Origin of the sequence: Niabella pedocola (assembly GCF_021044425.1) — a bacterium.
GTDB lineage: Bacteria > Bacteroidota > Bacteroidia > Chitinophagales > Chitinophagaceae > Niabella > Niabella pedocola.
In genome coordinates, this window is the sequence record NZ_JAJNEC010000003.1 from 519,044 (window position 1) to 634,386 (window position 115,343).

Consider the following 115,343-nt stretch of genomic DNA (forward strand, 5'->3'; position numbering starts at 1 on the left):
TAGCGCGTTTATTAATCAGCATCTTAATACACATTATCGTGTACAGCATTTACGGTTTCAGCCGTCTGGCACACATTTATCATTCTTAGAAAAAATAAGAGTTTTAGCGCCTGAGTTTGAGTCATTGTTGCGGCAATATGAAGCATATGTAAATGATGGCGTCATAGACTTTGATCTTTTAGGATTAAGTTCTGCTCCCATTCGCTTGAATGAAATACGCAGTTTGGTGAGCAAGAAATATATCTATACAAATAGTGAAACGATTGGCCGACTCCTGTATCTATTTTTCTCAGATCAGAGCTCATTGTATTATACAGATAAGTATAAAGATAAATATCATAACCTTTATGATCTTTTAAAAAATGAACAGGTTAGCTTTGATGATTTTGAAAGTTATCAGCAGCCTGAGATCAAAAAATTGATTGAAGAAGATTACATATTAATAAATGATAATAACACTATTGGCATAAAAAACGAAACATTATTATATATCGTAAGCAAACTTTATAAAGATGAAGTATTAAATTATTGGCACCATAAAAAGCCGGTTCGCGATATGATCGACGAACTTATAAATGAAAAGCAATTAGCCGCAGGCAGTTCACTTTTTACCAGACAGGAAATAAGTTTTTACAACTATTATCTAAATAAAAAAGAGTTTACAAATGGTATTGATCTTAGGAACAAATATCTTCATGGATCAAACTCTTCTTCTGAAAAAGAGCATCAGTCCGATTATTATATTTTGCTTAAACTCATTATTCTAACTGCACTTAAAATCGAAAATGACTTACTCATAAATGATTTTGCGGCTAAGGCCCAGGTATAATAATTTTATTTAGAATAAAAGCTTAATATCACTGGAAAGAATCCTTTACAGTAAATATAGGCTCAATGTCAGGACAGATTTTTTGAAACTCTTCTTTATATATGTTTTTTATTGATAAAGCTACAGTTCCATTGTCCTTTATGGGGATTTGGTAAACTGTCCCATCATGCATTGGAATTAAAAATTCTGCAGATTTTACTTCATCTGCTACTCTAATTAAAGCAGACTTGTAAATGTAAGATGCGGTTGCCTGCACTTTGTGACTTAATGCCCATCCGGTTTCATCTTCATATAACTTTCTAAAGTTTCCATTTTCTGTACCAATGATTTTCTCCTTCAAAAGCTCATTTTTAACCTCTGCTTCATATGCTTGTAGCTTATCAAATTGCTGAAAGTATAAGATAGCTTCTTTGGGTAGAGATCTATCACCATACATATAACGGTAAAATATTATTTTAGCATCACTTCTCTCGTTTTTATCTCCTAATACTTTAGTAGCGATATCAATGTAAATATCAGATTTATACAAATTAATAAGAGCAGCATCTTTACTCAAAGATGCCAAAATTCCTGCTTCGAATTGAGCATAATCTATGTACAATAGTTTCATTCCCTTATCAGGTACAATGATATCTCGATTTGACTTTCTTAAATTCTGCAAAGAAGGTTCTCGTAGTATAATCCGTGAGGTAATAGTGCCAAAACCTAAATACGTAGGATGAGTGTGCTTTTTTCCACCCCATTGCGATAACATGAAAAGCAAACTATCTAAATCTCTTTGATTCCTTATTAGTTCATAAAATAGTCTACATACTTCGTCTCCCCTCTTCCTTATTCGAAAAGTGTAAAATGGAGATTTTATAATAGGGTAATTTCTTTCTTTTATGTACTTAATTTGTGCTTTTATATTATCCGGAGCAAAAATCAAATGCTTTAATTGTAATTCATTTTTTATGACGTAAATAATCTTTTCCAATTCCTTACATCGTTTTTCTGCTATTTCTAAATTTACACTTATTCCCGCTTTCTGTACTTTGTGAATAATTGCATTTATTTTTCTTTCTATATTTTCAAATCTTGCGGTTTCCGTACTATCCTTTTCAATAAGAAATTTATAGAAATTGAAGATATTTTGCAAAAAATCCTTAATATTTTCTCTAGTGATTTTAAAGCTGGGATCAATAATTTTGTGATATTTTAGCCGTTTTAATACTTTCCACTCACTATAATTGCGTAGATCTTTTCCCTCCTGAGCAACCTGTTTTTCTAAGGATTCTAAGTCTATTATAATTGGAAGCACTGCTTCTCTTGAAGAGATTTCTCTAATCAAGTCTGTCGTCTGAAAACTTACAAGAATGTCCTCTTTATCGAATACAAATGAAGAAGAGAAATCACCTAAATTATTAACGTCAATAAAATACCATTCCAGATCTACAAGGGCTACTATAAAAGTACTCATACCTATAAAGAATATAATTGTTCGAAATTTTCTTCTTGATCATCATTTGTTTCATCTAACCCATATACATATACTAAATCCCTATGTCCAAACTTATTAGTAAATTCAGGTGCATCCTTCAAAGATGCTGATATTTGTTTTGAGGGAATCAATTCTGGCTCAAACGACCTAAGGGCAATTAAGGCTATTCGGTTTTGAAAATACCTGCGCGTAAATCCCTGGCCAAATTTTCTTAATATGACTCTTTTGTAGTCATCTTCGACAGAACATAAGTAAATAATCATGGCGGCTATTACAGGTCTGTTTGTTTCATCATTCTTTTCCACTTGGCCTGTCGCATATCGAATCAATTCTTTTGATTTATATTTCAATTTGGCTAACAGCAACCAAATTTGGTATGTTTGGAAAGAATAGGTGTTGTAGTTTTCTTCAGTAATAATCTGTTTTAAGACAATCAATAACTCTTCGGTTATCTTGTCCCTATTAATTAAATTTAAGACCTTGCAAACTTGAGTCGTAAGCCAAGGCTTATCATATAAGCTTTTAGTCGCTGCCAATATATTTTCAAAAAAATTATTGCTATTTAATTGTATGCTTCGTTGCCCTAGAAATTCAATAGTGTTTAATGCATAATTCAATCTTTTAGCAGCATCATCGGCATCAATCAAATCTTCTTGAATATTCTCACCCAATAATGCTACACTTTCGTGAAATGCTTGATTTAGATATGCATAATTATTTGCATTTCTCAACCTGGCTATTTTATTTAATCTTAAATCAAAAACTAAATCGAAATCTTCTCTATGTATTTCTCCTGGCTTATCTGTAGTCTTAGCAATGATTGTCTTAATTTCAGTTTTTTGAGAATTTACCGACAAATCACAACGTCTTAATTCTGCTTCAAAATCCTGAAGTATTCGCCTAGCTTCATATTTGTCTTTACAAAATATTCGAATATCATCCATAAATCTGAAATAACAGCATGTGTTATTCTGCATAAAAATATCTACCTGGTTAAGATAAAAAGATGCGAGGAGTGAAGACGCGTCACTATTTTGAGGCAGCCCTAATGGTCTTTCAGAAAAATTTTGTAGCATCTCGCTTAACAGCACAGATGCTAGCTTCTCATTTTCTGTATCACAAACTCTCTTAATTTTTTCTATTAAAAGATTCTTATTTATATTATCATAAAAGTTCAATAAATCAATTTCAATGACAGCCCCATACATATAATTGCCATGAGTATCTTTAGCATTAGCATGTTCCAACAGCGCATATTTCATTTTCTTCCATTGTTCTACTCCATTTAGTATAAGCTGACTGTCTGAATATTTATTATATCTGGCCGAATAAACCGTCGGAATCATAGATTTTTCCATTTTTTCGGCTAACACACCGACAACGGCCATATACATTATTCGATCTATAAATGGCAATATCAATGCTTGGCGTAGAGTTAGCTTCTTTTTAGGCACATAGAATTGCTCTGCTCTTGTAGCTACATATTTTTTGCCATTAAAATATTTAGCAAACTGCTTAAATAAATAACCTTGATCTAATAAATCAATATACTTAAGTGGATCATGAAACCAGTCATCTGCAATATCTGTTTGTAATCTTTTTCTGGCTAGTTCCAAGTCTAAACATACTCCATTTATAATAGCCTGATGAATATCAACGACAACATTCTGTATTTCTTTCTTATACTTGGATGACTGAGTATCTAATGGTAATAATTTTAAAGATATCAAACGAATATTTATCTCTTCAAAACTGATACGAGTACAATCGATAGTATCATTCTCTAAATTATCATTAGGATAGCGACAAATTATCCCATATAGAACATGCTTATTTTTGATAAAAATTCCAGAACCCGAAATGCCAGGTAAAGCTTCACATGATGGAGGTGCGCTAAGCTTTAATCTTTTAACCTCGTTATCATTTCTTTTAAACTTGAATAAATGTATCTCGTTTTCATTTGCTGCAAAAGTCCCCCATGAAAAAAAATTCCTGTCATTATCATCAATTATATCTGTGACAAAGATTTGATGAAAGTTGACTGTGTCCTTTTTATTAATAATTAAAATGGCAAAATCACTATCAAACGTTATTAAACGTTTTTTTAATTCAGCTTTTTTTACATAGTACAGCCTTTTGAGTTTTCCAGTATCTGAATAAAAAACCTCAACATATGATAAGCTATTCAGGTCAAAAGGTGTTAATGAATCTTCCTGGAAAATATGTTTAGCTGTTAATACATAGTTATAGTCACAATAATTTGGTGTTTCATAAACTACGCCAGACCCTACACTAGGCACACCTCCTACATGAGTCATGATTTTAACGCCATTTTTCTTTAAGTTATCAGATACTAACGCCATATTTTTCGTTATTCAATATTGTATCAAAGTTGTAGTCCTTTTTTTCCTGCTTTGTTATACCAAGATTTATAATAGCATCTTCATAGTTAAAAATAAACTTTATAGGCTCTTTATTTGGTCTATTGATATATTTAATCACTTTTAGTAGCGCTCTTTTATTGGGAAGGAAGTGCTTTTTGCTGTTGGTACTAATAATGAAATCGCTACATTCCAATTTTTCTAAAATGCTTTTTGACAAGCTACGATAGCTACCATGATGAGGTAATTTTATCACATCAAATGGCACAGGTTTATTACCATTTTCACTAAATAATTTGGAAGCAATAACATCAAATCTATCCGGCGTTACATCACCAGTTAGAAGTACTTTTTTATTTTCACAGGATATTTTTAGAACTATGCTACTTCTATTTGGAATCGAATTGTCTTGACTTTTATCTTGTATAAATGGCTCTAACTTAGACATTGGAGAATCCCAGTCACGCTTCCAGTCACCTGTTAAATATGCTCCTTTTTGAGTGCTATATTTATTTAGATCCCCTTTAGTAGGAGAAAGAAACTCAATAGTCAAATCTTCAAAAGAAATATCATCACTTTCATCAATATACATCTCCCATTTAGGATTTAGTTTGATCAGTAATTCCTCAACTTCATAAGCCTGTTGGTAGGATAGCTCTTTCGAATCGTTAAGTGTTATTTTACCTAATACTAATCTTGGCGAATTAAAAATAACACGTTTGATAAAAGGCTTATTTTCAATGTGATATCTATTCTTTTCAACATGTTTTAATAAATCTATTATCCCTTTTATATGATCATCATCATGATGAGTAATAACTAATAAATCTATTATTTCTTCATTTTCAAATATTGTATCAACTTCTGAGAGCAAATATTTACTATCATTGCCACCATCAATAATTATATTATGCTTTAGGTGTTGTATCAAAATGGCATCACCTGTCCCAGCTCTTAAAAATTTCGTTACCATAATAATTAAGGATTTTTAGTGTAATCAAAGGATTTGGTGCTATGTTACCCACCACAATATGAAAAATCATTTTATACATTATTATCACAAGTGAATATATTTTCCTATATCTATCAATTTAGGAGAATTATTGAATGGATGGTTTTTATCCCAAAATTTTTGCTTATCTTCTGTTTTTACTTCTATCATAATGTAGTACGATTTTACTGCAGACAAAATAAATCTAAGTTAATTCTGATTTATCCAAATGAACTAAGTGCAGGATGCGGGTTATTTCATCAATCGTCAATTTTTCGCTTGGTCCTTTAAATATAGGAAAAAATCTAAATTTTCCGTTAGTTAAATTATTTTATGCGGCCAGCCTTTCGGCTTCCAGGGCCAACGGCAAGGGTCTATTTTTCCGTATCTTTAAGGCGCTACAGCAATACATTATGGCGGATAATACCATACAGGGGCAGGCCCCTCCACCTCATTTTAAACTCAACGAAACCCTGCAACGGGCTATAATACATGATAGGTATGGTGGCAATCGGCAGGCGGGTATATCCACCCCGGCCGGCTATCCGTTTATCTTGATTTTTTCAGGGGCTACCGGCCAGCAACACGGCTATAAAGACCAATGGGAAAACGACGATGTGTTTTCCTACACCGGAGAGGGCCAAACGGGCGATATGCAACTGGCAAAGGGCAATTTGGCATTAGCCGAACACCTAAATACAGGCAAAAGGGTATTTCTGTTTGAGTATGTGCAACGAGGCTATGTACAATACAAAGGCGAGCTGGAATTGATAGAGTATGATTATTTTACCGCTCCGGACCGAGACGGCCAACAGCGGATGGCCATAAAATTCTTTTTTAAAAGAAAAGGCATTGCCCTGCCCTATGAACCGGAACTGGAGGGGATCATGGTAAAGGAGCCATCCCCAAAACAACAAACCATTCCACCCAACGAAACGGAGCGCAAGGGTTTGGTAACCTCCCGTATTGGTCAGGGTGCTTATCGCAAAAGCGTATTGCATCGCTGGCGGTTTGCCTGTGCCGTTACCGGCTATACAAAACACGAGATATTAATTGCCTCCCATATTGTGCCCTGGCGGGACGCCAACAACCTGGAGCGGTTGGATGTGCACAACGGCATTTTGTTATCCCCGGTGTATGATGCCTTATTTGACCAACACCTGATTAGTTTTGAAAACAATGGAAAAATCATCCTTTCCCCCGCGCTGCGCGCCAGCGCCTATGATAAAATAGGTGTTACCGGCCGGGAAACCATTAAAAACCTGTCGGTAGAAAATCATAGTTATTTGGAGCGGCATAGAAATGAAATACGGTAAACGATATTTTAACCACTAATGATTATCCGGCGCCATTTTTACTCAAAATAAATATACACATATTTCCTACGTAGTGTTTTATCCTTACCCCCGCCCAGGTATTCTTTACTGATCAATCCACCTGGCGTTAAGACTTTCTCGATTGTTGGGTGATATTGCCCGGCTTCATCTTTTTTTACTTTATCACCAGAGAAAACAAATTCATATTTTGTCCAGCTACTATCCGTATAAACATATTTCGTTCTTTGGTGAATATTCATTAGCCTTAATTCACCCATAGCTCCATACTTTTGAAACCGGGCTATTGTTTTTACTCTTCCACGCTCATCATATTGTAAACTTTCGGTAAAGCGCTCATCTTTTGGCCCGGTCATTTGTTTAACGGATACCATCCTCCCCTTATTATCATAAAAATAATTTTCGGCACTATTCAATTCATAGTCAGATGCATTGGTTGAATAGTGTTCATCCAGCGTTTTTGAAAAATTATGCGCATAATAAAAGTGCTTGGCGGTCATTTTATTTAATGAATCATAATAAAACCTTGTTAACTGTGCCGAAATGTGGTTAGAGTTTTGATAACAATTGGTACGAAGGAGAATTTTTCCCTGCTGGTTGTATACATATTTCTGTATTTCTATAAGCCGGCCATCCGGGTTTTTACCTGAAATAATACTAAGAAAACACAAAACGGTATCTGCCGAGTTTTTATACTCGTATTTGTATTTGATTTCGCTATTTGTGCGGTAAGAGTAAATCCTTCTGCCCAATGTATCAAATTCGGTAACCTCGTTTTGTTTGGGAGGATCCTTCAGTGTATCCATTTGCAGTTTAACCCTGTTTTTAAGGATACTGCTATCAACAATATAATATTCTTTTAGTGAATTTTCCTGAGAAAAGGTTTTGACATATAACAAAATGAGGATAAGCAATAGTTTATAATTTTTCATATGCTGCGCGAATTTCAAAGGGGATATCAGGCCGCCCTTTTTTATTAAAGATACTTCCAATTTGGATTACAGAAAAATACAACAGCAAGAAAGGTTGAAGCTTTAAATCATTCTTCAGCATCCTATTGAGTGGAGCGAACAGTCCGACAATGGGGAGATCCTTCGGCTCCACTTCGTTGCGCTGGATGACGTACGACAATCCTACTTTCGTCGGGGTGCGCTCAGGATGATGTGGACGGAATTGGTCATTCTTCTTTAAACGCAAACCGGGTTTATAGCACGGATGCCCGCGTGAGGGATAGAAAGGGCGGCCGCCAACAGCGGCCGGTGCGCAGCACGGAACCCCTGCATAGCCCGACCCCGGCCGTGTGCAGGTCCCGATAGCCATCGGGATGCGTGGGCGGGCCGGGGGCACGCCCAAAAAAAGAGCCCGCTACTGTGATGCCGATAGCGCTACTCCCGGGCCTGTACCACCTTCATCAACTGCGCCAGGGTGGCGGTAAAGGGAACCGCGGAGGCCCTGCCGGATGTATAGTTGGGCAGGTTTTTAAAATTCCATTGCAGGTGGTGCAACTCCGGCTCCAGCACAGGCGCCAGGCGAATGACCAGGTAATGATCTTGCGTGGGGGAAGGATAGTTTTTGTCCACCAGCTCCTGCCAGGAAAAGACCTGCGGACCCTTGCTGATGATTTTCCACAGCTCGCCGGACTGCTGCTGCCCGGCGGTATGCAACAGCAGATACCGGGCGCTTACGGTGGGCGCATCCAGCACCAGGCCCCCTGCCCCGCTGCCGGTCCTGAAATTGTACAGGTGGTGCTGCCGGATCCAGGCCAGCTGTTCGGCGGATTTATAATAGCCGATGAGCACAAAACTATCATCCGGCAACAGATCCCGGTTGGCACCGTAGGGCTCTGGCAAGGGCTCGTTGAGTATGTTGTCTTCCCCCGGCTTTTGCCTGAATACGTCAAAGGTATGGTAGGCCCATTTTTCCCGCTGGGAACTGCGGTTGATAAAATGATCGATAATGGCCGTGATAAAGGCTTTTAAGGCGCCGGTGCCATCCTCTATTTTGGAAGGCCGCACGGGGAAAGCGCCCAGTCCGGGCAGTATTTCATGAAAACCCTTGCGGGTAAGGTCCTTATGCCCCGGGTACAGCACATAGGCCCCGCCCGTGCGCCGGATGGCATCCTTATAGGCATGCATTTTAAGCAGGTCCGCATTTTTATAAATACCCTTGCTGTTGTCCTTTTTTTCCTGCGCCAGCGCGGCGTTGGAGGAAGGCTCTAAAAATTTATTGAGGTGATCAATTTTATACTTGGCATCAAAATGTATGTGCACGATGAGCTCCTGCAGCTCGGCCTCCGCCTCGGTAATGCCCGCGGGCCAGAAGGAAAGCGTATAGTCCGGCCGCATGTGCATGGTCCAGCTGCCGGCATCCGGGTAGGGTTTGCTGCCGCTGAAGGAGCGGTTGTAGCTAAAGCGGATGGACAGCTTGCGGCTGCCCGCATCGTACACGCCCTTTACGGGATAATGCCGGCCCTGTTTGAGTCGCAGGTTGAGCCCGTCTTCCGTTTTTTCGATAAGCTGACTGATATCCTCCGCGTTTAACTGGAACAGGGATTGAAAGAGCGACAGCAGCTTAAAGAACAGCCAGTACTCATACAGCGTGGCCACATCTTTTTTACCGCCCTGGTACACATCATCGCCACCCGTCCACACCAGTCGCGCCGCTGCATCAAACAACAGCCAGGTGCGCAGCACCTCCCGGTAGCCCTCCTTGCGCTGTAATACCGGACTGTTGAGCCGGAGCGTGGTGGGTGCCGAAATTTTTGCAAAGAGGCCGTGGTGCAAAAAGCCTTCCAGCGTGCGGATGAGCAAGAGTGATTCCTTATACAGCTTGCTTTGCGGCGCGGCGGCATTGTGCACCTCCGTACAAAATTGTAAGAACACTTCCAGCGCATGTTTTACAAAACGGTTCTCCGGTGTATCCACCGCGTCTGTTTTGCGCGTGGCCGCAATACGCCGGGGCAGGCTGTGGAACCCGGCTTTTTTTAAGGACTCCGGGAGGAGGGCCGGACTACCGCCTTTTAATAATTCCTTTACATGCGCATTGGAAAGACGGCGCAGCTGGCGCACATCCCGCGGTTCCGGCGCGTCTGCCCATTGGGTAACGGGTGCCGTAACAATGCGGTGAATGGCCTCGGCAAACTCATCTGTACCGATCACCGATTTGATGAAGGCGAATTTTTGATAAAGGGTCTGGCTGCTTTTGGTATAATCAATATCGAAATAATGCGCGGCCGGCGCGTTGGACTGCAACAGCAGGTCGGTACATTTTTCGGTGATGAGCTCCAGCATATCCCGGTAATCGTTACGGTAGCTGGTTTTGGTGGATTGTACTTCCAGCTCAATGCTTGTAACCGGCTCCGGCTGGTGATTGAATAATATAGGAATGGTGAGCGTGCCGGTAAAAATATTGGGCGCCAGCGTACCCGTGTGCGTATTTCTTTTATGCGGGATGATGATGTTTTCCCCCACATCGCCCAACTGGTAACCGGGATGATTAAATGCATAATCATAAAAAAAACCTTCCATCAATTGATACCGCGCTTCGTTATGTTCGGCCGCGTCCTCCTCCCCGTCAAACAGGGTATCCGGTTTGCGGGCATCGATGTACAGGCGCAGACCGGGAGCTATCTGATCCAAATGGAGTTCTATGGAAGACAGGGTTTTCATATCAGGCTTCGGCAAAGCTTGCAAAACCGTTATCAATAGCCCCCTTGTACATCCGGGTTATTTTTTCCAGCGACAGGGGAAAGAGCACCTGGTCGGTTTCATAATCAAAATCATCGGTTTCAAACACCTCCTTTTCCAGATTGCTGCCCTTAAAACAAAGCGCCCCTAAGGTACTCAGCACGGGTATTAGCTTGCGGCGCGATCCGTGTAGCTTGGGCAGGAGCTTTTGCATAATGGCCATATCCAGCTTTTGATTTAAGGAAAGGTTTTGATCGATCACCTCCAACTGGTGGAGCAGCTGCAATATTTCCGTGGCCGTACGGTAGCCAAACTCCGCACCCGTTTTTTTAAGCTCTTTAAAAAAGCTGATCAAGGTTTGATTGATATACGCGCGGTCTGCCCCCTGTGCCTGCACTTCCTTTGCCCCGGCCAATGCCAGGAAGCTTCCCGCCCCGGAAGCCCCGGTGGTATGGAGCGCCTGTTTATCTGTCGTGCGGGTATTATTTAAGAAAGCCGCCATCTCCGGCGCCGTTACCCGGAACTCGATGGTATTGGCACGGTCCAGCACTTTGGGGCTGAACATATTGGTGGTTTCATCAATATTCACGGTGCCAATAATAAATAAATTCGCCGGCCACTTGATGGCAGCCGGAACGCCCGATTTCTTTTGTGCACCGCCCGCATGTAAGGATATAGCCTCCTGCGATTCCATAATGCTGAGGAAATCCGCAAAGTAGCGCTCCACATGGCTCAGGTTCATTTCATCCAGGATGAGGAAACAGGGTTTGTTGGCATGCGCGCTCGCATACAGGAGCAGCTCCAGCGCACCATTGTCCGGCTTTATATATTCCTGCGGATCCAACGCATTGGGATAGCCCAGCAGCGGTTCCCGGTTCGTCCAGTCGGCCCCCACCGGCACGATGCAATACTGTTTTGCATCCTCACAGATCCATTGCACAAAAGCCTGCGCCAGCCGGGTTTTACCCGAACCCGAAAGCCCGGTAAGGATGACAAAAGGCTTCGCCAGCAGCGCACCCACAAACCGGGTGACCAGCGCCGGGTTAAAGCTGAGACCGGTTGTATGCAATGCTTCTAAAAAAGCGGAGAGCTGAAACTCCTGCTGCCCGGTGGTGGTGTGGGTGGTTGGCATATCGGTATCCTCCTGCATTTCGTTGTACAGATCAATAATATCCAGCAAGTCCTCCTCTATTTCATCCCGGTTTAAGGGGTTGTTGGTGTTGTAGACCTTATACACATAAGAGCTGCCATAATTGGTCGGCTTGCCCAAATGGTGTTCGGCAAAATATTTTGTGATGGTGGTGGGGTTCCGGAGCTTCCAGTTGTTTGGGGGTTTGTGGGTTTGACTTACCCCATAAGCCAACACCAATAGATTTAGATTTTTATAGAACAAATAAACCGGATATATACCTTTTTGAACGGTATTGGGTTCTTTTAGAAAAGCAATCCAAGGCACATCTGCCTTCACCCCCTGTCCAAAGCTTACTTTTACTTTGAGATTGTTAAAGCTTTTCTGATAGCTACGGGACTTTAAATCATCTGTCTGGGTCTGCTCCAGGAAGCGGCTGAGCTCGTCAAAGTAGCTGGGCACTTCTTCCCTTTTCTCCACCTGGAAACCCATTTTGCTGAAGTAGGCTACGGCCTGCTGCGTGGTGAACGCATCCAGGCCCAGTTGCTGTCCGTTGGCGTATTGATTGGCCCGGGAGAGGATGTATTTGGGCGGGTATTTTTTGCCCTCCACCACCAGGTAGTACTTGGTGTAGAATCTTCTTGGCGGTATGGCGGAAAGCTCCGTTTCCTGAACGGCTTTGAGGATGTCGGCGTTGGTGATATTTAAGGGGATAGGGGTTGTCACTGTGCTGTTTTAAAAGGCTAAATTTATGGGTTTCCGGCGATTGGTAAAAAGGCTGCGGGTGCAATGGGTGCTATTTTTCATTTTTGAGGTGTTGGGGCGTTATTGTGATTGCTGTAAATATACTAAATGTTTTTAATTTGAATGGCAGCTTTCAGGAGACTGGGTCACTGGGAGACATTGGCGTTTACCGCGGCGTCCCAGTCCTCCAAAAGGAGGCATACTCCCCAAAAAACGGTTGCTTCCAAAAACTTTGTAACTTTAAACGAAACAACACCTATGACCACAGAAAAACATCCTCAGGGATTTATTCCTATGCATGGAGGCTACCGAAAACTGATCACTTTCCAAAAAGCAGAGATCATCTATGACGGTACCGTATTTTTTACCGGTCGCTATTTTAATAAATATGACCGCACTATTGACCAGATGGTGCAGGCGGCCCGTTCCGGAAAGCAGAATATTGCAGAGGCCAGCATGGCTTCGGCCACCTCAAAAGAAATGGAAATTAGGCTTACCAACGTGGCCCGGGCCAGTTTGGAAGAGCTGTTACTGGATTATGAAGATTTTCTGCGCACGCATAAGTTGCCTCAATGGGAACGCAGTCATCCCCTTTCCCGGCGTTTTGATCAGCTCAATCAAACGCCAGGCTCCAATTATGATACCTTTAAAAAGGCCATCGAACATGAAGAACCGGAAATAAGTGCCAATGTATTAAGGTGTCTGGTAAAAATAACCGTCTACCTGCAGGGGAAACAGGTAACTGCTTTGGAACATGCATTTATTAATGAAGGTGGCCTGCGCGAGCGGATGACCCAGGCCCGGTTGCAAAAGAGAAATAGGGAATAGTGCCCCTATACTATATTAGGAGACAGGGAGACTTAACAGAAAAGAGCGTTGGTCGCTGATGCGCAGATTTTTATGCCGGAGGTACCTGATTCATTATACAGGAAAGTATAAAAAAGGATCTGCGCATCTGTGGCTAAAATTTTTATAACATCTGCAGGTGCAATTGGAAATGTTTTTCATTTTGGGAGTCTTGGTTGCCATTAGTTTAAAAACAATATCCTAACTGTTTTTTAATTTGAATGGCCGCTGATGCGCAGATTTTTGTGCCGGAGATACCTGATTCATTTACAGGAAGCACAAAAAATCATCTGCGCATCTGTGGCTAAAATTTTTACAACATCTGCAGGTGCAATTGGAAATGTTTTTCATTTTGGGAGTCTTGGGTGCCATTAGTTTAAAAACAATATCCTAACTGTTTTTTAATTTGAATGGCCGCTGATGCGTAGATTTTATGCCGGAAGTACCTGATTTATTATACAGGAAAGTATAAAAAAGGATCTGCGCATCTGTGGCTAAAATTTTATACGGCTGCCTGTTTCCGGAAAGCCAGTAAAAAAGCGATCACCTATATGTATTGCAGGTGACCGCTTATATTGAAAGCTTTCCTTTATGTCTACTAAAACCGGATGATTTCGCTGCCGGTATGAATTTCGAGCGACTGCTTTTCGCTGGCTGCTACCCTGCCGATTACCTGCGCATCCACACCCAGCGCCGTTGCTACCTTAATAATAGTATCGGCATCTTTTTCGTTGGTGTAGATCTCCAGCCGCGTACCCATATTAAATACCTGGTACATTTCCCGGGCATCGGCACCGCTGGCTTTTTGAATGATATCAAAAATAACCGGTGGTGTAAACAGGTTGTCCTTTATAATGGTTACCCCGTCCGGTACATATTTCATACACTTGGTTTGCCCGCCGCCGCTGCAATGGATAAGACCATTGATGGCATCAAAATGTTCCTCCAGCAATACCTTCATTACCGGGGCAAAAGTGCGGGTGGGACTCAGCAATAATTTCCCGATGGTGGTTTGAGCACCGTCCACATCGATGGTGTCCGTCATGCCATGAGGCCCGATGTATACGACCTCATCCGGCAGACCGGGCTCAAAGGTTTCGGGATATTTTTGTCCGTATTCCTTTTTCAGCACATCATGCCGGGCACTGGTGAGCCCGTTGCTGGCAAGGCCACTGTTGTAGGATGCTTCGTAGTTCGTTTTTCCAAAAGATGCCAGTCCAACGATCACATTTCCGGCGGCGATCTTTTCATTGGTGATGAGTTTTTTGCGGGGCCAGCGCGCCGTCATGGTACCATTTACCGCAATGGTGCGCACCACATCCCCCACATCCGCTGTTTCGCCGCCCATATAAGTGATGTCGATACCAAATTGGCGCATGGTGTCAAAAAACTCCTGGCTGCCATTGATCACTTCCGACAGTACTTCCGCCGGGATCACCGTTTTATTACGGTCGATGGTGGATGAAAATGCCAGCTGATCATAGATGCCCACGCATAAGAGATCGTCCAGGTTCATAACGATGGCGTCCTGTGCAATGCCCCGCCAAACGCTGGCATCACCCGTTTCCTTCCAGTACAGGTAGGCCAGGATGCTCTTGGTGCCGGCGCCGTCGGCATGCATTACATTGGCCCAATCGGCATCGCCTACCAGCACATCGGGGTAAATTTTGCAAAAAGCCTTTTCATAAAGCCCTTTGTCCAGCTTTTGTGTAGCAGCATGTACTTCTTCCTTTTGTGCAGAAACCCCTCTTTTGGAATACAACGACATCGATTGATCTTATTTTTGTTAAGGCCGCTAAGATAAGACAGGTTTTGCTATTTGAGGTTTGAAGTTTGAAGTTTCGCCGCTAATTTTGCGCCTGATGCAAATTCACAGGAATATTGAGGCGCTGCCTGCATTTAAAAATGCCGTTATTACCATTGGTACTTTTGATGGGGTGCATGAGGGCCACCGTAAAGTGATCCGCCAGCTCACCGCCCAGGCCCGGGCCGTAAACGGCGAATCGGTAATTATAACCTTTCATCCGCACCCCCGTAAGGTGGTGAATTCTTCCATCCTGGGGCTTCGCCTGATCAATACCCTGGCGGAACGGATCGAGCTGCTGGAGTTGCTGGAAATCGACCACCTGGTGATCATTCCCTTTACCGAGGTGTTTGCCAACCAACTGCCGGAGGATTATCTCTGCGATTTCCTGATCGAAAAGTTCCGGCCGCATACCATTATTATCGGGTACGACCACCGGTTTGGCCGCGACCGCATGGGCGACTATAAATTGCTGGAACAGCTGCAGGAAAAATATCATTATGAACTGCAGGAGATCCCCAAACATATCCTGGATAATATTTCTATCAGCTCTACCAAGATCCGCGAGGCCATCCTGAAGGGCGATACTCCTACCACCAACCATTTACTGGGCTATGATTTCTTTTTTGAAGGCGAAGTGGTTCATGGCGATAAACTGGGCCGGGAACTGGGCTACCCTACCGCCAACCTGAAGATCACCGATGACGAAAAGATCATCCCCGGCAATGGTATTTATGCTGTATATGTAAGCCTGGCCGGTGATCCCCATCGCTATAAGGGCATGATGAGCATCGGCCTGCGCCCCACCGTAAACGGAACCAAACGCACCGTGGAGGTGAATATTTTTGACTTTGATGCTTCTATTTACGGACAAACCCTGCGGGTGTATGTAAAGCAGTTCCTGCGGGAGGAAGTGCGTTTCGATTCGCTGGAAGCGCTGGTAAAGCAGATCGACCAGGATAAGGTGGATAGCCTGGCGGTGTTGTAGCCGGCAACAGGGCCTTTTTCACCCCTGTGAGATATTATGTGCAAAAAAGTATCGCCGTCGTCATTTCAAGCGTAGTCGAGAAATCTTTCCGTCATCACTTTCCTGAACAAATAAATTTTCAAAGCGCTGTTACCGGAATACTTCCGCGGAGACCTCTCCCCTGCGGTCGAGGTGACGGATACCCCTTCCTGCCTGAGGAATTGAATGTTGCCAATGACAGAATCCTTATAAAATAGAAAACAATCACACAATCGCCATGCTGAGCCTGGCCGAAGCATCCCTGTGATACCCGAATTTGCCCGATGATAGGGAGACCTTTCGACTTCGCTATGCTCCGCTCAAGGTAACGAAAGTAGGATCATCTCGCACTGATCCCGAAACAAGTTGCCTATGACAGATTTCTTAATGTATTGCCAATGAATCATACTTTAGTCATGCCGTCCCGATCAATCGGGATTGTTTCGGCATCTATGCATGGTTTAGGCAGATCCTGAAACAAGTTCAGGATGACCATAAGCATTTGATGTCATGGCTACATTGATTTTGCAAGGCAAATAAAAATCAGGATGATTCCCGGAGTCCGGGACAAGCCAGAGCTAATATCTCCAGGACGATACCGATAGAATCAAAACTTTACTTAAAATATCAAATAAATGTATGCAAATACATATTAATCAAAATAATAAACAACAATACATTTTATTTATTAAAAGATCAATTTCCTTAAAGACTGCTCATCCCGGCCGGCTATTGCTGCTCCTCCAGCTCCATCAGTTTGGTAAAAATGGTTTCATAATCCTTTTCCAGCCGTTGGTTTTCCTTGGTAGCGGCCGCATAATCCTGCTCGGCTTTTACAAACCGGTTGCGGTCGGAATAGATCTGCGGATCTCCCAGGTCTTTTTCCAGCTGTGCCATCAGCGCTTTATTTTTACTCAGCGCCTCTTCGGTTTGCTGAAATAATTTCTGCTGACGCTGCAGCTCCTTTTTCAGTTCCTTATTAATGGGAGCATTGCTAACCGGAGCCGGAGTGGGCACCGGTGCCGCTACTGCAGCAGGTTTCGATTTCTGCGCATTGGCCTCCCGTTTTTCGGCGTCGGCCTGCTTGCGCATCCGCTCATTCCAGGCCACCCATTCATCATAAGGGCCTTTAAATTCCTTTATCTTCCCGTCTACGATCTCCCATATCTTGTTGGCCGCTTTTGAAATAAAGTGCCGGTCGTGACTTACCAGGATCATGGTACCCTCGTAACGGTTGAGGGCATTGATCAGCAGGTCCACACTGTGCATATCCAGGTGGTTGGTAGGCTCATCCAGCATCAGGAAATTGGCCTTGCTTACAATGGTCTTTGCCAGGGCCACGCGGGCCTTCTCGCCCCCGCTCAGGATCCGGATCTTTTTATCCGAATCATCACCGCTAAACAAAAAGCAACCCAGCAACGCCCGTAACTCCAGGTCCGTCATCTGACTGCCGCAACCCCGCATTTCATCCAGGATGGTATTATCCAGGCTCAATGCCTCCAGCTGGTGCTGGGCATAAAAGCTTTCTTCCACATTATGGCCCCATTTACGGTTGCCGTTGTACGACTCTGCATCTGCGATAATACGCAGCAAAGTAGATTTTCCCTTTCCATTAGCTCCGATCAGCGCGATCTTATCGCCCCGGTCGATCTCCGCCTTGGCATCCTTCAGGATCACATTATCGCCAAATGCTTTCGACAAATGATCCAGTTCTACCAGTACCCGCCCGGGCACTTTATCCACCCTGAAGTTGATCCGCAGGTCGGGCCGCTCAATCGCCACATCTTCAATGCGTTCCAGCTTATCCAGTTTCTTCATAATGCTTTGCGCCATGGCTGCCTTGCTGGCCTTGGCCCTAAAGCGCTCTACCAGTCGCTCGTTCTGGCGGATATAGTCCTGCTGGTTCTCGTAGGCCTTTTGCTGCATTTCAATACGCACGGCTTTTTCCTTTTCATAAAACTCGTAATTGCCATTATAAAAATGCAGTTCCCGCTGGTACAGTTCCACGATCTTGGTCACCATCCGGTTGAGGAAAAATTTATCGTGACTCACGATCACCACCGCACCCTGGTAATGCTGCAGGTATTTTTCCAGCCATTCAATAGAAGGTAAATCCAGGTGGTTGGTAGGCTCATCCAGCAACAGCAGGTCTGGCTTGGCCAGGATCATCTTGGCCAGCAATACCCGCATCCGCCATCCCCCGCTGAACTCTTTGTACGGACGGTTCAGGTCGGCATTCGAAAATCCCAGTCCCTGCAACACTTCTTCGGTTTTGTGCTGGATGTTATACCCACCCAGCAGCTCCATTTCATGCAGCTTATCCGTATATTCAAGCAGGGTCTTTTCATCGCCGGTCTTTTCCAGCTCGGCGCCCAGCACTTCAATTTCTTTCTCCAGCTTGAGCACTTTTTCAAAAGCGCTCATGGCCACCTGTAATATAGAATCATTGGTATCAAAGCTCAGCAGGTCCTGGTGCAGGTAACCGATCGTGGTTTCCTTGCTGCGCTCCACCGTTCCTGCGGAAGGCGCGTATTGGTTTACAAACAATTTCAGCAGGGTCGATTTACCCGTACCATTATAACCAATAAGCCCGATGCGCTCATTGGGCTGTATATGCCAGGTGGCATCTTCCACGATGATGCGTGCACCAAATTCAAACGTAACATTCTGTAAGCCGATTAACATATCTTTCCCCTGATTTTTACCCCTCTGTTAAAATAATTGATTGTTTATCAGTATTTTTGTTTTTCTGGAATCTGCAAATTTAGTCAATACAGACGAGTAAATGATACTATACGTGATATGAAAAAGCTTTTGATCGTTATTGCAGTGCTGGCAGCTGCTTTTCTTGTTTACAAATTATTAAAAAAAGACAAACCTCCGAGGCCGGAGCCCGTTCCCATTGCCGTAAGCAAACACAGCGACCTGTTTAACCGCTCCATGGAAGCCGTGCTGACCGCTTATTATGGAATGACGGAAGGATTTGTAAACTGGGACAGCGCCGCTGTTGGAAAAGGTGTACAATCGCTCCAGACCGCCCTGGCAGATTTTAAGGTGGATGAATTGAAGAAAGACAGCGCTATTTATCAAACCGCCCAGTACCCGCTGGAAACGGCAAAAACAAATGCCGGTATCATTGCGGGTTCGCAGGACTGGACGGAAAGGAGGCATGCCCTGAATGATTTGTCCGATGCGCTGCGGATGCTGCTGCTGACCGTTAAGTACGACCAGGCCGCTGCCTACTGGCAGGAATGTCCGATGGCCTTTGGAGAGGGCCAGCCCGGTAACTGGCTGAGCGGTAAGAACGAGGTGGTGAATCCCTACCTGGGCAACAAGGATCCCAAGTACGGAAACACGATGCTGAATTGCGGCGAAAATAAAATGGTCATCGATTTTACGAAGCCAGATTCTACACAAACAAAATAAATCGCTTATATTTGCACCCCCGAATCATAAAACGGGATCCGACTCCTTAGCTCAGTTGGTAGAGCTACTGACTCTTAATCAGTAGGCCCAGGGTTCGAGTCCCTGAGGGGTCACATCCGGGACAAGTTAAAAAAGACTTGTCCCCTTTTTTTGTCCTTACTTTGCCGGTGGCTGATAGATCCCCGGCAACACAGGGAAGAGTTTGCAAAAATGCCTGGTGAAGAATGGCTGTTTTTTCATCAAAACGTTGAACAGACAAATGCAGGATAGCAACGAAAAATTTGAGCACACACAAAACGACCGGTTGAGCATAAAGGTTGTGTCAAACAATAATCCGTATCCGTCTGCCGATAAGCAGCAAAAGCTTTTACAACCCCGCAGACTGACTTCCTATTTTATAGTGTTGATCGACAGCGGCTCTATTACATACAACCTGGATCTGCAAGACATAACGCTGAGTGACGGACATTTGCTTTTTGCGATGCCGAACCAGGTATTTGTACCGCCACCCAAAACGGCTGATCTCAAATATTTTAAAGTACTATTTGATGAAAACACATTGGCCTTGCTGCCACAACAATTTCCTTTTCTGGTGAACCCATTAAACACACAGACTATAATTTTTGACGCAGCTACAAGGGCGCGGGTAAGAAATGTTTTTGAGATTTTAAATCAGATACTTTACCTGGACGAACATCAAACCGATACAGAAATCACCTTATCATACCTGAATTCATTATTAACCGAATTAAACAGCGCTTATTTCAAAAACACAGCACCGGCTAATATTTTAAACACCAATCTGTCGAAGTTTATTGAGTTCAAATTAATGGTAGAAACCCATCTTACAGAGCAGCCTTCTGTAAATGCAATAGCCGAAAAACTGGCATTAACCACTAACAGCTTGTACCGGATTGTAAAAGAATACTCGGGCGTTTCGCCTAAAGATTTTTTCACCAACCGGTTAATGATTGAAGCCCGGCGAAAATTACAGTACGCACCCCTTTCTGTAAAAGAATTAGCTTACGAATTGGGGTTTAACGATCCGGATTACTTTTCGAGATTTTTCAAAAAGTGTACGGGCAAAAGTGTCAGTGAATTTTTAGAAGCCCGGCAAGATTTGTCGGGATCATAAATGGATTTGTCCATCTCCCCTGTTTTTTAGCACGCTACTTTTACTTCATTAATTAAAACAACTAAAAATGAAGTCAGCATTAGTAACAGGCGCTAACAAAAGTATTGGTTTTGAAGTTGCACGGCAACTTGTTCAAAAAGGAATTTATGTTTACCTCGGCAGTCGCAGCCTGGAAAACGGCCTTACGGCCGTAAACAAGTTAAAAGCCGCAGGATTTAATAATGCGGAAGCGATCCAGCTTGACATTACAGATGACGCATCGGTAAAAAATGCCCGTATAGCAATAGGTGAGAAAACAAAAGCCCTGGATATACTGATCAATAATGCGGGCATTTATGGAGGCTACCCGCAGGCGGCGCTTGATGCAACCATAAACCAGTTCAAAGCCGCATACGATGTAAATGTTTACGGCGTGGTAAGGGTAACACAGGCATTTATTGATTTATTAAAAAAATCTCCTGAACCGCGCATTGTAAATGTAAGCTCCAGCCAGGGTTCGCTTACATTGCACAGCGATCCCTCCTACCGGTATTACGATTACAAAGGAGCGGTTTATCTTTCTTCCAAATCCGCCATGAATATGTATACGGTTGTACTGGCCTATGAGCTAAAGGATAGCCGCTTTAAAATAAACGCTGTTTGCCCGGGATTTACAAAAACGGATTTCAACGGTCATCGCGGACCCGGAAGTGTTGAAGATGCAGGAAAGCGGGTTATAACGTATGCGTTGATCGGCGAAGACGGACCAACGGGAAAATTCTTTAGTGAAGAAAACAACCCCGAAACGGGAGAAATACCCTGGTAATAAAGCGGATGTGCGGCGGCGAACCAGTATCGGGCCGAATCATATTAATGAGGCGGCGACGGCGTTTTTGAGAAGTCATCCTGAAAATGTCACCCCGGCCTTGTCCGGATTCTGGAGTCATCCCGGGCTAGTCCCGATATATATTTCTGTTCCTGAATCTGCCCGCATATCATGTTAATAGAAGCTGATCCGCCACGGCGGACAGCCTGACAAAGCATACCTAACACCTGTTCCCTGCCCCCCTCTTTCTACTGAAAAAATGTTACATTTGGTTCAATGATCTGTTTTGCTAAAATACCATTTGTATCCCCCGGCTCCATCGCAACAGAGTTAGCCTCCTATCCATCCGGCTGGCAGGCACATTTCAATACGTTGCATTACCAGGGAGAATGGACCGTATTGCCGCTGCGCACACCAGGCGGGAAGGATCATATTGTGCCGGATCTGATGGGTGAGCAAGGCTATGCAGATACCGTACATATGCAATATTTTCCGTCCGTTGGTTCGTTGCTCCGCTCTTTAGATTGCCCGGTACGGTCTGTACGTTTTTTGAATTTAAAAGCGGGTGCCTATATCAAGCCGCATCGTGATCATGAACTGGCATTTGAAATGGGAGAAGCACGGCTCCACTTTCCAATCCTCACCAACCCGGATGTTGCATTTTTCGTGGAAGATACGCGCCTGAATATGCAGCCGGGAGAATGTTGGTATATCAACGCCAATCTCACACACCAGGTAAGTAATAAGGGTACCACAGACCGGGTGCATTTAGTGGTCGATTGCCTGGTAAACGATTGGCTGCGCGAACTGTTCAGTCATGCGCATACACATACAAAAACCGAAGCGGTGGATGTTGAGCAACAAAAACAGGTCATTGCTGCGTTGCGGTTGCAAAACACGCCCGCTGCCACACAACTCGCAGACCAATTGGAACAGAAGCTCCGGATGCACTAGCTGTCACTTTCTAAAAACGGCCACCTTAACCACAAGCTCATACCAACCGGGGCAACCGCTTCAAATCTTACGGGTTGAACATGTATTTGAACGCGATGTCGGCTGTTTTACAAACCAGGCATATGGAGTGCGGGCGATACCACCAGATCAGGCGGCCCTCCTTTTGCATAAAATGAGACTATTTGTGTGTTTTTTGATACAATTTGATCTGCCTGGGACTCATCACTTACTTATTTTTACAAATCCATTAAACAGCATTTTTATAACGATAATTGAATGTATGAAGATTGACGCCCTGAAGGTTTGTCCGGTTTACGCCGGCCCGGTCATTGCGTGCGGTAAGAAAAACGCCGGTCATGCCCATCCGCGTAGAAACGGAGCTACAGTGTGGGCGCCGCATAATTTTTTATCCCTGTTATCACGCTAAGCCGCTTGTTTAAAGCCCCATGAATAATAATCGTATTCCCACAAAACCGCATTATCCAATATTGGATGGATTGCGTGGTGTTGCTGCCATCATCGTAGTAACCTTTCACCTCACCGAGCCACTGGGAACCGGGCACCTGGACATCCTGGTTAACCATGGTTACCTGGCCGTTGACTTTTTCTTCCTGTTGTCCGGCTTTGTGATCGGCTATGCATACGATGATCGCTGGCATCAGATGTCCATCGGAACGTTCTTTAAGCGACGGATCGAACGGCTGCAACCGATGGTGCTGTTGGGGATGACCCTTGGCGCAATCGGTTTCTATTTCACCGATTCACCGATCTGGCCCCTCATTCATACCATACCTCTTTGGAAAATGCTGCTGGTGCTGTTCATCGGTTATACGATACTGCCCGTTCCCTTATCGCTGGATATCCGGGGCTGGCAGGAAATGCATCCGCTCAACAGTGTAGGCTGGTCCTTGTTCTTTGAATACATCGCCAATATCCTCTACGCCACCGGCATCCGGAAGTTTTCGAATAAGACACTGGGCATTTTTGTATTTATTGCAGCGGTGGCACTCGCACATCTGGCCATCACCAGCCCCAACGGAGATGTTAGCGGTGGTTGGACGCTAAACGCCGAACAACTACGCATCGGTATCACCCGGACGATGTATCCCTTCTTTGCCGGCCTGCTGCTTTCCCGGGTTGCCAAACCCACCCGCATTAAACATGCTTTTTTATGGTGCAGCCTGTTGATTGCGCTGGTCCTGTACATGCCACGCATCGGCGGAGCCACCCATCTTTGGATGAACGGACTCTATGAGTCCGTATGTATCATTGTTGTTTTCCCGCTTATCGTTTACCTGGGTGCCAGTGGCATGATACATACCCGGGGGGAACACAGGATCTGCAAATTCTTAGGCGATATCTCTTATCCCCTTTACCTGGTGCATTATCCGCTGGTATATTTTTATGTGGCCTGGATCAGTAAACATAAAGGCGTCACCATTGCGCAGGCCTGGCCTTATGCAACGCTGATCTTGCTGGGTAGTATTCTTTTGGCATATGCCAGCCTGAAATGGTACGACGAGCCGGTGCGCAAATGGCTGCGAAAAAAAATGGGGTGATTAACCGCGTAATGACCGAAGGATGCCTGTTCTATAAAACAAACATCAACCAGTACGGCTACTGCAGACGTTGAGCAGGATACGCATTTTTTAACACGGGTTTAGTATGAAGCGGGCAGATATCCCGAATTTTGCGATCACAAATGAATAGCTATGATTCGAAACATTGAGGTAGCGGATTACCCGGATCTGATAACAATATGGGAAAGTGCGGTACGGAATACACACGATTTTTTGAAAGAAGAAGATCTTAATTATTATAAGGAGCACCTGCCCCTGTATTTTGAACAGGTGCTCCTGTTGGGATACGAAGAAGCCGGCCGTTTGGTTGGGTTTATAGGCGTTTCCGGAGAACACCTTGAAATGCTCTTCATCCATAACGATTACCGTGGCAAGGGAATCGGTAAAAAACTGGCTTTATACGGGATCGATCAGTTGAAGATCACCCGGGTGGATGTAAATGAACAAAACACCCGGGCTGTTGATTTTTATAAACACATGGGGTTTCATCTGCTCAACCGATCGCTGTTAGACGGGCAGGGAAAAGCATATCCTGTTTTGCACATGGGCTTATAGTGTGCTGTTTTATTTCTGCCGATGTTTACTTTCCCGGCCGGGATGGGTTACTCCCAAAACAGGTTTCTGCTGTACCCTAAGCCGCCGGAGGATTTGCGCGAAGTCTTTGCGCGCCTATTGCGCAGCGGCTTCCGCATGCGTGAGCACTGCTTTTGCAGCATGTTGCTTCCGGAACCGGGTTAATGCCACACCCCTTTGCTTTTTAAAATACTTGTTTAAATGGCTTTCATCCGTAAAGCCGAATTCGGTTGCAATTTCATTCACCCGCATATCACTGAATTTCAGCCGGTGCTCAATCAGGCGCAGTTTATATTGGGTGATGAAATGCTGCAGGGTTTCCCCTGAGCGCCGCTGGAAGTATTGCCCGATATAGCCGGCCGAAACGCCAAAGGCCTTCCCGATGCATGCCGCCTTCAATTGCACCGGGTCGAAGATATGCTCCTCTATATAATGAATGATATCCAGCAGCTTTTTGTCGGTATTTTCCGATGCGGCCGGCGGCCCCGCTTTTTCAATATTGCGCGCAGCAATCACGATAAGCGCATTAACAAAATGCTTTACCACATCTTCCTGGTAAAGATCCGGGTGCTCCAGCGTATGCAGCAACGATGTGGCAATGGAGGTAACCAGCACATTGTCGGACGGCGTTCGCATAATGCACCCCGTAAGATGACGGGCATAATAGAGCAAACATTCCATCTGGTTCATCTTTTTCCACTCAAAAGACCGGATATAACTGCTGCTGAAGCGCACCATAAGGAACTCCGTGGGCTGCTCCAGTTCAAAATGATGTACATCATCCGGCGTTAGCAGGATCACGCTTCCCGGTCTGAATACCGTGCGGTGGGCACCAACACCCAGGCAACCCAGCCCGCTCACCACCATGCAGATCTGGAAAAAATGATTCTGAAAATCTACCGTAGAGCCGGCTTCCATATGCTGGCGGATCACCTCAAGCGGCGTATGCATCATGAATCTTACCATCTGCTAAAAGTACTTCTTTTTATAAAAAGTATACTGATTTTTTGACAAACACCGGTATACTTTAGCAGCCTTATCAAAAAACCATTCATGCATCAACAAAAAGAAAAAGGAACAGACCGCCGGGCGCTGATAGCCATCTGCCTGGCCGCGCTGATGTTTGGGTTGGAGATTACCAGCGTACCGGTGATCCTTCCCACAATTGAAAAAGCACTGGGCAGTCATTTCAGCCAGTTGCAGTGGATTATGAACGCCTATACCATCGCCTGTACCATGGTGCTGATGGCCACCGGTACGTTAGCCGACCGTTTCGGGCGTAAAAAAGTATTCATGATCAACGTGGCCGGGTTTGGCATCACCTCCCTGGTTTGTGGCGCCGCTACCACCACCGGGCTGCTGATCGCCGCCCGTTTTTTTCAGGGTATGACCGGCGGTGCGATGTTCATTTGTACCATCGCCCTGCTTTCGCACCGGTTTCCGGAGGGCCCGCAACGCAGCAAAGCATTTGCAGCCTGGGGCATTATTGCCGGTGTTGGCCTGGGCTTTGGGCCGGTCATTGGCAGCATTATCAGCGCTGCCATCAACTGGCGATGGGTATTCCTGATCCATGGAGCATTGGCACTGGGTACGCTGCTGCTGGTGAAGCCATCCATCGCCGAATCAAAAGACCCCAATGCCGGCCGGCTCGACCTGGCAGGGATACTAACACTGTCTGCCGCTGTATTTGGGCTCACGTATTACATTACACAGGCGCCGGAAGCGGGGTTTACCAGCGCCACATCCCTGCTGGTGCTGCTGGCGGCCGTGATGCTGATCATTGTATTTATAATCGTGGAACGGCGCCGGTCTTATCCCATGATCGACTTCCATGTATTCCGGGCGCCCCGGTTTACAGGGGCCATCATGGGATGCATCGGGATGAATTTTTCCTTCTGGCCCTTAATGGTTTTCCTTCCCTTATACTTCCAGGCAGTACTGCATTATGATCCGCTGAGCACGGGCATGTACCTGCTGGCCTATACATTGCCCACCCTTGTATTTCCACCCCTGGGTGAGCGCCTGTCATTGCGGTATGGCGCGGGCCGTGTCATTCCCTTCGGACTGTTGCTGATTGGTGCCGGGTTTTTACTCCTCTATGCAAGTGGCGGTACTGCCAGCTCCGGATGGCCCTCGTTTTTGCCCGGCTGTATACTGGCCGGCAGTGGTTTGGGTATGGTTAATACACCGGTTACCAATACCGCCACGGCCGCAGTGCCGGGCAACCGCGCCGGCATGGCCTCCGGGATCGATGTAAGCAGTCGGTTAATTACGCTTGCGATCAATATTGCCCTGATGGGTTTCCTGCTGTTGCAGGGTACGTTCTCCTACCTGGAACAGGCATTTCCTGCCGCAGATGCTACCGGTCTGTTTGAATTATCCAAACAGCTGGTGGCTGCAAGCCTTACGGCAGAGCAGATCGCAACCCGGGAAACCGCAATGGGCGCATTGCAACCCGGTGTATTGGGCAACGCGCTGGAACAGGGTTTTTCCCGGATCTTTTTATATGGAGGAGCCGGTGTTTCGGCACTGGCGCTGATCAGTTTGCTGATCTTTAAAGAAGCACCCGGCAGGTTCCAACGCCGCTATCAGCAGGATCCCGTTCCAGAAAAATAGCCTGCAGAAGGTATTGAACCGGCAGCGATACCCGCAACTGAAGCCCGCAGCCCGCGTTTCTATACCCCTTAAAATTTAAGAAATAAAAAATCTGTCCTGAATTTTTTTGTATCGGAATTAACTTATATTCGTTTGTAATTAAATTTCTTCACTAAAACCCGAATCAAATGAAAAAAGTTCTGGCTATGATTGCCATTGCTGCATTTGCTTTTGCGCTACCATCCTGTAAAGGAAAAAGCGATGCAGACATCAAAACCGAAGTGGATGCAAAGTTAGCGACCAACCCCGATTTTGCGCAGCTCAGTTCCGACGTTAAAGATGGAGCAGTTACCATTTCCGGTACCGTAAAAGATGATGCCACCAAAACCGCCGTAGATCCGGCTGTTAAGGAAGTAAAAGGTGTAAAATCCGTTGTAAACAACGCCAGCATTCCGCCGCCTCCGCCACCGCCTACCATCAATCCGGATGACCTGCTGAACACGGCTGTTGCAGATGCCATCAAAGATCACCCGGGTGTTAAAGCCGAAGTAAAAGACGGCGTGGTTACATTGACCGGTGAAATCAAAAAAGCGGATCTCGCTACTTTGATGCAAAAAGTAAATTCCATTCACCCTAGAAAAGTGGAGCAAAAATTAACCGTAAAATAAAAGGAGGACCCAACTATGGCACTGGAAGAAAAATACAAAGCATTGATTGATGCCGCCAATACTGCGGGTGTTGCAAACCTTGCGGTAAGAGAACAGGACGGTGTTTTATATATTGACGGGGATGCACCCAGCGGAGCGGTTAAAGACCAGCTCTGGAGCATCTACGACCAGATCGACCCTAACTATACCAGTGGTGATCTGATCCTGAATGTGAACGCCAAAGCGGAAGCCGGCTCCAAAGTACGGGTAGCTACCCAGGAAACCGCGCTCAATATCCGTAAAGGACCGGGCACGGATCAGCCGATCGTGGGCAAGGCCCAGAAAGATGAGATCATTACCTTGATCAGCCAGGCAAATGACCAGTGGTCATCTGTACGTACAGATGATGGCACCGAGGGCTATGCCTATTCGCAATACCTGGAACCCGTAGCATAACTGGTTTCCCGTATCTTTTTTTAAACCGTTCCCTTACCGGAACGGTTTTTTATTTGGGGTCGTCGCTGCTGATTTTACTGAAAATGCACAGAAGAAAGAGCGAACGTATCGCACACGTACTTAAAAGCACGCTATGTCCATCTGTGTTTTCTGCGAAAAATAAAAGCCAAAAATCAGTGAGAAAAATGTTCCTTCACCTCTCCTATCAAAAAGATACTCCCGCATACCAGGACCAGGTCGTCTGTATGCGCCTGTGCTTTGGCGGCATCGAGCGCGGCATTCACATCCGGCCAAACAGTACCCTTTAGCTGGAAGCCCCCTGCTTTTTCCGCCAGCTCCACCGCCGGCAGGGCCCGCGGCAGGTTAGCCTGGGTAAAATAATACACTGCAGAAGCCGGTAACAACGACAGTACTTTATCGATGTCTTTATCTTTCACCATACCCAGCACCAGGTGCAGTTTCCGGTATGATGTCAGTTCCAGCTGGTTCAGCACCTGGCGTATGCCGTCTTCATTGTGCGCCACATCCAGGATGATCTTCGGGTTCTTATGAATGGTTTCCCAGCGGCCGTGCAATCCGCTTAATTTTTTGGTATGTGCGATCCCCTTTGCAACCGCATCTTCATCCAGCACGATATGCAGTTGCCGCAGCTGCCGGCAGGTTTCCAAAACGGTCAGCAGGTTCTTTACCTGGTAGGCACCTGAAAGCTCCATGGCATACCGGAGGTGATCCACCGCATCCTGCTTCGAAACCTCGGCGATCAGCGTCTCTTCCTGGTAGTACCAGTTTTCTGCATGATACACCTGGTCTGCAAAATGAATAGGCGCATCCAGTTCCCGTGCTTTTTCAATAAATACCGGTGCCGTTTCCGGATGGGTTTCCCCGATCACCACGGGGATTCCTTCTTTAATGATGCCCGCTTTTTCACCCGCGATCTTCGGCAATGTATCCCCCAGCAACTGTACATGATCCAGGCCGATATTGGTAATCACCGAAACCACGGGGCGGATGATATTGGTACTGTCCAGCCGCCCACCCAGCCCGGTTTCGATCACGGCAACATCCACGGCCTCTTTTGCAAAATGATCAAAGGCCATCGCTACGGTGATCTCAAAAAAACTGGGAGCCAGCCGCCCGATCTCCGGTTGTATTTTTTCAATAAAGGCTACCACTTCCGCTTCGCTGATCATTTTTCCGTTGATCCTGATCCGCTCGCGGAAATCGGTGAGATGGGGTGACGTGTACAACCCCGTTTTATAGCCCTGGCTTTGCAATATGGAAGCCAGCATATGGCTTACCGAGCCCTTACCATTGGTGCCGGCAATATGAATGCACTTTATTTTTGTTTGCGGTGCGCCCAAAAACGCACAAAGCGCATTTATATTTTCAAATCCGGGTTTAATAGCGGCAGCGCCCACGCGGCTAAACATGGGAAGTTGGGCATAAATATAGTCCAGCGTTTGCTGATAAGTCATAATTAAAAACACAAAGATACGCAGCCCGGATACTTCAACCCTGCGGTTCGTATTTTTAGCTGCCTAAAAAATACCCGCGGATATTTATCCAATAAGTGAAGTCTTTTACCTATTTTCGCAATCCTTAAACGGCAAATGCCGGTCATTAGGAACGTTCTTTACTATAACCCAAGGATACATTTTATATGTGGCTTTGAATTTGCCCGGGTGGCGAAATTGGTAGACGCACCACCTTGAGGTGGTGGCGCTGGTAACTCGGCGTGCTGGTTCGAATCCAGTCTCGGGCACAAAAAGGTTGTAAGTAATAAACTTGCAACCTTTTTTGTTTTACAGAAAGACAGATGCGATAACAAGTGCCCGGTATACGCATTCACCACCTGCGGCTGGAGATGGGATTCAACGTAATTTGCCCGGCTGATTTTTTAAATGGATGGTTCTTTTTTTTACACCCTTAAATAAGAAAAAGGGAGGAACCAATCCTCCCTTCTACATGTTATCATTTTGCCCCACATGTAAAGCCTTTTGTTAACATGTGTTTCCCAAACTAAGCCGGTGATTTTTACATACTGCCTATGCGGGCACTTTACGCATCGCCTCACGATCCCAGAAGCGATGCTGTTTGATGTCGGTTATAAACCCTTCTATTAAACGTTCCATATCGCCGCTGATCAACATTCCCTCAGATGTATCTCCGGTTGGTACGTTCATCTTTTTAGCAAAATACGTTTGTTGTATTACCTGATCCGCCTGCGCATCCACGGCAATGGCTTTACAATGGCGGTATGCTTCATTCAGGAAATGAATGGCATCCGGATCTGCCGCCAGGGTTGCCACACTATTCGTTCCTCCGGGCAGAAAAACCGCATCGTATAATACCGAAGCCGCGGTGAGAAAACTTTGATTGACCGGCACCAGCGTTTCGTCTTCCGCAATGACGGATCCCTGTTTGGGTGCAATAATTTCTGTAACAGCGCCCTGGTCCGAGAGTGCGTCCTGCATCCGTATCAAAACCTCGCTGTTTACACCATCAGCCACCAGTATCGCGATCTTCCGGCTTTTAATGGTTTCTTTTACCGTATGCGCCATGCTCAGCGCTTCTGATCGCGCTATTGAAGGCTTTTTTAGTTCGGGTTCAAAATCATCCGTGTGTCCGTCGGCCGGTATGCTTTTATTAATGGGCCGCTCCACCTCCGGCACATGAAGTCCCAGTTTAAGGGCAACGCTGGCCGCCAGCGTACCGTCGATGAGCGACAAGATTCCGAGCATGCGTTTACGGATATCCAGCACTTTTACCTTACCGAGTTCAAAAGAAAATGCATCAATGAGATGCTGCTTTTCAGCATCGGACTGACTATTGAAAAATAATGTTGCCTGACTGAAATGATCGAAAAAACTGCGGCTTCTTCGCCGGGTCTTTTGTCCGCTTGTTTTCTGGGCAAATGAATGAAAACCACCATCGGCCATGGACGCCTGAAACGGACACCCGCTGCCCAATGAATTGGGATGATAGCTAACGCGTCCTTTGTTGATCTGCCGGCGCATAAAGCCATCGCGCTGATTGTTGTGAATGGCAACCACAGGCCGGTTAATCGGTATTTCATGGAAGTTGGGGCTTCCCAGCCGGATGAGCTGGGTATCTGTATACGAGAACAGCCGTCCCTGTAATAACGGGTCATCCGTAAAATCAATTCCAGGCACCACATTTCCTACATGAAATGCTACCTGCTCGGTTTCGGCAAAAAAATTGTCGGGATTGCGGTTAAGGGTTAACTTTCCTATCCGCTGCACCGGCACCAACTCTTCCGGAATGATCTTGGTAGCATCGAGCAGATCGAAGTCGAATTTATGTTCATCTGCTTCCGCAACCACCTGCACGCCCAACTCCCATTCCGGAAAAGCGCCACGCTCAATCGCCTCCCACAGATCGCGCCGGTGAAAATCAGGATCCTTGCCCGATATTTTTTGTGCCTCGTCCCAGGCCACGGAATGCACCCCCAGTAATGGCTTCCAGTGAAATTTTACAAAATGCGATTCACCGGAATGATTAATCAGCCGGAATGTATGTACCCCAAAGCCTTCCATCATCCGGAAGCTCCGGGGAATGGCTCTGTCACTCATCAGCCACATGATCATATGTGCCGATTCGGGCATTAGCGAGATAAAATCCCAAAAGGTATCATGTGCGGAGGCTGCCTGTGGCATTTCATTATCAGGTTCCGGCTTCACTGCGTGAACCAGGTCCGGAAACTTGATCGCATCCTGGATAAAAAACACCGGCATGTTATTGCCCACCAGGTCAAAATTGCCTTCCCTTGTATAAAATTTTACGGCGAAGCCCCGAACGTCGCGTGCCAGATCTGTTGAGCCCCTCGAACCGGCTACTGTTGAAAAGCGTACAAACACCGGCGTTTCTCCGGTGTCATCATTTAAGAATGCAGCTTTCGTCAAATGAGGCAACGCTTTGTACAGTTTAAAGACTCCGTGCGCTGCCGAACCACGCGCATGAACCACACGTTCCGGAATACGTTCATGATCAAAATGCGTCATTTTCTCTCTGAAGAGGAAATCTTCCATCAAGGTTGATCCCCGTTCACCGGCTTTTAACGAATTTTGATCATCATTTACTTTTACACCTTGATTGCTGGTCATGTCCTGCGCCATTGCCTGTTCCTTTTCGGGTTCCAGGTCGGTCAATTTTTCATTCGCCCCATCATTATTGGGCATCGGTGGATTAGGCATATACATTTACGTTTTAATAAAGTGGCATTTCTTTCATTGCGCTGCTTTCTCCCACACTCGGTTTATTTCAGCACCAAGCGGAAGTGCAACGAATGTTAACCATCAAGTTTTATGCCTGGCCAAATACCAACCTGAACGTCTTCATATTCAATTGAAAAAGAGCCGGATTCAGGTCCATGATCCCCTGGGATACGGGATGCGATTGAAATTAAATCCCCTGCCTGGGTAAAAATTGCAACAGCAGGGAGTCAGCCAGCATAGGAAACATTTAGCTGCGCCCGGTATTTAATCAAATGCAAACGACCGGAGTTTGTCATACCTGCTTTAAACAAATACCTCCTGCATGGATGATGCAGGAGGTATTTTAAGATGGGCCGGAACGTCATTTCCGCCAGCCCTTATTTTGAATCACCGTTATTCAATAGCGTTTACTTCAGCAATACCTGTATAGGAAGTACCTGATGCTCTTGTGATGTTAAATCTGAAATATTGCGCGGTTACCGGGGTTACAAATTTAAACACTTTAACAGCTGTAGAGCTGGCCGTAGCATTAAAGGTGCCTTCAAGATTCCATGAAACACCATCCTGGCTTGAGTAGATCTGCATGGTGAGGAAATTATAACTGCTGGTCGTTGGAGGATTCACATTAAAGCCCTTGATTGTTTTTACCGCACCCAGATTCAGGTCCAGGCTTGCCGGCAACGAAGCCACGGTGGCCAGCCAGTTGGTGCTGGTGCTGTTGTCAATGGTTCTTGGTGCAACGTTTGTTGAATAAGTGGCGCTCGCCGAAGCAGACCAGCCGCTACGGGTTACGGCAGTGCCGGTAAGCCCTGTATACCGTGGATCCAGATTGGATGCATATACCTTTATATTCAGGTAAACTACCTTCCTGTTGTATGCCACCGGTAATGGCGGGGTGCCCGAAACCCCTTTCACCTGAAGAGGTACCTGGTATTGCTTCCCTGCTTCCAGGCTGCCTAAATTATCTAACCGAACCGCCAGGCTATCGCTGACGGATCCGGCCGGTATCACTGCGGTAGCTTTTTGCAATTGAACAACAGCAGCCGGAAACGGTAAATAGCTGGTTTTGTTAAGCCCGTTATACGCAGGTATCAACGCATTGTTGATCTCTGCCTGCACGGTTTGCTGCCCCGACACGGGCTCTGTTACAAGCCCCCTCAAATAAAACAAATTGTTGCCTGCGATATCATTACCATTCTTTGCAATGGAATCGTTAATAACCGTCGTGTTGGAAAAAGTGGAAATACCGGCCGACATAACCCTGCTATACAAGGTTACAAACATCACCTTCCTGTTATTACTGATAGGCACCCCGTTGGTGGTGGAGCTGATCACAACCGGTATCACATAAGTAAGATTTCCCCCGGCAAAAAGCGACGGATCCTTAATGATTATTCTTACTGAATCATAGGATTGCGTAGCTCCGGCCTCAATATGAACCATACCTCCGTTCGCCAGTTCCACCGAACCGGGCGTTATTTCGGGAGAAGGCGCAGTGAGGTTATTATTTACACTATCATACCATCTTACCAGCGATGGTTCAATTACGGTTGCAACCTGTATCGCTCTGTCAACCGGCCGGGTAATGTTAACCGGGAATGCAATCCCGTCATTTTTCGTGGTTCCTGTTTCCAATACAACCAGCGAGTCAACGCCGATAGCGTTATACGCAATGGACCCGGTTGGTGCATACACAAACAACTCGTTATTTTGTATACCATTCTCATTTTTTTTGCAGGAGAAGGAAACCACCAGTAAGGCCATACCCGTCAAAATACCCCATCTATTTAAAAAAGCTAATTTCATATCTTAACTATTTTTATTGTTTCATTACAGGAACAACCGGGCTGTTCCCGTAATCATTGTTTTGATAAACGATTATTTTCGGTTGATCCGGAACATACAGGCATTCTTTATACCTTATACATCCCGATATTTTCCAGTTATATGCTGTAAGATTTATTTATTGAGCCGGCATTCTTACGCCCTCGCTCCAGCTTACCGTGCCGGCAGCAGTGGCCGTGCAACCATGGCCGGTTGCATCTGCAAACACATTGCCCACGCCCTCATTCATTTTCCAGTACGCCTCCAGCCCGTCGGTTTTGGGATTAATGGCATACATATTATTTTTTATCTGGTCCTGGGAGATGGCCTTTGTCCAGAACCTCACTTCGTTCAGCATACAGTTTGCCACAAAATAGCTGCCGCTGCCGATCATAGAAAACTGGTCCCGGCTCAGGTTGGTTAAGTTACCGGGCAACGCAAGCGTGGCGTCCAGTTCCCCGTTTACGAAAATCTTCAACTGGTTCCCGTCACTCACAAACGCCAGGTGGTACCATTTACTGGCAGAGAATACCGTATTGCAATTAATTTGTGTGCCCTGGTGCTTTACCTGCAACACGTTGCCGGGGATGGGCGCATCGCCAAAGCGTATGTATATTTCACTGGGATAAGCGCCAAAAAGTGCCTGGTTATTATATTGCCCGATGGATGTTCCCAACCGGTCCATATTTACCCGCATTTCCACCGACCATGCCTGCAAGCTATAATCCTGGCGCATGGCCATTTTTATGGCATTATTCCGGTTCACCACCGGTACGGCGGTAACGATCACCGGCTCAAATTCGTATACAAAATTGCTTAACGAGGCCAGCGACCCGGTACCGCTTACATCCGTTAAGGAAAGCGATAAAGCATACTTGTCGCCCGATTGTTCCATTTGTGTTGTAAAAGGGCGTATGGATACGTTCACGGCCGGCGCCGAAACCGCACCTGCAGGTATCGATACCGTGTTTTCCGAAAGCGTGACCAGCTCGGCGGGTACCGGCAGATAATTGGTTCCGTTCTTCTTATTGAAAGCATTGAGCGCCGCTGCGTCAACCACTACTTTTGCCATAATCGCACGGGTTGCAGGCTGCGCCATCCGGGGAGTTACCGTTACTGTTGCGCCGTTTTCGTCGATGACCAATTTGGTGGAGCCGCCCTGTGCCGCTTCCGATAAATAAATAGCATCTGTGATAACGCTGTACCCGGGCGTTTTTTTGCAGGCAGTAAAACCGATGATGATCAGCAATGCCGCAACGCATATATTTTTCGTATGAGTTTTCATGTTCTTAAAGATTTGAGTAATTGTTTAGCGTACCGGAGGATTCATGATTTGCATGGCCTGACGTAAAAAGGGATACGTACCGGGTTTACCGGATACGGTATATTCGTATTCCATGTGGTAAGTGCCGGCACCACCTTTGGCAACCCTTTTACCATTGATCACCGGTGTCCACCGGGCCATCCCTTCGAGGCTCTGCATTTTTTTGCCGTACCTGTCTGTAAAGCTTACGCCTCCATTCAGGGCATAGCTTTCAAAGTTTTCCGTAACAATATATTTTTTGGCAACTTCTTCCCCGGTCAATACATTTTTGTAGTTATTGATGGTGGTTGATAAACGGCTGTCCAGATTCGCATCGCCACTGGCTGCATAAGCCTGAACGATGAAATAATCAAAATAAGGGCCCGACTGCGGCGGCATGGATTGCGGCTCGCCGTCAACCACAAAAAGTTTTCCGGTACCGGATTTTGGCCCGATCCTGGCTCCCAGCACCTGAACAAATTTCAGCATCCTTGCCGGGTAGCTTGCTAAATTGCCCGGGGCGCCGAAGTTGGGTTCGTAGTCGATATCGAAACCATCCAGGTTATACTTATTGATGGTGTCCAGTATGGCGCCTGCATATTTTTCAATCGCCTGATCGATCAATCCATCATCACTATCCTTCCAGCCCCAGAATAGTTTGGTAGAGTCCTGTGTTTTGTTATACGGTGCCGGAGTAAGGCCATCCCCGAGATTGGCTACAATAAATACAGCCAGGCACCTGGTCCCTTTTACCGTTTGTACAAACTTCAGATCACTTTTTTGTGCCTCATTTAAATTTTTCCATCCTCCCCATAAAGACACAAAGTCTGTACTATCGGGCAGCCCCGCCAGGGAATTGGCCAGACTGGAACCGGTACCCGTCCAGTTTCCAAACCAACCAAAGGTTACCGGGTGGTCTGATTTTTTGTAGGACCGTAGTGCCTCATAGTATTCGGCCGACTTTGTTGTTTGAGGGTTGAGTCCAAAGCCCAGGCCGGTGATATCTTTTCGTTCGGCCTCCGTCCAGTCTTTACTGCAGGCAGCAAAAACAAGGAGCGGCAAAAGGAATAAATATATTCTGTACGTTTTCATTTGTATATTTTTTACATCCACCGGAAGCACCCGGCCGGATCGATTTTTTAATGGTTACCTGCAGGCAGGGTGATCATGCGCGCCGGAACATTTAGTTTTTGGCATCCCACCACAATTTGGTCGACTGTGCGTCTGTTCCTTTTAAAAAGGAAACCGCAGCGCTTACATTCGCATTGTTATTGTTGTACTCCTTGCTTGGAAAAACAAGCCGTCGTGCACCGCTCGTGGAGTTTACACCATCGGAGCTCAGATTGTTTACAGCGGGGAAAAATTTAGGATAACCCGTACGGCGATATTCAGACCATGCTTCAGTGCCCAGTGGGAACAGCGCGATCCACTTCTGCGTAACGATCCGTTCCAGTTTTGTTTCCGCATTATCCGCCTCGTTCCAGCTAACGGTAATCGTACTCACGGCATTTGCTGAGTTAAGGCCCCGGGCATCCGTGTAATTAGCCTGTTTAGCCGTATTGTTGGTAAGATACGTGGTGGCATCCGCACTGGAGAGCTCCCATTGGGTAAACGACAGGCTTACCCCCTGTGTATAAAAACTCTCGGCAGTGCCGCCCATATTCCAGCCTCTTACAGCGCCCTCTGCTCTTAAAAAAGCAACTTCTGCTGCCGGCATCCAAAGCAGGCGCGCATCGTTGCCGATATTGGGCGAAGAGTAGATTTTGCCCAATACATCCCTGTTCATATTAATAAGACCGGAACGCACACCATAATAATCGGTAACACCGTTATAACTGCCGGGAACTATATATTTCTCCAGGCGCTTATCGCCAAATCCTTTTAAATAAGATACGATTTCGGCGCTGGCACGCAACTCCGGCCAGCCGTTAATAATATATATGGGATTTTTCTGAAACGTTTTTACGGCAGCATTATCCTCATTGGATGTCATAACGCCGGCGGCTACCGCTTCCTCCGCATACCGGCGGGCCCGGCCGGCATCGGCATATACCATACGCATGGCCATTCGCAATTTGAGCGAATTGGCAAACCTGACCCACTTGCTAAAATCACCAGCGTATACATTATCATAGTAAAGCATCGGTTTGGCATTGCCAGATGCGGTGACATAGTTTTGAAGAATCGCTGCCGACTCGGTGAGATCAGCGATCATACTGTCATAAACCGTTTCCTGCGGATCGTACGGCGAACTGAGCTGTCCGAACCGCACTTTTGTATAAGGGATGGGGCCATACATATCGGTTATGCGCTGCATGGCGGCCACCAGTATAATTTTTGCCCAGGCATAGTTTACGCCGCTTTCGCCGGTAATTTTCTGAATGTTGAAAAAAGCCGGGTAAATATTTCCAAATGCATCGTTAAAGGGTGTACTGTTCCAATCCGGATTCGGGTTAAAGGTTTGAAAGTTCTGCCCGGCCCAGCTGTTAATCGGCGGAAGATACCGGCCGTAGGGAAGCCCGATCATATGCTCGGCAAACTGATACCTGTTTTCCTGCACGGGGATCACTTCATTTTGCATTACCAGGAAAAAAGCACCCTGGTTAAATCCATCTCTTTTGGCAATACTATCGGTTAACAAAAACGGGTTTGTATTCACATCATCCATGCTGCGGCTGCACCCGGCACCCATAACCAGGCTAGCCAGCACAGCGAACGGCAACAATAATTTTATATTATTCTTTTTCATATTCAAAGCAGTTTATTAAAATTGAAGTTTTAAACTAACACCCATACTCTTCAGGCTTGGCATCATGAAATAATCCAACCCCTGGTAAAAATTGCCTGTAGATGCGGTAGTTTCCGGATCAAATGGAGCTTTGTTATAGATCATCAATAAATTGCGCCCCGTAACTCCGATCGTAATGCGGGGTATATTTTTGAGCCAGGATGGCGGCAGTTCATAAGACAGGTGCATTTCCTGTAAGCGGGCATTGGTGGCGCTATAGGTATAATAGGCCGTCATTCCCTGGCTGGCGCCTACTACGTCAAACCATTTTTGAGCGCTCACCAGGCCGGAATTGACGGGTATACCACCTTTATCCCTCCAATCAGCAGAAGATGCAGACACTCCGAAATTATCTAAAACCGCCTGTGTGGAAGAAATGACGATACCCCCCACACGTGCCGTTAACAGGAACCCGAAGTTGATGCCCTTGTAGGAAAATTCATTATTCCAGCCTACATTATACTTGGGAAAAACGGAACCCAGATAATTTTCTACATTGGTTTGGGGATAGATATTTCCATCAACCGGGTTAACGAACAACTGCCCGTTTTCATCCCGCCGGATATCCGTAGTGGAAAAAACGTCGCCGAGCGTACCGCCTTTGCGTAAGATAAACTGCGCATCAGAAACGGCGGCAAGGCGCAATTCATTGATCGAATAACTTTCTCCGGTAACAGGGTCCTTGTATTGATTGACCAGCTCAATAATTTTATTCTTATTCGCTGAGAACGTCAGTTTTGTATCCCAGCCAAACCCGCCGCCGTACTTATCGGCGTATCCCAAAATGGCTTCTACACCCTTGTTCTCAATGTTACCGGTTTGAATGTATATAGACGAATAGCCCGATGTGGTACTGATGGCAGGGTTGAATGTTTGTTTAAACGTGTTGGTATGATAATACGTGGCGTCAAAGCTTAGTTTATTATTCAGGAACCGCGCATTGATGCCGGCCTCCCACGAGTCCGTTTGTTCGGGGAACAGCTCCTGAACCGGTACATAACCGGGAGGTGCCCAGGTACTGGTTTGTACATCATAAGTATAAGTAGGCGAAGTAAGGCCCGATGTTGGAGGATTACCCACCCTGGCAAAAGAACCTCTCACTTTAAGGAAGGAAATGGCCTGTGGCAATGTGGTCATTTCACTTACGATGGCCGACAAGCCTGCAGAAGGATAGAAAAACGACCTGTTTTTGGTATTTACCAGGGAAGACGCCCAGTCGTTTCTTCCGGTAATAGTAAGATACAGCATTTTGCGCCATCCAAGATCCCCGCTGAAAAACAGGGAATAGGTGCGCGTGCCGCTATAGCTTACAACAGGACCCGCATCCTGACCGCTTAAGCGCTGGTTATACGGGGAAAAGAAATTAGAAATACCATCCTCCTTTAAGGGTGCCCTGAAACCATCCCGCACCCGGTTATGCTTATCCGAATAAATACCGCCGGCATTCACACTTAAAGAATAATCGTCAATGCTCTTATTAGCCGACAAAATAAAATCCCCGTAGGTTTGTTTTTCAAAACCCGTTAAATGCGCGTAAAAGCCCTTAGGACTATTGCCCGTGAACTGCAGCAACGTACCTGCATTCCTTTTCTCCTCCGCTCCTACAGTAGCATTGTCATAGCGAATGCGCGCGGCAGCGCTCAACCAGGAAAGCAGGTCATATTTTAATGATCCGGTTAGTATGTACCGGTCTTTGGTTGTGGTGTTCACGATCCTGTTGGCAACCCAGTAGGGATTTTGCATGGAGTAGCCCCCCTCCCCGTACGGCCAGTAGGGATAACTCACCAGGCTGCCTTCGTCAAAACGTTCATACGCCCGGATGGCGCTAAAATCTTCCCCGCGGGGAAATAGATACACAGGAACAATGGAACTGAAATACTCCCCCTGGTTTCTCATGTTGCGGTCAGACTGCAGAATATAATTCGCGCCCACATCCAACAGCATTTTATCATTGAGAAACTTGGCCGTATTTCTGAACGTAAAATTATACCTGTTATACCGGTTGTTGGGTACGATACCACTGGCATTGGCGGATGAAGCAGAAAAGAAGGTTTGATTTTTGTCTGTACCGGTGGAAAGCGACACGCCGTTCATCAGCGAGCTGCCCGACTCGAAAAAATCGGCCGGATCGTAGTCGGAGGGAGTGCTCAGGGAATCGCCCCAGCTTTTAATATCGCCCGGTTTATTTCCATATTTGTTCTGAAACCGGGGCAATACAAATGGCTTCATAAAATCTGCCTGGGAGGAAAAGCTTACGCTTAATTTTCCGGCCTTACCTTTCTTCGTGGTAATCAGCAGGGCACCATTGGCCGCTTCACTACCATATAATGCCGCTGCCGATGCTCCTGTAAGTACGGTTATCGATTCAATATCATCGGGGTTCAGGTCTGCTATACCCTCGGAGCCGCCCGTAGACCCAAAACGGCCGGTTCCAAAAGAACCTCCGTTGTTATACATCGGAACACCATCTATTACATAAAGGGCATTGTTGCCCTTGGCAATAGACTTTGTACCGCGCATGACCACTTTTGTGGCGCCCCCGGCTCCCGAGGAACTGCTGTTGATGGTAACCCCTGCCACTTTACCATTAAGGCTGTTTACAAAATTGGCATCCTTAACTTTTGTAACATCATCCGAGCTTACCTGTTGTGCACTATAGGTGAGTGAGCGTTCTGTACGCTTAATCCCCAGGGCCGTTGCGATTACAATATTTTCCATTACGGGCTCCTGCGCCACGAGCATTACGGTAATGGCCGGCTGGGACTGCGATACAGACACTTCCTGCACCGCATAACCGATAGAAGAGATCACCAACACGGCATTTGGCGTAGCGATATTAATACTGAATGTGCCGTCGGCGTTGGTTGTAGTGCCCCGCGTGGTTCCTTTAATGGTTACCGAAGCACCCGGTACCGGCCCGCCGCCATTGCTAAGTACGGTTCCCGAAATGACCCAGGCGGGATTCTTATCTTTAATAAGAATCGTTCGTTTTACAATTTCGTAGGTAAAAGATTGCCCGGCAAAGGATGCCTGCAACGCATCTTCCAGGGACACATTTTTTACATCGATTGTTACATTTTGCGCATCCTGCATGTCCTTTGCATCGGCCAGTACGGAGTAACCGCTCTGCCGGCTGATCTTTTCAATGACATTTCGAAACGGCTCATTACTGTAACGCAGCGTAATGCGTTGGGCATATGTGGATGCATTTACCTGGAAACACGCAATAACAAGCAATAAAACGGTTAGTTTCATGACTAAAAGAATCTTTAAGCAATCGTTATAAGCAATTTTTGGTGCAAACAACCGAAAACAACGGAAGACACTTCCGTAGAAATTAAAAATCATACATTTGTATTGTTTGGTTAAAAGATGTGATGAATTCTCCCCGAATTTGTCATCAATGGCCTTACGTTATCCGGAAGTGCGTCAACACTTCCGGTTTTTTATTTTCTTTATTTTTCTATTACATAAATTTTTCTGCCTTCGATTTTAAAGTGAATATTTTTGGCAACAATTTCCATCATCGATAAAACATCAGCGATATCCGCGCTGCGCTGCATTCTTCCATAAAAATGAGTGCGGGGCACCGAGTCATACACAAAAGTTACATCATACCATTTCTCCAGCTGCTCCTGCATGGTTGCAAAATCAGCATTCTCAAAAGAGAAATAGCCCCCGATCCAATCAGGTTCGGCATTGGCGCTCACCAGGCTCGTAACGGCAAAGCCACCTCCACCAGCCGTTAATTTTGCCTGCTGGCCCGGTTTTAATGTTTTTGAATCGGAACCATTGGAAAGGCGCACGCTTCCTTCAAAAAGAGCGGTTTTGATTACCTTATGATCTGCACTGGAGCTTATTGAAAAATGCGTACCGAGTACTTCCACAGTTTGCGGCCCCGTAGATACCTTAAAAGGCATTGCTTTATTATGGGCTACTTCAAAATACGCTTCGCCATCTACAGCAATTCTTCTTTCTGCTCCGCTAAACTGCTGCGGGAAGGTAATGGATGAAGCCGAATTCAGCCATACCTGCGAACCATCCGGCAAAATCAACCGGCATTGCCCGCCCCGCGGGGTTTGTATGGTATTGTTTACGGCCGGGGCTCCTTTAGCAAATGCACCGGAATCATTATGCACCCTATAAACGAGCGCCCCATCCGGCAGTTTCTCAACAACAAAGCCGGCCTTCAAGGCAATTTCGGGAGCCATGCTGTCCGTAAGAGAAACAACGGATCCGTCTGCAAGTTTCAGGATGGCCCGGTTGCTTCCGGGTATAATCGGATCTACTGCGGCCCTGCCCACCGTTCGGGTGCTGCCGCTGCCGGAAAAATCATTCCGGTATACATAAAAAATGCTGCTAAATGCCAATATAAAAATGGCCGCAGCCGCAGCGTAATAAAACCTTCGCTTCTTATTAAACGCAATCACCCGGGTTGCCCGCACTTCTTTGATCAGTGCTTCACGGATCCGGATTCCCTGCTCGGAAGTAATATGATGCGGTAATGCCTCCCAGTTATCAGCATCATTTTTCAATTGAGAAAGCAGCTGTTTTGTAGCCGCTTTAGATGCGAGGTACTTGCGCAGCTCGTCTTTCTGTTCAGCGGTGATCGTACCTGCTAAAAATTGCTGAAACAACTCGTTATAATACGCCGCTTTATCCATCAGGCAAATCGCTTTATATATAATACCTGGAAAAAAGAAAATGGGTGGGTGTTTCGCCGGTTTTTTTTATTTTTTAAACTGTACCTGCAATTGTTTGCCATTAAAACCGCAGTAGCAGGCTCAAAATCAATAAAATAGGTTTTTCCCGCAGCTGTTCTTCCATTCTTTTTTTGATAAACTTTATAGCCAGCACCAGGTGTTCTTTTACTGTGTTCCGGGAAATCCCCAGCTGATCTGCCACTTCATCATAGCTCTTTCCTTCTATCCGGCATGACCTGAATACTATTTTACGCTTTTCGGGCAAATCGTTTATTGTATTGTAGAGCAGCATTTCGAGCTGCTCCTGCTCGGTCTCCGACAAATGATCAGGAGCGGAAAGTACGCCGCTCACATTTAAAAACTCCGCCTCCAGTTCCTTTTGCCGGGCCATGGAGCTAAGGAAACTATATACCGCGTTCCTGGCCACCCGGTAACAGTACGCTTTTGCGCCCCGTACGGGATCGATACGTTCCCGGGCCCGCCAGATTTTGATAAAGACATCCTGTAAAAGATCTTCCGCCACCGGCACCGATTTAACAAAATGGAAGATATAATTATAGAGAAGGACGTGATAGCTATCGTAAAGCCAAAGAAAAGCGCCCTCTTCACCGTTCTTCAACCGGCAAAGCATGTCATATTCGATATTGGCCTTTTCTGCGGACATTTCGTACAAACTTACGGCGCCGGGGGCTTCACAATTACTTTATGCAGCAAAAAGCAACTATTTTTTTTGCACGATGAAAGAACAAACGCCCGGCATTTGATCTTATACAACTACTAAAATGGCGTTTATACCAGCGGAGTAACAGAACAGGCCATGAAGAGAAGATCCAAGCATCTATCAGATCAGGGGCCGGGGAAAGATCCGTTTTTCACCATACAGGTTGTATCCTGCAGACGTTTATAATGACACTCAATAATACAGCACAACATGTTTGGACAAGGTACTAAACCGCATGCCGACTTCTATTGACACTCCTTATGCTTGGCTAATTCATACCTGGAGCAGCCCTTTCAGTACCAGGCACGAAAAAAGGTTGTAAGCGATCTGCCTGCAACCTTTTTGTTTAAAACAAACGGCGAATTCCTGCCTGTTCCCTATTGCACAACTATTCGGCTACGGCCCGTACGATCCGGCTATACATCTTTTCCCCGTTTTTATCAACCTGAACAATTCGTAGGTACATTTTATCAAAGGGGGCCGGCTGAAGTGCGCTGCCTTTTTTGATGCAGGACACTATCAGGCAGGTGATCACTACCACAATCAGGTACCTGTTCCTCCTATAAGTCAATAATAAAACCCCAAACAGGCCAATGCCTGCCAGCCCGAGGCTGCCGGCATTAAAATCCAGACTATAATGTGTGGGCATATTGGCGTTCCCATCCATCGCAACTGTCGGTACCGTACCAATTGCTCTGAAATCCGTTCCATTTGTGGAGGCCTCAATAATAAACCGGTCGCTGTTTTTTTCCAGCAGACAGGTAAAATGGACATGCAGCGTATGGTTGCTGATAGCGGCACTGATATCGCCGAATGTTACCGGGAGGGCATGATCGCTGGTCAGCTTTATAATCCAATAATCATTGTTGCCGTGGTTGTCGGAAACATTACCATTTGCAGAGTTGGAATAGCCTGCAATTATATATCCGCCGTCGGGCGCGGGGTGTATGAAATAAATATCATCCGTTCCTGTACCGCCCATCGATTGCTGCCATTTCATCGTACCCGTGGCATCTAATTTTATCACCCAGTAATCGAAGCCGCCGTAATTACTGGTAACATCGCCGCCTGTCGCAGCGGAATACCCTCCGATGATATAACCGCCATCCGCTGCCGGTTGCACGCAATTGGCGTTATCATTTCCAGGGCCACCCAGCATTTTTTGCCACTGTACTATGCCCATACCGTCCAATTTGATGATCCAGCAATCAATGCCGCCGTGATTGGCGCCCACATCGCCGCTATTAGCGCTGTTGGTATATCCTGAAACGATATATCCTCCATCATCTGTACATTGTATAAACGTGGCATACTCTGCGCCGGTGCCGCCCAGCAGTTTCTGCCACACCACATTGCCGTTGGTATCTAATTTTACGATCCAGTAATCTGCACTCCCATGATTGCCGGCAAAATCACCGGTTTTGGACTCAGAAGAGCCGGCCACTATAAAGCCACCGTCGGCGGTAGCTTGTATAGAATAAATGTCGTCCCAACCCGGACCACCCATTTTTTGCTTCCATAGTACGTTTCCTGAGTTATCCAGTTTCACCACCCAGCCGTCATAACTGCCCTGGGTAACCCCTACATCGCCGTCTGTTGATTGGGAGTAACCTGCTACAATATAGCCGTCTGAAACCACCAATACAGATTGAGCCCTGTCGGTTTTGGATCCCCCCATCGATTTCTGCCATGCGATATTCCCAGCTGCATCTAATTTAACCACCCAGTAATCGTTCCCGCCCTGGTTGCCGGTCACATCTCCGTCTGTGGAATTGGAATATCCGGCTACAATATAACCGCCATCATTGGAAGGCGCTACAGCACTTGCAATATCCGCCCCGCTGCCGCCGAGCGATTTTTGCCAATCGATTGTTCCGTCGTTTTTTAGTTTTACAACCCAATAATCCAGACTCCCGTGATTGCCGGTCACATCTCCGTTTACAGCACCTGCTGAGCCAGAAGAGCCGGCTACAATATAACCTCCATCGGAACAAGACTTTATACAATACGCCCGGTCATCTCCGCTGCCTCCGAGCGATTTTTGCCACTGTACAGCAGGCGGTATCTGTGCCTGTATGATTACCGGTGACAGCAGGTAAATGTAGGCGAAGATTAAATATATAAACGGATTCTTTTTCATCTGCATATTTTCAGTTTTTACATTTTTGGTGGCGGTTTCGCGCTATTCCTTCAGATTGCATACGATACAATCTGCCGGATGGGGTTTACTGTAAGCAGCGCCATTCCCGCAATTTTGCTTTACAAAAGTGGTTGGTAACTGGTGATGGAACAATACTCCATCTGGATAGTTTTTTAAACATTCTCTATACAGCGGACTTTTTGCCCCCGAACTTTCATATCTTTCAATTAAACTTTAAGAGCTGCATGAGACGTACTAAAACACTGTTGTAATGACCATCCGTTTTTTTTACATAATGGTATTATTGTGCATTGCTCCGGGTTTAAAAAGCCAGACTACGAAAATTGATCTTTATAAAAGCAGACTATTGAATAGTGTTACTGATGCGCAAAAATTAAGTACCCTGTTGGATCTGCTTGATCAAAGAGAATCGCTCTCCGTTGATACGCTATCAGGCTATATCCGCCAGGCAAAAATGCTGAACCAGATTAAAAATGATCAAAAGACCGGATCGAAACTGGTACTTGCAGAAGTACATTTATATATACGGCAGGGAAAACTGAAAGAGGCACGGGAAACCATCGAAGTAGAATTAAAGAAATATCCTCGTGTTACGCCTTCTAACAAAGCGCTCTATTTTAAACTTTATGAAGCTAAAATCGACTGCGTAAATTACAGCGATCATTATCAGGAAGCTTCCGCTATTGCCTATAAAATCATTAAAGAAGCTGAGCTATATAATGATTCCATTGCTATAGGAAATGCCTATAATAGCCTCGCCTGCTGGAATTATGATTTGGATTTTACAAATAAGGCTATACAATACAGCTACGAGGCCTTGTCCTGGACTTCGCCCACCCCCGCTTTCTACAATTTACTGGCGGGCATCTATCTGAACCTTGGAGAAGAGTATTGGTGGATTGACAAATTAGACTCAGCAGAATTTTGCATAAGAAAAGGCATTGCCTATAGTATAAAAAATGAAAACTTAAATTTCCAATACTATGGATTGCAAAAAATGGGGTCCATAAAAACCGCAAAAAAAGAGTTTGAAGCGGCAGAACGATCTGTATTGCAGAGTTTTGAAATTTACAAAAAGCTGAACGGTTCCATCCCCAGTAACCGGAACCTGATGGCCCTGGGTAATATATATATGAACTGGGACAAACCAGACAAAGCGATCGCTGTTTTGACCGAGGGATTGCGACAGGATAGCATTTATGAAAAGGAACATCATTTGTCTTTGGACAGCAACCGTACCGATATACAAAAAATGTATGTACACAATCTGCTGGCGAAATGTTACAAGAAAAAAGCGGATTACCAAAACTACGCATTGGAGCTCGAAAAAATCATTACAGAAAAGGATCGTTTTTATAAAGTAAATGCTGCAGAAACACTGGCAGATCTTCAAACAAAATATGAAGTACAGAAAAAAGAGACAACCATCGCCAACCAAAACTTAATGCTGGCAAGACGGCAGAATGTTATTATTGGTATATCTGCCGCAATCTTACTTTTAGTTGCAGCCGTTTTTGTACTATTTAAAGACTATCGCAAAAAACAGATACAAAAAAGCAAAACAGCCATAAAGGACGCAGAAGAGAAAGAACGCAAGCGGATCGCCGCCGACCTACATGACAATCTGGGTGTGCAGGCGAATGTTATTTTATACACCAGCGAATTGCTGAAACAGGCGCAGCGTATCAATGACACGAATCTTGTGGCGCATATGAACGAAACAGCCAAAGACATGTTGTTCTTTTTGCGGGAAACGCTTTGGGCGCTCAAAACCACGGATACGACTGCACAGCAATTGTGGCTCAGAATATTAAACTTTATGGGCCAGATGAAACGAAGCTATCCGGGGATTACTTTTCTCACTACCGGTAATGTAACCCGCGACTTTGTGATTGCCCCGGCTACCGCCCTGAATATTTTAATGATTATACAGGAAGCATCCAATAACAGCATAAGGCATAGCCGGGCAACTGAAATTATAATAACTTCAACAACAGAAAGCGATCATTGGAAAATTGTTCTGCATGATAATGGCATTGGATTCAACCCGGCGGTGGCTCAGAAAGAAGAAAGCAACGGGTTAAAAAACATGGAGCAGCGTGCGGCAGCATCGGGCATCCGACTAGTGATATCCTCCAATGCATCGAAAGGAACGGAGATAAGCCTTTCTGTTTAAAAAGTTTAAATCATCCAAATGGAGTATTGTTTTTAAAGCGATTGCGTTCCAATTTTGTAAAAAGACAGGTATGATCCGCGTAGCAATAGTTGACGACAAAGCAACAAACAGGCGTATTGTAAGTGAGAAGCTGGCTGAAAACAAATGCTTCCAGATCGTTATAGCTGCCGTAGACGGTGCAGATTTTTTACACCAAATGACCGTCATTGAGCCCGAAAATCATCCCCACATTGTATTAATGGATCTTGAGATGCCCCATGTGAACGGGATCACTGCTATTGCTACCGCTTCTTCTTTATACCCACAACTCCGGTTTGTGGTACTAACCATTTTTGATGATGAAGAGAAAATTTTTAATGCTATCAAGGCCGGGGCTTGCGGATACCTGCTGAAGGAAGAAAGTAGTACGGTCATTGCCGATATGCTGATCAATCTTTGGGAAAGCGGGGCCGGGCCTATTTCACCCAGTATCGCTTATAAAATCCTGCAGATGGTGCAGGGCCAAACGGCTTCCGGTCTTAGAAAAGCTGAAACCGGAGCCGATATTTTTCAATTGTCTGCGCGCGAAAAAGAAATCCTCGAATGGCTGAGCCAGGGATATGAGTATAAAGACATTGGTAGTAAATTATTCATCAGCCCCAACACCGTAAAAAAACATTGTATCAGTATCTACCAGAAACTGCATGTTAACAGCCGGGCGCAGGCCTTGCGGATTGCCTATACAAAGGGCCTTATTTAATCTGAAAGGATCCTGTAACGTATATAAAACGGCTTGTGTCGAACCGGCCGTCGCTACAACAATGCTTCCTTATTTCCCGTGGTTGTTTTTAATCCGCCACTATAAAACCTTGTTATGCATAAGTGCCGCTCTCTTTTATGGGCTTATAATAAAGGATCACCCCGCCAGAATCAAAGGTTTTTGTCTTCAGAAGTGTAAGCACCATTCTTTCATGGATATTTTTAAATAAGGGCAAACCGTCGCCTGCTATTACAGGGTGCACACAAAGCTGGTATTCGTCTATCAGGCGTAGCTTCGTCAGCGCTACGATCAAACTCGGGCTACATACCAAAATATTCTTGTTATTGCCGTTGCCCGATTGTTTTAGTGTAGAAACAACCTGCTCAATTTCCTGGTCTGCCAGCGATGCGGTTTCCCAGTCTACATGCTTCAGGGTATGTGAAAAAACAATTTTTGGAATGCGGTCTATCGCCACCGCAAAGTCGTCCATTGATTGTTCACCGGTGGGTTCCTTTACAAAGGGGCGCCAGTATTCCATCAATTGATAAGTGATCCTGCCATACAAAGCAACGTCTGCATCATTTAATAGTTCGGCGTAATGCTGGTGCATCGCTTCATCCGGAATCCCGGCCGTATGGTCGCAAATCCCATCCAGTGTCATATTCATTGCGGCAACTACCTTTTTCATATTCTTATTTTTATCACCTGAATGATGCCGGTGGCAAACCCGGCGCCATTACCGGCCCTTTGGTATAAAATTATTCATTCTCCGTATACCCGCGGGAAAAATTTTGCGATCCTAAATAATCCGATTAACTTTGAAATACAAAGTACTTTCCAATAATAGTAAAAACGCGATATAATGAAAATATCAAGAACAAAATTCGTCCTCATCTTTCTTGTTTCGGCGTTTGTCTTTCAATTTATCACGAACTCGGTTTTAGGACCAGAGGTCAGGCTTTTTCCTGCAAACGGCGAGTGGTTCCCGGGAGCCGGGTCACCAACAGGCTGGAAGCGTACCCTGGCTGCCGTTCTATACCCTGTCAAATTTGTTTTGATAGGTCCCTTGTCGTTTCTGGCTAAAGATCCGGATCCGGCGCCTCCTGTTTTATTGCTTGCGTTTGCGGCCTACTGGGCGGCCATCGCATTCATTCTTCATTACGTCTTCAGCAAAATAGTCATTCGTAAAAAGGCCTGAGTGTTGGAGGATCTGCATACTTTATTATCAATTATCTCAAACATTGAAGCAGATCTGCCCGACAATTCAGGGTTAAACATTAATACCCGGTATGAACAGTATTGAAGAACGATACCGTGAAGCAAAGTCGGATAAATGGTTTCAAAACTTTGCCGTTTTCTGCCGCATTGCCCTTGCCGCAAGTTTTCTTCCGTCTGGCTATGTTAAAATAATGGGCCAGCGTTTTGCTGAAGGTTTATCCCATAACAATCCGTTGGGGCGTTACTTCGACGCCCTGTTGGCAACAGGCCACTACTATACGTTTATTGGAGTTACCCAAGTTGTGATCGCCCTGTTAATATTGATACCAAGGACCGCACTGCTTGGCACGCTGATGTATTTTTGCGTGATCGTTAATATTGGTGTGCTGACGTATGCCACCCGCTTTCATGGGACACGGATCGTTACGATTATGATATTGGCCTGCCTGTATCTGCTGATATGGGATTATGACCGTATCAAACATATTTTGCCCTTCAGGCAACCGCCCGAAACGCCACGGCCCGTTAAAAAACCATTGGGCATGCGTCTGCGTCTTGTATTTTTTGGTGGCTGCATCGTTGCACTGGCTGTTATTATTATTGGTACTTCCTATTTATACGAAATAGTGCCGGGCGATTCTGAAGCCGAAGCCCGGAACCAATGCCCGGGCAGTAAAAATCCGGAGGCCTGCGAGGCTTTCTGCGATTGTATTTATAAGCAAGGGCAGCCACTGGAAAGCTGTTTGGCTATTTTTAATAAGGCAAAAGATATCCGGAAAACGGATACGCGGTAGCAAACCGCAACGTGTGCGAGAAATATTTTCGAAAATGTTCGCTCCCCCGCGCCCTTTGCGGCAAAAATAAAACCGCCAGGTACGCCAGGAATCCGCAAGGGCCGCTAAAGCAACCGCAGATCGTATTCGAAAACGCTAGCGTCCATCGCGTTTTCCTCGCGCGCTTTGCGTTTGAATTATTACCACAAGATGCACGGGAACTGCAAGCGACATCAGGAAATAGTTTCGCAAACATGCGCTCTCCCCCGCGCCCGTCGCTGTAAAAACAAAGCCGCCGGGTACGCCAGGAATCCGCAAGGGCCGCTAAAGCAACTACAGATCGTGTTCGAAAACGCTTAGCGCCCGTCGCGTTTTCCTCGCGCGCTTTGCGTTTAAATTGTTACCACAAGATGCGCCAGGAACTGCAAAGGACATCAGGAAATACTTTCGCAAATATTCGCTCTCCCCCGCGCCCGTCGCGTTTTCCTCGCGCGCCTTGCGTTTGAATGTTACCGCAAGATGGACGGAAACTACAAGGTGAATAGCATAATGCTCCCATCAAAAAAAAATTGCGCAATCAAATAATTGCACTTATATTTGCAATCATTTAGTTGCACATTATGATTATCAGACGTGATGTTTTCCAGGCAATAGCAGACCCAACCAGAAGGCAGATCATCGACCTCCTGGCACAGGAAACGCTCAATGTAAATGCCATTGCAGAAAAATTTGATGTAAGCCGGCAGGCCGTTTCGGTACATGTAAAGATCCTTGCAGAATGCGGGCTCCTGGTGATCCGGCAGGAAGGCCGGGAACGGTATTGTGAGGCAAGACTCAGCAAGCTAAGCGAAGTGGCATCCTGGGCAACGCAATACAAAAAATTCTGGGAAGGCCGGTTCGGCGCCCTGGATCGTTATTTAGAAACCGTTAAAACCCAAAAGTCAAAAAATGGAAAAAGCACAAAGTCCCGCTGAAACCGTTTCACAGGAGGTATGGATCACCCATCTATTTAACGCAGATCCGGAAACTGTTTTCCGGGCCTGGACGGATCCAAAGCAACTGGCCGCCTGGTATGCTCCTGATGGCTGTACGATCGTTTTCAAAAAAGCCGATATCCGCAAAGGCGGTCAGTATCATTCCTGCATCCACAACCCGTCGCACGGCGATTGCTGGTGCAAGGGCACCTACCTGGAAGTGGATGCTCCCCGGAAACTGGTTTTTACTGCAGAAGTTACCGATGCAAACGGGAATGACATAGACCCGGTAACAGTGGGTATGCCTGCCGACTGGCCGGCCAAAACAGTAGTAACCCTTCAATTTAAACCGCTGGGAACTCAAACAGAAATGACCCTGCACCAGACGGTAGCGGCATCACTTGCAAAAGCGACCGGCGCCTTCCCAAGCTGGATCGAAATGTTTAACCGTCTCAATCAACAGTTATGAAACCGGTATGGCTTCCCGCCGCCTTATTCCTGTGCTACACTGCACAGATGGGTGTTTCAACCGGCGCAAACAATCCCATCTTGGTCCGCGATTCCATTCCTTGTAAAGCAGGATACGCGCGGGTGAATGGGATTCAAATGTATTATGAAATCTATGGCAAGGGTGCTCCATTGGTATTGTTGCACGGCGGCGGCTCCACCATACAAACCACTTTTGGACGCGTGATTCCCCTGCTGGCGCAGCACCGGCAACTGATCTGCGTAGAATTGCAGGCGCATGGCCGCACCGAAGACCGTGATACGGGCCTTTCATTTGATCAGGACGCCGATGATGTAGCGGCATTGTTGCATAATCTCTCTATAAAAAAAGCGGATTTTTTCGGATTTAGCAATGGGGGAAATACGGCGCTTAAAATCGCCATCCGGTACCCGCAGTTATGCAGGAAGGTGATTGCCGGATCGGTTCTGCTAAAACGCAACGGAACGGCTCCGCAGTTCTGGGAAGCGATGCAACACGCCCGCTTTGAACAAATGCCACAACCTTACAAAGATGCTTTTCTACAAGTAACCCCGGATACCGCTAAGTTGCGGAACCTGTTTCAGCGGTGTGCCAACCGGATGAAGACCTTTACCGATTTCAGCGATGCAGCAATCAGGTCAATCAGGGCGCCCGTACTCTTTATTAACGGAGATGCAGATGTAGGCAGCCCGGAACATATTACGGCTATGGCTAAATTGGTTCCCAATGGACAGGCCACCATTATCCCGGGAGGTCACGGCGCATATATTGGTGAGCGGGTAGCTTCGCCGCCTGGCGATACGCTATACCGGTCTGTGGTACCGGTTTTAATCCAATTCCTGGATTTGAACCAATAGCGGTATCCAGCAGGTGTATCAGGTCCGCATACATAAAACATCCGGCCGTTTGAATACAAGGCTCATGCCCAGCCTGCAAGAAACGTTCGGGCGGTAGTAGCGATGGCTCCCGATCCATTTCATTACAAACGTATGTTTCTTCTATATCCGGAACCTCGATGTGCAGCTCCGGTTCCCGGTCCATTTCCGCCGGCGGCACCGTTTCTTCGGCAGGTGCCTCAGATTCTTTTACCAGATGAAACATAATAACGGATATTACGTCTGTACAAAATCATTATTTATGATGCCTTCCCGGATGTGGCATCGGAGCCCTGCGTTTTTACTATTTTATTATAAATTCCGGATAATAAAAACGGAGCTACCCACTGCCCGATAAAAAGTGCCGATGTTCCTGTTTACAGATCTTTAATGTAAGCGATGTTACCATTGCCGCCACGGCTGTCCATAAATAAACATCCGGTGGGATTTTTGCAGTTTGCCGTTCAATTGTTTTAGCGGAAACGCCTTCTGAATGATTGCCCATGTTGAAGTTTTTATAGATTAAAAATTCCTGGCACTGCAAACAACATCCGGAGTGTTTTAACGATGCCCTTATTTATTTTATGAATGCAAATTATCGGCCATGAGGATTGCCTACGGCCGGTTGATCCTTTAAAAGGACACGCAGTACAGACCGCACCGTAAAATGATCAATACCAAAAACCGGGCGCGATTATTCCATGGCCTTTTCTACCACGTGCAGGGGCTACCCCGCCACAATGTGTTGCAATTTTTCCTGAATGGCTGTTAGCATCCTTTCATTAGCCAATCAAGATACCTGTAGAAAGGATTTGGTTATTGCGTTTAGTTACATGAAGCACGATCCGGCTGCCGCGCATATACACGGTGCCCGGAAGAAAGATATGGGGATTTTTTTTCTCAATCCCGGATGCATTGCCGGCAACGATGGCCACCTGTGCTTTAATATCCGCTGGCAATGAATCCTATTCAGGTCTCCGGGATTGCGTTTAACACAAAAAAGCGCACACTGGCATAGTTCCTGTGCTCACAAAGCAATGGCACTTTTCACCATACTCGACAGCATACTCGCGGGCATCATGGGCACTTTAGCGATGACCCTGTTCATCCGCTTAACGGGTATGGCCACCGGTAGCCCTTTTTCTGTACCACGCATCCTCGGTTCCTTACTAACCTCCAGCACCAGCCCTTCCGGAAAAGCATCCCAAAGACTGCCCGTATTGCTGTTGGGTACGGCCGTGCATTATGTTATCGGCATCCTTTTTACCTTGTTCTATGCCTGGCTGGCAGGCAGCGGGGTGCTGCCCGAGGGTTATATAAACGGCCTGTTATATGGCTTTAATATCGGTATCGTGGCGGTTGTTACCTGGTATCTTGCGCTCCGGCTGCATCCGCATCCGCCGGCGATTCCGGTACGGCTTTTCCTGGTGGTGATTTTTACCGGTCACCTGGTATATGCGGCGGTCATTGTTACCACATTCCATTTTCTTCTCACCATATTTTAATCGTGTATTATGAACAGAGATGCCTTTACCACTACCCTTTGGCAGGATGGATTTAACATCCGCATCCCGGAGAAAGAAACCGGCAATGTGCCCTTTGATGTCATCATCGTTGGTGCAGGAATTACCGGCATTACAACGGGCCTGCTGCTGCAGCGAGCCGGTAAAAAATGCCTGATTCTTGAAGCGCATACTGTTTGTTTTGGCACTTCTTCAGCCACAACGGCACATCTGAACACCGTATTGGATAATACCTATCCGGGGCTTATTAAAAAATTTGGAGCAAACAATGCACTTTTAATAGCACAGGGTGCCAAGGAAGCCATCCACCTCATCAAAGCGCATATCCGGCATTATCAGATCGATTGTGATTTTGAAGAAAAAACAGGATACCTGTATGCCCAGAATAAAAAAGAAGATGCTGAACTGGAAACGCTGCTTGAAGGGATGCTTACCGTTGGCATTGAAGCCGCCCCCAGCCTTACAACCCCGGTGCCGGTGCCTTTTACAACAGCGATCCGGTTTCCGGAACAGGCCCAGTTCCACCCTTTGAAGTACCTGTTTGCTTTGATCCATCAGTTCCTGGCTGCAGGGGGAACCATCAGGGAAGCGACGATGGTTCAGCAGGTAGCAGAAAAAGAGAACGTCCGGGAAGTATTCACAACAACCGGTGTATACCGCGCCACCGACATTGTATATGCCACACATATTCCACCCGGCGTAAACCTGTTGCATTTCCGGTGTGCGCCCTATCGCTCCTATGTGTTGGGAATCCGGCTCAAAGACAACTCTTATCCCGACGCCCTGGTATATGACATTGAAGACCCCTACCATTATTTCCGGACGGCCCGGTACCAGGGAACTCCTTTATTGATCATCGGCGGATGCGACCATAAAACCGGTCATGAGGTTAACACGGAACAGGTGTTCCGCGAACTGGAAGCCTATGCCGCATCCTATTTCAACATCGGTTCCGTTCCTTACCGGTGGTCTTCCCAATATTATGAACCGGCGGATGGCCTGCCTTATATCGGCCTGCTTCCGGGCAACGACGATCATCTGTATGTGGCAACCGGTTATAGCGGAAATGGAATGATCTTTGGCACACTGGCGGGTCGCATCCTATCGGATCTGATTACCGGCGTCGATAACCCATATGCAGATCTGCTGGCCCCGTCCCGTATCAAACCGGTGGCCGGGTTCACCAATTTTATAAAAGAAAATGCCGACGTCGTGAAGCATTTTATCGGTGACCGGCTATCGGTAGAAACCCTGGAAGTATTGGCCGCCCTTGCCCCCGGGGAAGGAAAAGTGGTTAAATATGACGGGCAATCGATCGCTGCATATAAAGATCCACAGGGTAAGATCTTTACCCTGGACCCTGTATGCCCGCATGCAGGATGCCTGGTACAATGGAACAATGCGGAGCGGAGCTGGGATTGTCCCTGCCACGGCTCCCGTTTTGATGTTACAGGTGCCGTATTGAGCGGACCGGCTCAAAAAGCATTGGAGCAGCTGGGAGGATCATAACCGCCACAGCACCCAATCTCCCACAGCATTGTATGTTCCGCCCCGGGGAATCGGTTGCACCGCTGCGGGTAGCATCCGGAGGGAAATAAAAATTTTGCTCGTGATCACAATGCGGAACGAACTTCATGGCAAATGAATAAACCAGGTGCTCACTGCCATAAGAAGCCATTATAAACTGTAATAACACATCAGAACCGGTCCGGGCTGAACCCCTCAATTGCAGTAGCCACCGGTTTTCCGGACAACAGGTCTGCAATGGATTTACCAAATGCCGGTCCCAGGCTCAACCCCATCATGCCACCGCCACCGGCGATACTCAGGTTGCTATACTGCCGGGTTCTTCCAAGGTAGGGTAATCCGTCCGGCGGACAGGGACGGTAACCGAACCATATATCTTCAGGATAGGGCACCTTTAAACCCGGAAAATACCGGGGAATGGATTCCACGATACCTTTTACACGGTTTTCATAGACACGGTCATTGGCTGGTCCCAATTCCATCGTACCACTAAAACGGATCTGCCCGTGCATAGGCGTTACCGCAACCCTTGCCTCCAGCAACAACGTGCCATGTACCAGGGTGTTTGTTCCGTTAGGATCATGCATAAAGGAATAGCCCTTGCCCGGCATCAGCGGCAGCTTCAATTGCAGGCGGGAAGCCAGTTTGGGCAATGCGGCACCTCCGGCGATCACGATCTCATCTGCGTGGTAATGTCCTTTTGATGTGATCACTTCGGCGATCCTGCTGCCCGATAACCGGAAGCCGCTGACCTCCGTTTGATACCGGATCTCCACGCCGCGGGCCAACAGGTAACGGGTAAGCTGCTGCATGAGTTTGGGCGGGTACAGGATGCCGTCGCAAGCGTACCATACACCACCCAGTGCATTTATTTCCAGGCCCGGTTCTAAGGCCTGTATGCCGCTCCGGTCCAGCACTTCGGTATGTAAACCCAGCCGCCGGGCGGCCGCGGCCAGTTCTATTTCCTCCTGCTGAACGGCTTTGGTCTGATACAACATCAGGATGCCGTTTTGCCGGAGCTCAAAACCGAATCCTTCTTCGGCAGCGAGTTCATCATACAACCGGCTGCTGTACAGGTTCAGATCCCGGATCGCTTCCCCATTCCGTTGTACATGCTTTTCATTGGCATGCCGCAGAAACCGGAGTCCCCAATCGATCAGTGACACATTCAGCGAAGGCCGGATATAAAAAGGGCTCTTACTGTTCAGCATCCATTTCAATCCCTGTGCTACAATGCCCGGTGCAGCCAATGGGGTAAAATGGCTGGGTACAATCATTCCGGCATTGCCATAAGAGCAGTTGTTGGTACCATCCCCTTTCTCCAGCACCTGTACTTCCCATCCGTCTTTCAGCAGGTAATAGGCCGCCGATAGCCCGGCGATCCCCGCTCCCACAATAATCACTTTCCCTTTATGATGCATCCGTTTTTGTTTTGATTCATTTATACCACCTGGAATCCTTCTTTGTATGGATCATCGTCGTCAATGATGATCTGGTTATAGCCCGTGATTTGCGCCCAACCTTCCACAGAGGGAATGATCGCTGCTTTTTCAAGTATCGAGGTTTCCTGCTCTATGCGGCCGGTAAACCGAGACCCGATATAACTTTCATGGATAAAATCTTCCCCCTTCCGGAGTTTGCCCTTCGCATACCATTGCGCCATTCTTGCACAAGTGCCGGTACCGCAGGGAGAACGGTCGAGTGCATTCTCCCCCACCAGTACGGCATTTCTTCCGGTTGAACCGGCTTTTAAAGGCTTGCCGGTCCACTGAATATGGCTCAGTCCCCCGATATGCGGATCCTCCGGATGGAGGAATTCATATTTTTCATTCAGCAATTTCCGGATCACCTTGCCATAATGGATCAGCTGTGCCGCTGTAAAATCAGCAATGTCTTTAAAGTTTTTTTGCGGGTCCACGATCGCATAAAAATTGCCGCCATAAGCCACATCCGCTGCAATCTCGCCCAACCCCGGACAATCTACCGTAAGCCCCTCTTTATATAAAAATGCTTTTACATTGGTGAGCTTTACCGACTTTACCTTTTTCCCTTCCTGTATATAATCGATCAACACCAGGCCCGAAGGTGTCTCCAGCCGGAGTTTCCCGGGAACCTTTGGCGTAACCAATCCTTCTTCAACGGCGATGGTCACTGTTCCGATGGTTCCATGTCCGCACATCGGTAAACATCCGCTGGTTTCAATGTATAAAACCCCTACATCATTTGCAGGATCGGCCGGCGGATAAAGGATACTGCCGCTCATCATGTCGTGACCACGCGGTTCAAACATCAATCCTTTCCGGATCCAGTCGTAGGTTTCCATAAAATGAAGCCGGCGTTCCATCATGGAATTGCCGTTGAGAAACGGGGCGCCACCAGCTACCAATCTTACCGCACAGCCACAGGTATGTGCATCGATACAAAAAAATGTTTTCCGCATATGAGCTTTTTAGATACAAACGCCTGATGATATATCTTCCATCGTTAACTGCCCGTTAACGATACGCAAAATCTGCAATCCATTCTCATCTTTTAATTCTTCCGGTAAATAGGCCTCCGGCCAGTTCTGAAATGCTACCGGCCGTACAAAGCGTTTCACCGCATCGGGTCCCACCGATGTAAACCGTGCGTCGGTGGAGGCCGGGAAAGGGCCGCCATGCTGCATGGCATACACCACTTCCACACCCGTAGGCATGCCGTTGAACAAGAGCCGGCCGGCCTTATCCTTCACCCGCTCAATAATCATTTTGTATGCATCCATGTCTGCCGCAGTAGCAACAAGCGTAACCGTTAATTGTCCCTTTAACTGTGCCGCAACGGCCGCCACTTCATCCCATGAGCCCGCTTCTATAAGGATGCCAAAAGGACCAAATACCTCTTCCCCCAATATAGGGTTTGTTAAAAAGCTGGCGGCCGTGGTTTCCACCACCCTTGCTCGTCCCTGGCCGCCGGTTGCCGGTATGGCCGACTCGGCCCAGATATGGATCTCCGGCTGCTCACTCAGCAATGTCTTACGCTTTTCAAAATTCGTATAAATGTGCTCATTCAGCATCACTGAAGGAAGTATATCCCGGATACCGGTGCGCAACGTCTGTTTAAACCGGTCCAATGCCGCGCTTTTAACACCAATAACCATTCCGGGATTGGTACAAAACTGCCCGGTGCCCAATGTAAGCGACGCGATATATTCTTTAGCCAGCGCTTCGGCGCCTTGTTCCAGTGCCTGCGGAAAAACAAAAACAGGGTTTATACTTCCCATCTCTGCAAAAACAGGAATGGGCTCCTCCCGGCGGCCGGCAATATCCAGCAAGGCTTTACCTCCCTGGTAAGAACCTGTAAAGCCTACAGCCTTTACCTGTGGATGTGCAGTAAGGTAGGCCCCCGTACGCTCACCGGTACCAGCCACTTCATCTCCGTCAATATGTGAAAACACCCCCGGTGGCCACCCGGATGCTTCAACCACGGCCGTTATTGCCGCCGCCATGATCCGGGATGTTTCCGGATGTCCGGGATGTGCTTTTACCAGTACCGGGCAACCCGCGCCGATAGCGCTGGCGGTATCGCCCCCGGCCGTAGAAAAGGCAAACGGAAAATTGCCGGCGCCAAAAACCAGCACCGGGCCCAACCCGATACTGTATTTGCGAATATCGTTCTTTGCCTTTTCCTTGTGGGCCGTATCAATACGGGCTTCTACGTATAACCCTTTGGCAACGGCATCGGCATAAGCGCGCCACTGACCAACGGTACGGGCCTTTTCACCGGTAAGCCTTGGCAACGGCAGTGCCGTTTCGCGGTGCGCGGCATCCAGCAGCTCTGGGCCCAGGGCTTCGATCTGATCCGCAACAGCCTGCATAAAAACCGCACGTTCTTTTACAGTGGTCGTTTTTAAAAACTGAAAGGCACTACCGGCCGAAACCGCATATGCATCCAACACTGACTGAGATAGCATCATTTTTATTTTTTTTAAACCGGAGCTTTCCGGTAATCAGCAATTACAAGCGTGTTATAATACCGGGCGGGATGCGATGCCGTCCGCAATGATCTGCCGGATCCGGCTGGCCTCCTCCCCTGTTAACGGAAGCCGCGGTGCCCGTACATGAGGATGACTGATACCCTCGCTGGTAGCCGCCAGTTTAATATACTGTACCAGTTTGGGATGAATATCCAGCTCCAGCAAGGGCATAAACCACCGGTATATCTGAAGCGCCTTTTGCACATCACCCGATTGCAGGCAGCGGTACATGGCTACGGTTTCTTTCGGAAATGCGTCTACCAGGCCCGCCACCACTCCGTCGGCTCCCAGCATCAGCGACTCCAGACAAACGGTATCAATACCACAGAGGATCTTTATACGGCTGCCAAAACGGTTGATCATCCGGGTGATATTGGTTACGTCCCGTGTAGACTCTTTTACAGCCTGGATCGTTGGGCATTCAATCAGTTCTTCAAACATATCCAGCGTTACATAAATGCCATAGTCAACCGGGTTATTATAGATCAGGATCGGCAGATCGGTTGCCGCTGCCACTGTTTTAAAATAGGTCACCACCTCCCGGTTATCGGCCCGGTAACGCATCGGTGGCAGCAACATCAGTCCATCTGCGCCGGATTCTTTTGCCCGCCGTGCAAATTCAATCGCATTTTTCGTGGTATTTTCCGATAGATTCAGGATCACCGGAATCCGGCCATTTACCTGTTTCAATGCCGCATGCAACAGCTCAAACTTCTCGCCGGTTTCCAGGGTACTGGCTTCCCCCAGGGTTCCTGCCAATATGATTCCATCTACACCTGCTGTGATCTGTGCCTCCGTGTTTTTGGCAAACATTTCAAAATCGATCGCCCCGTCTGCCGTAAAAGGCGTTAGTAATGCGGGATAAATACCCTTCCATGCCGGTTTCATACTCATTGTTTTTTTATTCAAAACTAACCGCACCCGGCATAGCGCGTTATGTAGCTTTTGATCAATGCTGACCATATTTTAACCGGTTTATTCAACTGCCGTTGTGCTCCGGTACCGTTTGAGGTATTCCTTCGGCGGGCAGCCGATGAGCGCGCGAAATACCCGGTTAAAATTCGTAAGACTGTTAAACCCGCTGTTATACGCCACGGACGAAATACTATTCAGCCGGTCGGCTGCAAGCAATTTACAAGCCTCCTGTACACGTAGTTCATTCAGACATTCAATATAAGTGGTACCTGTATGCTTTTTAAAGGAACGGCAAAATGCCTGCGGCGTCAGGTTGGCCTGGGCAGCTATTTCCTGTAAGCACAAGGTGTGGTTGGTGAATTTTTTCCGGATATATTCTTTTGCCTCCAGGATGCGTCGGTCGCTGTCTGACACGGATGCAGTGCGGTGCTTACTGCCTGATAAAAAGATATGTTGCTGCTGGTGTTCCCGGAGGTAATGCAGCACTCTCACAAAAGAGAAAATCCGCTCAAACCCTTGCTGCGCCTTCAATGCATGCAGGGCCGCCCCTACCGTTTTTTTTAAAGCGGGCGCTACTTTAAAACCGGTTTCGGTGTGCAGCACAAATGCCTTCAACGGTTCCAGTTCCGGCAGGTTAAAGAGTGCCGCAAGCTTTTTAAAAGGATCAAAAAAAACCGAAACGGCATGCACCCGGTGTGGTTCGCCTTCATTAAAACGTGCTTTAAAGACATGTGACTGATTGGCCCCGAGGTAAAAAATATCCCCGGCATTAAACTCGATCAGGTGTTGCTCCATAGCCAGCGTGCCGGCACCCCTGATGATCCACATGATCTGGATTTCTTCATGCCGGTGGAAGTACGGATAAAAACCGGGCAACCGGTCTTCCTGGATATCGATACTGGCATCGCCGGCCGTAGGTACAGAAAACTGCAAGCTTCTCATATTGCAAAAACAATTTGAATGCAATTTAGCACTTTGAGCTAAATGTTAAAATATTGCCATACAAAACTAAAAAATGAACAATCCCGTTTTAAAAAGCAACTATATTTGCATTAGAATAGATTAGACCAGACCTAAAAATCAATAAACGATTTCCTGCGTATCATTTAAAAACGATTGTAATGAAAAAAAAGAATTCCCACCACTTCGACAGTACCTGATCGGCCGCTTCCTGTTTGTGCCACATTAATTATTCCTCAGTTAAATCAAAACAAATGATGAAATCCTGTTTCTATACGGGAAGGGCTGTTTTTTGCCTTATTCCCGCCAAACGATTGCCGGCAGCGCTCCTGTTGCTGCTGCTGTTGTTCAGTGTTGCTCCGCTCCTGTTTGCGCAAAATCAGCGGCAAATCAGGGGAACCGTTGCCGATGAAAAAGGGACACCCCTCGCCGATGTTTCTATAGTGGAAAAGGGCACCCGGCATGGTGTCCGCAGCCAGGAAGACGGCCGCTTTGAGCTAACGGTTTCCGGCAGCAACCCCATCCTTATTGTTACACATACCGGCTTTCAGCCAACGGAAGTAACGGCAGGACGTCAGTCCCTGCTTTCCATCGCATTACAGTCATACAACCGGTCGCTGGATGAAGTAGTGGTGGTTGGTTATGGTTCCCAGAAAAAAACCACCCTTACCGGAGCAGTAGCAACAGTAAAAGGAACGGCCCTTGTTCAGAGCAGCTCGGCCAACGTAGCCAACGCCATCGCCGGCCGTATCCCCGGTGTTATTGCCAATAACCGTTCCGGCCGCCCGGGAGATGACGGATCATCGCTTTTCATCAGGGGATTCAATTCTTTCGGAGGCGGCACCAGTCCGCTGATCGTGGTAGACGGGGTACCCGACCGGGATTTCAGCCGTCTTAACCCCAATGACATCGAAAGCATCACCGTACTAAAAGATGCCTCTGCCGCCATCTATGGGGTACGTGCGGCCAATGGTGCCATACTGGTAACCACCAAACGTGGAAAATCCGGCAAACCGACCATCCAGTATGACGGCAGCTATGGGATACAGCAATTGACCCGGTTGCCCAAAATTGTAAATGCATGGGAGTATATGGCCTATTACAACGAGATCAACCCCGGTACCTACCAGCAATCGGAGATCGACAAATACAAAGCCGGCAACGACCCCAACTATACCAGTACGGATTGGATCCACGAAGTATTCCGCAAAACCGCGCCGCAGCAAACTCACTCGCTTTCGGTAAGCGGCGGTACGGATAACGTAAAATATTATTTCTCCGGGCAGCTGGTAGACCAGTCGAGTAATTTCAGGAACAGCATCGAGCATTACCGGCAATACAATTTCCGCTCAAATATCGATGCCCGTATTTCAAAGAACCTGAAGGTAAACCTGGATGTGGCCGGGCGCCTGGAAGACCGCACATATCCTACCTGGAGCGTGGGCAATATTTTACATGAAACCCGCTCCATGTACCCGTTTATACCCACGCACTGGCCCAACGGCTCACCCAGTGCAGGTGTTACAGCAGGGCGTAACCCGGTGATCCTGGTTACCGGTGACCCCGGCTATGATAAAATCAAAAATTATGTGCTGACGCCATTGGCCGGTTTCGAATGGAAGCTTCCTTTTGTTACCGAAGGATTGTCGCTGAGCGGTTATGCTTCTTATGATGTGAACATGCGGCACGAAAAAATATTTACCAAGCCCTGGGACGCTTACTCCTACAATAAAACCACCGGCGTTTATTCCAATGTACGTACCAGTACGGCCATATCAAGTGTTACCCAAAATGAAGGTATGTATAACGGCAGCACCCGCTTTATCAAGCTGGTGTATGACCGCCAGTTTGGCCGCCATAACATCAATGCCTTTGCCGGCTACGAGGCTACCAGCACTACCAACTGGGGCACTTATGCCTACCGGAAAAACCTGTTGAGCGATCAGATCGACCAGATCTTCACCGGTTCGGCAGAAGGGCAGGTAGCTACGGGATCTGCCGCGCAGGATGGCCGCGCCAGCTACCTGGGCCGGGTGGCTTATGACTACAGTAATAAATATATAGCGGAAGTAACCATGCGCTACAACGGGTCGTTCAACTTCCCGGAAGACAAGCGCTGGGGCCTCTTTCCTTCCGTTTCTGCCGGATGGCGCATTTCTGAAGAGCCATTTTTCAAACAAACTGTGCCCTTTATCGACCAGTTAAAATTAAGAGCCTCCTGGGGCATCCTGGGTAGCGATGCTGTAGCCCAGTATCTTTTTCTGACCAGGTACCAGTTAATCACCAATACCAGTTATCAAACCTATTTCGGAGATTACGGACTGGCCAATGCCCTGTACCTGTCCAGCACACCCAACCCCGATATCACCTGGGAAAAGCAGGATACACGGAACATCGGGTTAGACCTTGGCCTGTTAAACAATAAACTCAATATTACGGCGGATTATTTCCGTTACCTGCGGAGTGATATTCTTGCAGCCCGTAATGCCTCCATACCGCTGTATACCGGTATGAGCCTGCCCAGTGAAAACATCGGTAAATCGTTAAACAGCGGCGTTGATTTTTCCATCGGTTACAATGATGCTGCAGGCGATCTTAAATATACGATCGGCATCAACGGAACCTTTGCAAAAAGCAAAGTGATCTTCAGTGATGAAGCCGCAACCGTACCCGAATGGCAGAAATTTGAAGGACACCCCATCAACTCCTGGCTTTTATTTGCCAGCGATGGTATTTACCGTACGCAGGATGAAATAGATCATTCCATACATGTGCCCGGCGCCCGGGTTGGCGAAATACGCATCAAGGACACCAATGGCGACGGCTCCATTACCTTTGACGATGCGGTGCGCACCTATGAATCTGCCGTTCCGCAGATCGTATACGGCTGTGCACTGGGACTGAACTACAGGGGTATTGGGTTAAATATCCTGCTCTCCGGCCAGGCAAAGGCGCGTCAGCTGATCAATTCACAGATGCAGGGTTCCCTGATTGCACCACCGCAATGGCTTTATGACGGCCGCTGGACAACAGACAATACCAACAGCATCTATCCCCGGGCCTTTAACGACAACAGCACCAATGCCTACTATTATAACAATTCCAACTTCTGGCTCATGAATGCTGCATTCCTGCGCCTGAAAACGCTGGAGTTATCGTATAGCATTCCTTCACAGGTATATAACCGGCTTGGCCTTTCATCCGTACGTGTGTATGCAGCCGGGTACAACCTGCTCTCATTTGATCACCTGAAAAAATACGGGGTAGATCCTGAAACCAACAATACCACCGGGGTTAATTATCCGCAGTCGAGGATTGTACGGTTTGGTGTAAATATTGGATTGTAAATGGTAGCCGATCATTAAAAACAAAAAAAAATCAACAGATGAAATCAACAATACGAATAGCAATCGGCATCCTTTGGACCGGCGCATTTTTGGCGTCCTGTTCAAAGGTGCTGGACAAGGCGCCCCTGGACTCCTATACCGACGAATCTGTATGGAAGGATCTGAAGCTGGCAGAAGCCTATGCCAACAATATCTACAATGTGTTACCAACGTTTACGGTTGACTGGGGCAGCTCGCTCAACAGAAGCGTGGTGCTCTCCTCCGCCTGCGATGAAGGGTTTACCAAGTTTGGCGATGGTTATACCTGCGGCGCAAGGAACGTGCTGAACAAGGGTTTGCTGTCTCCGGATAATGCCGGCAGTTTCGATATCTGGTCAAAAAATTACAGCCAGATCCAAAATGCCAATATTTTCCTTTCAAAGATCGACAATGTTCCGGGCGATGATGCGTACCGTAACCGCATAAAAGGGGAAGTAACCTTCCTCCGTGCCTATGCCTACTTTCAGCTTATCAGCGATTACGGCGGCGTACCGCTCATTACACAGCCCTTCAATCTGAACTCCGATTTTAAAGCAACAAGGAACAGTTTCGAGGAAGGCGTAACATTTGTCAGCAATGAGCTGGACAAAGCCGCTGCCTTACTAACCAGTGCCACCGCTCAAAGAGGCCGGGTTTCTGCTCCGCTGGCGCTTGCCATTAAATCCAGGTTACTGCTATATGCCGCAAGCCCCTTGTGGAATCCCTCCAATGATCCCGCGAAATGGACCGCTGCTTCTGCCGCAGCAAAAGCCGTTATCGACCTGCCTGGCTTCAGCCTCTTTACTGGAAATTATGCCGATCTGTTTACTTCGTTTAATAGCGAGCTGATCGGTGTGCACCTTTCCGGTTATAAAGGGGAATGGGATCCTTTTACCGGGCTGGAGATGATGTGCTTCCCCAATGGCTATCATGGATGGGCCGCCTTTGCCCCTACACAAAACCTGGTAGATGCGTTTGGCACTGCCGATGGCAAATATATCACAGACCCTGCTTCCGGATACAATGCGCAGCAGCCCTATGTGAGCCGCGACCCGCGTTTTTACGCAATCATTATCTATGACGGAAGGCCCACCGGTAACCCGGCATTCTTTTCGGACCGCACCACTACAGCCGCGCAGTTTTACGAAGGCGGTTACGACTCCGACCAGGGATTTGATGCCTGGAACAACAGTTTAACCCGCTATGCATTCCGGAAATATATGGATACGACCTTTAATTTCAACGCCACTACCCAGGCCAACAAATTCTGGATCCTGGCACGGTTGGGTGAAATCTACCTCAACTATGCAGAAGCCGAATTTTATCTGGGTCATGAGTCCACCGCAAGAACCTACCTGGATAAGGTACGGCAAAGAGCCGGCATCCATACACCACTTACGGAAACAGGCACTGCGCTGGAAACCAGGCTCCGCAATGAGCGGCAGGTAGAGCTGGCATTTGAGGGCCACCGGTATTATGATGTGCGCCGCTGGAAAATAGCAGAGGTAACGGAGAATAAACCCGCGGGCCAGGTGATCATTACCCGCAATGCGGCAACGGGGGTAAAAACCTACCAGTATAAGGATATTGAGGCCCGGAGCTTTGATAAAAGCAAACATTACCTGATGCCCATTCCCCGGACGGAGATCAAAAGAACCGGTCTGCAGCAGAACCCCGGATATAACTAATATGGTTTACCAGGTTCGAATAAAAACGATTAAAGCATTCACCCCGGTTAAGTGATCCTGTGCTTCCTGCAGCTTCACTTCTTAATGGTGTTCACGGCTTCAATATCTACGACAGATCCTGAAACAAATGCAACAGCATATCTCCGGAGTAACGAAATATAAAAAAATGCATACATCCGCTTTTGTGGCAACAGCAGCAATATGAAATCCATTTATTACACACTGGCCATTGTTATTTCTTTCCTGTCTGCCTGTAAAAAGGACAGTGCCCCTTCGCTTCCCGGCCCGGTTCCTGTAACCGTATCGACGCCGGGGGGCGAAGCGGGATACCTGTATATTGATGGAACGTATACCGGTATGATGGCACCGGGAACCATCCGGCTTCCAGCCGGCAATCATACCATTGGCGTAGCATTGAAACAGTCAGAGAGCTACCTGAAAAAGGCGGTTACCGTCACGGCCGGTACGGCGGTTTCCCTTACCTTAACAGATAAGCCGGCACCCAAAACCTGGAAAGCCCTGTGGATCGGGTTGTATGAAACCCGGGGTAATTCCGGAACCGGGGATTGCAGCACGCATTTTTCAGCCGCAGACCTGGATGCCGGCTACCAGTTTTTTACCTGGAGCCTGAAGGAGCATTTTGAAAAATATGCCTACGGTACGATGAAATGGGAAGTGGAGCGCAGGGACATCGCCAGCCCGGTTATCCTCACGAAAGGGGGCATCGGGTATACGGTAGAGCCCGCTTCTATAGCCGCACTGCTGCCCCAGATACAACCGGGGACCTACGACTGCGTATTTGTATTCTGGCGCGAAAAAGAAGGGCCCTGCAGTTTCCAGAGTAATTACTTCGGACTGGCCTGGACGAACCCGATGGCGGAGCCGATGAGGACAGGGTACGTAACCATCAAATTTGATCCGGGCACTGATATCAATGCAGCGATCGGTCAATACAAAACAAATGACCCGGGGGTTTGGATCCATGAATGGCTGCATACTGTAGGCGAAAATTATTACCAGGCGTTGGGATTCAGCCTTCCGGAAAAATCCGGTGGGCATACCGTGCATGCCGCCGAAAGATATGGTTACAGCTTTCCGTGGATGAATTGGTACCGGGATTTTATATCGGGCAGGGTTTCCAATGCTTCCGGTCAGCCGGCCTACCTGGGCATGGGGCCGGAAGCATTCCTGAACTGCACGGTACGGGAAAAGGCCGTTAATGGCTGCCCTTAAAGAGGCCGCTCTTTTCAGATCAAAAATGGCGATGGTCATGCTGCGTTTTTCAATTTGCCCGCACCCAATCACACAGCAATGACAACGGACCCACCTGCCGCGCCGGGCGGAAAGAGCGAAATTGAAGGCATTGCCGGTTGCCGGGGTTGATACACAGCAAACAAAATGATAATTGTATAAACAATAAATTTGCACATAACAAAAAATAGCCGATGATAAAGGATGTATCAAAAAGGATAAGGAACGGCATGATCCTGTTTTTTGTTCCGCTCTGCTGGTCGGCTTATGCAGGAGCACAGCCCGCCTCACTTGCGTTCCGATCTTCAGATACCGCGCTTCAAAATGCCTTTTACAGGGCAAAGAAAATGGCGCTCCGCTGCAGGGGCAACCCTTCGGATCCGGTAGGGCCCTGGTATGAAGCCGCGTTACCCGCACGGAATGCCTTTTGCATCCGCGACGTATCGCACCAGTGCATACCCGCCGAAGTATTGGGCATGCATGCTGAAAATAAGAATATCTTCTCCCGCTTCGTATCCCATATCTCCGAAAGCAAGGATTGGTGCACGTATTGGGAAATGAACAGGAACGGAGCGCCCGCACCGGAAGACTATCGCAACGACCGGGAATTCTGGTACAACCTCAATGCCAATTTCGAGCTCATCCATGCCTGCTGGCGAATGTACCTGTGGACGGGCGATACCCGTTATATAAACGATCCGGTATTCAAAACGTTCTTTGATCTTACGGCCACCCGTTACCTCGAGCGTTGGAAGCTTCAGGTAGATTCATTATTAACACGGCCTGTTTACCTGAACGCCCCGGTACCCTTTAACGCCGCAGACTATTTTCACCGGTGCAGGGGCATTCCTTCTTATTATGAAGCGATCCACGACGTAAAAATGGGGATTGATCTGGTAGCAGCTATTTATAGAGGGCTAACGAGCTATGCAGCCATGCAGGTAATATGGAAACAGGACCAAAAGGCGGCCTTCTATCGTCAGAAAGCAGCGGCTTACCGGGAGCAACTGGATGCCGTCTGGTGGAACGATACCACCAACCGGTACCACACTTATTATGCAGCAGGAGGTACATTCGGAAGCGGTGAGGGCGAAACCTACCTGCTTTGGTACAACGCATTAACCGACAGCAGCCGCATCCGGCATACGATACGGCATCTTCTTAACTCAAAGTGGAATGTGGAGAACCGCTCCTATCTTCCTTACCAGTTGGCACGGTACGGCTATGGGAAACAGGCCCGTGAGAACATTTTGTTCCTGGCCAACCCCACCACCGAACGGCACGATTACCCCGAAGTTTCATTTGGCGTTATTGAAGGACTGGTACAGGGCGTTATGGGTATAGCTGCCGATGCCCGTGAAAACCGCATTACCACCCTATACAATCATCCCTCCGTGGATACCTGCGAACTAAGCAATCTTGCGGTATTATCCTCCCGCATCGGGGTTCGGCACTGGAACGGGGGCACTACGTTTGTTAACAACGGGCATTCGGTCATTTACTGGCGGGCAAGCTTCCGGGGAACGGGCCGTTCGATCCGGGTTAACGGCAAAAGCAAAAAAGCCGTTCAGCAACCAACGCCTGAAGGGTTACCGGTTTTTTATACGGATATTGCCGTTGCTCCCGGGGGAAAAGTAACTGCTGTTATTTTCTAAACCTATTTAAACAAAATCCGAAAAGGCTTTTTCAATGACAACTGTATTTGACAAGATCACCGAACTGGAACAGGTCAGCTCCTACTCAAAGCACGACCGAATCGTGCAGGGGGTGATCAACACCATTAATGAAAAGATATTGTCGCCTGGCGATACCCTTCCCTCGGTGAATGCGATGATCCGCACATTGGGATTTTCCAGGGAAACCATCATCAGGGGCTACCGCGACCTGATCAGCCGCGGTATTGTAGCCTCGCGGAACCGGCTGGGGTATTTCGTGGCCAACGGAAGCACCCAGCAATTATTAAGGGTAGCGCTGCTCATGTATAACCTGGATAGTTTTGAAGAACAGTTCTACCGCAACTTCCGCAAAACCCTGGGCGAGGGGATCAACCTGCAGGTATTCTTCCATCACGGGAACATCGAAATATTTGAAACCATCCTGCAGCGGATCCGGCGGCAGTTCGGTATGTATGTGATAGCCCCCATCCCCCATCCCCGGTCCAAAGATTTGCTGGAGACCATTCCACGCAACCAGTTGCTGATGTTTGACCGTTATGAACCCATTGACGGTGTTTTTAATCATATTACCCAGGAGTTTGAACGTTCGTCTTACCAGGTATTTGAACAGCTCGTGAACGAGATCCGGGCCTTTGACGAATTTATTTTTTATCACTCCCCCGATTCCCTGGATCCCAAAGAGATCGTTACCTCCTTCCGCAAATTCATCAAAAAGTATAAGATCAACGGAACCTTGATCCGCGAATTTGTTCCGGGTACGGTTAAAAAAGGTAAGGTCTATTTTACGCTGGACAATTTCGCCATGTGGGAGATCCTGAAAGAATGCAAGGTAAAAAAACTCAAACCGGGCAAAGATGTAGGCATTCTCTCGCACAACGATGAACCGGCTAAAGAGTTTGTAGGCATCACCACCTACTCTGCCGATTTTGCACTGATGGGTACTATGGCGGCCGGGGCGATCCTGAAGAATGAGCCCATACAGGCAACAATACCCACCACCCTCACCAGAAGAAATACCCTTTAAAACTATTTGTATAAAATTATTTCCCGCCATCATGAGAAGATTCCTATTGCCGGTATTGTTGTGCTCCGGCTTTACCCTTTTTGCACAGCAACGCTACTGGAAACTGCATACCGGCGGCGGCATTCAATGGACCGTACAGCCGGGTCAAACCCATAAAGACCATATAGAAATGAGCGGCAAACAGCTTTCTGCCATTGTACAGTATGGGGTTCAGCCATCCGGCGCCTTAGCCCTGAGCAGGAAGCTTGTGTTTCCGATGCTCCGTACCATTCCCAACGATACCCGGGGAAACCTGATCCGTGAATTTACGGGCAATATCACCGATTCCATTACCATCGACGGAAGCAGGACCACTGAAATGCCCCGCAGTTTTTTGATACATGGCTACCTGCAAACAACCGGCACACTTTCCAAATCCGTTGTCCTGAACCGGACGGTATTTCCTTCCACCGATCATGCCGCCTATATTGAGTCGTATATCCTGCGGAACGAGGGCCCGGAAACCGTTTCCGTAAACATCCCCATCATCGACAGTAGTATCACAACCGATGAAAAAAAGGGGGTGTACGGATCTTATGTGATCCAAACAACGCTATATAACGGCGGAGCGTTCACCCTGCGGCCACAGGAGGCCCGCCATTTCTGGATCGTGATATCGGCAAGGAAAAAATTTGAAGACCACCGCTATCTCGCTGCCGGTTATGAACTGGAAAAGCGCAAAGCGCTGATCAGCGAACTCGACAATAAGCTGGTGCTTCAAACCCCCGATCCGGTGATTAACCGCATGTTTGCCTTTGCCAAGATCCGGGCGGCCGAAAGCATTTATGAAACGAAGCAAGGCCTGATGCATGGCCCGGGCGGCGGAGAATATTATGCTGCGATCTGGGCCAACGACCAGGCCGAATACGTCAACCCGTTCTTTGCCTACCTGGGCAATGCCGCCGGTGTGGAATCGGCCAGCAACAGCTACCGGCTTTTTGCCGGTTATATGAACCCCTCCTACACACCCATTCCCAGCTCAATTATTGCTGAAGGTGCCGGTTACTGGAACGGAGCCGGCGACCGCGGTGATCAGGCTATGATTGGTTATGGCGCCTCGCAGTTTGCCTTAACCCTTGGGGATACGATTGAGGCAGCTACGCTATGGCCCCTGATCGAATGGTGCAACAACTACCTGCTGCGAAAAAAAACAGCCGACAGCGTTATTGCCTCCCAGTCTGATGAACTGGAAGGGCGGTTTCCTGCGGGGAAGGTGAACCTCTCCACCAATGCCCTGGCATACGGATCGTTTTTATACGGATCAAGGCTGGCAACAGCACTCGGTAAAACAACAACCGCTGCACAATGGCAGCAGGAAGCCCGGGCACTCCAGCAGCATATGGAAACGTACTTTGGCGGTACCGTGGAAGGCTACCAAACGTATACATATTACAAAGGCAATGACAAACTCCGTTCCTGGATCTGCCTGCCACTGGTAATGGGCATTTATGACCGTAAAGACCAGACGCAGGCGGCCTTGCTGTCTCCGAAATTATGGTCACCCAACGGCCTGCTTACCGAGTCGGGTTCCAGTACCTATTGGGACCGGTCTACCCTCTATGCGTTCAGAGGTTTATTTAAAGCGGGCGCTACCGATACCGCTATGGCCTATCTTTCTTATTACTCCGGCCAACGCCTGCTGGGTGCGCATGTGCCGTATGCCATTGAGGCCTGGCCCGAAGGCAACCAGCGTCATCTTTCGGCGGAAAGCGGGCTGTATTGCCGGGCGCTGGTGGAAGGACTCTTTGGTTTTGAACCAACCGGCCTCCGGTCCTTTTCCATTTGTCCGCGGCTTCCCAAAAACTGGAACCAGCTTTCGCTTAAAAATATAGAGGCCTTCCACACCACCTTCGGTCTGCTGGTACAGCGGGTTTCAGGAATGTACCGCATTACGGTAACGGAAAACGGAAAGCCGGGACGCAATTACCGGTGGGACGGGAAAAAGCCGCTGGATATAACGCTTCCATAAGATGGCACTCACCAGCTTTATGATCATCATCCTCGGCATTGTGTTATTTTCCTGGTTCAAAACAAGAAGGGAAAAAACAGGTACCCTCAATGCCCTGTTCTTTGCCAACCGCAAGCTTGGATTTGCAGCTGTGGGTTGCGGGTTGTTGTTTACCAATATCAATACCGCATCCTTTATCGGTGAAAACGAACTCAGCTATATCAACAACATGAGTGTAATGGCCTGGGGTGTTACTTCCGTACTGGCGATGCAACTGGTATCCGAGCTGATCATTCCCATTTATCTCAGAACCGGTATCGCCACCACACCCGATTTCCTGGAAGCCCGGTATGACCGCTCGGTGAAATCGATCGTTTCCATTCTTTTCCTGGCCAACTATATCGTTAACCTGCTGCCGGCCGTGCTGTATGGCAGCGCCGTGGCATTTGACGGGCTGTTCGATATCTCGGAGCAGCTCCGGATCCCGCATCCGGCCACGGTATGGATCCTCGTATGGGGCATTGGCATCCTGGCTACCCTGTACGCCCTGCTGGGCGGTTTAAAGGCCCTTACGATTTCTGATACGTTACTTGGATTTGCCCTGTTTACGGGCGGACTGCTGTTGCCCTATTTTGCGCTGCGCTACCTGGGCGGGGGCAACTGGCACGCGGGGTTACAAACCATATTGTCTTCAAAAACAGCACACCTGAACAGCATCGGCCAGCGCGGAGACGCTGTGCCGTTTGGCACCCTCTTTACCGGTATGCTGCTGGTAAACCTGTATTACTGGGGCACCGAACAATACATTGTTCAGCAGGCACTGGCATCCAGGGACCTGGCCACCTGCCAGAAGGGAATGGCGCTGGCAGCACTGGGCAAGCTGATGCTTCCGCTGCTGCTGAATATTCCCGGCGTTATTGCAGCCCACCTTTATACAGGGCTTTCCAATACCTCCACCGTTTTTTCAAAGCTGGCCGGGGACGTATCACCGCCGGCATACTCCGGCTACCTTGCTGCCATACTGTTTGGCGCTACGGTCACCACGTTTATTGTGGGTCTTAACAGCTCGGCTACGCTGTTTGTATTAAATGTTTACAGGCCGCTGATGGCCAAAAAAGGCCGGGTTCTTCAGGAGCAGGACCAGGTACGCACCGCCAAAAGATTCCAGGCAGGTATTGCCCTTGTCGCCATGCTGATTGCTCCGTTCATCCTGTTTGCAACCGGGGGATTCTATACCTATCTTCAAAAGATCGGCGGACTGTTTAGCGTGCCCATCTTTACCATCATGCTGGTGGGGTTTCTTACCAAACGTGTACCGCCGCTGGCCGCCCGAGTGGGATTGTTCTTTTTTGTCATCAGCTATGGCGCCACCCAATTATTCTTTAACATCCAACTGCATTTCCTGCATGTGCTGGCCCTGTTGTTCGTGCTCACCACGGTGATCATGTTACTGATCGGCCGGTGGAAGCCCATGCCCGTACCTTTTGAGCTCAAGCAAAATAATAGGGTTGCGGTTCGGCCCTGGCGCTACCGGCGTATTGTGGGACTGGCGCTGGTGCTGGCCGCCTTCCTGCTATTTATACTCTTTTCGCCGCTGGGTCTGGTGAAAACATAAACGGACCTCCGTTCCCTTCGTTTGGTTATTAAAATTCCTGTATGCTGAATAATTGCGGAAAGTACGATCTTCGCCCGTATATGCACTCCGATCATCTTGAACGCAGCATCGCTTTTATACGGTCCATCGGGATACCGGTTACAGAGCATTCTATTGCAGAAGCAACGTTTCTGCCCGGCATACTGATATCCGAGGGCGGTATTATTATCGATAAAGAACGGCTGCAATACCCCGGAGATGTGTTGCACGAAGCAGGACATATTGCCGTTATCCCGGCAGCGGAACGCGCCACAGTTTGCGGCGCGGAAATCGCTGCGCGCCCCGAACGTGCGGCAGAAGAGATGATGGCCATTGCCTGGTCCTATGCTGCCTGCAAGTACCTCAACATTGATCCTTATTTTGTGTTTCACGATGAAGGATACCAGAACGGTGGAAAGCAAATAGCAGATCAGTTTGAAGCAGGGCAATGGTTTGGCGTACCCATGCTGCAATATGCGGGCATGACTGCCGAGCCGCAAATGGCAGCAGCACTTAACCGGCCGGCCTATCCTGCCATGATACAGTGGCTGCGCAGCTAACTCCATGTATGGGTGCAGCACCCGCCACCGGGAATGAAAATCTTTTATTGCCTGATCCGCGGCCTGTGGCTGCTTTTGATACTTTAATTAAGTACCCACATATGAGATAATAAAGAGGAATATTAGCGGCCTTCCGATTACTTTTACTGTGTTGCCGAAAAGTATAAGAGCCATTCAACCTATTCCATTTTTACTCCATCTTTGTAATATTCCCTGCTGGTGGTATCCCCATTTTCGTTAAACCATAATTGCGCTCCATCCTGGACGCCATTCTTATAATTATGTTTAAAACCAATTTTACCATTTAAGTACACCGTAAAAGGCCCATTTTTTTTCATCTTATGAAAGAATACGATTACACTATCCCCTGCTCCTTTATTTATTTTTAGTGCCGAATAACTTGTGTCTTTCTTATATAAATAAAGTCTTCCACCCGTGTCCAAGCTGTTGTTTGGATCTGGAACAAGATAATAATTATCTAAGTCATATAAGTTTGATTTACCTTTACTTAAGCAAGCTGCTATCGACACCATCAAAATAATATATATACACTTCTTCATATTACTATTTACCTAAATAACAAGCACAAATTTACAGGTTGTATCAGCACCCGGTCTACCAATAAAAACGAGCATTGAGGTAAGGGTACTTCATACGTCTTCAATATTCTCATCTAATATAGACATATGTATACTCATACAGCATGGTCAGAGCAATTTTAAAATGGCTCCGGAACCGTTATTTTCATGCCATTGGTGCTTGTCGTGGTGAGCGTGAATAACCGGTGTTCAGGCTTTCACGATATCATGTCACTTCGGGCTTTGCTCGAAACGCGCCTGTATCGCTAAAAATCAATGCATCCCCGTTTGATCCTTGCCCGCTGGTGGTATCCCCATTTTCATTAAATCATAATTGCGCTCCATCCTGGACGCCATTCCTATAATTATACCTGAACCATATTTTCTCTTTTAAATAAGCAGCAAAAGGGCTAAATTCACCAATAGTAGAGTCTGAAAATGGAATCATACCTCAAATCATCCTTTCGCCTTAGGCCTCTTATTTCTAAATTATAGCTATTAGACTCCTTGTTCAACATTGATAGTGTGTCTATCTGCCGGGCAAATGGGCTATGTCTATAAAAAGGAATAGTATCGAGTAGATCACCTCGCTTAAATACCAGCAAATAATCTCCTCTGCCTACATCAAGAACCTTCACAATTCGAGATGGCGGATCAATTTTCATTTTAAACGTTTTCTCCTCACTTCCTTTACTAACGCATCTTATATTCAGCATCAAAAGCATTAACAATAAGAAATCATATACTTTCATTTTTCAAGATTTATATGGCAATTGGAGAACTATAATTCTAAGTGTTTGATAGCATATGATCAAGTCTTCCAACATTTACATCCTATGAAATTGTTCTATTAAGTTGAGCAGGAGTTCCAACTCCTATTACAACTGACGTTTATTTGATGTTGTAACGACTCCTGGTGATCCCAAGGCAAATGCAACAGATTTACCTAATGTGAGTTCCCCTGGAACATCCCAATGGCCCCCTGCCCGCTATGATCAATCCACGCTTACTGTGGTTAGTCCCATAGTAAGTCCATCTGCTTCCGCTTTTATGCGAACGAGGCCTTTCGCACCTTTCTTCGCCTTAACGATCACCAGGGCCATTCCGTTATAGGCGCTCTTTTCCGGGCTCTGGAAGGATTCGAAGCTGGTCGCATCGCCGTTGTCGGTGGCTACCAGTTCACCGGGGCCTTCCACGCGGAACCGGATCTTCGGATGCGAACGGGGAACCATCCGGTTATTTTGGTCTTCCACGCGTACGGTAATAAATGCCAGTTCATCACCGATGATCTTCGTTACATTACTGTTCAATGAGAGTTTTGCAGCATCACCGGTTGTTTTCACCACGTCCGTTGCCCAGTATTTTCCGTTCTTATAGGCAACAACTTTTAATTCGCCGGGTTGGTATTGCACCGCATCCCACACCAGACGGAAATCCTTGCCCGCTTGTTTCTTTTTACGCCCCAGGCTTTTGCCATTCAAAAACAATTCGGCTTCATCGCCCGAAGTATATACATGCACCGGCACTATGGAATCGATCCGCTCCTGCCAGTTCCAATGCGGAAGAATATGTGCCATCGGGTGATCAGGGCGCCAGTGCGATTGATAGAGATAAAAGCGATCCTTTGGAAAGCCCGCCAGGTCAATGATCCCGAAGTAGCTGCTGCGGGAAGGCGGTTTATTTTTCTGCAGTTCGTCCAACGCTTTTTCCAGCTCCGCACGTTTGGAAGGATCATTCCTGAAGTTCAGCAAATTGGTCTCATCCGATCCGTACGGGGTGGGTTCACCCAGGTAATCGAAACCCGTCCATACAAATTCGCCCAGCAGGTGCGGGAACTTCGCGTTGGTGCGGAATTGTTCATCCGGTTTACAACCCCAGCCCGGATGATCAAGATCATAGGAACTGATCTGCCAGTTCCGGCGGTTTGTTCCAAAAAAATATTCGCCCCGGGAGCTCACGCAGCTTGAGGTTTCACTGCCCATGGTGGGCATGTTCGCATAACGCGGGTCCGCATCCCATTTTGGCTGTTGTCCAAAAAAGTAGTTCACGCCCATCAGGTCCAGCCCCTGAACAGCGCCGGATGATCTTCCGCCGTCGGGATCGTTATAACCATTCGAAACCGGCCGCGTCGGGTCTTCCCGGCGCATGATCCCTGCCAGCTCTTTTGTCATGGCTACATCCCGCTGATCCATCACTTCGTTTCCGATACTCCAGATCACTACAGATGGATGATTCCGGTCCCGGTGCACCAACGCTACAAGATCCTTCTCGTGCCACTCGTCATATAACTTATTGTAGTCGTTCTTTTTCTTTCCGTGCTTCCAGGCATCAAAGGCTTCATCCCATACCAGGAAACCCATTTCATCGGCCAATGCCAGCAGCTCGGGAGCCGGCGGGTTATGCGAGGTACGGATGGCATTGGCGCCCATTTCTTTCAGTAATGCCAGCTGGCGTTTTAATGCGCTTGTATTCATCGCCGCCCCCAAAGCGCCCAGGTCGTGATGATTGCACACGCCCTGGATGGCCACCCGTTTGCCATTTAACAAAAAACCGTTCCGTGCCGTAAATTCCAGCGTTCTTATCCCGAAAGTGCTGTAATAGGTATCCGCTTTCCTGCCGTTGACCAACACCGTTGTTACGGCAAAATAGCGGCTGGGTGTTTCAATACGCCATATCCGGGGATTGCGGATGGTAACCGCTACATCTATATTGTTATTGCCTGCGGCCAGATCCACCGGTTTATTTTCAACGGTAGCTACTTTCTTTTTGAAGGTGTTGCCTGTGCCCGCTTCATATACGTCCGTTTGTAATACTGCCGTTACGGGCTTCCCGGTTTCGTTTGCCACGGTTACCGCCATTTTTACGGCTGCCGCCTGCGTAGTAACTTTTGGCGTGGTGATATAGGTGCCCCAGTGCGCTACCTGCACCTTCCCGGTTTTTACCAGCCACACATGCCGGTAGATACCGGCGCCAGGATACCAGCGCGAATCCCATTTTTCGGTATTCAATTTTACCGCCAGTACGTTTTCTTTTCCCAACCGGATATAGGGTGTAAGGTCCATACGGAACGAGGTATATCCGTAAGGCCAGGTGCCCACATACTGCCCGTTGAGCCAGATCTCGGCATAAGCCATGGCCCCATCAAAATCTACGAATATCATTTTGCCGGCATCTGCGGCCGGGATGTTGAAATGCTTACGATACCAGCCGATGCCCTTCCAGGGCAGCTTGCCTGTTTCGCCCGCCAGATCGATGCGGAAGGGCCCGGTAATAGCCCAGTCATGGGGCAGGGAAAGCCGCTGCCAGTCCTGATCATTAAATGTTGCGGACGCGGCTTGCGATGGTTCTTCCAGCCTTGAGCCGTCGGGCTGCAATCCATACCGTTTAAACAACCATCCTTCATCAAAGGACGCAGTTCCGGCATTGCCCAGGCGGGTAAAGGGCGATTGTGCGGGGGCACTATTGCAGCATAGAATAACGGCCAGTAGGCTTAAAAAAAATCGCATGCTTTTATGTTGTTGCGTTATAAAATATCCTTTATAAATAGTACCCTGGTTTTGCCTCCCGGTTTTTGGAAACAGGACACCAGCGTCCACCAACGGCTTTTGATATGCCGGTAGCGCTGATCCGTATGCTGCTACAGGTTCCGGATCTCATCCCCGGAAAGCATTACATTAAATACTTTTAAATCACGGATCAGGGCTTTGGCGGCATTCGTTTTATCACCGATGAACTTCAGCGGAAAGAAAAGTGTTTGTACCTTTGCGATCTGCTTTCCATTGGCAAATGTCTGCTGGGCGCCTTCCAGTTTTTCTTTTAAAACCCCATTTACGTAAAGCGATGTGCCTTTATGATTGCCCTCAATAACGATCGTTGTCCATTCATTTACCGGAACGGCATAATCAAAAAGGTAATGATAGCCTTCTCTTGTAAAACCCAGTTTTCCCGTACCCTGCTGATTGAGCGTAACCACCGCATCCTCCGAGCCAAACAGGATGGCATTGGGTAGGTTATCCGGCTCCGGCTTTATCGAAAAGCGAACGGTGTACCCATACCCGATTCCCGGTAACGGTGTCGATAAAAAGCTTGACCCGCCTTTTAAACGAAGGGCCTTTTCTTTCTGGTCGAATAAACTATTGGTTCCGGATTGCTTCTTTTGCCCGCTAAAATTGCCGTCCGCATTCATTGCCAACACCAGTGAATCCTTTGAAGCGATCCGGCCCAGCATATTTAACCCGGGGCCTTCGCCGATCTGTTTGGCCTGTGTTGAAAAAGCGGCATATTTCATCGGCTTTGCGCTGCCGCCCCACATTTTTTGCGATAACACCTGCATGGCCGGAAACACCCGGTGATGCACGTCTTTTTCTGTGATCCCATTGCCTACATGATCATTCCACACCGCAAAAGCGCCGCCTCTTATCAGGGGATCATTTTCTTCAAAGGTTTCTTTTCCGATCCGGTTGGGCGTCCATTCTTCATAAAGTTTTTTCACATTCAGATAGTCGTAGTAGTAACCAGCAGCCGGCACAATATACAGCCAGCCATCCGGTGTACTGATGCCCTTATACCCCAATGCAAACATATCTTTGGGTTCTGCATAGCCGTTGTACCAAAGGTTCATGGTAACGCCCGCGGCCTTTACCGGTGTGGTTCCCTGCGCATGCGTCAGCGATCCCCACATCCGTACTTGTTTACCAAAGCCCTCCACAAAACGGATATAGTGATCCGTAAACTTCCGGAACTTTTCTGCATCTTTTTTGGCATATTCATCGGTGCCGATATGGACCTCCTTTCCGATAAAGACAGGGTTGGGCCCCTGCAGGTATTCCCGGAACACATTGTCGATCACGGTATACGTAAGCGGGTTGTCCAGGTCCAGGTGGTCCATGCCATACTGCTTACTGCCCACACCCGGTACGGCCTTGCTAAAAGCCAGGGAATGTGCCGGCACGTCGATTTCGGGTATGATGTTTACGCCATACCGCTGTGCCATTTTCTGCAGCTCGATAAACTCCTTTTTTGTATAACTGCCATCTTTTGCCGTCAGGTTCGGATAGGTATCGTTTTGCAGCCGGAACGCCGAATAGGTACTGTCCCAGTTATCACCAAAGAACTGCTTAAAACCGTTATCATTGAGATGAATGTGAAAATCATTCATCTTATAGTACGACATGAATTTGATATACTGCTTCAAAAAATCGAGGCTGAAAAATTTACGGCCCACGTCCAATACAAATCCGCGTACTTCATATTTAGGATAATCGCGTGCCACTCCTTTTGGCAGGGTCCTGTGCTGTGGATCCTGTTCTAATAGCTGAAGTAATGTACGTGTGGCCCAGATGGCGCCTGTTACATCCCTTGCTTTTATGATGATGCGGTCGCCGATCTGCAGGCTGTATCCCTCCGGAGGCAATGTGCTGCCCGTTGCATCCAGGCTAAAAAACACGGTTCCTTTCCCGGCCTGCCCGGTCTTCACCGGCAATAGGGCTCCGGATTTTGTTACCGCAAGATCTTCTGCCAGTAAACGCGCCACGGGCAACAATTCCTTACGATACTGCGGATCTACAATTACAGAGGTCGCCGCCTTCCATTCAAAGAACCCCGTTGCGCCCTGCCATTCCCGTAATGCCGGGATCACAAAGGGTGCAGGGTTGGTTTGTGCCTGTATCCATACAGGTGTTCCTGCTACAGCTACAATAACCAGGAAGCATAAGATCCGGATTCTTTTCATCATTTTCATTCAATGCCGATTTAGTTAAACGTGTCCAGAAGGTTTTCCTATCGGGCGGCCCTTCATAACCGCAACCCGTTGGGGTCTCTAAAAATAGTTCATGCCTGTTAAAAAACACCGTTCGCTGTCTGCGTACGCCAACCATACGCCTTATGCAATCGTTTGTTCATTACCTCTTTTTTTAAAAGGCATTCGCAGGCCGGCCCCTGGTCATTCCATTTTCGCGAAAGGCCTGGGTTCTTATCACTCTACAGTAATCTCATCGCAAAAGAGCCAGGCGGCCTGTCCTTCGCCGGGATGTCCCTTTGGACATTGTCCCAGGTTTTTAGCGGTAACACGCACATAACGGAAACTGCGCGGATCAAAGCGGGCCGTAAAATCCTTTGTTTGCGGAGCTTTATCCGCCACCGGAACGGTATTGCGTACCATTGCAATTTCGGTGAACTGTTTTCCGTCGTCAGATACTTCAAATGTTACCCATTGCGGGAAAAAGATCCACTGACCGTAGTGCTGCAAACAACCCAGGGTTATGGAGCCGGCTGTGGTACGCAGCCCCAGGTCAACGGTGGCCACCAGATCGGTTCCGTTAAACGCATGCCATTGTTTTCCCGCATCGGTAGTACCCCGGATGCCATCCACCAGTGTAAACGGTCCGTTGGCAGGATAATATTTGCTATAAGGCGTTGCATATTGCAAAGGCCGGCCGGTTGCTTTATTCAGCGTAAAGGACTGCTGCGCGGGCCGTCCCCTAACCATACTGTTATGGATGGCCAATGCTGCTTTTACCGTGATGGAACCTTTTACCTCAAAAGGCTTTTCATAGCGCGGGCTGCCTGTGCCCGGTTCGGTACCATCGGTTGTGTAATAAATCACCCCTTCTTCATTTTCGGTTTCCAGGCTTACGAGCAGTTTACCGTTCACCACCTGCGGGTTTATATCTACCTTGAAATTCCCTTTCGAATACCGCAGGCCTCTTTGCTCAAACCCTTCAAGATGTGGTTGCAGGCGCTGATTAAAATCGCTCCAGTTACGCGATTCCTTTGCACTCCACAACACCTCCGCCAGTGCCGGCATCCGCGGCAGGATCATGTATTCCACATGTTCATGGCTTGAGATCTGCTCCGTCCACAGGTTGGCCTGTGCGCCCAGTATATGTGCTGCCTGGCTTTTATTTAACGCCGCAGGAATGGGCTCATAGTTATATACGCGCTTTAAGGTATTGAAGCCACCGAATGCGAGCGGCTCGGTTTCCGGATCGCCCTGGTAGTAATCGAAGTAAAGCGGGCCGGTCGGACTCATGACCACATCATGATTCATTTGAGCCGCTTTTATCCCCCCGGACTCTCCGCGCCAGCTCATCACCGTTGCCTGTGGCGCCAGGCCACCTTCCAGGATCTCATCCCAGCCGATCAGTTTCCGTTGATGAGCGATCAAAAACTTTTCCATCCGGTGTATAAAGTAGCTCTGTAATTCCTCTTCGTTCTTCAGCCCCTCTGTTTTCATCCGTTGCTGGCAACGCGCGCACTGTTTCCAGCTGGTTTTATCCACCTCATCACCGCCCACATGAATGTATTGCGATGGAAATAATGCCATCACTTCTTTCAGGATGTTTTGCAGGAATATGAATGCACTGTCATTACCCGCACAATAATTCGGATGCACATCCTTGCCGTAAAAATCACCGGACTCCTGGAATGAATGTTTATGCGGCAAACAGGAATATTCCGGATAGGCCGCCATTGCGGCTTCGGAGTGACCGGGCATTTCAATTTCCGGAACAATGGTAACCTGCCTTGCCGCTGCATAGGCCACAATTTCCTTTACCTGCTCCTGTGTATAAAAGCCGCCGTACGTGGCTTTGCTGCGATCTGCATTGAAACGAACCTGCGACCAGTCCCAGGATTTACCCCAGTCATCCACCCTCCAGGCGGCCAGGCCCGTCAGTTTCGGATATTTTTTGATTTCTATACGCCAGCCCGCACCATCTGCCAGGTGCCAGTGAAACGTATTCATTTTGTAGGACGCCAGCAGATCAATAAATTCCTTCACCAGTTCCGGCGAAAAAAAATGACGGCTTACATCCAGCATCATACCCCGCCATTTAAAACGGGGCGCATCAGTGATGGTCATACAGGGGATCTGCAGTACCTGGTTGGTCCGGATGGCCGGCAGGGTTTGCAGTAAGGATTGCACCGCATAAAACAGGCCTGCCGGTTTACCGGCGCGGATCTCAATATAAGCCGGTGTAACCAGCAAGCGGTAACCTTCTGTACCCACATCCGCTGTTGGCTCTATATGAAAGCGAATTGTTTTTCCGCTAACAGCCGTTTTCACCGGCAAGGTATTACCGCTCACCTGCTTTACCGCATTGGTGAAATAATTTACCACCCCCATTACGTCCTTACGGGCAACGGGAGCCTGCACCTGTACGCTTTTATCGAACAGGAATACGCCTTCCTGTTGCTGCAGGCTTACCGGTTTGGGAATGATCCGTACCTGCGGTTGTGCGTTCAATAAGCATATGGCCCATACAAACAGGCCCGTTAAAAATCCGTTCTTCATTATTTTTATTTAAACTTTTGTCTCCGTTTACGGCATTCATCTGATTCCGGTAATTGTACTCATTTCTTTACCGTACCGGCCATCACCTCTTTTACTGTTCCATTCACCCTTACCCATACTTTTTGAGGTGTCTTTGAATAGATGCGGTACTGTACCACCCATCCATTCTTCCAGCTGCAATCTACCGTAAACCCGCCACGGGCCCTTAATCCCTTAAAAGAACCCGAGGCTTTCCAGGCTGCCGGCACGGCGGGCAACAGGTTGATTTCTCCTGCATGACTTTGCAATAACATTTCCGGAATGGCGCCGCTGATGCCCAGGTTGCCATCGATCTGGAAAGGCGGATGCGTGGTAAACAGGTTGGGCATGAGGTTATAGGTAAACAACCCGCGGATCATCATGCCTGCTTTTTCACCTTCGCCGAGGCGCGCCCACAAGGCACAACGCCAGGGCCAGGACCAGGAGCGGCGGCTATCGCCGACCGTTGATGCAACTGTAAAGGGTTTGTTACTATTTTTACCATAGTTACCGCTGCGGCTGCGTAAAGAAATGATGGCGGCCTTTGCCAGTTCCGGTGTTTGCTTCGGATTGATCTGGCGACCGGGATATACGGCAAACAGGTGCGAGGTATGCCGGTGCTGGTCATCCGGATCATCGCGGTCTGCCTGCCACTCCTGTAATTGTCCCCATTTCCCGATCTTGTTGGGTGCCAGCCGGTGCTGCATATCGGCCACTTTTGCCTGGTAGCCGGCATCAATGTTTAACGCTTTGGCGGCATCGAGGTAATTCTGAAACAGGTCCCAAACCAGTTGCTGATCATGCATCACCCCATCCTCCCGCGGGCCATGTTCCGGCGACCATCCATTGGGCACCACCAGGCTCCCGTCCGGCAATTGCTTCAGCCGGTCTTCCCAGTAATTGCAGATCTCCTTCAGAACAGGATAGGCTGTATTTTTAAGATATACCCGGTCCATTGTAAAAGCCCAGCGCTCATATACATGCTGCGCATACCAGGCGCTGGCGGGTATGTTCCATTCCCAGCCGTTACCGCCGAAAATACTCTGGCTGGTACGGGCCGTCCATCCCCGGGTATCTGCACCAAAAGCCTTGCGCGTAGCCAGCCGGCAGGGCTCGGCCTGCGCTACGATATAGTCGATCAGGGGCTGGTTACATTCCGAAAGGTTTGCCGGCTCCGCCAGCCAGTAATTCATCTGGATATTGATATTGTTATGATAATCGCTGGCCCATGGCGGATTATTGCTGTTGTTCCAAAGCCCCTGCAAGTTTGCAGGCAATCCGCCGGGCCGCGAGCTGCTGATCAGCAGGTAACGCCCATACTGGAAAAGGGTTTCCTCCAGGTCCGGATCCGTACCGCCTGCCGCGTATTTCGCACGGCGTATATCGGTGGGTAATGCGCTTAATGCAGCAGGCGTGGTACCCACATCGATGCGGGCCGCAGCAGCAAGTTTTGTAAAATCTTTTACATGGGCCGCTCGCAATGAAGCATAGCCTTTATGGAGCGCAGCCTTCAGCTCTTTTTCAATCTGCGGCAAGGGATCTGCGCCGCGCCAGCCGGCATTATAATCCGGCTTATAATTGGTACGGACATCCAGGTAAAGTGTGAGCGTTCTGCAACCGGTAAATACCAGCTCACTGCCGGCTACTGTAATACTGCCGCCCTCATGCAACGCTGCCACCTGTGCCGCGTACCTGAGTTGATTGGGCATCGCTCCGGAAAACTGCAGCAGGTTTCCGCTGGCAACGGAGGCTGCCCCCTGGGCCGACCAAAGACTGATGCGACCGGATAATTTTCCATTTTTCCCTGCGGTATACCGGAATACCATCACCTGGTCCGGATGACTGGCAAAAGCTTCGCGCTGAAACGGGATCCCTCCATTGGTATACGTGCTGTTATAGATGCCGGAAACCAGGTTCAGGCTTTGTTTATAACCGGCAACCGCTCCGGCACCTGTAAACTGCATCCTTAGCTCACCAAAATTGCGATAGGCCCCAAAACCATGATCGCCGGTTTCATAGGCACCATCCCAGTTGTTATCGCCGCTCCAGAGACTTTGTTCATTGAACTGAATGGTATCTGCTGCTACCGCGCCCATCAGCATGGCCCCCATACGCCCGTTGCCGATCGGAAGCCGTTCCGATTCCCATTTGGTGCCCGGTTTGTTGTACCATAAAACAAAGGAGTTTTTATCCTGGGCCCATATACCGGAAGCTGTCAATAATGTCAATAATGCAATCAGTATTCTTTTTTTCATGCCCAATATTACTATTTTTTATGGCGTTGGAACCATCCTTTCGATGATATGCGGACCTTGAAAATTTTTCATTCCGGAAATGGAGAGACGGAAAAGGTTTCGCTATTAGAAGTAAGTAGCAGCATGCGGTCTCCGGATTGGCAGCAACCGATCTTCTTATTGATATTGTTATGCTTTTTATTGAACGCAACCATGGTTTTATTGGTTTGAGCGGAGCTTCCAATTTGTTTGAATATCTTTTTCCGTCATACCCGATAGCTCTATGGTTGATGGGGCGGTGCCTGCTGCCTGGTTATTGAGCATGCGCACATGGGTGCAATCGGTAAGGGATACCGGTTTCTTTAAACCTTCGGGATCCGATGCCGGATCGGCAGTTATTTTATTTCCCGTAAACGACAGTCCATCCACGCTTCGTGCCAGCAGCAGTTTTCCATCCAGGGTATTAAATGTATTTCCTTCGATGCGGATATTCCGGTGTACATAACTTCCCGGAACCCGCAGGTGATTTTCGGGGGTAATAGCGATGGCGCCACTTCCGCTATTGTAGCCACATGCGTCAAACCGGTTATTCCGGATGGTTACATCCTGCACCGCGCCGGATTCAAACCAGCTGCTGGCATCATCGGCAATCAGGATGGGAAACATACCCGTATGGTAAAATACATTTTGCTCCACCAGTACCCTGCGCGGCGTTGTAATGAGCAGTCCTCTTGTATTTGCGCGTTCAAAGCGGCTGTTACGGATCACCACTTCCGGCGTCCAGGTACGGTTTTCAATACATAGCCCCTTATCCACACCCCTGGGCAACGGCCTGTTGAGTCGTAATTCCATCTCCCGTTTATTGATCATTACTGCCGACTGAAGCACGGCTCCGGCAACCGGCAGGAGTGTTTGGGGATGGATAAACGTAATGCTATCGCCCGCAAAGAATGCCGGGAACCCATACGTTTGCGGGTGCATAAACCGCACCGTAAGTTTTTCCTGTTTGCCGATACCCGTTATCTGAAGATGGGTGCCGTGTATGTTTACCGGGTCATCATGTGCTCCCGAAGTATGGCAGCTGTCGATCAGGATTTTCCCCCTGCAGCCCGAGAAGTGAAAACAATCTGCAAAGGCCGCAATGATCCGCCCGCTTTCCGGCCGGGGTGCCACCGCCACCTTATGCAGGGTAATATTTTCAGTGAACTGCGACACGATGCCCAGCCCATGCATATAGTGCATCCGCACATCATCCAGTACCACATTTTTACTTTGCGCGATCAGTCCGCCACAGTTATCCCGATAAGGATCGCGGATGGTTAACACATCCCCAACCTTATAAGGCGGCATTTTAAATTTGCCTTCAAATACTACGGTAAGCGGACCCGTTTGCCGGGCAACGGCCTGTTGTAATGGCTTCAGACTGCTGTAATGCAGGCGGTCGTTAACCGGGTCAAACAGGATCGTATGATCGTGCTCCACCTTCCAGCCTTCTCCAAAAAGTACCAGTTTTCCGTCATCAACCGCAAAACGGGAATCCGGGTGCAGGCGCAGTTCCACCATCCGTTCCTGCACCGCAGTAACGGTTAGTTCGCTCATGGTGGGGCGTTCATAATCGAACCGGATCCGCTCTATACGGATATTGCTGCTGCGCAACACGCCAAACGAAACCATTTTACCATGCAGCATAACGAGACTGTTGTTTCCATCAATGGTGATATTCCGGCTGTCTTCCAGCAGGAAGGCCATACTTTTTACTTTACTCAGCGTATCGGCTTCAGTACTATTGGAAATATAGAGTTCCCGTTTGGGCGCCCCTTCGGGCCAAACATCAATACGTCCGGCCGGTAACTTTAAAATGGCTGCCGGATATTTGCGGCAGGCCCCGATGGCCCGCTGCAACGCCGGTGCAGCGTTCTGGTAGCTATTTGCTTTTACACCGTAGTCGGCCGCATGAATGGTTACCGGAACCTGGGCCCGTAAAACGGCGACGCAGCACACGCACAGCAATAACAGCCAGCAGTAAGGACCGTTGATCTGTTTGCCGTTATCTTTTTGAAGTACCATGAGAAATTGTAAATAATGAGGAACGCAAGGTAGGAAGTAAAAAATCGGGCATGAAATGTTTTTTTGGGAATGAAGCTGTATTAATGCCGGCGCAGTGCTCCGTTATTTGCTACCTGCACCAGCACTTCTGTGCAGGATTTCACTGCTACCTTTGGCCAATGCACAAAAGCTGTATACGACAAGGGGGTTGCGGCCTGCTTACTGGTTTCTGCAAGTACTGATACGGAAGCATCATAGTGGGTATTATTTTTTATCGCCAGTGTGATACCGGTTTTATCTGATTTTATGATCCTTGCCTCCACATGATCAAATACCCGTAGTATTTTTTTATCCGGCTGTACATAGATCCCCGGCAGTTCAATCGCCATTAAGGCACCGTTGGTCTCTGTCCAGGAATTGCGGGTGTTAATGTAGTTACCAATGCTGCCCCTTCCTTCAGCATCGCTTGGCTGAATACGTTCCATGCTGCTGCCTGTCAGATTATTGGTCGTTGAATGATCCGGTGGAATATTCACCGCCTCTGCCTGGGCATGCTGGATATCGCGGATCAGATCGGCGTACAGGACGTTACCGGTAGCCCGGAAAAGTTTGAACAGGTAATCGCCGGAAGCCGTACAGATACCGGGTGCCGCATGTTTGTTCTGAATACTGGCCCATACTGCACCGGCCATTTTGCTGCCCAGTTTGCCGATCTGGCTGCCGGCAGGGAAAACCGGGTCGTAAGAGATGGTCCAGGTAGCACAGAGGGCGGCCTGTACTTCGGCCCTTTCCAACCAGGCCTTATCGCCGGTATACTGGTAAAGGGCCATCAACGACTCCAGGAAACCAAAGGCCGATTCCGAATTGGCGTCCATTGAAATATCACCACAATCGCCGCCTGTAAGTCCCTGTGTTACTACATCCCGCTGGTAATAATAGGCTGCGGATGTTTTGGCTATCGCCAACCATTCGGTATGCTTGAAATAATCCGCCGCAATCGCCAGTCCCGCGGGCACAATGGCCCCGGCGGTAGAATTGTATACGGCGATCTTTCCGGTTGCCGGTGCGATGTATTGTCCGAATTGGCCGTCCTCTTTCCAGGTGCGGGCAAAGGCTGCCGCCAGTTTTTTAGCCGCAGCCTCCCATTCCGGTTTGATGGCTGTATCATAACCCTGCGCCTTCAACAACATCAGGTGCTTCAGCAGCCACAACAGGGCATCAGCATTTTTACGCACCATGGCCTGTACTTCCGGAAATGCCGGGTTCATTTTTTCCGGCCGGATCTTACCTTCGGCCGTAATGCCTCCATAAAAATAACCACTGCTGCCCTGAAGTTTATGCACCACAAAATCCAGTTCCTGCGCCACCCGTTCCCGTTCCTTTTCGTTATTCAATGCCAGCATCGGGTAGGTATTCATCATCCCGCTTACCCAGCCGAGCTGAAAGTCTTTACTGTTCTCCGGAAGATAATAACTGCCCACCGGAAATGTGCGGAAATGATTGCTGGTAATGGTGGTAGCCAGCTGTGTGTAATAACTCATCGGCAACCAGTTGCGGGGCCGATTGGGACCGGTAACATCTTTACGGTATTTCATAAACGTGCGTAACAACCCGGGAATGCCGTTTGCATTCATTACATAAATCCGGAAATGCAGGGTAAGCCGGTCGCCCGCCTTCCAGTCGGGTGCTTTGTCGCCGCTGGGATGAAAGTCGCCAAAACCGGGCGCCAGCCTGCGCATGGCAGGTGCAGTAACAGAAAAGCGGCATTGATCCCGGGCTGCGTTTTCGGCTATCGTAAGTCCGTGATTGCCGAAGGCCGACCGCTGATCTGTAAGTACCATGAAACTTTTTTGTGTAGCCGGTGTGTAAAAACAAAGTGCCGGGGTGGCCATATTGCCTGTTTGGAGTTCCACCAATGATGCCGTTCCCGGTTCTATAGATAAACGCGGGTTGTTAGAAATCGTTAACGGTACGTTGGGGTTATAATACATTTCCTTCGGATAATCCGGGTTATACCCGTTACCGATAGAAGGATACCGGTTGCCGTTGTACACGATCGCCGGTACCAGCACATAGTTATCCGGGCTCCAGTCATTGAACCCGAAATCTATATTTACGGCAGTGGCTTGGGATACACCCTTTGTTAATGCAAACACCGCGGTTATATCCAGCGCCCCTGGTACCCGTTCAACCGGCCGCACCTGCAATTGCAACTGCCATCCATCCGGCAGTGCGGGCTGCTGTGCTGTGGCTACATATTCATCGATCAGTTTCGTGCCATCATATTTTCTGATGCTTGCCTGCAGATGCCCGTTGAGCGGCTGCATCCAACGATCAACCGCGTTGAAGTCCTGTGCCCCGGCTGCCTGCCAAAACAAGCCGCCCAGGCTCATGAACCAAAAAAATACCATACAAATGTTACGCGTCATATAGAAGTTAATTTTAGCTGTGTAACAAAATATTGTACATAGCAACCCGGCTGGCCGGGTTCGTTACTTTTATTCCGACTTCACCTGTATCCGGTACGGCTTTTGTTTTTGGCGGCATGCTGCGTGTGAGCGGTCGCTCACGCTTCCCGTTTAAAAAACAACCGTCACCGTATCGTTTCACTTTCGGCATCTTATACTATTCAAATTCTATATTCAATCAGCTGTTTACAGGCGTACATCCAGTTTGTAAAATTATCTCATCCTGATTCATTAAGCCTGCACCGGATTGATAAAGACCAATACTTTTTTAACCCCCTGGCACTTTCCATTGCACTATTAGTGAATAGCATCTTTTTTCTCTAAAAAATGAGGATCTTTTGATACAGCTACCCGCAATACATTTTTCTATGTATACGGCAGGATACAGTTACTTCAAAAGCTAGCCGGATTCAAAGGCGCCGGTCCGGGTACACCTGTCCCCCGCCTTTGAATCATCAAACGGATTGCCCGTTCGTTTTCTCCACGGCATCGTTAACATATTGCCTGAGCTGATAGAAATGCGGGAACAATACGGGTCGGTATTTAAATACAATTATTTTAGCAAGATCCGATACTATTTTTACCAACACGCTTTATTAACGTTTATTTTTTGCATTTTTGCAATAAGAACGATTCTTTGAATATTAAAATAGCCGGTTGCCATTCCCTCGTTTTTACCCGTCCCCAACCAGCGGTAAAGTCTGGTTTTCAGCTGCTGTCGTCAGAACAGGGATCGGCTGTATTATTTCCGGTCCGGGGATCCTTTACGCTTTTGGTACCGGTTCTGTTCCATCAAGTCAACAACATCCATCCATATGCGCCCGTCTACTGCGTTTTTAAAAGGCCTGTGTTATTTCGTTATGCTACTGTTCCTGTGCTCCTGTGCAGGAAAAAACAAAAAGCCAAGGATACTTGTATTTAGTAAAACGGCTGGTTTTCATCATGTGTCGATTGCAAACGGAAATACCGCCCTTCAACAACTCGGCGCGGCCAATAATTTTGATGTAGATACAACAACAAACGCCGCTGTTTTTACAGATGACAGTTTAAAAAAATACGCAGCGGTTGTTTTTCTCAGTACCACCGGAGATGTACTCAACTACCGGCAGGAAGCCGCTTTTGAACGTTATATACAGGCAGGAGGCGGCTATATGGGCATTCATGCAGCTACCGACTGCGAACCGGACTGGGGATGGTATGGACGATTGGCGGGTGCTTACTTCATGGATCACCCGGGCATTACGGATAGTTTCCCCAATGTGCAGCCGGGAATATTGCTGGTAACAGACAGCACGCATATGGCTACCCGGCACCTGCCCCGTGAATGGAAAAAAACGGATGAGTTTTACAACTTTAAGAAGATGAGCAAAGACGTAAAAGTGATCCTGACCGTTGATGAAAAAAGCTACCAGGGGGGCAAGAACGGCAACCCACATCCCATTGCCTGGTACCACGAATTCGACGGAGGCCGGGCCTTTTATACCGAACTGGGGCATACACCGGAATCTTTTTCTGATTCACTATATCTGCAACATATTTTGGGCGGTATTCAATACGCCATCGGCAATAACAAAACCCCTGATTATTCAAAGGCCACCACTCAGATGCCGCCCGATGAGGACCGGTTCTCTAAAGAACAGCTGTCGCAGGGTACGTTTTTTGAGCCCACGGAAATGACGATCCTGCCTAACCTTGATGTATTGGTAATTCAGCGACGCGGAGAAATTATGCTGTATAAGAACCAAACGAAGAACGTGCGCCAGGTAGGCTTTTTAAACGTTTACTACAAAACGGATGTGCCGGGCGTGAATGCGGAAGAAGGAATGCTGGGCTTGCAGAAGGACCCGGATTTCGCAAAGAACAACTGGGTCTATATTTATTACAGTCCGGCCGACAGCGCGGTAAACCGGCTATCCCGGTTCACATTTAAAAATGATACGCTCGACGCTGCTACCGAAAAAGTGATCCTCGAAGTAAAATCGCAAAGGGATATCTGCTGCCATACCGGCGGCTCCATTGCGTTTGGTCCGGATGGACTGTTGTATGTTTCATCCGGCGATAATTCTACGCCCTTTGACGAGCCGGGTGTCCGGTTCGTAAATAACGGTTACAGCCCCATGAATGATATCCCCGGCCACCAGCAGTACGATGCGGGAAGATCGAGCGGCAATACCAACGACCTTCGGGGAAAGATCCTCCGGATACGAGTAAAGCCGGATGGCAGCTATGAAATTCCGGACGGCAATCTTTTTCCGAAGGGCACAGATAAAACAAGACCTGAAATTTATGTAATGGGCAACCGGAATCCCTACCGTATTTCTATAGACCAGAAGACAGGTTATTTATATTGGGGCGAAGTGGGCCCTGATGCCGGTTCCGACAATCTTAAAGAGCGGGGCCCCCGGGGTTATGACGAGGTGAACCAGGCACGCAAAGCCGGCTATTTTGGGTGGCCGCTGTTTGTGGGTAATAATTATGCGTACCGGCAATATGATTACAGCACGGGCAAAAGCGGCGATAATTTCGACCCCGAACATCCCGTTAACCGTTCCAGGAACAATACCGGGCTCACGCAACTGCCTCCTGCCCAACCCGCATTTATCTGGTATCCTTATGCAGCCTCCCCCGATTTTCCCCAGGTAGGCTCCGGTGGCAGAAATGCCATGGCTGGCCCTGTATATTATACGGATCTGTTTCCCAAAGAGACCCGGCTCCCGGACTATTACAACGGCAAGCTCATCATTTATGATTGGATCCGCGGATGGATGAAGGCGGTTACCATGCTGCCCAATGGCGACTTCGACAAGATGGAGCCCTTTGCCAGCGCCGTTAAAGTAAACTCGCTGATCGATATGGAAGTAGGCCCAGATGGCCAGCTGTACCTGCTGGAGTACGGATCGGGCTGGTTCTCCAGGAACCCGGACGCCGGCCTGGCCCGGATCCACTACAACAGCGGTAACAGGGCCCCGGCCATCCAATCCGTTAAAATAGATAAAACAACCGGCGTACTGCCGTTCACCGTTAAAATTGCAGTAGCTGCCAAAGATCCGGATAACGACAACGTAACGTATGCCTGGACGATGGGAGACGGAACTCATAAAGAAACCGATGTACCGGAACTCTCCTATACGTATACCAAATCCGGCGACTTTAAAATAACCGTTGACGTAAAAGATAATAAAGGTGCTGCTACCAAAAGCGATGCGATAAGCATCTACGCGGGTAATGAAACACCGGTGGTAAATATTGTTATTACCGGAGGAAACCGGTCCTTTTATATGCCCGGCGTGCCGCTGCGCTACAAAATAACGGCAACTGATCCAAAAGATACCGCTGCCTTTGACCCGGCCAATCTCTTTGTATCCTCTGATTTCATTGAAGGACTTGATAAAGCCGGCGCGCCTATGGGCCATCAACAGGGTCAGGCAAGTGTCAGCGGAAAAAACATCATGTTGTCGCTGGATTGCAAAGCCTGTCATAAAGAAGCCGAAAAATCGGTTGGTCCGTCGTTTATGCAGGTAGCGGAAAAATATGGCAAAGATCCGGGTGCGGTAAACTACCTCTCGGAAAAAATAATCAATGGCGGCAGTGGGGTGTGGGGTGAAACGGCTATGTCTGCGCACCCTACGCTCACACAGGAAGATGTTCACCAGATCGTTACCTGGATCTTGTCGTTAAGCAACGGGAACGCAGTAAAAAAATCGCTGCCGGCCTCCGGCGTCATCGTGCCACCGGCTGATGCAAAAGCCAATCGTGCGCTGGTTTTATCTGCCAGCTATTCGGATAAAGGCGGACCCAATATCAAGTCGCTGACAGGGACCAATACCCTTTTATTAAGAAGCAATACGATTCCCTTTGGCGAAACCGAAAAAACAAAAGAGGGATGGCTCGTATTAAAACAAATGGATCTGACAGCTGTCCACTCTATGAGCATTGCCTACGACCGGCAGGAAGTTCCGGGAAAAACATCCGTGCTGGAAGTACGGCTGGATGCCGCCAACGGGCCGTTATTAGGCAGCAAGACTGTACCGGCCATTGCAAAAGAGGCAAAAGAAACTGTGGCGTCGATCCCTGTTAAAGGAACAACCGATGGACAGTTGCATACCCTGTATTTTATTTACAGAACAGAAAGCCAGATGCATGACAATATCAAATGGGTGCAATTCAACGGGAAATAATACCCTGTCGGAATTTGAAGATTTGAAGATTTGAGAATTCAGATTTGAGACTTGAGAATTGAGATCTGCTTCAAACAGGACGCGGATGCACCCTGAGCGTTAGACGTTAAACGGATCATGTCAACTGGCTTACTTCGGGGAGCATATCCAGATGGCCTGTTCCACCGGGGGCAGCAGCCGGGCGTTCAGTATAGAGGAAGCATCTACCCCACCCGTTTTATAGACATCCGGGTGCATACCGGTGAATCCGGGTTATCGTAATAAACGACGCAATGTATTTTTGCCCGGGGGGAAGGAAGGAACAGTTTATTTTGATATCCCGCCCATCATTGTTGGTGATGCTGCCCACAAACCACTCGCTGTTGCTTCTGCGGGCAATGGTCACATACGGGCCGATGGCGCCGTCCAGTACTTTTGCAGCATCCCCTACAGTGGGCACCCGATCAAAAAATTCCTGTTCCGGTTCATCCTGCAAATCCTCCGGCTTATCATACCGGTACATAAACTGCAGGGGACTGTAGTAGATTACGGACAATGCCATCCGGTGTCTCGAACTGGTCTTTAGCACCCGTGCATGCTGTGTTCCGGCCGGCTTCGGTTTGAGCTCCGGAAGGTGATAGTAACAAATCATATAACCGGCGGTCCCTACCAGGAGCCGTGTAAACGGTAATATGGTCCGGCTGCCTTCCTATGATCAGGTCCTTTTATCAGGATCGGGCCCCATCTTTAGTTCCGGCGTTCCCCTCGGCGCATGTTATTGTTTAAAGTACTTCGTTCTGAACGGCCGCATTTTACGATGCATGACCGCCGGCCAATACCCGCCTGTTCTGCATATTGCACCGCAACCATCACTATCCAACACAAAGATCGTATTAAAACCTTTTAAACACACCGGCTCCCGCAGGCTATAGCGCCATTGCGGCACAGATTTTTCACTGCTTCAGTGACAATCCGCCACAAAATTCACCCCGCTGCAGGTATCAAAATCTCCGTGTCCTTGCCTCTTCACAGTTTAAAGTCGCCGATACGTAATGGTCCTTATTCATATCCTTTTGCTCTTTTCAATACAATGGGCTGCGTTTTGGTTCCCCCAATCATCTGGTAAAGGACCCAGGTATTTTTATCCTTCCCCGCTTCCAGCCTCCAGCTTTTGGCCGGATCCGATAACTGTGCTTTTAGCCATCGCGGAAATGCATTGGCGGCACGTGCGTCTTCCCAGGTCCGGATCACGCTGAAGATCGCCTCCTTTTGCGGGCAGCTTTCCACATCTTTTTGATTTAATGTTAAACTGTAAGTAGTACCCACCCCTACCGAAATAGCCTGCACATGTTCATATTGTTCCACCGTAGAATTCTTCTTGACCGGAAAATTGCCGCCCATGCCCACCGGGAAAAAGTTGCTATAGGTTACATCCCGGAGATCCTTACCCTGGCTGGTCGTACTGCCCCATTCCCGCGTTTCGGCATCATACAGATTTTTACCACCACCCACATTCCAGATGCTTTGGTAATGCCAGGATCCTTCGGATAAGGTAGCCCCTGTAAAGCGGATATACGGCACCCCGGTAGCTGCAGCCCTTTCAAACATCTTGCGGAAAAAACGTTTGGCTCCGTAATAACCATGCCCGGTGTTAAACAAAAACTCCTGCCCGTCGAAATCATAATAGGCGATCCCGTTGATGTTGCAAACGTCTGCAAAGTGTTTTGCGATCTCGTCCTGCAACTCCATATTGGGAATAACGCCGTCGTACCCATAATTTACCGTTACCTGCAGCTTATAAAGCGTATCCCCTGCCGGATGTGCCGCAGGTGTGGTTTTCCAGTAACCGCGTTTTACGTGCAGCAACCGGTATGGCGGCTTGTCTGATACGCCCATATAATGGATCAGTTCCTTGCCGATCTTTATCATATTTAGATTTTCGCAATGCCCTTCCCAACTGGCAATCTCCTCAAGATACCGCGGATCATCCACTATGATGATCGTATCCGTAGCACTGATGCTTTTGGCAAGCAACCTTTTTTGCTGGTAGCAAAGACTGTCACTGGGCACCGGGCTGGCATCCAGGGTACCCGGGGCCAGGGCATTGGTGATGGGCGTTCTGCCGATAAGGATCCCCTGCTTCGCGGCAAGCGCAGAAAAGGCCTTGTGCGATAAATTGCCCGCAGTCATTTTTATCGGCGTACGTTCAAAATTCAATCCATCGATATATCCTTTATTTCCCCGGTTGGCCCGTAAAAATCCCTGGTCGTATAAACTGATCGCCTTAAAGCCAAGCCGGCTTGTATAGGCGATGATGCTGTCGTTGAGATTTCCGGCGGTGAGGGCATCCGGTACAAATGCAGCGGGATCCTTGATCCATTTTCCGTTGATGGTCGGATAGGGCAACTTTTCTGCCAACACAATGTTCCGGATCACGTCCATCAATGCCGTACTATCCGGGCTTCCCCATAAGGCTACCGAAGATCCTATATAATCCACGCCCGGTAGGGGCTGCACATCGATATGATTGGGAATATTTGCCGCCATATGCGGGATCAGCGAAAAAAACACTTCCCTTCTCTTCGAACGGTCCCGCGACTGGTAGGAGATCGAGATCCGCCCGGCCTTGTCCACCTGGGCCGCGTCACCGTACAGGATCCGGTACCAGGGTTCTTTATGCGCATAGAAGGCCACATCGCTGATGCCATTGCCGCCTAAACTAAATACCTGCCCCTCATGCAGGCTATCCGGCAGCGGAAAACGGCGGGCATCGGGTGTGTGGATAATGTATTGAAACGGTGCTGCGTCTCCAACGGTAGTGGCCTGGCCTCCCAGGGTATTGTCATTTAGGGCCAGCATACCAATCGCATAATTGATCCTTGCGCTGGTATCGCGCGCTACCCCAATGATCTCTCCCATAAGATTGGTGATATTGGTATGGTACGATCCCCACTGGATGGCTTCGATTGTTTCGCGCTTTGTGAGCGACTGCAATTGCAGCCTTAAATATTTTTTCTTCGGGGCGATAAGAATACGCGCTACCGATCCGTTGCTATAAGTGAGCGTTAATAATTTTTCTGCTGCCTTATAAGAAGCGTTTACCGGCTCATAATAAACCTGCTTCGCACCATCGTACAGCCGCATCAGCGGCGAAGGCCGGTCTGCCGGACTAAATTCGCGGTTCGGCTGCACTGTAATATTCTTCATACTGGTGATAAAGCCGTTATTGCTGACGTGGATTTTAAAATAATCTGTTTTAAAATCCCATTGAGCCCGGAGTTGCACGGTGGCCAGTACCAGCGCCCCGGAAAGCAGCAGGCTCATTAAATAGCTTCGATTCATTTTATATAATTATCTTTCTATCATAAAGATTCAAAAAAAGCAACAGTACCACAACAGCAAATTTGACAAAACTCAATACTTTTTTTGCAATACAACAGTTACCTGGCTGGCATCTACATTATTTAGCAGTTAAGGTTTCCTTAAGGCGCAGCATGCGGTATGCGCCCATTGGAAACAGCCTTTTAAGGAACACTTATTTTTTCAGGACTGCGCCTGGTTTGATACCGCACGACAACATCCGGGCGGCTGTCACCATTTACTTCACAGGAAAAAGATACTCCCGCTGCCCCTTTGGGCAACAGTGCTTTTCCCTGAACATTGAGTACCGACAGCACATTATAATTCTGGTCTGTTAATGTTGCCATCCCTTGGTGATCCAGCAGGATATACTGGTTGGCCTGCAGCTTTCCTTCGATCTTTATAACGCCCAACGAGGTCGTAAAGGAAGGATTGGCAATGATTCCGTCTCCCTCCACTTTTATCCGGAGCGCATAGGTTCCCTCCTCCGGACTTTGCCAGGACCAGTCGGCGCCTCCCGGTTGTCCCGGCTGCATCTCCGATAAATTGCAACGGAACCGGTCGGAGATAAACAACGGATATAAAAGAAAATCCTTCTCCGATTGCTTTTCGAGGTGCCATTCGGTTTCGGGATCTTTCAGCCGGTTCTTCTGATCTTCGGTAAATACATTGGCATAACGCAATTCGTCCCAGTTTTTCATGGCCTCCAGTAATGTATTAATCTGGCCATGATTCTTTAATGTTTTCATGTTGATGCTCATGGCATATCCGGCATCAAAACCTGCAGACTCCGATAAGGCCCATTCGAGGTCTTCAAGGGAGGTAGCCTCAAAGTTGCGCTCGGCCAAACGCACCAGGAACCATCCCAGCATCCGCGGAAATAAATTTCTTCTGAAATAATCCTGGTTCTTTATCCGGCTGGCCACCTGGCCTTTGCGCATTTCCTCACCCCAGGGCTCACCCCAGTTCATCCGCGTATGAATATGCCAGAGATAATGATCCAGGCGGCTGGCATCGTTAATAAGATCGGTCTTGTTCTGAAGCCGGTTATAGTATTCCGTTACAAACCTTGCTGTGGCATAATAATCCTGCCCGGTATACATACAGCCTTCCAGCCCGTCGAAAGAGATCTGCTTTAATCCTGTTTTATTAAAGATATCTGCCAGGCGATGCGAGAAGCTGTCCTGCAACTCCAGGTCGGGAAACAGGGTACGGTAAGGATAATCCCATAATTTATAAAGCGGCTCGCTTTTTTCATGGGCGGCTTTCTGCGTTCCGAATGCGCCCCTGGTACAGCCGGTAAGCGTTACGCGGTCGCCACTTTTTTCCGCCTTACCATAAGTGATCAGCTCATTACCGATCTGCAGGGCGTTTAATGTAAGGGGTACATGAAACAGGTCGGAAGCCACTACGTCAAAAGCAGTTTGAGCATCATCGATGTTACCCGTAAGATTTAAGCGGCCCTGTTTCAATAGATTTTTAGCAGGAACCGGTGCTACATATGCATCATTAGTTGTTAAAAAATTGGACAGGGTATGCACACCGATCTTTATGTCTTTTTTTGAAGCGCGTTCTGCCAGGCTTTTCATACCTGCATCACCACCTTTTGTTAATGAAGGGTTCCATTCAAAATGCCCCCAGGTTTTAAACGGATCCGGGTGATAGATGGTTTTAAAACCGGCAAGCTGCGTTTTTTCCAGTGCAAAGTCGATGTTCTCCTCCGAAAAATTGGTAATCAGATAAGAGCGCATCGCCCCTCTCGACACCTTACCCCAGGCGCCTTCGATCAACGGATGCGGCAGCCCCTGTTCGGTTTCCACCTTTCCGATCCGGTCCAATATCCGGCTGCGCAGATCGCCGAACACCGCGATCTTTGCTCCTGCGATCGCACCCTCCACACCATTTACCGGAAGCACCAGTGCGTTTTCAACCTGGTTCACTTTGCGGTACTCCTGCATTGAGCGGTTCCGGGCCGACAACTGGAACACGGCGCCTTCCTTTGTATCGGCTGCTGCAAAATGATAATAAGGGGTACTCGAAACAGAAAGATCGGTTTGACGACCCGCATAATTAAACAGGGCGCCATAAGCTGTTGCATATTCCTGCGGAATTCCGCCATTGGTTTTTATATTCAGTGCCTGCATGGCAAAGGCAATATTACCGTCCTGGACCACGCCTACTACCTCACCCACCACTTCATGAACGGATAGTTTTAGCGGCCCAAACACCACGGCTTTATAGTCGCCGCTGATTTTACGGATCTCGTACGTAATGGCCTGCTGCTGCTGGTTCACCAACAACTCTATCACCTGGTTGTCGTCCATTGTGAGCAAAAACTTATTCCCGTTTACCTTCAAGGCTTTGGGAAGCAGGATCTGCCCGTTCTTTACTGCGGAAACCAGCGGATAGGTGCCCTCCGCGATCAGTTCCTGTTCATTTACTTTTACAGACGTATAAAAGCCTTTGTCGTTAATAATAACGCGGGTTGCGCTGGTCTTTAGTTCAACAGCCATGAGGCAGCTGCTGTAAAGCAGCAGCGCAAAACAAACAACCCATTTTTGATAATTCATATTCCTGTATTTATGTTATACCTACAACTCCGGTTGACACGTTATCCCGTTTCAATGATGCGTAATAACGGGGAAAGCCGTCCTTTGCAGACAGCTTTTTCCCGGTACCAGGGGCTTGAGACCGGACGGTATATTTTAGTACGTCTTCAATTCATATTCTCCCAAAGCCATCATTTAAACCCGGCCCGAAACGCACCGCAAGCTTTACTGTTATAAAGATTATACAAAAATGGCAAATCAACTACCACTGTATTGACCATAATACGTACTTTTTTATCAAAAACGGGGCGCTGCAAAGCAACGGCCCCGGTGTACTGCTAACAGATTGCTATGTGCCTTAACTTCAATGATCGTCTTTTACAACACCGGTACCTGAGTGCGCCTGACCGGATGTAATACACAGCGCACCTACTGTAACGGATCAAAATTGCCGCCCCACTCCTTATTTTGTTCCAGTATATTTTTCGACTGGGAGATCTGGGAAGGCGGTATGGCATAAAACCAGTGACTGAGATCCAGGTTGAATTTGAAGCTATCATCACCGTCCAGGTTATCAATATAATTAGCGGTAAACTTCGCCCGCACAGATGCCGTCATGATGTTATCTGCGGGAGTGGGCAGATCTCCGGCATTTTTTGCAGTGATATACAATCCGTGCCGCGCGCCCTGGCTGTTAAGGATGTCATACCGTTTCCACCGGCGCAGGTCACCGAAACGTTTATTTTCAAAGGCAAATTCTGCCTGGCGCTCGGTGATATAGGCTTCGCGGATGGCAGCAATGGTCCCCCCCGTAATACCGTAATTTCCATTAATCCCCGCTGTAATACCGGCACGGGCCCTGATGTCTTTAAGCACCTGTAAGGCTTCGGCGGTTTTGCCCAGTTCGTTGGCACATTCCCCATAATTCAATAACAGCTCTGCAAAACGCATTTCCACCCAATCCGTTTGCCCCTGGTTCGACAAACCGGCAATCAATGTAGTGTCCAGCCCTTTGCGCTGGAAGAAACCCGTGATCCCGGGGTTGCCAGGCATACCCGGATGAATCACATTGAGCAGGTTCACGTAGCTGTTGTTAGCAGCATTAAAACGCCACACATTCCAGAAACTATTGCCCTTTACATAAATGGGCGACACTTCATCCGGCGTGGGGTAAGGTGTGCCTCCGCAAAAAACGGTTGCATAAAAGCGGTCATCGCGGTTGGTATAAAAATCGGTCAGGAACTGCGTATTGTATGCCGCATCGTTCAACATATTTTTATCAAACTGCAGCGGACTGCCGTCTCTTTTGGGAAAGGCCAGCAACAGCGACAACAATGGCTGATTGCTGTTGGAGGCATCTTTGGTCAATGGCTCCGGCCGCACCACATTGAAATTATTGGCATGTGTGGGATAAAAAAACTGGTTTACCAGGATCACCTCCTTATTCCGCTCCTGGGTCCAGATCTTTTTAAAATCCGGGTGCAGTGCATGTCCCTGTGAAACGGCATAGTCCACGGCTGCTTTACAGGCATCATATGCCGCCTGCCAGCGGGCCTGATCATTGGCCGGATTAAATAAAGGACTCGCATAATTGAGCAATACCCGTCCCTTCATGGCCATAGCGGCCACTTTCGTGATACGGCCATAGTCGGTACCCGCACCGGGATACACGCCGGGCAACAACAGGATGGCACTATCAAGGTCTTTAACGATCTGTGCGATGCATTCCGATGTCTTATTGCGCGGCTTAAATAACCCGGCTACGTCTTTCGGATCCTGTTTATGCAGGATCAACGGAACACCGCCTACATTACTTACCATTCCCCAATACGACCAGGCCCGCCAGAACTTTGCTTCACCCGTATATTGTTTATTCAGGTCTTCCGGAAGTATGGATGCTGGAATTCCAGCCAGCTCATCTAAAAAGAAGTTCACTTTATCAATGGACGCATAGTTCAGGGAGGATGTAGTGGCATCCACCGAAACAATGCCCCGCTGGTAGTTTCCCAGGCTTTTTGCAGTGGAGATGCCCTCATCTGAACTTCCGCCGTTGAAGGGCCATCCCGGCAGCAGCCCGCCGTAAATATCGCTCAAAAAGGCCTTGATCATCACCGGGTCGGACCAAACATTATCCGGGTTGATATTATTCGTATTTTCAAAATCGAGCCCCTTTTTGCAGGCCGGCATTACCGCCGCCAATAGCAGGCTACAGGTCAGTAATTTTATGAATTGACTATAAAATTTCATACTCGTCAGGATTTAGTTTTGTTAAAACGATACGTTAACACCGAAGTTGAAGTTCTTCATAATGGGATAGGAAAAACCATCGCCGATCTCGGGGTCAAAAAACTTATTATTGAATTTGCTGATCACAAAAAGATTCGATCCGCTGAAATAAAATTTCACCCCGCCAATACCCAGTTTATTGGTTAATAATGCAGGGATGGTATACCCCACATTCAGTAATTTCAACCGCAGGAAATTCGATCTTTCCAGCCAGAAGGTGCTACCTGAATTGGTTACCGTTCTTGTTCCATCGTTGGCAGAATACCGCTTTGGAAGATTTCCATTGGGGTTCTCCGCCGTCCAGCCGTCTGTATACCAATCCCGCCACATCCGGTTCCACTCTACGTTACCGTCTACCAGGTTGTTTACAAACCGCCATTGGTGAAAATTACCGTTAAAGCTGGCATCGATGCTGATCCCCTTCCATGCAACCCCGAAGTTTGCCCCCAATACAACCGGGTTATTATTTTTTAACAGGGTGCTGATATCCCAGGAATCGATGATCCCATCCGGCGTTCCGTCTTTACCGCTCAGGTCTTTATACGTTAGCTGTCCCAATGCCGGAACCACGCCGTTGAATTTATAATTCGGGTTTGCTGCCACAAAGGCATCCAGGTCTGCCTGGGTACGGATCATCCCCGTAGCGGTATAGCCGGTTTGCCGGGTTGTGGAATAACCGGGGTTCTTCTGCCAGGGATAGGTTACATTCTGATCCTGTATCCCGTAAACGGCTGCACCATAGGCACCATTTATATTTACATAGTAGTCCACCGCCCGCGAATCATTGCGATAGCCAACAGCGGCTTCCACGCCCTGTGCTTTTATTTCCCCGTAGTTTACCGAGGGCAGCGACAGGCTAAACGTGGGTGGTACAGATGCGATCCGCTGCCCGAGGATATCATAGGTTTTTGTATTGTAATATTCAATGCTTGCCGTAAAGCGTTTCAGGAACTCCATATCGATACCGATGTTGTAATTCAATGTTTTTTCCCAGGTCAGGTTTTCATTTACCACAGATCCGTAAGTAATACCGGCATTGGTGGCCGGGTTGGTGCCAAAGAAAGCGGAATTACCTGTTTTGTAAGACTGCTGCCATTGCCAGCCGCCTACCCCATCATTACCATTCAAACCGGCAGAGGCGCGTAATTTCAACAGGTCGATCCCCCGTGCCCCTTTCATGAAGTTTTCTTTCGAAAGGATCCAGCCTACAGAACCCGAGGGAAAAAATCCCCAGCGCTGATCGGGTGCGAAGTTCATAGAACCGTCGTACCGGTAAGCAAAGCTTGCCATGTATTTATGGTTGTAATCATAAAAGAACTGTCCTACCCACGATTTACGGCCGGTAATAAATTCGGCGTTACCGTTCACATAGGAATCCTGCCGGTCTCCGCTGGCCGCCCACCACTGGTCGGTAAGGTATACCGGAAAATTCTCCCGTCCGGCACTTACACCACCTCCCTGCGCCCGGGCCGATTCGTAAATCAGCCAGCCTTTCACATTGTGTACCTGGCCAAATGTACGTTCGTAGTTTAACTGGAAGTTCAGCTGGTTGTCGTTACTCCAGTTGTAGTTTTCCTGGATAAAGCTTTTACCGATCTGTGAAGATTTTTTCAGGGCGGTAAGGTCATTGTCGTTTGTACTGATCTGGTGCAAGCCCGTTTTTTTCATTACCCACATGGTGTACTGTTTCTCAAAATATTTGGTACGGTCGTTGGTATATGATTTATTGAACTGTGCGGAAGCACTTAAACCGGGTATCGCCGCAATTTTATAGGTGGCTTTCAGGTTCAGAATGGGTTTGATGCCATTGCTTTTTATATAACCGCCATCGCCTCTTACTTCTGCGCCCACGTTACCGATCCAGCCGTAATCGATAGGGTTCCCCCCATCTGTCCAGATCGGCTGATCCGGTTGCCATAGTAATTGTTTCCGGTAAATACCATACACATCTCCCACAGCCGTGCTGGGTGGTCCGTAGGAAATATTATTATTCAATGTCATCCCCGCAAAAAGGCTCAGGCTTTTTGTAAGGTCTGCGGTAATATTGGTGCGCAGGTTGTATTTATCATAGGTGAGGTTTTTCATAAAAGCCCCGGCTTTGATATAGGAGCCTCCTACATAATAACGCACCTTATCGCTTCCGCCGGAGGCGCTTAAATTGTGGGCCGTTGTATACGGATCCTTGTATACCGCTCCCAACTGATCATATCCCCATCCGCCGTTGATATTTCTGAAGTAATCGAGGTCCTCCTGGGTCCATTTCCATCCCGCGGGGTCGGAAGTGGGATTAATACGGTTGTAGAGCTCACCGGTTTCTACCGCACTGGTAAGCGCCGCATTTTTTCCGCGTTTGTCAAAACCGGTGCTAAATGAATAATTGATCTGCGGCCGGCTGCTTCTGGAGCCCTGGCGGGTGGTTATCACAATAACACCGCCGGCAGCACGTGCTCCGTATACCGCGGCAGATGCCGCATCCTTTAATACGGAAATATTATCAATATCATTCGGACTGAGGTTATTGAAATCCCCGGCGCCACTGATCTTGCCGTCAATTACATAAAGAATATTCTGATCGCTGAACGAAGTTTTCACCCGGATGTTGATACCGGGCTGTGTTCCGGGAGGGCCGGCGGGTGTGGATACTCTTACGCCCGACATCTGGCCGGCGAGCAGGTTGCCCAATGCCGTTGTGGGGGTATTGCGGCGGGCCTCATCCATTTTAAGGGTTACCACCGAGCTGGTAAGCAATTCCCTTTTCTGGGATCCGTATCCTACCACTACCACCTCATCCATACTCCCCTGTCGCGGTGTTAATTCAATGGTAAGCATACCGGTGCCTGGTGTAACGGTACGGGATTCAAAACCCACCATCGAAACCACCAGTCTTGAACGTTTCGGCACTTCAATCTCAAAGGCTCCGTTTGCACCGGCGATGGCTGCGGCATTTCCGCCGTCCTGGGCAACAGACGCGCCCTGCAGCGGAGCACCGTCTCCGGCAGCAATAACCCGGCCTGTAACTTTTAGATTCCCCTGTGAAAAGGAACTCACTGAAAGGAGCAGGAGGCCGATCACGCTCCAGGTCCGAAATAGCAATCTCGTTAGTTGACTCATAAAAATTAATATTAGAATATGGCTTAAAAACAAGCAGGTTTTTAAGAAAAAATTATGATTATAAAATTTGTGAAATAATAGAAAGGCGCCTACAGCAGAATTGACGAGATTTGATGTTATTTTTGCAGGATCAACAATCACTATGTAATCGATTGCAAGAATCAGAAAATAACGGCAATATGCAGCAGCACTACAGGCTTTTTATTGTTCAGCGGCGTGTTTACCGCTCATCCATAGCCGGCGTAAAAACGCGGGAAGACAAGGGCCCAATGGTGCCGGGTGCACCGGTTATTTTCAGATACATTCATCACAGGGATGCCATCCCATTTTAAATCAGTTCCAGATGCAGTTTATATACGAAAACTTTACTTTCCCCCCCGATCAGTCCTTTACCATACGCTCCGAATTTTTGGAGGTAAAAAAATACCAGTCCTTTAAATGCCATGTGAATTTTGAGATTGCGCTTATTGAGAATTGTACCGGAAAGCGTTTTATTGGTGATCACATGGAAGAGTTTGAAGGCACAGAGCTGGTGCTCATGGCCAGCTACCTGCCCCATTGCTGGCAATATTATCGTACAAACGACCCCCTGATACCTGCACATGCCATTGTTGTGCATTTTTTCCCGGACTTTATGGGTGCAGACCTGCTTCGAAAACCAGAGGCGCGGCACCTGGTCCAATTGTTTGCCGATGCGGCTAAGGGCGTGTTGTTTACCGGCGAAACGCTGCGCAAGGCTAAAATGATCCTGCAGGAAATGTTATACGAAAAAGGACTTAGCCGGTCGGCATTAATGCTGCAGTTACTGGACGTGATGGCGCTTTCCCCATCCTCCAGGATCCTGAGTTCGCCGGGCTTTAACATTATCGAAAGCTCGGGTGAAGCCAATAAGATCAACCATATATTTGATCATATTTTTAAAAACTTCCGGAATGCGATCACGCTGGAGGAAGTAGCGGCGCTTATTCCGATGTCATCGGCAGCCTTCTGCCGTTTCTTTAAATCCAAAACCGGAAGAACCCTTACCGATTTTATAAAAGAAGTGCGCATCGGGCATGCCGCTAAACTATTGCTGGAACGCACCTACAATGTTTCTGAAGCCTGTTACAACAGCGGGTACAATAATATTTCCAATTTCAACAAGCACTTTAAAGAGATCAAGGGGGTTTCTCCGAAAGCATTTGTAAAACGGTACCAGGTTTCGGAACAGTGAGACAGGAGCATTGAGAGACGAGACTTCAGCATTGAGATATGAGATTCCAGAATTGAGAGACGAGACACCAGAATCGAGATACGAGATTCCAGAGTTGAGATATGAGACTTCAGAATTGAGAGACGAGACACCAGAATCGAGATATGAGCATTGAGATTAGAGATGTCGGCTGTCAGCCTTCTGTATTTAAACATATCCGTTGACTGAAAGGAACGTGCGGATTACTGAAAGCCATAGCAACAGCACTTGCAATACATGAAAACAGTAATTGAAATTTCAATTGCCACTCCTTTATGACAGGTCTGGAATTGAAACCGGGTTGTCTGTCTTTAGCATCCGTGCAAAAACAAATGGCACGCTGCTGAATGCAAAGAGCTGATGGCTCAATTCCTGATCCTCCTGTCTCCCTTCTCAATGCTCAAACGTATAGAACGGCTTTACTTCTACCCATTTCTGGCCAGGTGCCGTACCGGGTACACCCAGCTGGTAAGTATCCATCAGGCGGTTCCATTCCGCGCAGCGCTTATCGTATGATTCCGCTACCTTGCTCATACTGTCGAGGTTTGCACCACGAGGTACAAGGATCGACATCACCACCAGGTGATCAAAACGCGACAGGGTGATCTTTTTATAGCCGGCTTTTTTAAAACCAGCTTCCACTTCCGGCCAGATATGTTGATGATGATCCAGGTACCCGCGGATCTTTTCATCACCCGGAGCGATGGTTACCACAAAGACCCGTTCCTCCAGCGCTCCGGTGTTTTTAGATCGTTTGCAGGATACCGCTCCTGTAAACAATGCCAGTAACAGGCACAGGAATAAACGGCTTTTTATTTTTGTATACATGTTTTTATTTTATTGTTGATCGTTTGTGATCATGCCTTCTTTATCCAACGGCCTTTACCGGAATAACCAGTAAATGACGGTCATCACCATCGTGAGCAATGCCCATCCCAGCCATACACCACGCAGGTTGCTTCCCCTGCGCTTATCGGTTTCCAGCAGCGACGGAAGTGCCGGCGCAGGACGGGCAGCTATTGGCAACAGCGAGATGATGATACCCACGGCCAATAACCCGATAAAAAGGTACACAGACAGGATGAGAAAATGGGGCCAGAAACCGGAATAGGGCATATTGAGCACATTGCAGATACCCACAGCCAGGCAAACCATTCCACCTCCATACAACACCACTTCGGCCGCTAAACGGCTCATCCGCTTCCAAAGGATGCCGGTAAGAAAAACAACCGATAATGGTGGCGCCAGTATCGATACCATTCCCTGGCTCAGTTCAAAGAACCCCTTTCCGGAACGGGAGAACAACATGGCCACTCCAATGGCCAGGCCACCGGCAATGAGCGTTACCCATTTCCCCATACGCCGTTTTGCCACATCGTCCATCTCGCGGAAACGGCCGGCCACATCGAGGGTAAAAACGGTGCTGAACGAATTCAGGCCAGACGAAACCGTATCAATCAATGCGGCAATCAGCGCAGCAAGGCATAATCCAAGCAACCCATGCGGCATCAGCCCGGTCACCAATGTAATATACGCATTGTCTGCCTGTGCCGTGTCTTTAAACAATACAAAACACATCATGCCCGGAAAAATAAAGATCAGCGGCATAATGATTTTTAATACCGCCAGGAACAAGGCACCGTATTGCCCTTCTTTCAGATCCCGGGCCGCCAGTACTTTTTGCACGATCGTTTGATCGGCACACCAGTAATATACAGCCACTACCGGGTATCCCGCAAGGATGGCGATCCAGGAATATTCGGGATCAGCAGCCGGCCGGAACAGTTTCCAGTAATGATCCGGAAGCGCCTGCACAAATGCCGTAACGCCGCCGATCCGTTTTAATGCCAGCCATGTAAGCACCACCGATGAAAAAATAATGATCACCGATTGAAAGATACCGGTGCGCACCACGGCTTTTAATCCGCCAACGGCCGTAAAGCTGGTGGCAATAACGGTAACCAGCACCACCGAAAATGTAAGCGACCAGCCAAATACCTGTGATATGATCAGCCCTCCTGCATACAATGCGCTTCCCAGCCATACCAGCAGAATGGAAATAAGACTGTAAAGCACCAGAAAATAGTAGGCCCGGTTTCCAAAGCGTAATTTTAAAAACTGGGGCATGGTACTGATCCTGGTAGCCATGTAATGTGGCAGGAAACACATCGCCAGTAACAAAAGAAAGATCCAGGCCAGCCATTCGAAGTTGCTGCCCACTACCCCGTGCGAGAACCCGATTCCTGCAAAACCTACCAGCATCATCGGACCGGCATTGGCACTAAACAAACTAAAACCGATCTGCCACCAACGAAGCGTTCTGCCACCGAGAAATATGTCGGAATGGCCGCCTGCAGACCGTTTATTGAGATAAAACCCGATCGCAAGCAGCAGGACGATGTATATCAGTAACACCACATAGTCTGCAATTTCAAGCGTTATATGCATCGATGCGCTTTTTATATACTTACATGTTTACCGCCGGTTCATATTTCTTTACATCTTCTTTTGTCCAGGTACGGTGCATGATGATTTTATGTTTTTGTTTCCAGTAATCCCAGTCGATCCGTAACGGAAGCCCCTCAATATCGGGCAGGATAAAGCGGCCGTTTTTCCATTGCGGATACACCATAAAATATTGCTCCAGGCCATGCATAATGGCATACAAATATTCCACCGGCCATTCCTCCGGTGCCGTTGTCATCAAGCAAGCCGTATAAAGAGAGTGCCCGCCCGATGAAAAATCGATCTGCTGCGTTGCGGCCAGGTCTCTTACCTCCTGCCATTCCCTGATGCCGCCCAATTGTGTGGGCACCGGCTGTAAATGCGCTACGCCGGCATTAACCAGTGCGGGAAATGTTTTTGCCGTTCGCTCCGATTCTCCGTAAGCTATTTTTACCGGGGATCTTTTGCAAAGCTTTTCAATTTCGGCATAAGCCGCCGAATGAACAGGCTCCTCCAGCCAGGCAATATCCAGGTGCGCTACCTTATTAATAAAATCCAGCGCCTGTTCCAATGTCCATATCTGGTTGGCGTCTACCGCAAGCCGGGTATGGTTCCCGATCAGTTGCCGTACAAATTTGACCCGCTCGATATCTTCGGCCATCCGGGTACCAAAATCCCTGCCCACCTTTATTTTGACACAGTCTGCACCGGCATCCAGGAATCGGCCGATTTCTGTTTCCAGCTCCTTCAAACTATAGTTGGTACCGCCGCCACTTCCGTACATGCGGGTCCAGTTCCGCGTGGCATTCAGGTAGCAGTGCATCGGTTGGCCGCTTCGCCGGGCCGCCAGATCATGCAGGGCCATATCCAGCTGCCCCAGCAATGCCGCCGCCTGCCCCCGGAATCCTTCATTGCGGATAGACCAGTACAACAGGGTATAGAGTTGTTTATAGGGAAGGTTGCCGGAATGAAAAAGTATCGGGAAAAAACATTTTTCCAGGATGTTTATATAGGTATTGAATACCGGTGCTTCGCCTGTATTTCCACCCTCATCCTCGATGGTGAGGATGGAAAGTCCGAATGCGTGGAAGGGCCCCATGGTAGCATCCTGAAATGGGGTAACAGTGGTTACCGGCTCCAATACCCTGATTTGAGCGCGGATGATCCGGAACACTTCGTTATCGATCTGGTACATTGTAATGACTTAATGCTGTTCTTTTATATATCCAATGATCTCATTGTATATGGCGTTTTCAAGCGGTCCGTCTAAAATTGCCTCCAGGCTTTCGCTGAGCTCCTGCCAATTTGCCGGGCCTATAACCATACGGAACGGCCAGGGGATATTCTGCAAAAAGCGAAGCGCCAGCGATGGCAGGGACAGCTGCTTTTCGATGGCCAGTTTATTGACTCCTGAGGCGGTGTCCAGGCATTTTTGCTGCAGCCATTGCGGCCTGTTGCGGGTAAACGATTCAAAGCGGCCACCCAATAATCCCATATGCAGCGGACTGGCCGCCCAATAGGCAATATTACGGCGGCTGCACCCGGGCAGCGATGTATCCAATGCATCTATGCAACAGGCATTAAGCCGGTTGTATTCCATTACCACGTCAAAAATACCGGCATCCAGGTATGGAAGAAAAGAAGCCGGGTAGTTTCCACCCAACCCGATCTGTGATGTACAGCCTTCCTGTTTCAGCGCCATCATCTTTAAAACGGCCGGTTCTATTTCCTTATCCGGAATGGCGGCGGGTTCATGCAGGAACAATACGTCAACCTTTGATAAACCCAGCATACGCAGGCTATGATCAACACTCCTGGCCATACCATCCGGTGTATAATTATAAATACCATTATCGGAAGCATAGCTTTTCAGGCGCCCGGTTTTCGTGCTCACCATCGGGCTTGCTCCTTTCCACTGCCGTAACGCCCGGCCAACAAATGCCTCCCCATCCCCGTATGCCGGAGCAGTATCGATTGCCGGAATACCCCTTTCCAGTGCATAGAGGATACTATTAACCGATGCCTCCGGATCAACGGGTCCCCAAACACCTCCCAGGCCGGCTGTTCCCAGTACATAGCGCTGCAAGCTTGTGGTATCACGGATCCGGTCATTCATATGCCATCGTTTTATTTATCGGTGTAAAGCTATTTCATTTTGCAGGATCGCTCCATCACTATATTGCCTATTTCTTATGTTATTTTGCTTTTCGTTTGATGGTGATTTTTAGCCGTATACTTTTGTACCCTGCATGAACCGTTGCGGTTGATGCATTTGTTTGACTCCATTTTTTAAAATGAATCAGCTGCTGTATAAACCGCTTGACCATAACAGCATTGTTCCGCTTCACCAACAGGCAGAAGAATGGCTGCGTCAACTGATCCGCGGAGAAGCGTATCAGAAAGGGCTGCCCATTCCACCCGAAGTACAGCTGGCACAGCAGCTCCGTATCTCGCGCAGTACGTTGCGGCAGGCCATCAGCAAGCTGGTGTTTGAGGGTGTGCTGGTGCGAAAAAAAAGAAGGGGTACCTGTGTGTCTGGCAGCAAGCCGGTACCTGCCTCCGCACCGCAGGTTGCCATGCAGGCAGCGGAACCCGATTCCGGCCACCGTCCTTTCGAGCTGCACGTGTCTTATGCTACCGTATCCAAGGAGGCCCTACTCTTTTTTGGGATTGATGCTCCTATAAAAGTGGTCCGGCGGGAGCGGCTGAACGGCACCATGGAAGCACCCCTTGAATATACCATTACCGAATTCAATCCGGCGCTGCCGGTTTCTGCTTCGGAGAACTTCAACCTGCCGCTTTCGGAGATCCTTGAAAAAGGCTGCGGACTGGGTATTGAAAAAATACAGGAAACGCTGCATGCAGTGGTGGCCGATCTTTTTCTTGCCGCCAAACTGGAAACAATACCCGGTTCACCGCTCCTGATGCGCAAACGTTATATTTATGTAACGGATGCATTCCCGGCTGTATTAATAACGGTGTATAATAAAGCAGATGCCCTTACATATACCATTGAACACCGGTATCCGTAAACCGGTTCCGCCGTCGATCACCCATAATGTAGCTCTGCCTTACAAACGCTACCGTGCATTCATACCAGGAGCAGCACCCTGCTGCTCTTTTAACAGGATGGCTGCAGCTTCCTTATCGGCATAGGTTGTAATCAGTTTGTCTAACTGCTGCCGGAGCTGCTGCCGTATAGCTGCATAAGACGGGTCGTCGATCCGGTTATGCATCTCTTTGGGATCTTTTTCAAGATCATACAGTTCCCATTTATCGGCGATCTGGTAAAAACGGATGAGCTTGTATCGTTGGGTACGCACCCCAAAATGCGGGATCACCGAATGCTCCCCGGCCTCATAATAATGGTAGTAAACCGCATCTCTCGGATGATGTTCTGTATTCTTAAACAACGGTAACATCGATTTTCCCTGTACTTCTTTTGGCACCGGCAACCCTGCCAGGTTCAGCGCCGTTGGAGCAATGTCTATATTCATCACCATATCCTTATACACCGTGCCGGGCTTTATAACCCCGGGAAAACGCGCCAGCATTGGTGTCTTCATCGATTCTTCATACATAAACCGCTTATCAAACCAGCCATGTTCTCCCATATAAAACCCCTGGTCCGACAAATAGATCACCAGTGTATTTTGGGCCTCACCTGTTTTATCCAAATAATCCAGCAGCGCGCCAATATTACGGTCGAGGGAAGCCGCCGTGCTTAAATAATCGCGCATATACCGTTGAAATTTCCACTCTGTAAGTGCCTTTCCTGATAAATTTTTTGATATAAATTCTTTTTCGATTTTTTTATAGTAGGCACTGTATGTCATTTTTTGCTCATCATTCATCCGGTTATAATTCTCCGCCCCCATTATGTCGCTGGTCTGCATTACTTTTAAATCGTAACCCAGGCGCAATGTTTTTTCAATGTTCATATCCTGATGCGCTGCGGCATAACGGTTCTCGTAGTTGTCATAAAAATTATCCGGCAGCGGAAAGGTTGTTTTATCAAACCGGCCCAGGTCCTGCAGATCCGGCATCCACACACGATGGGTGGCTTTATGTCCTACCACGAGGCAAAACGGTTTTGAGGCATCCCTGGAAGCCAGCCATTTCTCGGCCAGTTCGGTGGTAATATTTGTAACATATCCCGTACGCCGTACCGTTTTGCCCGTCATGGTAATAAAATCCGGATTATAATAATGCCCCTGGCCCGGAAGGATCTCCCAGTAATCAAATCCCTGGGGTTTGGTGTCCAGGTGCATTTTGCCGATCCATGCCGTTTGATAACCCGCCTTCTGCAAACGTTTCACAAACAGATCCTGGCTGGCGTCAAACCTGCTCATGTTATCTTTAAAGCCATTGATATGACTGTACTTTCCGGTTAAAATACAGGCACGGCTGGGACCGCAAATGGAATTAGTAACAAAGGCGTTACTAAAAACCGCACCCTCTGTTGCCAGCCGGTCAATACCCGGTGTTGCCATCATCTTGCTTCCATAGGCGCCAATGGCCTGGTATGCATGGTCGTCGGAAACAATGATGAGGATATTGGGCTGCCGCGGCTTCCGGCTCTTTTGCGCAAAACCAGCACCCGTCACCAACAGCATGCCGCTGATTAGAAATAGCTTCTTAAAACGAATCATCTTATATTATTTGGATTATATACGGTTATCAGATAATTACCCGGGGTTATGCCCTTTCATTCCTTCCCTGTTGGTATTTTTCCGGGTTCCCGGCACTCTGCACAGGGTGTTTTGGTAAGATCATCTCCCAATGTTCTGCGGTACCGGCCGGCAACTTCCATGAGCACTGCAACCATTTCGGGATGCGCTTTTTGTACGTCCTGTGTTTCACCCGGATCATGGGCCAGATCATACAACGCCTGGGGCACCGCTACATCTGCATAACCGCCGGGGAAACCATTCTTCCCGGGCATATAGGTTTTATACGTCTGCCCCCGGTGCGGCAACACCAGTTTCCAGCTTCCTTTGCGCACCGCTTCCAGGTTGTTACGTCCGTAGTAGTACGCCAATTCATCCCTTGGGTTGGCACCCTCCTT

At 48.0% G+C, this 115,343-nt stretch carries 78 protein-coding genes and 2 tRNA genes (2 of these 80 running past the window's edge); 35 read left to right on the forward strand and 45 right to left on the reverse strand.

Annotation, left to right across the window (positions count from 1 at the left end):
- A protein-coding gene (locus LQ567_RS03350) for a hypothetical protein (protein WP_231002685.1) crosses the window boundary here: on the forward strand, window positions 1-829 show its 3' end. 1,118 nt of this gene lie to the left of the window's left edge; 829 of the gene's 1,947 nt are visible here — the last part of the coding sequence; its start codon lies beyond the left edge, outside the window; it ends in the stop codon at window positions 827-829.
- 28 nt (window positions 830-857) lie between these two features.
- On the opposite strand, the gene LQ567_RS03355 is transcribed toward LQ567_RS03350, so the two are convergent.
- Genes LQ567_RS03355 through LQ567_RS03365 form a run of 3 tightly spaced genes read right to left on the reverse strand, consistent with a single transcriptional unit; the run spans window position 858 to window position 5,663 of the window.
- Window positions 858-2,288, reverse strand: coding sequence for a DNA polymerase (locus LQ567_RS03355; RefSeq protein WP_231002686.1), 1,431 nt, complete (start codon window positions 2,286-2,288; stop codon window positions 858-860).
- Window positions 2,289-2,290: 2 nt separating this feature from the next.
- Complete coding sequence (locus LQ567_RS03360; protein WP_231002687.1) at window positions 2,291-4,672, reverse strand: RNA-directed DNA polymerase; 2,382 nt, start codon at window positions 4,670-4,672, stop codon at window positions 2,291-2,293.
- Window positions 4,656-5,663, reverse strand: coding sequence for a ComEC/Rec2 family competence protein (locus tag LQ567_RS03365; protein WP_231002688.1), 1,008 nt, complete (start codon window positions 5,661-5,663; stop codon window positions 4,656-4,658). Before LQ567_RS03365 ends, LQ567_RS03360 begins: the two co-directional genes overlap by 17 nt.
- A gap of 431 nt (window positions 5,664-6,094) precedes the next feature.
- Here LQ567_RS03365 and LQ567_RS03370 point away from each other — a divergent pair, with 431 nt between their 5' ends.
- Window positions 6,095-6,997 (forward strand): HNH endonuclease, encoded by a 903-nt coding sequence (locus LQ567_RS03370; protein WP_231002689.1) that lies wholly within the window; start codon window positions 6,095-6,097, stop codon window positions 6,995-6,997.
- A 38-nt stretch (window positions 6,998-7,035) separates the two neighbouring features.
- Here LQ567_RS03370 and LQ567_RS03375 read toward each other — a convergent pair whose 3' ends face one another.
- From LQ567_RS03375 to LQ567_RS03390, 4 genes are all read right to left on the reverse strand, one after another.
- Entirely contained in the window at window positions 7,036-7,947 is a 912-nt protein-coding gene (locus LQ567_RS03375; protein WP_231002690.1) for a hypothetical protein, read from the reverse strand.
- Window positions 7,934-8,212: a hypothetical protein gene (locus LQ567_RS03380; RefSeq protein ID WP_231002691.1), complete on the reverse strand. Its 279-nt coding sequence runs from the start codon at window positions 8,210-8,212 to the stop codon at window positions 7,934-7,936. The genes LQ567_RS03375 and LQ567_RS03380 overlap by 14 nt, the downstream gene beginning before the upstream one ends.
- Before the next feature lie 188 nt (window positions 8,213-8,400).
- Window positions 8,401-10,683 (reverse strand): DUF2357 domain-containing protein, encoded by a 2,283-nt coding sequence (locus LQ567_RS03385; protein ID WP_231002692.1) that lies wholly within the window; start codon window positions 10,681-10,683, stop codon window positions 8,401-8,403.
- 1 nt (window position 10,684) lies between these two features.
- Window positions 10,685-12,556: an MrcB family domain-containing protein gene (locus tag LQ567_RS03390; protein ID WP_231002693.1), complete on the reverse strand. Its 1,872-nt coding sequence runs from the start codon at window positions 12,554-12,556 to the stop codon at window positions 10,685-10,687.
- Window positions 12,557-12,832: 276 nt separating this feature from the next.
- Here LQ567_RS03390 and LQ567_RS03395 point away from each other — a divergent pair, with 276 nt between their 5' ends.
- Entirely contained in the window at window positions 12,833-13,402 is a 570-nt protein-coding gene (locus tag LQ567_RS03395; protein ID WP_231002694.1) for a four helix bundle suffix domain-containing protein, read from the forward strand.
- A 616-nt stretch (window positions 13,403-14,018) separates the two neighbouring features.
- Here LQ567_RS03395 and LQ567_RS03400 read toward each other — a convergent pair.
- Complete coding sequence (locus tag LQ567_RS03400; RefSeq protein ID WP_231002695.1) at window positions 14,019-15,188, reverse strand: AIR synthase related protein; 1,170 nt, start codon at window positions 15,186-15,188, stop codon at window positions 14,019-14,021.
- 94 nt (window positions 15,189-15,282) lie between these two features.
- Here LQ567_RS03400 and LQ567_RS03405 point away from each other — a divergent pair, with 94 nt between their 5' ends.
- The gene (locus LQ567_RS03405) at window positions 15,283-16,212 is read left to right on the forward strand and encodes a bifunctional riboflavin kinase/FAD synthetase (protein ID WP_231002696.1); all 930 of its coding nucleotides are present in this window, start codon (window positions 15,283-15,285) and stop codon (window positions 16,210-16,212) included.
- A 747-nt stretch (window positions 16,213-16,959) separates the two neighbouring features.
- Here LQ567_RS03405 and abc-f read toward each other — a convergent pair.
- Window positions 16,960-18,915 (reverse strand): ribosomal protection-like ABC-F family protein, encoded by a 1,956-nt coding sequence (gene abc-f, locus LQ567_RS03410; RefSeq protein ID WP_231002697.1) that lies wholly within the window; start codon window positions 18,913-18,915, stop codon window positions 16,960-16,962.
- Between the two features lie 117 nt (window positions 18,916-19,032).
- On the opposite strand from abc-f, the gene LQ567_RS03415 reads away from it, so the two are divergent.
- The 7 genes from LQ567_RS03415 to LQ567_RS03445 all read left to right on the forward strand — a co-directional run bounded on the left by LQ567_RS03415 (window position 19,033) and on the right by LQ567_RS03445 (window position 24,685).
- A complete protein-coding gene (locus LQ567_RS03415; RefSeq protein WP_231002698.1) occupies window positions 19,033-19,656 on the forward strand; it encodes a hypothetical protein in 624 nt (207 codons plus the stop codon).
- Window positions 19,657-19,696: 40 nt separating this feature from the next.
- Window positions 19,697-19,769 (forward strand) — tRNA-Lys (locus tag LQ567_RS03420).
- Between the two features lie 146 nt (window positions 19,770-19,915).
- A complete protein-coding gene (locus LQ567_RS03425) occupies window positions 19,916-20,791 on the forward strand; it encodes a helix-turn-helix domain-containing protein (protein ID WP_231002699.1) in 876 nt (291 codons plus the stop codon).
- A gap of 67 nt (window positions 20,792-20,858) precedes the next feature.
- Window positions 20,859-21,596, forward strand: a complete 738-nt coding sequence (locus tag LQ567_RS03430) for an SDR family oxidoreductase (protein WP_231002700.1) — start codon at window positions 20,859-20,861, stop codon at window positions 21,594-21,596.
- A 276-nt stretch (window positions 21,597-21,872) separates the two neighbouring features.
- Complete coding sequence (locus LQ567_RS03435) at window positions 21,873-22,550, forward strand: aspartyl/asparaginyl beta-hydroxylase domain-containing protein (RefSeq protein ID WP_231002701.1); 678 nt, start codon at window positions 21,873-21,875, stop codon at window positions 22,548-22,550.
- 446 nt (window positions 22,551-22,996) lie between these two features.
- Entirely contained in the window at window positions 22,997-24,109 is a 1,113-nt protein-coding gene (locus LQ567_RS03440; RefSeq protein WP_231002702.1) for an acyltransferase family protein, read from the forward strand.
- A gap of 153 nt (window positions 24,110-24,262) precedes the next feature.
- Window positions 24,263-24,685 carry a GNAT family N-acetyltransferase gene (locus LQ567_RS03445; RefSeq protein WP_231002703.1) on the forward strand — a complete coding sequence of 141 codons (423 nt, stop codon included), beginning with the start codon at window positions 24,263-24,265 and terminating at the stop codon, window positions 24,683-24,685.
- A gap of 114 nt (window positions 24,686-24,799) precedes the next feature.
- Here the strand turns inward: LQ567_RS03445 and LQ567_RS03450 are convergent, their stop codons facing one another.
- Window positions 24,800-25,669, reverse strand: coding sequence for a helix-turn-helix domain-containing protein (locus LQ567_RS03450; protein WP_231002704.1), 870 nt, complete (start codon window positions 25,667-25,669; stop codon window positions 24,800-24,802).
- Window positions 25,670-25,756: 87 nt separating this feature from the next.
- Here LQ567_RS03450 and LQ567_RS03455 point away from each other — a divergent pair, with 87 nt between their 5' ends.
- From LQ567_RS03455 to LQ567_RS03465, 3 genes are all read left to right on the forward strand, one after another.
- Window positions 25,757-27,319 carry an MFS transporter gene (locus tag LQ567_RS03455; RefSeq protein WP_231002705.1) on the forward strand — a complete coding sequence of 521 codons (1,563 nt, stop codon included), beginning with the start codon at window positions 25,757-25,759 and terminating at the stop codon, window positions 27,317-27,319.
- A 167-nt stretch (window positions 27,320-27,486) separates the two neighbouring features.
- The gene (locus tag LQ567_RS03460; protein WP_231002706.1) at window positions 27,487-27,966 is read left to right on the forward strand and encodes a BON domain-containing protein; all 480 of its coding nucleotides are present in this window, start codon (window positions 27,487-27,489) and stop codon (window positions 27,964-27,966) included.
- A gap of 15 nt (window positions 27,967-27,981) precedes the next feature.
- On the forward strand, window positions 27,982-28,401 hold the full coding sequence (locus tag LQ567_RS03465; RefSeq protein WP_231002707.1) for an SH3 domain-containing protein: 420 nt from the start codon (window positions 27,982-27,984) through the stop codon (window positions 28,399-28,401).
- Between the two features lie 173 nt (window positions 28,402-28,574).
- Here LQ567_RS03465 and LQ567_RS03470 read toward each other — a convergent pair whose 3' ends face one another.
- On the reverse strand, window positions 28,575-29,876 hold the full coding sequence (locus LQ567_RS03470; protein WP_231002708.1) for a bifunctional folylpolyglutamate synthase/dihydrofolate synthase: 1,302 nt from the start codon (window positions 29,874-29,876) through the stop codon (window positions 28,575-28,577).
- A 201-nt stretch (window positions 29,877-30,077) separates the two neighbouring features.
- Between LQ567_RS03470 and LQ567_RS03475 the strand changes: the two genes are divergently transcribed.
- Window positions 30,078-30,163 (forward strand) — tRNA-Leu (locus LQ567_RS03475).
- Between the two features lie 283 nt (window positions 30,164-30,446).
- Here LQ567_RS03475 and LQ567_RS03480 read toward each other — a convergent pair.
- The 9 genes from LQ567_RS03480 to LQ567_RS03520 form a co-directional block, all read right to left on the reverse strand.
- Window positions 30,447-32,615, reverse strand: a complete 2,169-nt coding sequence (locus tag LQ567_RS03480; RefSeq protein ID WP_231002709.1) for a catalase — start codon at window positions 32,613-32,615, stop codon at window positions 30,447-30,449.
- A gap of 414 nt (window positions 32,616-33,029) precedes the next feature.
- Window positions 33,030-34,442 carry a BT_3987 domain-containing protein gene (locus LQ567_RS03485; RefSeq protein ID WP_231002710.1) on the reverse strand — a complete coding sequence of 471 codons (1,413 nt, stop codon included), beginning with the start codon at window positions 34,440-34,442 and terminating at the stop codon, window positions 33,030-33,032.
- 157 nt (window positions 34,443-34,599) lie between these two features.
- Window positions 34,600-35,745: a DUF1735 and LamG domain-containing protein gene (locus tag LQ567_RS03490; RefSeq protein WP_231002711.1), complete on the reverse strand. Its 1,146-nt coding sequence runs from the start codon at window positions 35,743-35,745 to the stop codon at window positions 34,600-34,602.
- Between the two features lie 24 nt (window positions 35,746-35,769).
- Window positions 35,770-36,855: a glycoside hydrolase family 18 gene (locus LQ567_RS03495; RefSeq protein ID WP_231002712.1), complete on the reverse strand. Its 1,086-nt coding sequence runs from the start codon at window positions 36,853-36,855 to the stop codon at window positions 35,770-35,772.
- 91 nt (window positions 36,856-36,946) lie between these two features.
- The gene (locus LQ567_RS03500; protein ID WP_231002713.1) at window positions 36,947-38,512 is read right to left on the reverse strand and encodes a SusD/RagB family nutrient-binding outer membrane lipoprotein; all 1,566 of its coding nucleotides are present in this window, start codon (window positions 38,510-38,512) and stop codon (window positions 36,947-36,949) included.
- A gap of 15 nt (window positions 38,513-38,527) precedes the next feature.
- A complete protein-coding gene (locus tag LQ567_RS03505) occupies window positions 38,528-41,806 on the reverse strand; it encodes a SusC/RagA family TonB-linked outer membrane protein (protein WP_231002714.1) in 3,279 nt (1,092 codons plus the stop codon).
- Between the two features lie 200 nt (window positions 41,807-42,006).
- The gene (locus tag LQ567_RS03510; RefSeq protein WP_231002715.1) at window positions 42,007-43,215 is read right to left on the reverse strand and encodes a FecR family protein; all 1,209 of its coding nucleotides are present in this window, start codon (window positions 43,213-43,215) and stop codon (window positions 42,007-42,009) included.
- Between the two features lie 100 nt (window positions 43,216-43,315).
- Entirely contained in the window at window positions 43,316-43,918 is a 603-nt protein-coding gene (locus LQ567_RS03515; protein WP_231002716.1) for an RNA polymerase sigma factor, read from the reverse strand.
- A 445-nt stretch (window positions 43,919-44,363) separates the two neighbouring features.
- Window positions 44,364-46,115, reverse strand: coding sequence for a PQQ-binding-like beta-propeller repeat protein (locus LQ567_RS03520; protein WP_231002717.1), 1,752 nt, complete (start codon window positions 46,113-46,115; stop codon window positions 44,364-44,366).
- 367 nt (window positions 46,116-46,482) lie between these two features.
- Between LQ567_RS03520 and LQ567_RS03525 the strand changes: the two genes are divergently transcribed.
- Together LQ567_RS03525 and LQ567_RS03530 are read left to right on the forward strand one after the other, a co-directional pair.
- Window positions 46,483-48,312, forward strand: coding sequence for a tetratricopeptide repeat-containing sensor histidine kinase (locus LQ567_RS03525; protein ID WP_231002718.1), 1,830 nt, complete (start codon window positions 46,483-46,485; stop codon window positions 48,310-48,312).
- 70 nt (window positions 48,313-48,382) lie between these two features.
- Window positions 48,383-49,051 carry a LuxR C-terminal-related transcriptional regulator gene (locus LQ567_RS03530; protein ID WP_231002719.1) on the forward strand — a complete coding sequence of 223 codons (669 nt, stop codon included), beginning with the start codon at window positions 48,383-48,385 and terminating at the stop codon, window positions 49,049-49,051.
- Window positions 49,052-49,163: 112 nt separating this feature from the next.
- Here the strand turns inward: LQ567_RS03530 and LQ567_RS03535 are convergent, their stop codons facing one another.
- Window positions 49,164-49,739, reverse strand: coding sequence for a dihydrofolate reductase family protein (locus LQ567_RS03535; RefSeq protein WP_231002720.1), 576 nt, complete (start codon window positions 49,737-49,739; stop codon window positions 49,164-49,166).
- Window positions 49,740-49,913: 174 nt separating this feature from the next.
- On the opposite strand from LQ567_RS03535, the gene LQ567_RS03540 reads away from it, so the two are divergent.
- The 5 genes from LQ567_RS03540 to LQ567_RS03560 all read left to right on the forward strand — a co-directional run bounded on the left by LQ567_RS03540 (window position 49,914) and on the right by LQ567_RS03560 (window position 53,360).
- Window positions 49,914-50,249 carry a hypothetical protein gene (locus LQ567_RS03540; protein WP_231002721.1) on the forward strand — a complete coding sequence of 112 codons (336 nt, stop codon included), beginning with the start codon at window positions 49,914-49,916 and terminating at the stop codon, window positions 50,247-50,249.
- Between the two features lie 91 nt (window positions 50,250-50,340).
- Window positions 50,341-51,063, forward strand: a complete 723-nt coding sequence (locus LQ567_RS03545) for a hypothetical protein (protein ID WP_231002722.1) — start codon at window positions 50,341-50,343, stop codon at window positions 51,061-51,063.
- A gap of 599 nt (window positions 51,064-51,662) precedes the next feature.
- Entirely contained in the window at window positions 51,663-52,016 is a 354-nt protein-coding gene (locus LQ567_RS03550; protein ID WP_262909532.1) for an ArsR/SmtB family transcription factor, read from the forward strand.
- Window positions 51,991-52,485 carry an SRPBCC family protein gene (locus LQ567_RS03555; protein WP_231002723.1) on the forward strand — a complete coding sequence of 165 codons (495 nt, stop codon included), beginning with the start codon at window positions 51,991-51,993 and terminating at the stop codon, window positions 52,483-52,485. The genes LQ567_RS03550 and LQ567_RS03555 overlap by 26 nt, the downstream gene beginning before the upstream one ends.
- Window positions 52,482-53,360, forward strand: coding sequence for an alpha/beta fold hydrolase (locus LQ567_RS03560; protein WP_231002724.1), 879 nt, complete (start codon window positions 52,482-52,484; stop codon window positions 53,358-53,360). The genes LQ567_RS03555 and LQ567_RS03560 overlap by 4 nt, the downstream gene beginning before the upstream one ends.
- A 358-nt stretch (window positions 53,361-53,718) precedes the next feature.
- On the opposite strand, the gene LQ567_RS03565 is transcribed toward LQ567_RS03560, so the two are convergent.
- Entirely contained in the window at window positions 53,719-53,883 is a 165-nt protein-coding gene (locus tag LQ567_RS03565; RefSeq protein WP_231002725.1) for a hypothetical protein, read from the reverse strand.
- 532 nt (window positions 53,884-54,415) lie between these two features.
- On the opposite strand from LQ567_RS03565, the gene LQ567_RS03570 reads away from it, so the two are divergent.
- Window positions 54,416-54,883: a hypothetical protein gene (locus LQ567_RS03570; RefSeq protein ID WP_231002726.1), complete on the forward strand. Its 468-nt coding sequence runs from the start codon at window positions 54,416-54,418 to the stop codon at window positions 54,881-54,883.
- 9 nt (window positions 54,884-54,892) lie between these two features.
- The gene (locus LQ567_RS03575; protein WP_231002727.1) at window positions 54,893-56,410 is read left to right on the forward strand and encodes an FAD-dependent oxidoreductase; all 1,518 of its coding nucleotides are present in this window, start codon (window positions 54,893-54,895) and stop codon (window positions 56,408-56,410) included.
- Between the two features lie 188 nt (window positions 56,411-56,598).
- On the opposite strand, the gene LQ567_RS03580 is transcribed toward LQ567_RS03575, so the two are convergent.
- The 5 genes from LQ567_RS03580 to LQ567_RS03600 form a co-directional block, all read right to left on the reverse strand.
- Window positions 56,599-57,849, reverse strand: coding sequence for an NAD(P)/FAD-dependent oxidoreductase (locus tag LQ567_RS03580; RefSeq protein WP_231002728.1), 1,251 nt, complete (start codon window positions 57,847-57,849; stop codon window positions 56,599-56,601).
- Window positions 57,850-57,869: 20 nt separating this feature from the next.
- Window positions 57,870-58,868, reverse strand: a complete 999-nt coding sequence (locus LQ567_RS03585; protein WP_231002729.1) for a 4-hydroxyproline epimerase — start codon at window positions 58,866-58,868, stop codon at window positions 57,870-57,872.
- 9 nt (window positions 58,869-58,877) lie between these two features.
- Window positions 58,878-60,380: an aldehyde dehydrogenase (NADP(+)) gene (locus tag LQ567_RS03590; protein ID WP_231002730.1), complete on the reverse strand. Its 1,503-nt coding sequence runs from the start codon at window positions 60,378-60,380 to the stop codon at window positions 58,878-58,880.
- Window positions 60,381-60,431: 51 nt separating this feature from the next.
- Entirely contained in the window at window positions 60,432-61,328 is an 897-nt protein-coding gene (locus LQ567_RS03595) for a dihydrodipicolinate synthase family protein (RefSeq protein WP_231002731.1), read from the reverse strand.
- An 87-nt stretch (window positions 61,329-61,415) separates the two neighbouring features.
- Complete coding sequence (locus tag LQ567_RS03600) at window positions 61,416-62,297, reverse strand: helix-turn-helix domain-containing protein (RefSeq protein WP_231002732.1); 882 nt, start codon at window positions 62,295-62,297, stop codon at window positions 61,416-61,418.
- Between the two features lie 272 nt (window positions 62,298-62,569).
- Here LQ567_RS03600 and LQ567_RS03605 point away from each other — a divergent pair, with 272 nt between their 5' ends.
- From LQ567_RS03605 to LQ567_RS03640, 8 genes are all read left to right on the forward strand, one after another.
- A complete protein-coding gene (locus LQ567_RS03605; RefSeq protein ID WP_231002733.1) occupies window positions 62,570-65,662 on the forward strand; it encodes a SusC/RagA family TonB-linked outer membrane protein in 3,093 nt (1,030 codons plus the stop codon).
- Between the two features lie 38 nt (window positions 65,663-65,700).
- Window positions 65,701-67,368 carry a RagB/SusD family nutrient uptake outer membrane protein gene (locus LQ567_RS03610; RefSeq protein WP_231002734.1) on the forward strand — a complete coding sequence of 556 codons (1,668 nt, stop codon included), beginning with the start codon at window positions 65,701-65,703 and terminating at the stop codon, window positions 67,366-67,368.
- Between the two features lie 201 nt (window positions 67,369-67,569).
- Window positions 67,570-68,601, forward strand: a complete 1,032-nt coding sequence (locus tag LQ567_RS03615) for a PEGA domain-containing protein (RefSeq protein ID WP_231002735.1) — start codon at window positions 67,570-67,572, stop codon at window positions 68,599-68,601.
- Between the two features lie 212 nt (window positions 68,602-68,813).
- A complete protein-coding gene (locus tag LQ567_RS03620) occupies window positions 68,814-70,274 on the forward strand; it encodes a hypothetical protein (RefSeq protein ID WP_231002736.1) in 1,461 nt (486 codons plus the stop codon).
- Between the two features lie 34 nt (window positions 70,275-70,308).
- Window positions 70,309-71,319, forward strand: a complete 1,011-nt coding sequence (locus tag LQ567_RS03625; protein WP_231002737.1) for a GntR family transcriptional regulator — start codon at window positions 70,309-70,311, stop codon at window positions 71,317-71,319.
- 31 nt (window positions 71,320-71,350) lie between these two features.
- Window positions 71,351-73,327: a glucosidase family protein gene (locus LQ567_RS03630; protein ID WP_231002738.1), complete on the forward strand. Its 1,977-nt coding sequence runs from the start codon at window positions 71,351-71,353 to the stop codon at window positions 73,325-73,327.
- Window position 73,328: 1 nt separating this feature from the next.
- Window positions 73,329-74,921 (forward strand): solute:sodium symporter family transporter, encoded by a 1,593-nt coding sequence (locus tag LQ567_RS03635; RefSeq protein WP_231002739.1) that lies wholly within the window; start codon window positions 73,329-73,331, stop codon window positions 74,919-74,921.
- A 41-nt stretch (window positions 74,922-74,962) separates the two neighbouring features.
- Window positions 74,963-75,499: a hypothetical protein gene (locus LQ567_RS03640; RefSeq protein ID WP_231002740.1), complete on the forward strand. Its 537-nt coding sequence runs from the start codon at window positions 74,963-74,965 to the stop codon at window positions 75,497-75,499.
- 179 nt (window positions 75,500-75,678) lie between these two features.
- On the opposite strand, the gene LQ567_RS03645 is transcribed toward LQ567_RS03640, so the two are convergent.
- The 7 genes from LQ567_RS03645 to LQ567_RS03675 all read right to left on the reverse strand — a co-directional run bounded on the left by LQ567_RS03645 (window position 75,679) and on the right by LQ567_RS03675 (window position 91,097).
- Window positions 75,679-76,059, reverse strand: a complete 381-nt coding sequence (locus LQ567_RS03645) for a toxin-antitoxin system YwqK family antitoxin (RefSeq protein WP_231002741.1) — start codon at window positions 76,057-76,059, stop codon at window positions 75,679-75,681.
- A 1,013-nt stretch (window positions 76,060-77,072) separates the two neighbouring features.
- Window positions 77,073-79,583 (reverse strand): beta-galactosidase GalB, encoded by a 2,511-nt coding sequence (galB, locus tag LQ567_RS03650; protein ID WP_231002742.1) that lies wholly within the window; start codon window positions 79,581-79,583, stop codon window positions 77,073-77,075.
- Between the two features lie 131 nt (window positions 79,584-79,714).
- Complete coding sequence (locus tag LQ567_RS03655; protein WP_231002743.1) at window positions 79,715-81,811, reverse strand: family 20 glycosylhydrolase; 2,097 nt, start codon at window positions 81,809-81,811, stop codon at window positions 79,715-79,717.
- A 240-nt stretch (window positions 81,812-82,051) separates the two neighbouring features.
- Window positions 82,052-84,370 carry a glycoside hydrolase family 20 protein gene (locus tag LQ567_RS03660; protein WP_231002744.1) on the reverse strand — a complete coding sequence of 773 codons (2,319 nt, stop codon included), beginning with the start codon at window positions 84,368-84,370 and terminating at the stop codon, window positions 82,052-82,054.
- Between the two features lie 59 nt (window positions 84,371-84,429).
- The gene (locus LQ567_RS03665) at window positions 84,430-86,643 is read right to left on the reverse strand and encodes a glycoside hydrolase family 95 protein (protein ID WP_231002745.1); all 2,214 of its coding nucleotides are present in this window, start codon (window positions 86,641-86,643) and stop codon (window positions 84,430-84,432) included.
- 198 nt (window positions 86,644-86,841) lie between these two features.
- Complete coding sequence (locus LQ567_RS03670) at window positions 86,842-88,689, reverse strand: right-handed parallel beta-helix repeat-containing protein (protein WP_231002746.1); 1,848 nt, start codon at window positions 88,687-88,689, stop codon at window positions 86,842-86,844.
- 80 nt (window positions 88,690-88,769) lie between these two features.
- A complete protein-coding gene (locus tag LQ567_RS03675; protein WP_231002747.1) occupies window positions 88,770-91,097 on the reverse strand; it encodes a hypothetical protein in 2,328 nt (775 codons plus the stop codon).
- Between the two features lie 854 nt (window positions 91,098-91,951).
- On the opposite strand from LQ567_RS03675, the gene LQ567_RS03680 reads away from it, so the two are divergent.
- Window positions 91,952-95,314, forward strand: coding sequence for a ThuA domain-containing protein (locus LQ567_RS03680; RefSeq protein WP_231002748.1), 3,363 nt, complete (start codon window positions 91,952-91,954; stop codon window positions 95,312-95,314).
- Window positions 95,315-95,531: 217 nt separating this feature from the next.
- Here the strand turns inward: LQ567_RS03680 and LQ567_RS03685 are convergent, their stop codons facing one another.
- The 5 genes from LQ567_RS03685 to LQ567_RS03705 form a co-directional block, all read right to left on the reverse strand.
- On the reverse strand, window positions 95,532-95,945 hold the full coding sequence (locus tag LQ567_RS03685; RefSeq protein ID WP_231002749.1) for a glycoside hydrolase family 97 C-terminal domain-containing protein: 414 nt from the start codon (window positions 95,943-95,945) through the stop codon (window positions 95,532-95,534).
- A 407-nt stretch (window positions 95,946-96,352) separates the two neighbouring features.
- Complete coding sequence (locus LQ567_RS03690; protein ID WP_231002750.1) at window positions 96,353-98,635, reverse strand: hypothetical protein; 2,283 nt, start codon at window positions 98,633-98,635, stop codon at window positions 96,353-96,355.
- Window positions 98,636-98,817: 182 nt separating this feature from the next.
- Window positions 98,818-101,223: a hypothetical protein gene (locus tag LQ567_RS03695; protein ID WP_231002751.1), complete on the reverse strand. Its 2,406-nt coding sequence runs from the start codon at window positions 101,221-101,223 to the stop codon at window positions 98,818-98,820.
- Between the two features lie 408 nt (window positions 101,224-101,631).
- A complete protein-coding gene (locus LQ567_RS03700; protein WP_231002752.1) occupies window positions 101,632-103,449 on the reverse strand; it encodes a RagB/SusD family nutrient uptake outer membrane protein in 1,818 nt (605 codons plus the stop codon).
- A 21-nt stretch (window positions 103,450-103,470) separates the two neighbouring features.
- The gene (locus tag LQ567_RS03705; RefSeq protein ID WP_231002753.1) at window positions 103,471-106,599 is read right to left on the reverse strand and encodes a SusC/RagA family TonB-linked outer membrane protein; all 3,129 of its coding nucleotides are present in this window, start codon (window positions 106,597-106,599) and stop codon (window positions 103,471-103,473) included.
- A 343-nt stretch (window positions 106,600-106,942) separates the two neighbouring features.
- Here LQ567_RS03705 and LQ567_RS03710 point away from each other — a divergent pair, with 343 nt between their 5' ends.
- Window positions 106,943-107,812, forward strand: coding sequence for an AraC family transcriptional regulator (locus LQ567_RS03710; protein WP_231002754.1), 870 nt, complete (start codon window positions 106,943-106,945; stop codon window positions 107,810-107,812).
- Between the two features lie 411 nt (window positions 107,813-108,223).
- Here the strand turns inward: LQ567_RS03710 and LQ567_RS03715 are convergent, their stop codons facing one another.
- From LQ567_RS03715 to LQ567_RS03730, 4 genes are read right to left on the reverse strand one after another with little or no spacing between them, the layout of a single operon-like run.
- Entirely contained in the window at window positions 108,224-108,658 is a 435-nt protein-coding gene (locus LQ567_RS03715; RefSeq protein WP_231002755.1) for an L-rhamnose mutarotase, read from the reverse strand.
- Window positions 108,659-108,712: 54 nt separating this feature from the next.
- Window positions 108,713-110,278 (reverse strand): sodium:solute symporter family transporter, encoded by a 1,566-nt coding sequence (locus tag LQ567_RS03720; RefSeq protein ID WP_231002756.1) that lies wholly within the window; start codon window positions 110,276-110,278, stop codon window positions 108,713-108,715.
- Window positions 110,279-110,297: 19 nt separating this feature from the next.
- The gene (locus LQ567_RS03725; RefSeq protein ID WP_231002757.1) at window positions 110,298-111,470 is read right to left on the reverse strand and encodes an enolase C-terminal domain-like protein; all 1,173 of its coding nucleotides are present in this window, start codon (window positions 111,468-111,470) and stop codon (window positions 110,298-110,300) included.
- 9 nt (window positions 111,471-111,479) lie between these two features.
- Entirely contained in the window at window positions 111,480-112,391 is a 912-nt protein-coding gene (locus LQ567_RS03730; RefSeq protein WP_231002758.1) for an aldo/keto reductase, read from the reverse strand.
- Window positions 112,392-112,569: 178 nt separating this feature from the next.
- Here LQ567_RS03730 and LQ567_RS03735 point away from each other — a divergent pair, with 178 nt between their 5' ends.
- Window positions 112,570-113,307 (forward strand): GntR family transcriptional regulator, encoded by a 738-nt coding sequence (locus LQ567_RS03735; RefSeq protein WP_231002759.1) that lies wholly within the window; start codon window positions 112,570-112,572, stop codon window positions 113,305-113,307.
- Window positions 113,308-113,355: 48 nt separating this feature from the next.
- Here the strand turns inward: LQ567_RS03735 and LQ567_RS03740 are convergent, their stop codons facing one another.
- Entirely contained in the window at window positions 113,356-114,927 is a 1,572-nt protein-coding gene (locus tag LQ567_RS03740) for a sulfatase family protein (protein ID WP_231002760.1), read from the reverse strand.
- A 56-nt stretch (window positions 114,928-114,983) separates the two neighbouring features.
- Window positions 114,984-115,343 carry the end of a sulfatase family protein gene (locus tag LQ567_RS03745; protein ID WP_231002761.1) on the reverse strand. Its footprint extends 1,116 nt past the window's final position, so only the last 360 of its 1,476 coding nucleotides appear in the window; the start codon falls outside the window, past its right edge; the stop codon is at window positions 114,984-114,986.

Bases quoted from the DNA above. Each gene is read 5' to 3' on its own strand.
- LQ567_RS03565 (WP_231002725.1), bottom strand. From the start codon at position 53,883: ATGGGCAATCATTCAGAAGGCGTTTCCGCTAAAACAATTGAACGGCAA.
- LQ567_RS03500 (WP_231002713.1), bottom strand. From the start codon at position 38,512: ATGAAAAAGAATAATATAAAATTATTGTTGCCGTTCGCTGTGCTGGCT.
- LQ567_RS03540 (WP_231002721.1), top strand. From the start codon at position 49,914: ATGAAAATATCAAGAACAAAATTCGTCCTCATCTTTCTTGTTTCGGCG.
- LQ567_RS03430 (WP_231002700.1), top strand. From the start codon at position 20,859: ATGAAGTCAGCATTAGTAACAGGCGCTAACAAAAGTATTGGTTTTGAA.
- LQ567_RS03490 (WP_231002711.1), bottom strand. From the start codon at position 35,745: ATGAAAACTCATACGAAAAATATATGCGTTGCGGCATTGCTGATCATC.
- LQ567_RS03640 (WP_231002740.1), top strand. From the start codon at position 74,963: ATGCTGAATAATTGCGGAAAGTACGATCTTCGCCCGTATATGCACTCC.
- LQ567_RS03695 (WP_231002751.1), bottom strand. From the start codon at position 101,223: ATGAATTATCAAAAATGGGTTGTTTGTTTTGCGCTGCTGCTTTACAGC.
- LQ567_RS03710 (WP_231002754.1), top strand. From the start codon at position 106,943: ATGCAGTTTATATACGAAAACTTTACTTTCCCCCCCGATCAGTCCTTT.
- LQ567_RS03445 (WP_231002703.1), top strand. From the start codon at position 24,263: ATGATTCGAAACATTGAGGTAGCGGATTACCCGGATCTGATAACAATA.
- LQ567_RS03720 (WP_231002756.1), bottom strand. From the start codon at position 110,278: ATGCATATAACGCTTGAAATTGCAGACTATGTGGTGTTACTGATATAC.
- LQ567_RS03515 (WP_231002716.1), bottom strand. From the start codon at position 43,918: ATGTCCGCAGAAAAGGCCAATATCGAATATGACATGCTTTGCCGGTTG.
- LQ567_RS03715 (WP_231002755.1), bottom strand. From the start codon at position 108,658: ATGTATACAAAAATAAAAAGCCGTTTATTCCTGTGCCTGTTACTGGCA.
- LQ567_RS03370 (WP_231002689.1), top strand. From the start codon at position 6,095: ATGGCGGATAATACCATACAGGGGCAGGCCCCTCCACCTCATTTTAAA.
- LQ567_RS03440 (WP_231002702.1), top strand. From the start codon at position 22,997: ATGAATAATAATCGTATTCCCACAAAACCGCATTATCCAATATTGGAT.
- LQ567_RS03400 (WP_231002695.1), bottom strand. From the start codon at position 15,188: ATGTCGTTGTATTCCAAAAGAGGGGTTTCTGCACAAAAGGAAGAAGTA.
- LQ567_RS03355 (WP_231002686.1), bottom strand. From the start codon at position 2,288: ATGAGTACTTTTATAGTAGCCCTTGTAGATCTGGAATGGTATTTTATT.
- LQ567_RS03615 (WP_231002735.1), top strand. From the start codon at position 67,570: ATGAAATCCATTTATTACACACTGGCCATTGTTATTTCTTTCCTGTCT.
- LQ567_RS03690 (WP_231002750.1), bottom strand. From the start codon at position 98,635: ATGAATCGAAGCTATTTAATGAGCCTGCTGCTTTCCGGGGCGCTGGTA.
- LQ567_RS03620 (WP_231002736.1), top strand. From the start codon at position 68,814: ATGATAAAGGATGTATCAAAAAGGATAAGGAACGGCATGATCCTGTTT.
- LQ567_RS03550 (WP_262909532.1), top strand. From the start codon at position 51,663: ATGATTATCAGACGTGATGTTTTCCAGGCAATAGCAGACCCAACCAGA.
- LQ567_RS03670 (WP_231002746.1), bottom strand. From the start codon at position 88,689: ATGGTACTTCAAAAAGATAACGGCAAACAGATCAACGGTCCTTACTGC.
- LQ567_RS03435 (WP_231002701.1), top strand. From the start codon at position 21,873: ATGATCTGTTTTGCTAAAATACCATTTGTATCCCCCGGCTCCATCGCA.
- LQ567_RS03700 (WP_231002752.1), bottom strand. From the start codon at position 103,449: ATGAAATTTTATAGTCAATTCATAAAATTACTGACCTGTAGCCTGCTA.
- LQ567_RS03530 (WP_231002719.1), top strand. From the start codon at position 48,383: ATGATCCGCGTAGCAATAGTTGACGACAAAGCAACAAACAGGCGTATT.
- galB (WP_231002742.1), bottom strand. From the start codon at position 79,583: ATGCGATTTTTTTTAAGCCTACTGGCCGTTATTCTATGCTGCAATAGT.
- LQ567_RS03375 (WP_231002690.1), bottom strand. From the start codon at position 7,947: ATGAAAAATTATAAACTATTGCTTATCCTCATTTTGTTATATGTCAAA.
- LQ567_RS03655 (WP_231002743.1), bottom strand. From the start codon at position 81,811: ATGATGAAAAGAATCCGGATCTTATGCTTCCTGGTTATTGTAGCTGTA.
- LQ567_RS03460 (WP_231002706.1), top strand. From the start codon at position 27,487: ATGAAAAAAGTTCTGGCTATGATTGCCATTGCTGCATTTGCTTTTGCG.
- LQ567_RS03570 (WP_231002726.1), top strand. From the start codon at position 54,416: ATGGCACTTTTCACCATACTCGACAGCATACTCGCGGGCATCATGGGC.
- LQ567_RS03560 (WP_231002724.1), top strand. From the start codon at position 52,482: ATGAAACCGGTATGGCTTCCCGCCGCCTTATTCCTGTGCTACACTGCA.
- LQ567_RS03725 (WP_231002757.1), bottom strand. From the start codon at position 111,470: ATGTACCAGATCGATAACGAAGTGTTCCGGATCATCCGCGCTCAAATC.
- LQ567_RS03740 (WP_231002760.1), bottom strand. From the start codon at position 114,927: ATGATTCGTTTTAAGAAGCTATTTCTAATCAGCGGCATGCTGTTGGTG.
- LQ567_RS03675 (WP_231002747.1), bottom strand. From the start codon at position 91,097: ATGACGCGTAACATTTGTATGGTATTTTTTTGGTTCATGAGCCTGGGC.
- LQ567_RS03645 (WP_231002741.1), bottom strand. From the start codon at position 76,059: ATGAAGAAGTGTATATATATTATTTTGATGGTGTCGATAGCAGCTTGC.
- LQ567_RS03555 (WP_231002723.1), top strand. From the start codon at position 51,991: ATGGAAAAAGCACAAAGTCCCGCTGAAACCGTTTCACAGGAGGTATGG.
- LQ567_RS03465 (WP_231002707.1), top strand. From the start codon at position 27,982: ATGGCACTGGAAGAAAAATACAAAGCATTGATTGATGCCGCCAATACT.
- LQ567_RS03660 (WP_231002744.1), bottom strand. From the start codon at position 84,370: ATGAAGAACGGATTTTTAACGGGCCTGTTTGTATGGGCCATATGCTTA.
- LQ567_RS03585 (WP_231002729.1), bottom strand. From the start codon at position 58,868: ATGCGGAAAACATTTTTTTGTATCGATGCACATACCTGTGGCTGTGCG.
- LQ567_RS03405 (WP_231002696.1), top strand. From the start codon at position 15,283: ATGCAAATTCACAGGAATATTGAGGCGCTGCCTGCATTTAAAAATGCC.
- LQ567_RS03485 (WP_231002710.1), bottom strand. From the start codon at position 34,442: ATGAAATTAGCTTTTTTAAATAGATGGGGTATTTTGACGGGTATGGCC.
- LQ567_RS03510 (WP_231002715.1), bottom strand. From the start codon at position 43,215: ATGGATAAAGCGGCGTATTATAACGAGTTGTTTCAGCAATTTTTAGCA.
- LQ567_RS03630 (WP_231002738.1), top strand. From the start codon at position 71,351: ATGAGAAGATTCCTATTGCCGGTATTGTTGTGCTCCGGCTTTACCCTT.
- LQ567_RS03520 (WP_231002717.1), bottom strand. From the start codon at position 46,115: ATGAAAAAGAATCCGTTTATATATTTAATCTTCGCCTACATTTACCTG.
- LQ567_RS03595 (WP_231002731.1), bottom strand. From the start codon at position 61,328: ATGAAACCGGCATGGAAGGGTATTTATCCCGCATTACTAACGCCTTTT.
- LQ567_RS03575 (WP_231002727.1), top strand. From the start codon at position 54,893: ATGAACAGAGATGCCTTTACCACTACCCTTTGGCAGGATGGATTTAAC.
- LQ567_RS03425 (WP_231002699.1), top strand. From the start codon at position 19,916: ATGCAGGATAGCAACGAAAAATTTGAGCACACACAAAACGACCGGTTG.
- LQ567_RS03470 (WP_231002708.1), bottom strand. From the start codon at position 29,876: ATGACTTATCAGCAAACGCTGGACTATATTTATGCCCAACTTCCCATG.
- LQ567_RS03635 (WP_231002739.1), top strand. From the start codon at position 73,329: ATGGCACTCACCAGCTTTATGATCATCATCCTCGGCATTGTGTTATTT.
- LQ567_RS03580 (WP_231002728.1), bottom strand. From the start codon at position 57,849: ATGCATCATAAAGGGAAAGTGATTATTGTGGGAGCGGGGATCGCCGGG.
- LQ567_RS03705 (WP_231002753.1), bottom strand. From the start codon at position 106,599: ATGAGTCAACTAACGAGATTGCTATTTCGGACCTGGAGCGTGATCGGC.
- LQ567_RS03590 (WP_231002730.1), bottom strand. From the start codon at position 60,380: ATGATGCTATCTCAGTCAGTGTTGGATGCATATGCGGTTTCGGCCGGT.
- LQ567_RS03385 (WP_231002692.1), bottom strand. From the start codon at position 10,683: ATGAAAACCCTGTCTTCCATAGAACTCCATTTGGATCAGATAGCTCCC.
- LQ567_RS03685 (WP_231002749.1), bottom strand. From the start codon at position 95,945: ATGATTTGTTACTATCACCTTCCGGAGCTCAAACCGAAGCCGGCCGGA.
- LQ567_RS03365 (WP_231002688.1), bottom strand. From the start codon at position 5,663: ATGGTAACGAAATTTTTAAGAGCTGGGACAGGTGATGCCATTTTGATA.
- LQ567_RS03735 (WP_231002759.1), top strand. From the start codon at position 112,570: ATGAATCAGCTGCTGTATAAACCGCTTGACCATAACAGCATTGTTCCG.
- LQ567_RS03360 (WP_231002687.1), bottom strand. From the start codon at position 4,672: ATGGCGTTAGTATCTGATAACTTAAAGAAAAATGGCGTTAAAATCATG.
- LQ567_RS03505 (WP_231002714.1), bottom strand. From the start codon at position 41,806: ATGAAACTAACCGTTTTATTGCTTGTTATTGCGTGTTTCCAGGTAAAT.
- LQ567_RS03395 (WP_231002694.1), top strand. From the start codon at position 12,833: ATGACCACAGAAAAACATCCTCAGGGATTTATTCCTATGCATGGAGGC.
- LQ567_RS03455 (WP_231002705.1), top strand. From the start codon at position 25,757: ATGCATCAACAAAAAGAAAAAGGAACAGACCGCCGGGCGCTGATAGCC.
- LQ567_RS03450 (WP_231002704.1), bottom strand. From the start codon at position 25,669: ATGGTAAGATTCATGATGCATACGCCGCTTGAGGTGATCCGCCAGCAT.
- LQ567_RS03545 (WP_231002722.1), top strand. From the start codon at position 50,341: ATGAACAGTATTGAAGAACGATACCGTGAAGCAAAGTCGGATAAATGG.
- LQ567_RS03625 (WP_231002737.1), top strand. From the start codon at position 70,309: ATGACAACTGTATTTGACAAGATCACCGAACTGGAACAGGTCAGCTCC.
- LQ567_RS03480 (WP_231002709.1), bottom strand. From the start codon at position 32,615: ATGCCTAATCCACCGATGCCCAATAATGATGGGGCGAATGAAAAATTG.
- LQ567_RS03535 (WP_231002720.1), bottom strand. From the start codon at position 49,739: ATGAAAAAGGTAGTTGCCGCAATGAATATGACACTGGATGGGATTTGC.
- abc-f (WP_231002697.1), bottom strand. From the start codon at position 18,915: ATGTTAATCGGCTTACAGAATGTTACGTTTGAATTTGGTGCACGCATC.
- LQ567_RS03415 (WP_231002698.1), top strand. From the start codon at position 19,033: ATGAAAAAGCTTTTGATCGTTATTGCAGTGCTGGCAGCTGCTTTTCTT.
- LQ567_RS03610 (WP_231002734.1), top strand. From the start codon at position 65,701: ATGAAATCAACAATACGAATAGCAATCGGCATCCTTTGGACCGGCGCA.
- LQ567_RS03605 (WP_231002733.1), top strand. From the start codon at position 62,570: ATGATGAAATCCTGTTTCTATACGGGAAGGGCTGTTTTTTGCCTTATT.
- LQ567_RS03730 (WP_231002758.1), bottom strand. From the start codon at position 112,391: ATGAATGACCGGATCCGTGATACCACAAGCTTGCAGCGCTATGTACTG.
- LQ567_RS03600 (WP_231002732.1), bottom strand. From the start codon at position 62,297: ATGAGAAGCTTGCAGTTTTCTGTACCTACGGCCGGCGATGCCAGTATC.
- LQ567_RS03665 (WP_231002745.1), bottom strand. From the start codon at position 86,643: ATGAAAAAAAGAATACTGATTGCATTATTGACATTATTGACAGCTTCC.
- LQ567_RS03495 (WP_231002712.1), bottom strand. From the start codon at position 36,855: ATGAAAACGTACAGAATATATTTATTCCTTTTGCCGCTCCTTGTTTTT.
- LQ567_RS03680 (WP_231002748.1), top strand. From the start codon at position 91,952: ATGCGCCCGTCTACTGCGTTTTTAAAAGGCCTGTGTTATTTCGTTATG.